General features: G+C 71.8%; 89 protein-coding genes and 3 pseudogenes (1 of these 92 cut by a window edge). 40 read left to right on the top strand and 52 right to left on the bottom strand.

Annotated features, from left to right (window positions below):
* Positions 1-268 precede the first annotated feature (268 nt).
* The 4 genes from ACFWUQ_RS02890 to ACFWUQ_RS02875 form a co-directional block, all read right to left on the bottom strand.
* Complete coding sequence (locus ACFWUQ_RS02890; protein ID WP_384531876.1) at positions 269-811, bottom strand: hypothetical protein; 543 nt, start codon at positions 809-811, stop codon at positions 269-271.
* 74 nt (positions 812-885) lie between these two features.
* Positions 886-1,410, bottom strand: a complete 525-nt coding sequence (locus tag ACFWUQ_RS02885; RefSeq protein ID WP_384531874.1) for a stress protein — start codon at positions 1,408-1,410, stop codon at positions 886-888.
* Between the two features lie 254 nt (positions 1,411-1,664).
* Positions 1,665-1,865, bottom strand: coding sequence for a hypothetical protein (locus tag ACFWUQ_RS02880; RefSeq protein ID WP_384531872.1), 201 nt, complete (start codon positions 1,863-1,865; stop codon positions 1,665-1,667).
* A gap of 55 nt (positions 1,866-1,920) precedes the next feature.
* Positions 1,921-2,115, bottom strand: a complete 195-nt coding sequence (locus ACFWUQ_RS02875; protein ID WP_384531871.1) for a hypothetical protein — start codon at positions 2,113-2,115, stop codon at positions 1,921-1,923.
* 148 nt (positions 2,116-2,263) lie between these two features.
* Between ACFWUQ_RS02875 and ACFWUQ_RS02870 the strand changes: the two genes are divergently transcribed.
* Entirely contained in the window at positions 2,264-3,361 is a 1,098-nt protein-coding gene (locus tag ACFWUQ_RS02870; protein WP_384531869.1) for a LuxR family transcriptional regulator, read from the top strand.
* Positions 3,362-3,406: 45 nt separating this feature from the next.
* Here the strand turns inward: ACFWUQ_RS02870 and ACFWUQ_RS02865 are convergent, their stop codons facing one another.
* Both ACFWUQ_RS02865 and ACFWUQ_RS02860 read right to left on the bottom strand, forming a co-directional pair.
* Positions 3,407-4,531, bottom strand: coding sequence for a polyprenyl synthetase family protein (locus ACFWUQ_RS02865; protein ID WP_384531867.1), 1,125 nt, complete (start codon positions 4,529-4,531; stop codon positions 3,407-3,409).
* Positions 4,532-4,818: 287 nt separating this feature from the next.
* Complete coding sequence (locus tag ACFWUQ_RS02860; RefSeq protein ID WP_384531865.1) at positions 4,819-5,031, bottom strand: hypothetical protein; 213 nt, start codon at positions 5,029-5,031, stop codon at positions 4,819-4,821.
* A 71-nt stretch (positions 5,032-5,102) separates the two neighbouring features.
* Here ACFWUQ_RS02860 and ACFWUQ_RS02855 point away from each other — a divergent pair, with 71 nt between their 5' ends.
* Positions 5,103-6,260, top strand: coding sequence for an MFS transporter (locus ACFWUQ_RS02855; RefSeq protein ID WP_384531864.1), 1,158 nt, complete (start codon positions 5,103-5,105; stop codon positions 6,258-6,260).
* Positions 6,250-6,567, top strand: a complete 318-nt coding sequence (locus ACFWUQ_RS02850; protein ID WP_384531862.1) for a hypothetical protein — start codon at positions 6,250-6,252, stop codon at positions 6,565-6,567. The genes ACFWUQ_RS02855 and ACFWUQ_RS02850 overlap by 11 nt, the downstream gene beginning before the upstream one ends.
* A gap of 51 nt (positions 6,568-6,618) precedes the next feature.
* Here ACFWUQ_RS02850 and ACFWUQ_RS02845 read toward each other — a convergent pair whose 3' ends face one another.
* The 3 genes from ACFWUQ_RS02845 to ACFWUQ_RS02835 all read right to left on the bottom strand — a co-directional run bounded on the left by ACFWUQ_RS02845 (position 6,619) and on the right by ACFWUQ_RS02835 (position 7,489).
* Positions 6,619-6,741 carry a hypothetical protein gene (locus ACFWUQ_RS02845; RefSeq protein WP_384531860.1) on the bottom strand — a complete coding sequence of 41 codons (123 nt, stop codon included), beginning with the start codon at positions 6,739-6,741 and terminating at the stop codon, positions 6,619-6,621.
* Between the two features lie 120 nt (positions 6,742-6,861).
* The gene (locus ACFWUQ_RS02840; RefSeq protein WP_384531883.1) at positions 6,862-7,203 is read right to left on the bottom strand and encodes a hypothetical protein; all 342 of its coding nucleotides are present in this window, start codon (positions 7,201-7,203) and stop codon (positions 6,862-6,864) included.
* On the bottom strand, positions 7,121-7,489 hold the full coding sequence (locus ACFWUQ_RS02835) for an RNA-binding domain-containing protein (RefSeq protein WP_384531859.1): 369 nt from the start codon (positions 7,487-7,489) through the stop codon (positions 7,121-7,123). Before ACFWUQ_RS02835 ends, ACFWUQ_RS02840 begins: the two co-directional genes overlap by 83 nt.
* Positions 7,490-8,125: 636 nt before the next feature.
* Here ACFWUQ_RS02835 and ACFWUQ_RS02830 point away from each other — a divergent pair.
* The 3 genes and pseudogenes from ACFWUQ_RS02830 to ACFWUQ_RS02820 all read left to right on the top strand — a co-directional run bounded on the left by ACFWUQ_RS02830 (position 8,126) and on the right by ACFWUQ_RS02820 (position 10,003).
* Complete coding sequence (locus tag ACFWUQ_RS02830; RefSeq protein ID WP_384531857.1) at positions 8,126-9,019, top strand: DUF1206 domain-containing protein; 894 nt, start codon at positions 8,126-8,128, stop codon at positions 9,017-9,019.
* A gap of 366 nt (positions 9,020-9,385) precedes the next feature.
* A pseudogene (locus tag ACFWUQ_RS02825) lies at positions 9,386-9,632 on the top strand (RNA polymerase sigma factor); the annotation flags it as partial.
* 197 nt (positions 9,633-9,829) lie between these two features.
* The gene (locus tag ACFWUQ_RS02820; RefSeq protein ID WP_362628303.1) at positions 9,830-10,003 is read left to right on the top strand and encodes a CsbD family protein; all 174 of its coding nucleotides are present in this window, start codon (positions 9,830-9,832) and stop codon (positions 10,001-10,003) included.
* Positions 10,004-10,102: 99 nt separating this feature from the next.
* Here ACFWUQ_RS02820 and ACFWUQ_RS02815 read toward each other — a convergent pair whose 3' ends face one another.
* Both ACFWUQ_RS02815 and ACFWUQ_RS02810 read right to left on the bottom strand, forming a co-directional pair.
* Entirely contained in the window at positions 10,103-11,161 is a 1,059-nt protein-coding gene (locus ACFWUQ_RS02815; protein ID WP_384531856.1) for an SRPBCC family protein, read from the bottom strand.
* Between the two features lie 3 nt (positions 11,162-11,164).
* Positions 11,165-12,040, bottom strand: coding sequence for a histone protein (locus ACFWUQ_RS02810; RefSeq protein ID WP_384531854.1), 876 nt, complete (start codon positions 12,038-12,040; stop codon positions 11,165-11,167).
* 219 nt (positions 12,041-12,259) lie between these two features.
* Between ACFWUQ_RS02810 and ACFWUQ_RS02805 the strand changes: the two genes are divergently transcribed.
* Entirely contained in the window at positions 12,260-12,631 is a 372-nt protein-coding gene (locus ACFWUQ_RS02805) for a gas vesicle protein (protein ID WP_384531852.1), read from the top strand.
* Positions 12,632-13,692: 1,061 nt separating this feature from the next.
* Positions 13,693-13,923, top strand: a complete 231-nt coding sequence (locus ACFWUQ_RS02800; protein WP_384531850.1) for a DUF6480 family protein — start codon at positions 13,693-13,695, stop codon at positions 13,921-13,923.
* 13 nt (positions 13,924-13,936) lie between these two features.
* Here ACFWUQ_RS02800 and ACFWUQ_RS02795 read toward each other — a convergent pair whose 3' ends face one another.
* The 4 genes from ACFWUQ_RS02795 to ACFWUQ_RS02780 all read right to left on the bottom strand — a co-directional run bounded on the left by ACFWUQ_RS02795 (position 13,937) and on the right by ACFWUQ_RS02780 (position 19,895).
* On the bottom strand, positions 13,937-14,596 hold the full coding sequence (locus ACFWUQ_RS02795) for a DUF5825 family protein (RefSeq protein ID WP_384531848.1): 660 nt from the start codon (positions 14,594-14,596) through the stop codon (positions 13,937-13,939).
* 28 nt (positions 14,597-14,624) lie between these two features.
* Positions 14,625-16,526, bottom strand: coding sequence for a RiPP maturation radical SAM C-methyltransferase (locus ACFWUQ_RS02790; protein ID WP_384531847.1), 1,902 nt, complete (start codon positions 16,524-16,526; stop codon positions 14,625-14,627).
* A 262-nt stretch (positions 16,527-16,788) separates the two neighbouring features.
* A complete protein-coding gene (locus ACFWUQ_RS02785; RefSeq protein ID WP_384531845.1) occupies positions 16,789-18,636 on the bottom strand; it encodes a prolyl oligopeptidase family serine peptidase in 1,848 nt (615 codons plus the stop codon).
* Entirely contained in the window at positions 18,633-19,895 is a 1,263-nt protein-coding gene (locus ACFWUQ_RS02780) for an MFS transporter (RefSeq protein WP_384531843.1), read from the bottom strand. The genes ACFWUQ_RS02785 and ACFWUQ_RS02780 overlap by 4 nt, the downstream gene beginning before the upstream one ends.
* Before the next feature lie 371 nt (positions 19,896-20,266).
* On the opposite strand from ACFWUQ_RS02780, the gene ACFWUQ_RS02775 reads away from it, so the two are divergent.
* Positions 20,267-20,698, top strand: coding sequence for a GNAT family N-acetyltransferase (locus ACFWUQ_RS02775; RefSeq protein WP_384531842.1), 432 nt, complete (start codon positions 20,267-20,269; stop codon positions 20,696-20,698).
* A gap of 42 nt (positions 20,699-20,740) precedes the next feature.
* Here ACFWUQ_RS02775 and ACFWUQ_RS02770 read toward each other — a convergent pair whose 3' ends face one another.
* Together ACFWUQ_RS02770 and ACFWUQ_RS02765 are read right to left on the bottom strand one after the other, a co-directional pair.
* On the bottom strand, positions 20,741-23,524 hold the full coding sequence (locus ACFWUQ_RS02770; protein ID WP_384531840.1) for a LuxR C-terminal-related transcriptional regulator: 2,784 nt from the start codon (positions 23,522-23,524) through the stop codon (positions 20,741-20,743).
* A 200-nt stretch (positions 23,525-23,724) separates the two neighbouring features.
* On the bottom strand, positions 23,725-24,645 hold the full coding sequence (locus ACFWUQ_RS02765; RefSeq protein WP_384531839.1) for an alpha/beta hydrolase family protein: 921 nt from the start codon (positions 24,643-24,645) through the stop codon (positions 23,725-23,727).
* A 684-nt stretch (positions 24,646-25,329) separates the two neighbouring features.
* On the opposite strand from ACFWUQ_RS02765, the gene ACFWUQ_RS02760 reads away from it, so the two are divergent.
* The 4 genes from ACFWUQ_RS02760 to ACFWUQ_RS02745 all read left to right on the top strand — a co-directional run bounded on the left by ACFWUQ_RS02760 (position 25,330) and on the right by ACFWUQ_RS02745 (position 30,006).
* On the top strand, positions 25,330-27,351 hold the full coding sequence (locus ACFWUQ_RS02760; protein WP_384531837.1) for an RICIN domain-containing protein: 2,022 nt from the start codon (positions 25,330-25,332) through the stop codon (positions 27,349-27,351).
* A gap of 155 nt (positions 27,352-27,506) precedes the next feature.
* A complete protein-coding gene (locus ACFWUQ_RS02755; RefSeq protein WP_384531836.1) occupies positions 27,507-28,169 on the top strand; it encodes a hypothetical protein in 663 nt (220 codons plus the stop codon).
* Positions 28,170-28,440: 271 nt separating this feature from the next.
* The gene (locus ACFWUQ_RS02750) at positions 28,441-29,397 is read left to right on the top strand and encodes an endonuclease/exonuclease/phosphatase family protein (RefSeq protein WP_384531834.1); all 957 of its coding nucleotides are present in this window, start codon (positions 28,441-28,443) and stop codon (positions 29,395-29,397) included.
* A gap of 99 nt (positions 29,398-29,496) precedes the next feature.
* On the top strand, positions 29,497-30,006 hold the full coding sequence (locus ACFWUQ_RS02745; protein WP_384531832.1) for a GNAT family N-acetyltransferase: 510 nt from the start codon (positions 29,497-29,499) through the stop codon (positions 30,004-30,006).
* A 40-nt stretch (positions 30,007-30,046) separates the two neighbouring features.
* On the opposite strand, the gene ACFWUQ_RS02740 is transcribed toward ACFWUQ_RS02745, so the two are convergent.
* Complete coding sequence (locus tag ACFWUQ_RS02740; protein WP_384531830.1) at positions 30,047-30,460, bottom strand: DUF6223 family protein; 414 nt, start codon at positions 30,458-30,460, stop codon at positions 30,047-30,049.
* 198 nt (positions 30,461-30,658) lie between these two features.
* Between ACFWUQ_RS02740 and ACFWUQ_RS02735 the strand changes: the two genes are divergently transcribed.
* Entirely contained in the window at positions 30,659-31,786 is a 1,128-nt protein-coding gene (locus ACFWUQ_RS02735) for a sensor histidine kinase (protein WP_384531829.1), read from the top strand.
* A complete protein-coding gene (locus ACFWUQ_RS02730; RefSeq protein ID WP_384531827.1) occupies positions 31,783-32,445 on the top strand; it encodes a response regulator in 663 nt (220 codons plus the stop codon). The genes ACFWUQ_RS02735 and ACFWUQ_RS02730 overlap by 4 nt, the downstream gene beginning before the upstream one ends.
* A 94-nt stretch (positions 32,446-32,539) precedes the next feature.
* Here ACFWUQ_RS02730 and ACFWUQ_RS02725 read toward each other — a convergent pair whose 3' ends face one another.
* From ACFWUQ_RS02725 to ACFWUQ_RS02695, 7 genes are all read right to left on the bottom strand, one after another.
* A complete protein-coding gene (locus tag ACFWUQ_RS02725; RefSeq protein ID WP_384531825.1) occupies positions 32,540-32,983 on the bottom strand; it encodes a MerR family transcriptional regulator in 444 nt (147 codons plus the stop codon).
* Positions 32,980-33,312 (bottom strand): hypothetical protein, encoded by a 333-nt coding sequence (locus ACFWUQ_RS02720; protein ID WP_384531823.1) that lies wholly within the window; start codon positions 33,310-33,312, stop codon positions 32,980-32,982. Before ACFWUQ_RS02720 ends, ACFWUQ_RS02725 begins: the two co-directional genes overlap by 4 nt.
* A gap of 107 nt (positions 33,313-33,419) precedes the next feature.
* Positions 33,420-34,028: a methyltransferase family protein gene (locus ACFWUQ_RS02715; RefSeq protein ID WP_384531821.1), complete on the bottom strand. Its 609-nt coding sequence runs from the start codon at positions 34,026-34,028 to the stop codon at positions 33,420-33,422.
* Positions 34,025-34,750 (bottom strand): cation transporter, encoded by a 726-nt coding sequence (locus ACFWUQ_RS02710; RefSeq protein ID WP_384531820.1) that lies wholly within the window; start codon positions 34,748-34,750, stop codon positions 34,025-34,027. Before ACFWUQ_RS02710 ends, ACFWUQ_RS02715 begins: the two co-directional genes overlap by 4 nt.
* Positions 34,750-35,085 (bottom strand): ArsR/SmtB family transcription factor, encoded by a 336-nt coding sequence (locus ACFWUQ_RS02705; protein ID WP_384531818.1) that lies wholly within the window; start codon positions 35,083-35,085, stop codon positions 34,750-34,752. The genes ACFWUQ_RS02710 and ACFWUQ_RS02705 overlap by 1 nt, the downstream gene beginning before the upstream one ends.
* Before the next feature lie 68 nt (positions 35,086-35,153).
* Positions 35,154-35,486, bottom strand: coding sequence for a hypothetical protein (locus tag ACFWUQ_RS02700; RefSeq protein ID WP_384531817.1), 333 nt, complete (start codon positions 35,484-35,486; stop codon positions 35,154-35,156).
* A 102-nt stretch (positions 35,487-35,588) separates the two neighbouring features.
* Positions 35,589-36,176: a cysteine hydrolase family protein gene (locus tag ACFWUQ_RS02695; RefSeq protein ID WP_384531815.1), complete on the bottom strand. Its 588-nt coding sequence runs from the start codon at positions 36,174-36,176 to the stop codon at positions 35,589-35,591.
* 74 nt (positions 36,177-36,250) lie between these two features.
* Between ACFWUQ_RS02695 and ACFWUQ_RS02690 the strand changes: the two genes are divergently transcribed.
* From ACFWUQ_RS02690 to ACFWUQ_RS02670, 5 genes and pseudogenes are all read left to right on the top strand, one after another.
* Positions 36,251-37,243 carry a GlxA family transcriptional regulator gene (locus ACFWUQ_RS02690; protein WP_384531813.1) on the top strand — a complete coding sequence of 331 codons (993 nt, stop codon included), beginning with the start codon at positions 36,251-36,253 and terminating at the stop codon, positions 37,241-37,243.
* Positions 37,244-37,396: 153 nt separating this feature from the next.
* Positions 37,397-37,660 (top strand): hypothetical protein, encoded by a 264-nt coding sequence (locus ACFWUQ_RS02685; protein ID WP_384531812.1) that lies wholly within the window; start codon positions 37,397-37,399, stop codon positions 37,658-37,660.
* A 301-nt stretch (positions 37,661-37,961) separates the two neighbouring features.
* Complete coding sequence (locus tag ACFWUQ_RS02680; protein WP_384531810.1) at positions 37,962-38,414, top strand: hypothetical protein; 453 nt, start codon at positions 37,962-37,964, stop codon at positions 38,412-38,414.
* A gap of 311 nt (positions 38,415-38,725) precedes the next feature.
* A pseudogene (locus tag ACFWUQ_RS02675) lies at positions 38,726-38,983 on the top strand (helix-turn-helix domain-containing protein); the annotation flags it as partial.
* A 28-nt stretch (positions 38,984-39,011) separates the two neighbouring features.
* Positions 39,012-39,548, top strand: a complete 537-nt coding sequence (locus ACFWUQ_RS02670; RefSeq protein WP_384531809.1) for a hypothetical protein — start codon at positions 39,012-39,014, stop codon at positions 39,546-39,548.
* Positions 39,549-39,586: 38 nt separating this feature from the next.
* Here ACFWUQ_RS02670 and ACFWUQ_RS02665 read toward each other — a convergent pair.
* The 3 genes and pseudogenes from ACFWUQ_RS02665 to ctaD form a co-directional block, all read right to left on the bottom strand.
* Positions 39,587-39,726: pseudogene (locus ACFWUQ_RS02665) on the bottom strand (IS630 family transposase); the annotation flags it as partial.
* A 30-nt stretch (positions 39,727-39,756) separates the two neighbouring features.
* A complete protein-coding gene (locus tag ACFWUQ_RS02660) occupies positions 39,757-40,095 on the bottom strand; it encodes a hypothetical protein (protein ID WP_384531808.1) in 339 nt (112 codons plus the stop codon).
* A 17-nt stretch (positions 40,096-40,112) separates the two neighbouring features.
* Entirely contained in the window at positions 40,113-41,846 is a 1,734-nt protein-coding gene (ctaD, locus tag ACFWUQ_RS02655) for a cytochrome c oxidase subunit I (RefSeq protein ID WP_384531806.1), read from the bottom strand.
* A 421-nt stretch (positions 41,847-42,267) separates the two neighbouring features.
* Here ctaD and ACFWUQ_RS02650 point away from each other — a divergent pair, with 421 nt between their 5' ends.
* The gene (locus tag ACFWUQ_RS02650) at positions 42,268-42,699 is read left to right on the top strand and encodes a hypothetical protein (protein ID WP_384531804.1); all 432 of its coding nucleotides are present in this window, start codon (positions 42,268-42,270) and stop codon (positions 42,697-42,699) included.
* Positions 42,700-42,808: 109 nt separating this feature from the next.
* Here ACFWUQ_RS02650 and ACFWUQ_RS02645 read toward each other — a convergent pair whose 3' ends face one another.
* The 7 genes from ACFWUQ_RS02645 to ACFWUQ_RS02615 all read right to left on the bottom strand — a co-directional run bounded on the left by ACFWUQ_RS02645 (position 42,809) and on the right by ACFWUQ_RS02615 (position 49,389).
* A complete protein-coding gene (locus tag ACFWUQ_RS02645; protein ID WP_384531803.1) occupies positions 42,809-43,030 on the bottom strand; it encodes a hypothetical protein in 222 nt (73 codons plus the stop codon).
* A gap of 153 nt (positions 43,031-43,183) precedes the next feature.
* A complete protein-coding gene (locus ACFWUQ_RS02640; protein WP_384531801.1) occupies positions 43,184-44,710 on the bottom strand; it encodes a hypothetical protein in 1,527 nt (508 codons plus the stop codon).
* Positions 44,711-45,021: 311 nt separating this feature from the next.
* Positions 45,022-45,243 carry a helix-turn-helix transcriptional regulator gene (locus ACFWUQ_RS02635; RefSeq protein ID WP_045558687.1) on the bottom strand — a complete coding sequence of 74 codons (222 nt, stop codon included), beginning with the start codon at positions 45,241-45,243 and terminating at the stop codon, positions 45,022-45,024.
* Positions 45,243-45,734: a DUF2975 domain-containing protein gene (locus tag ACFWUQ_RS02630; RefSeq protein WP_384531799.1), complete on the bottom strand. Its 492-nt coding sequence runs from the start codon at positions 45,732-45,734 to the stop codon at positions 45,243-45,245. The genes ACFWUQ_RS02635 and ACFWUQ_RS02630 overlap by 1 nt, the downstream gene beginning before the upstream one ends.
* 289 nt (positions 45,735-46,023) lie before the next feature.
* Entirely contained in the window at positions 46,024-46,632 is a 609-nt protein-coding gene (locus ACFWUQ_RS02625) for a pyridoxamine 5'-phosphate oxidase family protein (protein WP_384531797.1), read from the bottom strand.
* A 24-nt stretch (positions 46,633-46,656) separates the two neighbouring features.
* Positions 46,657-47,838, bottom strand: a complete 1,182-nt coding sequence (locus ACFWUQ_RS02620) for a globin domain-containing protein (RefSeq protein WP_384531795.1) — start codon at positions 47,836-47,838, stop codon at positions 46,657-46,659.
* 411 nt (positions 47,839-48,249) lie between these two features.
* On the bottom strand, positions 48,250-49,389 hold the full coding sequence (locus ACFWUQ_RS02615; protein ID WP_384531793.1) for a PucR family transcriptional regulator: 1,140 nt from the start codon (positions 49,387-49,389) through the stop codon (positions 48,250-48,252).
* 86 nt (positions 49,390-49,475) lie between these two features.
* Here ACFWUQ_RS02615 and ACFWUQ_RS02610 point away from each other — a divergent pair, with 86 nt between their 5' ends.
* From ACFWUQ_RS02610 to ACFWUQ_RS02590, 5 genes are all read left to right on the top strand, one after another.
* On the top strand, positions 49,476-50,531 hold the full coding sequence (locus tag ACFWUQ_RS02610; protein ID WP_384531791.1) for a ferredoxin reductase: 1,056 nt from the start codon (positions 49,476-49,478) through the stop codon (positions 50,529-50,531).
* A 7-nt stretch (positions 50,532-50,538) separates the two neighbouring features.
* Positions 50,539-51,657 (top strand): fatty acid desaturase family protein, encoded by a 1,119-nt coding sequence (locus tag ACFWUQ_RS02605; protein ID WP_384531790.1) that lies wholly within the window; start codon positions 50,539-50,541, stop codon positions 51,655-51,657.
* A gap of 464 nt (positions 51,658-52,121) precedes the next feature.
* The gene (locus ACFWUQ_RS02600) at positions 52,122-52,664 is read left to right on the top strand and encodes a hypothetical protein (protein ID WP_384531788.1); all 543 of its coding nucleotides are present in this window, start codon (positions 52,122-52,124) and stop codon (positions 52,662-52,664) included.
* Positions 52,665-53,260: 596 nt separating this feature from the next.
* Positions 53,261-54,904 (top strand): PKD domain-containing protein, encoded by a 1,644-nt coding sequence (locus ACFWUQ_RS02595; protein WP_384531786.1) that lies wholly within the window; start codon positions 53,261-53,263, stop codon positions 54,902-54,904.
* A 477-nt stretch (positions 54,905-55,381) separates the two neighbouring features.
* On the top strand, positions 55,382-56,989 hold the full coding sequence (locus tag ACFWUQ_RS02590) for an FG-GAP-like repeat-containing protein (RefSeq protein ID WP_384531785.1): 1,608 nt from the start codon (positions 55,382-55,384) through the stop codon (positions 56,987-56,989).
* A gap of 611 nt (positions 56,990-57,600) precedes the next feature.
* Here the strand turns inward: ACFWUQ_RS02590 and ACFWUQ_RS02585 are convergent.
* Positions 57,601-58,269, bottom strand: coding sequence for a class I SAM-dependent methyltransferase (locus ACFWUQ_RS02585; RefSeq protein WP_384531783.1), 669 nt, complete (start codon positions 58,267-58,269; stop codon positions 57,601-57,603).
* A gap of 61 nt (positions 58,270-58,330) precedes the next feature.
* On the opposite strand from ACFWUQ_RS02585, the gene ACFWUQ_RS02580 reads away from it, so the two are divergent.
* From ACFWUQ_RS02580 to ACFWUQ_RS02555, 6 genes are all read left to right on the top strand, one after another.
* A complete protein-coding gene (locus ACFWUQ_RS02580; RefSeq protein WP_384531782.1) occupies positions 58,331-58,969 on the top strand; it encodes a TetR/AcrR family transcriptional regulator in 639 nt (212 codons plus the stop codon).
* Positions 58,970-59,244: 275 nt separating this feature from the next.
* Positions 59,245-59,793 (top strand): putative immunity protein, encoded by a 549-nt coding sequence (locus ACFWUQ_RS02575; protein WP_384531781.1) that lies wholly within the window; start codon positions 59,245-59,247, stop codon positions 59,791-59,793.
* 838 nt (positions 59,794-60,631) lie between these two features.
* The gene (locus ACFWUQ_RS02570; protein ID WP_384531779.1) at positions 60,632-62,236 is read left to right on the top strand and encodes a right-handed parallel beta-helix repeat-containing protein; all 1,605 of its coding nucleotides are present in this window, start codon (positions 60,632-60,634) and stop codon (positions 62,234-62,236) included.
* Between the two features lie 265 nt (positions 62,237-62,501).
* Positions 62,502-63,053 carry a TetR family transcriptional regulator gene (locus ACFWUQ_RS02565; RefSeq protein ID WP_384531778.1) on the top strand — a complete coding sequence of 184 codons (552 nt, stop codon included), beginning with the start codon at positions 62,502-62,504 and terminating at the stop codon, positions 63,051-63,053.
* 381 nt (positions 63,054-63,434) lie between these two features.
* Complete coding sequence (locus ACFWUQ_RS02560) at positions 63,435-64,232, top strand: SGNH/GDSL hydrolase family protein (protein ID WP_384531776.1); 798 nt, start codon at positions 63,435-63,437, stop codon at positions 64,230-64,232.
* 128 nt (positions 64,233-64,360) lie between these two features.
* Positions 64,361-64,900, top strand: coding sequence for a hypothetical protein (locus tag ACFWUQ_RS02555; protein ID WP_384531775.1), 540 nt, complete (start codon positions 64,361-64,363; stop codon positions 64,898-64,900).
* Between the two features lie 63 nt (positions 64,901-64,963).
* On the opposite strand, the gene ACFWUQ_RS02550 is transcribed toward ACFWUQ_RS02555, so the two are convergent.
* The 3 genes from ACFWUQ_RS02550 to ACFWUQ_RS02540 all read right to left on the bottom strand — a co-directional run bounded on the left by ACFWUQ_RS02550 (position 64,964) and on the right by ACFWUQ_RS02540 (position 67,618).
* Positions 64,964-65,653 (bottom strand): hypothetical protein, encoded by a 690-nt coding sequence (locus ACFWUQ_RS02550; protein ID WP_384531774.1) that lies wholly within the window; start codon positions 65,651-65,653, stop codon positions 64,964-64,966.
* Between the two features lie 138 nt (positions 65,654-65,791).
* Complete coding sequence (locus tag ACFWUQ_RS02545; protein ID WP_384531772.1) at positions 65,792-66,361, bottom strand: hypothetical protein; 570 nt, start codon at positions 66,359-66,361, stop codon at positions 65,792-65,794.
* Between the two features lie 126 nt (positions 66,362-66,487).
* Positions 66,488-67,618: a DUF6292 family protein gene (locus ACFWUQ_RS02540; RefSeq protein ID WP_384531771.1), complete on the bottom strand. Its 1,131-nt coding sequence runs from the start codon at positions 67,616-67,618 to the stop codon at positions 66,488-66,490.
* A 334-nt stretch (positions 67,619-67,952) separates the two neighbouring features.
* Between ACFWUQ_RS02540 and ACFWUQ_RS02535 the strand changes: the two genes are divergently transcribed.
* Positions 67,953-68,495, top strand: a complete 543-nt coding sequence (locus ACFWUQ_RS02535; protein WP_384531769.1) for an MOSC domain-containing protein — start codon at positions 67,953-67,955, stop codon at positions 68,493-68,495.
* A 213-nt stretch (positions 68,496-68,708) separates the two neighbouring features.
* Here ACFWUQ_RS02535 and ACFWUQ_RS02530 read toward each other — a convergent pair whose 3' ends face one another.
* The 7 genes from ACFWUQ_RS02530 to ACFWUQ_RS02500 all read right to left on the bottom strand — a co-directional run bounded on the left by ACFWUQ_RS02530 (position 68,709) and on the right by ACFWUQ_RS02500 (position 77,742).
* Positions 68,709-70,742, bottom strand: a complete 2,034-nt coding sequence (locus ACFWUQ_RS02530; RefSeq protein WP_384531768.1) for a prolyl oligopeptidase family protein — start codon at positions 70,740-70,742, stop codon at positions 68,709-68,711.
* A gap of 61 nt (positions 70,743-70,803) precedes the next feature.
* Entirely contained in the window at positions 70,804-72,381 is a 1,578-nt protein-coding gene (locus tag ACFWUQ_RS02525) for a type VI secretion protein (protein ID WP_384531766.1), read from the bottom strand.
* 1 nt (position 72,382) lies between these two features.
* Positions 72,383-73,906, bottom strand: a complete 1,524-nt coding sequence (locus tag ACFWUQ_RS02520) for an SCO6880 family protein (protein WP_384531765.1) — start codon at positions 73,904-73,906, stop codon at positions 72,383-72,385.
* Positions 73,903-75,399: a hypothetical protein gene (locus ACFWUQ_RS02515; RefSeq protein WP_384531763.1), complete on the bottom strand. Its 1,497-nt coding sequence runs from the start codon at positions 75,397-75,399 to the stop codon at positions 73,903-73,905. Before ACFWUQ_RS02515 ends, ACFWUQ_RS02520 begins: the two co-directional genes overlap by 4 nt.
* 364 nt (positions 75,400-75,763) lie before the next feature.
* The gene (locus ACFWUQ_RS02510; RefSeq protein WP_384531881.1) at positions 75,764-76,546 is read right to left on the bottom strand and encodes a hypothetical protein; all 783 of its coding nucleotides are present in this window, start codon (positions 76,544-76,546) and stop codon (positions 75,764-75,766) included.
* Positions 76,546-76,854: a hypothetical protein gene (locus ACFWUQ_RS02505; RefSeq protein WP_384531762.1), complete on the bottom strand. Its 309-nt coding sequence runs from the start codon at positions 76,852-76,854 to the stop codon at positions 76,546-76,548. Before ACFWUQ_RS02505 ends, ACFWUQ_RS02510 begins: the two co-directional genes overlap by 1 nt.
* A 12-nt stretch (positions 76,855-76,866) precedes the next feature.
* On the bottom strand, positions 76,867-77,742 hold the full coding sequence (locus ACFWUQ_RS02500) for a hypothetical protein (protein ID WP_384531760.1): 876 nt from the start codon (positions 77,740-77,742) through the stop codon (positions 76,867-76,869).
* A gap of 294 nt (positions 77,743-78,036) precedes the next feature.
* Here ACFWUQ_RS02500 and ACFWUQ_RS02495 point away from each other — a divergent pair, with 294 nt between their 5' ends.
* The 4 genes from ACFWUQ_RS02495 to ACFWUQ_RS02480 all read left to right on the top strand — a co-directional run bounded on the left by ACFWUQ_RS02495 (position 78,037) and on the right by ACFWUQ_RS02480 (position 81,846).
* Entirely contained in the window at positions 78,037-79,110 is a 1,074-nt protein-coding gene (locus ACFWUQ_RS02495) for an NlpC/P60 family protein (RefSeq protein ID WP_384531758.1), read from the top strand.
* Positions 79,104-79,781 (top strand): hypothetical protein, encoded by a 678-nt coding sequence (locus ACFWUQ_RS02490; protein WP_384531756.1) that lies wholly within the window; start codon positions 79,104-79,106, stop codon positions 79,779-79,781. Before ACFWUQ_RS02495 ends, ACFWUQ_RS02490 begins: the two co-directional genes overlap by 7 nt.
* A gap of 56 nt (positions 79,782-79,837) precedes the next feature.
* Positions 79,838-80,746: an NUDIX domain-containing protein gene (locus ACFWUQ_RS02485; RefSeq protein ID WP_384531755.1), complete on the top strand. Its 909-nt coding sequence runs from the start codon at positions 79,838-79,840 to the stop codon at positions 80,744-80,746.
* A 116-nt stretch (positions 80,747-80,862) separates the two neighbouring features.
* Positions 80,863-81,846: a TerC family protein gene (locus tag ACFWUQ_RS02480; protein ID WP_384531753.1), complete on the top strand. Its 984-nt coding sequence runs from the start codon at positions 80,863-80,865 to the stop codon at positions 81,844-81,846.
* Between the two features lie 323 nt (positions 81,847-82,169).
* Here ACFWUQ_RS02480 and ACFWUQ_RS02475 read toward each other — a convergent pair whose 3' ends face one another.
* The 3 genes from ACFWUQ_RS02475 to ACFWUQ_RS02465 all read right to left on the bottom strand — a co-directional run bounded on the left by ACFWUQ_RS02475 (position 82,170) and on the right by ACFWUQ_RS02465 (position 86,047).
* The gene (locus tag ACFWUQ_RS02475; RefSeq protein ID WP_384531752.1) at positions 82,170-83,015 is read right to left on the bottom strand and encodes a phosphatase PAP2 family protein; all 846 of its coding nucleotides are present in this window, start codon (positions 83,013-83,015) and stop codon (positions 82,170-82,172) included.
* Between the two features lie 154 nt (positions 83,016-83,169).
* Positions 83,170-84,123 carry a YihY/virulence factor BrkB family protein gene (locus ACFWUQ_RS02470; RefSeq protein ID WP_384531751.1) on the bottom strand — a complete coding sequence of 318 codons (954 nt, stop codon included), beginning with the start codon at positions 84,121-84,123 and terminating at the stop codon, positions 83,170-83,172.
* A 7-nt stretch (positions 84,124-84,130) separates the two neighbouring features.
* Positions 84,131-86,047: a diacylglycerol kinase family protein gene (locus ACFWUQ_RS02465; RefSeq protein WP_384531749.1), complete on the bottom strand. Its 1,917-nt coding sequence runs from the start codon at positions 86,045-86,047 to the stop codon at positions 84,131-84,133.
* 256 nt (positions 86,048-86,303) lie between these two features.
* Between ACFWUQ_RS02465 and ACFWUQ_RS02460 the strand changes: the two genes are divergently transcribed.
* Complete coding sequence (locus ACFWUQ_RS02460; RefSeq protein ID WP_384531747.1) at positions 86,304-87,068, top strand: restriction endonuclease; 765 nt, start codon at positions 86,304-86,306, stop codon at positions 87,066-87,068.
* 76 nt (positions 87,069-87,144) lie between these two features.
* On the opposite strand, the gene ACFWUQ_RS02455 is transcribed toward ACFWUQ_RS02460, so the two are convergent.
* On the bottom strand, positions 87,145-89,106 hold the full coding sequence (locus tag ACFWUQ_RS02455; RefSeq protein WP_384531746.1) for a protein kinase: 1,962 nt from the start codon (positions 89,104-89,106) through the stop codon (positions 87,145-87,147).
* A gap of 194 nt (positions 89,107-89,300) precedes the next feature.
* Positions 89,301-90,479: an AI-2E family transporter gene (locus ACFWUQ_RS02450; protein ID WP_384531744.1), complete on the bottom strand. Its 1,179-nt coding sequence runs from the start codon at positions 90,477-90,479 to the stop codon at positions 89,301-89,303.
* 210 nt (positions 90,480-90,689) lie between these two features.
* On the opposite strand from ACFWUQ_RS02450, the gene ACFWUQ_RS02445 reads away from it, so the two are divergent.
* Positions 90,690-92,009 carry an MFS transporter gene (locus tag ACFWUQ_RS02445; RefSeq protein ID WP_384531742.1) on the top strand — a complete coding sequence of 440 codons (1,320 nt, stop codon included), beginning with the start codon at positions 90,690-90,692 and terminating at the stop codon, positions 92,007-92,009.
* A gap of 42 nt (positions 92,010-92,051) precedes the next feature.
* Here the strand turns inward: ACFWUQ_RS02445 and ACFWUQ_RS02440 are convergent, their stop codons facing one another.
* Entirely contained in the window at positions 92,052-92,711 is a 660-nt protein-coding gene (locus ACFWUQ_RS02440) for a DUF2278 family protein (protein ID WP_384531740.1), read from the bottom strand.
* A gap of 186 nt (positions 92,712-92,897) precedes the next feature.
* Between ACFWUQ_RS02440 and ACFWUQ_RS02435 the strand changes: the two genes are divergently transcribed.
* A protein-coding gene (locus ACFWUQ_RS02435) for an MFS transporter (RefSeq protein ID WP_384531739.1) crosses the window boundary here: on the top strand, positions 92,898-93,068 show its 5' end (the start). 1,365 nt of this gene lie beyond the right edge of the window; 171 of the gene's 1,536 nt are visible here — the first part of the coding sequence; the start codon lies at positions 92,898-92,900; the stop codon falls past the right edge of the window.

The raw sequence follows: 93,068 nt of genomic DNA, 5'->3' as shown, positions 1-93,068 counted from the left end.
GGCCGGCGACCCCCGCCGAACCCGCGGCGCGCACGTGTGCGCGCCGGCTGCTACCCCCGCCGGGGGTGCCGTTGCCGGTCATGCCGTACCTCTCGCGCGTTCCCGGGCCGCCGTGCCGGGCGGCCGCCGACCGGGCTCACGGTGCCGGACGGCGGGGCGTGCGACCGGTACCGACACGCGCACGGGCCCGGCGGCCCCCTCCGAGGTCCGGTGTACGGATCGGAGGGGGCCGCCGGTGGGCGGGCGACGCCGGGGTGCGCGTCGGGTGCTACCAGGAGCGGTTGAACTGCACGTGGCCGCCGTTGCGCTCGTACCAGCCGACGAAGCCCCAGTTGATCCAGCCGCCGTCACCGTTGTTGGTGAACTGACCCGACTCGAAGATCCACAGACCGTAGTGGTTGTTGCCCCACTTGACGTTGGCGTAGACCCGGGTGCCCTGGAACTGGTCGTTGTAGTTCTGGCTCAGGTTGAACAGCATGACGTTGTGGCGGCCGCCGGCGGCGTTGAAGGCCTTGTCGACGGCATCCCGTACGAAGGCTCCCCGGTCGTCGGTCTTGATACCGCGCAGTGCTTCCGCGATGGCGGCTCCGCGGCCGATCTGGTCCATGGAGACGGTGACGGTGACGCTCTTCTCCGCCGCGGCGGCCGGCTGGGCCTGCTCCGCGGGGGCCGAAGCGGGAGCCGGGGCCTGGATGCCCGAGGTGGCGACCGCGGCGGACGGGCGGTCGGCGGCCTGGGCCGGGAGGGAGGCGGCCCCGGTCATCGCGAGTGCGGTGAGGGCGATGGTGGCGAGTGCGGTGTTGCGGCGCATGGGAAGCGGTCCTGTTCTTGGAGGTCGGGGGCGGGACGCGTACGGGTGCGGGGATCCGGGAGCCGGGGCGCGGGTCACCAGGAGCGGCGGAAGTTCACGTAACCGCCGTCGCGGTCGAACCAGCCGCGGAACGCCCAGTTGATCCAGCCGCCGTCACCGTGGTTGGTGAACTGGCCCGACTCGAAGACGAGCACCCGGTACTTGCCGTGGATGCCGCTGACCTTGGCGTCGTAGACCACACCGTGCAGGTTGGGGGTGTAGCTGTTGGCGTCGTTGATGACCATGACGTTGTAGCGCTGTCCGGACTCGTAGAAGGCGCCCTCCATGAGGGACTTCACGTAGCCCGAGCGGTTCTGACCGCGCTCGATCGCGTCGTTGACGATGTTGTAGATCTTCTGCGTGATGTCGAGGACCGCGGAGGCCACGTCGACGCGTCCGGCGAGGGCGCCCATCTCACCGGGGGCGACGCCCTGGACGGCGGCCGGCCGGGACTGTGCGGGGGCCTCGGCCGCATAGGAGGCGGCGGAGGGCAGGAGAACTCCCGCGGCGGCGATCGAGCTGACGATCATGATGGCCATACGCTTGCGGTGGATACGCATATCTTTGCTCCTTCTAGGGATTTTTCGGGCACTCGACGGCGGCGAAAGCCGGCGGGTGCATGAGGTTGAACGGCGAATACCGCGACGGAGGCGGTGCCGGAAGGGGAACTCCGAGCCCGAAGTCCGGAGTCCCGCCAGGGAAAAGATCGGGCCTAATTGAGGCCGAAACCCATGAGGCCCTGTCCGCTTTCACACCGGACTGCTGTTTTACTGAAAGGGCCTTTCGGGACGCTGGGGCCGTAAGGCGATTTCCGTCACCACGAAGTGGTGAGGTGGGCGGCCGCGTCGTCCCTGACGGGGTCGCCGCCGCCGCTGCCGCGACGGAGGGCACGCGAGGGGGGAGCGTCGGTGAGGCGCCGGCACAGCTGGACGGCGCAGTAGCCGGCGCAGATCAGCGAGAGGGTCGGCCACCAGGGAAGACGAGCTTCCCTGCGGCTCGGAGGGGGGTTCGTCATCGGATGTTCCGGGGCACTTTCGCGTGATCGGGAACCTGCCGGAGCCGGAGGGGCTCTAGAGGACCGGAGGGCAGTGGGTCGCGGGGTTGTTCCACTCGGTGTCCCCCGGCCGGAGGGTGTCGCAGGCGGCCGGGTTCTGCGCGGAAGTCGACAGGGAGGCGGAGTCACCATCGGACGCCGCTCCTGCCACGAGGCTGCCCGCAATACCCGCGGCCAGCGCCGCCGCACAAAGGAACCGAGTGAGCTTCATGCTGTACTCCTGAGAAAGTGAATTCTGGCCGAGAACCCTGGTGGGCCTTTTTCTTTCCGACGACTCAAGAATCTCCCGATCGGAACTCCTGGTCCAGAGGAGACGGTCCTCAGCAAGGTGCGTGGCACGAAAGGGAGGGGTGGAGGTTTTGGACAAAACCATAGAAAAGGGATTATCGGCGGGGCTGGGGAGCCCGTGGGCGCCGCCGGACGCCGATCCGCTGGAGGCTCCGGACCTCGACGCGACGGCCGTCCGGCTGTACACCCGGCTGCTGGAGCACGGGCCCGCGCCGGCCTCCGTACTGGCCTCGGCACTCGGCCTGACCGAGGAGGGCGCCGAAGGGGCCGCGTCCGAGCTGGCACGCCACCGCCTGGTCGCCCACGACCCCGGCGGGAGCTGTCCGCGCTGGCGGGCGGTCAGCCCCTACACGGCCGCGGCCGAGCTCGTCGGACCGGAGGAGAACCTCTTGCGCCGCCGCCTGGAGACCCTCGAACGCACCCGAGCCAGGCTCAGTTCGCTGATCCCGCTGTACGAGGAGACGTACCGCCGGGGTTCCGACTCCGGCGCCGTCGAGGTCGTCGAGGCCCGGGACCGCGTCATGCTGCTCATCTCCGACGCCGCGGCCCGCTGTACCGAGGAGGTACTCACGGTGCAGCCCGGCGGCGGGCGCCCGCCCGGCTACCTGGAACGCGCCCTCCCGCGCGACCTGGAGATGCTGCGCCGGGGGGTGCGGCTGCAGACCCTCTACCAGCACACGGCCCGCTACAGCCCGGGCACCCAGGAGTACGTGCAGGCCGTGAGCAGGGCCGGCGGCGAGGTCCGTACGCTGGGCGAGCTCTTCGGCAAGATGCTGGTCTTCGACCGGGCGACGGCGTTCCTCCCCGTCTGGGACAACCCCGACGCGGCCGTCGTCCTGCGGGAGCCGTCGGCCGTCGCCTTCCTCTGCTCGGTGTTCACCAACGCCTGGAGCCTCGCGGAGCCGTTCTCGGCCTCGTACACCGCGGCCACCTCGATCCAGTTGCAGGACACGATCGCCGGCCGGCTGGCGAGCGGTGCCAAGGACGAGCTGATCGCCCGCAGGCTGGGCATGTCCCTGCGGACCTGCCGACGGCACATCGCCGAGCTGATGGACGAGCTCGGCGCCGAGAGCCGCTTCCAGGCCGGGTACCTGCTCGCGCTCCGGGCCCAGGGAGCGGCGCCACCGGCCGCGACCGGGGACCCCCACCGCGCCTCCACCAGCCCCTGACCCGGACGCCGGCGCCGGACGCGGGCGGCCGGCTCCCCGCCGGGGTCAGCCGGTCCCCTCCAGGCTCCACAGCGGCAGCAGTTCGAAGAAGGCGACCGCTTCCGCCCGCCAGCGGGGGCGCCAGCGGGCGGCCTCGGCGGAGGCCAGTTCGGCGTGCCGCCGCATCCGGGACCGCAGTGCGGCGTCCACGCCGTGGCGGCGGCCGATCTCCCGCACCGCCTCCGACGCGTCGGCGCCGAGGCCGCCGGCCGTGGCCCCGGTACGGTCCCGGTCGTCGCGGCCGGCGCCGAGCGCGGCCTCCACCACGGCCCGCTCCACCCCGGTGGCCGACGCGAGGATCGCGGCGACCGCGTAACTGCGCCTGCCCTCGCGCAGATCCGTCCCGGTGGGCTTGCCCATCACCTGCGCGTCGCCGAAGAGGTCGAGGTAGTCGTCGCGCATCTGCCCGCAGATCCCGACCAGACGGGCGTAGCGGCGCAGTTCGGCGTCGAAGCGTTCGGGCCGCTCCCCGGCCGCGACCAGTCCCAGCCGGAGGGGGGCGAGGACGGAGTAGCGGGCGGACTTGTAGTCGGCGACCCCGTCCAGGGTCTCCTCGTCCGGGACGGCGGTGAAGTCCCGCTCCAGGTCGATGATCTGGCCGACGAAGGTGCTGGTCGCCGCCTCGGTCTGGATCTCCAGCAGGGCCTGGCGCAGTGCGAGCGGGGCCGACGAGTCGAGGAGTACCCGCAGGGAGAGGAAGGCCGCGAGGTCTCCGGCCAGCAGGGCGAGCCCGAGGGCCGCCCTCGGGTGGTCCGGGAGGCGGTCGCGGTAGGCGTAGTAGGTCGACGGTCCCGAGCGCCGGACGGGGCTGTCGTCGATGATGTCGTCGTGGATCAGCCCGTGGGTCTGCAGGAGTTCGATGCTCAGCGCGGCCTCGTCCAGACCCGCCGGGTGCCCGTCGGTGACCAGGCCGGCCGCCTCGTGGAGCAGGGCCACGCGCAGGCGTTTGCCGCCGCGCAGGGACAGGTCCCGCACGAGGTCGACGCACTCGGGTGCGAAGCGGCTGTTCTCGGGGGCTTCGAGCGTGCGGCGGAGTGTGTCGAAGTACGCCTCGAAGAGGAGGGCGAAGCGGCGTTCGTGTCCTGCGAGGCGGGTCCGGATCCGTTCGGTGCGGTCGGCGGTGGCGGGCACGGGCGGGTCTCCTCGGCTGTCCGGCCGGAGCGTTGCGCCCCTGTCGCGGTGTGAACGGGCACGACGGTCACCTCTGGGCGGGCACGACGGTCACCCCGGGTGATCGTACGTGCGGGTCGGCGGCCCTTCGCGGGCGGGATGCGGCCCCCGTCGCGGCCATGAGGGCCAGGACCGCACCCCGCGCCCGGCACCTACCCGGGCTCCCGCCGTCGATGCCCCGCCGAGCCGGCCGGGCCGGCGGGGCCGCGCCGGGCGTGGTTCCTGGTGCGGACGCCCGTCCCCGCCGGTCACGCGGGGTGGGACGCGCGGCGTATCGCGTCCAGCGCACGCGCCACGTCCTCGTCCGTGGTCGACCAGTTGCTGACCGAGATGCGCATCACGCGCCGCCCGTGCCAGGTGGAGCCGCTGATCCACGCCGTACCGTCGTCCATCAGGCGGGCGAGGACCCGGTCCGTGCGCTCGTCGGACCCGAATCCGGCACAGACCTGGGTGAACACCACGTCGTTGAGGACGGTCGCCCCGTCGATCCCGGCGATGCCCTCGGCGAACGCGCGGGCATGCCGCGCTGCCGGTGATCGCGGTGCTGGAACTGGACGCCTCCCCCGGCCAGGTGTCGCTGCTGGCCGCCGCGGCGACAGTGCCCGCGTTCGTTTTCGCGCTGCCCGCCGGGGTGGCCGGCGACCGGTACCCGAAGAAGAAGATCATGATCGGCACGGATCTCGCCGCGGCCGCGGTGGTGTCCGTGGTGCCGGTCTGCTGGGCCGCGGGAGTCCTGTCCGTGCCTGTGCTCTACACGGTCGCCCTGCTGCTGGGGGCACTGACCGTGCTGCACCAGGCCGCGTCGATCGCCATCGTGCGCGAGATCGTCGACCGCGCCCACATGCATCCGGCGAACGCGCGGATCACCGGCGCCTTCTCCCTGGCGGACACGGCCGGCACCTACGGTGGCACCCTCGTCGTGGGCCTCCTCGGTGCGGGCCGCGCCCTGTGGCTGGACTCCCTCTCGTACCTGTTCAGCGCCTGGTGCGCCTCCCGGATCCGGCCCAGCGCGGTACGACGAGCGGCGGCTGCCCGGCCCGCGCGGATGGGCGCCGCGATCCGCGAGGGGGTCCGCTACGTGATGCGCGATCCGCTACAGCGTCCCCTGGTGCTCTCGCTCGCTGGTCTCGCGTACGCCGACGGGATCGTGACGACGTACTTCGCGTACACGCTGCTGACCCGGCTGGACTCCGGCAGCACCGGTCTCGGCCTGGTCATGGGCGTCACCGCTGTCGGCGGCCTCGCGGGGGCGGTCGTCACCACCCGTCTCGTGGACCGGTTCGGGCCGGCACGCGTGTTGCTGACCGGATTCCTCGCCTACGCCGTGTGCGGCGTGCCCCTTCTCGTCGCCCGGCCGGAACCGGTGTGGCTGGGCGTGATTACGACCGCCGGCGCGCTGAGGACGGCGGCCGCGGTCGCGGCGGGCACGACCCAGCGGTCTCTACGCCAGCAGTTATGCCCTTCCGAGCTGCAGTCCCGCGCGCAGCAGACCTCCGTCTGGCTGGTCACCGGCCTGCGCCCGGCCGCCGCCCTGACGGCCGGCGCCATCGCCGCCGCCTCCTCCGTACATGCCGCGCTGATCGTCGGGACCCTGCTCTACCTCGTGCCTGCAGCACTGCTGTGGGCCTCGCCGGTTCGCCGCCTCACCACCATGCCGACTTCCGCGAAGGACTCCGCTCATGCCTCTTGACCTCCGCGAAGCGACGAGCCGTCGGCGCGCCGGCATGGTCGACCGGCTCACTACCGACGGCGTCCTGATCGACAAGCTGCTGCGCGACGCGCTGCTTCGCCTGCCGCGCGAGGCCCTGCTCCCGCACGCGTACGTCCGGGTCAGCGGCCCGGGTGCGGACCCGATCGACTGGCGCCTCCTCGACGGCTCCCACCCCGACGACCAGGAGGAGTGGCTCGACCTGATCCACAGCGAAGAGTCGATCCTGCTCCAGCGCGCGTCCCAGCGCCGTGGGTGGAACAGCTCGCACCCGGCGGACGGCTGCTGACCACGCTCGCGACCCGCACCCCGAGCTGGCCCGCTTGCCCAGGGGGCTCGGTTACGCCATGGCGGCGGCCACGGTCTCGAGGACGGCGCGCTGCTGAAGGTCGACGGGGACGTCGGCCTGGCGCAGCGAGCGGAGCGTGCTGCCGTCGGCGCACAGCCTGCACAGCCCGATCACCGGCATCGGTCCGGCGCCGATGGGGGTGTGCGAGGACGAGCTGTCGTAGACGGGCCGGTAGCAGCCGGGGCACAGCAGGCAGTCGTCGACTCCGTCCGCCGGCGGCGCGTCTGGACCGAGCTACGGCACGATCCGCAGGAGGTTCTCCCCGGCCTCGGCCCACAGCCCCATCGGCCGCTCCGCGGACCGCTCAAAGACCACGTCACCGTCCGGGCCTTCGCTGGTGCGGACCCGGGCCAGTGTGTCGACGCCTTCGTCGGGGTGGCTCGGGAGGAACGCCAGGACGCTCTTGGCGCCGGGCTCGTCGCTCACGCTGTAGACGTGCCCGCGCCCGGCCTTCAGGGCGGCGCCCATCTCGTTCAGGCCCTGGCCGCTGTCGTCATTGCGCAGGCGCAGCTGCCACGACGCCGGGGCCCCGTTCACTGCGGCCGGGTCGACCTCGACGTTCTTCGTCGTGCTCAAGGCGGGTGGCGATGCCGATGACGATGAGCCCGCCGCCGCCGTTGGCGAAGGCCGCGACGTCCTTCGCGAGCTCCTCGACCGACCTGGGGTTCGCAAGCTGGTACGGGCCCCCCTTCACGTCGAGCCACTGCGTCTCGCACAGTCCGAGCAGGGAGCTCTCACCGGCCCCCCAGTCCACGCCGTGGTGCTCCAGGTGCTGGATGAGCAGGCGGGCAATGCGGCATCGGGTGCACCGGCCGGTCTTCGATGTGGACGGGGACGTCTTCCTCGTATGGCGCGACGGCATGGCCGAGTGGGAGGCCGACTTGGGTACCTGGACCGATCACCCCCAGCTCGCCGCGCACACCTGGCCCAGCGAACCGGTGGTCGGCAGCGACGGCACCGGCCGCATGCTGCTGGCCTACGCCTCGGCCGGAGTGCACTACCTGCTCGAATCGGTCCGCCGCCCGGCCGGGGACACCTGGTCTTTCCCGAAGCGGCTCGTCGCCTCAGCCCACGCCTACGTCGCCGCCGGGGCGAAGGACGAGGCTGTTGCCCTCTGGACCGGTCCCGGCGGCCCCGCAAGCTCCTCTCCGCGTGGACCCTTTCGCTGCTGCCCGCGCCCAAGGTGCTCTCCGCGATCACCCCGGCCGTCGCCAAAGCCTGCCGGTCCCGTCCCGGTTCAGGAGTCGAGCCCATTGCCCCGGGGAGAGCCGAAGCGGGAGAAGCGAAAGGGGCTGCACTGGTCGGGTGCGCTGCTTGGTGCCATGGTGGAAGGAGCCGCTGTGACCGGTCGCCGCCGCGTCCCGCCCGCGGGAGCCGCCCTGGTGCGGTGTGGGCCGAGCCAGGGGGCGCATCTCGCAGGCCGTGGCGAGAACGCCTTCCAGCGCGCACTGACTATCGCGCCGTGTCGACCTCGGTAGCGCACAGGGAGGTGCCAGGTATGGCGATCGACAACGGTGGCGCCCAGGCCAAGACCCGGGGGCAGCGTGTGGCTGACAGCCGCGCCATGGAGGTTGCCTCCAGGGTCGGGCTCTGTGCCCGGGGAGTGATCTACGTTCTGGTCGGGCTTCTCGCCGTGCGGATCGGTTTCGGTGGCGGCAGTGACAAGGAGGCCGACCGGTCCGGGGCGGTGCGGACCATCGGTGAGCAGTCGTACGGCCAGGTGCTGCTGTGGGCGCTGGTGGTGGGGCTGGCGGCGATGGCGCTGTGGCGCCTTTCCGAGGCCGCCTTCGGGCAGGCGACGGAAGGCGGTGACAAGTGGACCCGGCGCCTGGGCTCCCTGGGGCTGGCCGTCTTCTACCTGGTGATCTGTATCGGCGTGGTGCAGACCGCGCTGGTCGGCGGGTCCGGCGGGGCCCGCGGCGGTGACGAGTCGTCGAAGGACTACACCGCGCGCGTGCTGGAATGGCCCTATGGCCGGGTACTCGTCGGCGTGTTCGGGGCCGTGCTGGCCATCGTGGGCGTGGTGATCGTGGTGCGCAGCCTGATGCGCAAGTTCGAGAAGAACCTCCGCACGGAGCGGATGAGCCAGACGACGCGGCGTATCGTCGCGGCTCTGGGCATCATCGGCGGCGTGGCGTGCGGGGTGGTCGCGGTGGCGACCGGCCTGTTCGTTCTCCTGGCCGCGGTGCGCTTCGACGCCAGCGAGGCAAAGGGCCTGGACGAGACGCTGCGCTCGTTCGCTGACACGCCTGCCGGGCCCGTGCTGCTGATCGCCGCGGCGGTGGGCCTTCTGCTGTTCGGCCTCTACTCCTTCTGCGAAGCCCGCTGGCGCATAGCCCCGGAACACGACGCCCCGGCGGAGCAGCAGGTCAGGAGCCGCGGTGCAGGCTGACAGGCCGGTGCGTGGCCATGGCGAGTGTCGTATGGCCATTTGGCCGGTACGGATAAGCCGCCTCACCTGCGTTGTTCTCACACCGCGCTGAGCATGATGCGTGACTCCCCCGCCAAGCTGGAAGGCGTCGCCCGAGCGGCCTCACCCCCACCGAAGAGCACGCTGTGCTCGTTTGCCGCACGTCCGGCCGTGACCGACGCTCTGATGTCGTTTACCCATACCGTCGCGTCAGTGCACCGGTCCCCCCTTGCGGTGGCAGCGGCTTTTGGCGCGCGGGATAGTCTGTCGTGCACCGCTTGTTCGCTGCTGACCCATGTGGGCGATTTCTTCGTAGTGCAGGTCGTGGAGTTCCCGCAGGACCCAGCACGCCGACACAGCGGCCGTCTGCTCGCCCTCGCCCAGCATCTGCTCGGCAGACGCCGAGGACGCGGTCCAGGACGCTTTCCTCAGCGCCTGGAGGCAGCTGCCGAAATTCCGCCACGGCGCCTCGTTCAGCACATGGATGTACCGCATCGTGACGAACCGCTGCCTCAACATGTTGCGCCGCCGGCCCCACCCACTGCCCCTGGAAAGCGTCCCGGAACCCGCTGCCGCGGACGCGGACAGCTCACCGCAAACGTGGCCGAGACAGAAGCAGCCACTGGGGTCGGAGGGCCCGCGCTGTGAGTTTCCAATGCGCCGCCCCCGGATGGCTAGAACGCAGAGTAGTGGCTTCATCCCAGCGGAGAAGGCCGGGTCTGTTTTGGGGGATAATTCGCTTAGTAGCCATTTTGGGGTGGGTTTTGGGTGGCCTAGTGGAAGGTGGCAGAGATGGCGGCTGGCAAGAAGGTCAAGAACGTAGCCAAGAAGACCAAGGGCAAGCTGAAGGAAACCACCGGTCGGGCTGTCGGTAACGAGAGTCTGGAGGCGAAGGGGGCCCGCGAACAGATGGCGGGTGATGCGAAGCAGACCATGCAGAAGGTCAAGGACACACTCAAGCATTGACCCCACACCTTGGAGCCCACCCCCTCCCGGGGGATCTCCTGGGAAGCCATAGCAAAGGGCCGACGTCTCACGTCGGCCCTTCTCGGCGACCATGTGCGGCTATCGGCGCGGACGGCTTGCTTCGTCCTCGTCGTCCTCTTCGGGGGCTCCCTCGTCTTCGTGCTCGTCCTCGGGGACCTCTTCGTCCTCGTACTCCTCCTCGTCCGCGCCGTCGGCGTACTCCCCGGTGTCCTCTTCGTCCTCTTCGCCCTCCTCAGGCTCCTCGTACTCCGCCCCTTCTTCTTCGTATTCGCCTTCCTCCTCATCCGTGTCTTCGTCGTCCGCTTCGCCCTCTTCTTCCAGTGCTTCTTCGTGTGTGCGGACCACTTCGCCGTCACGGATCTCGCCGCGCCAGCCCTCCGCCTCGTCGGTCGTGAGTGAGACGTGCCGAAGGAAGTGCTTGAGGTCCAAGCGCAGGCGTCGGCCTTGGGCGCGCCACAGGTTGCCGGTCTTTTCGAAGAGTCCGGAGGGGTAGTACTCGACGACCGCGACGATGCGGGTCAGCGTCGGACTGAGCTCGTGGAAGCTGACGCAGCCGCGTGTGGTGCCCTTGGGGCCTTCGGAGGTCCACACGATCCGCTCGTCCGGTACCTGCTCCTGCACGGTGGCCTTCCAGCCGCGTGTCGACGGTCCGACCTTGACTTTCCAGTCGCTGGTGGTGTCATCGTTGCGGGAGACGTCGCGTACACCTTTGGCGAAGCCGCTGAAGTCCTCGTACTGCGTCCAGTGGTCGTACACGGTGCGCAGCGGCAAGCCGACATCGAGGAACTCGACGATGTTGATGACTTTGCCGCCGCTCTTGCGGCCCTTCTTGCCTTTGCCGAACAGCTGCGAGGCGGCATCGGTCACCTTGTCTTTGAGACCGCTGAAACCTTGGCCCATCATCGCTTTGAAGGGCGAGTCGCCCTGCAGCATCCGCCCCCCGATGCCGACGACGTCGGACAGCTTTCCGCTGCCTTGCGCGACGTCCTGGAGCTGGTCGGTGACCTCCCCCAGCTTGTCCGTGGCCTTGTCCGCGAGCTGCCCGGCCTGTGCTCCCAGGAACGAGGTCAACTCTTCGAGCAGCTGGTCGAGCCCGGACTTGGGCTCTTGTGCGCTGGCGCGGTCTGACTTCGTCATGACCTACCTCCGCGTGGACGGCTTGCGGCCCGGCGTCTTCTTCGCCGCAGTCTTCTTGGCTGCCGTTTTGCGTGCCGGAGTGCGCGCTGCGGTCTTCTTGGCGGCTGTCTTGCTCGCCGGACCGCGCGCCGCGGTCTTTTTCGCCGGGGCCTTCGTCGCTGTCTTCTTCGCGGCTGCGGGCTTGGACGGGGTCTTCGTCGTCTTCGCAGCGGTCTTCTTCCCCGCGGATTTCCGAGCCGGGTGCGGCGGCTCTGCGGGAGCCGCGCGGCGCGCCCTGCGCGCGGGTGCGTCCTGGGTAGCCCTGGTCCGGGTCGGGGGCCGGCCGCGCCTGCGAGGCGGGGGCTCCTCCTCAGGTTCCTCTTCTTCCTCGGGCTCCTCTTCCTCGGGCTCGTAGCCGTCCTCAGCTTCCTCCTCTTCCTCCTCCTCGTCTGCCGCGGGCTCGTAGCCCTCTTCTTCCGTTTCCTCGTAGCCCTCCTCGTCCTCGTCCTCGCCTTCCGCTTCGGCTTCTTCTTCGTCCTCGTATTCCTCAGGCTCCTCCTGGTCCTCTTCATCTTCGGCTGCGCCGGCGCTGCCCAATTCGGAGGTCCGCTGGTGCAGCGAGCCGGCGAGGTCGGCGAGCTTGCGGTTGGCCGCAGCTGTCAGAGCCTTCTTGCCCGCATCCAGGGCTTCACCGCGAAGTTGGTCGCTTATCTCGGCGAACTGAGGCGTCTCCTTCAGCTTGGTGAGGCCCTGCGTCATGAGCTGGCCGGGCTCAAGCCCGAAACGACGGCCGGCAAGGTAGGTCGCCGCGGTGAACGCGAGGCGGCCCTTCTTTGTCCGTCCGAGTACATAGCCCCCGGCCACGGCGGCCGCGAGCGCGATTTTGGTCGAGTCCTGCATGAGCTGCTGTCCCTTCACCAGGGTGCTTGCGGGCTGTATGACGCTGCCCAGGACACCGTCTGGGTGGGTCTGCGGATGTGCCGACTGCTGTCTTGATGGCGCCGGCCGAAGTACGCCCCGCTCAGGCGGCCTGTATGCCGCCTACCCCCGATACGGAACATATTTCCCTATGGTGGAATTGTAGATTCCGCAAGCGGCAATCCCCCAGCGGAGCGACCGATGGCCGCAAAACCGGCACCACCGCGCAGAGCCCGTCCCCGCCCGACCGAGGAAGACGTCGAGACGCAGGACAGGACCCTGCGGCGCGCCTCCCCCAAGCGGAAGGGCGGAGTTCCCGGCGCGGCTTCGGCGATGCGCTCCGCCGCCGGGCAGCTGGCTCAACTCCTGGGCCGGACCCCCGACTCCGTCTCGTCCCTCAAACCGACGGAGGACGGCTGGCAGGCGCAGGTGGAAGTGGTGGAACTGGAACGCATCCCCGACACGACCAGCGTCATGGCCAGCTACAAAGTCGCTCTGGATCCGGACGGAGCGCTGGTCTCCTACGAACGGACCTGCCGATACAGCCGAGGCACGATCGACCGGCCGACATGACGGCAGGCAGCGCGCCTCAGGCTCCCCGACCCCACCGACCTTGACCCCAGCTGCGACACGGTACGGCGGTAGGACCGACGCCCCCGCTCTCCTCCGCCCCGCGCGCCCCGCCGCTCGTACCTCCCGTTGCTCATGCGTTCGGAGCAGCTCCGCTGGCCGCCGGCGGCATCCGCGATGGACGGTGGCAGCAGCGCCGCTTCATGGACGACGGCGTCCCCGCCGGGTGCCGCAAGGAGCCACATGACGTCCGAACGCAACACAGTCCTGCGCAGCCTCCACGATGTCGGGCTCGCCGCTTGGTTCGGCGGTTCACTGATGGGCGCGGTCGGCCTCAACCGCAGTGAAACACAATCCCAGGTCATGGAGAGAGAACGCGGCACTCGCCAGCTCCGGCTGGGCGAGGTGGACACCGGTCAGCGCTGCCGCGATCGGCATGCACCTGGTCGGCGCGGGCGCAATGCTCGGCGCCAACGCTGCCCGTGTCTCCACCCAGCAAGGTGTCGCCGCCTCCCCCTTGGCTAAGACCGTCCTCACCGGGGCCGCTCTCGCCGTCACCGCATACGCCCGGACGCTGGGAAGGAAGATCGAGCTGGTCTCCGTCGGCCTCCCCCAAGACGCAGAAGACGCCGAAGGCCGCCCCTACGACACGGTCAAAGCTGAACGTCAGCTTTCTTACACGCAGTGGGCGGTTCCCGCTCTCACGGGCGGCCTGCTGATCCTCAATGCCCTCCACCGGGCGGTCGGACAGGCTCGCCAGCCAGCGGACGGCGTGGCCGTACGCCTGTCGGAGCGCTTCCTCGCGCGCGTCCATACCTCGGACTATGGGACGGCCGCCGCCGCCCCGCAAGCGGCGGCCGGGGCGCGGCGCGGGCCCCGGATGCCGCGGGACACCGTGGCGCGGCGTCCCGGCGGTCCCGCCGTCCTCCGCCGCCCCTCCGCCGTCCTTCCGCCGCGTTCGGCCGAGGTATGGGCGGCCGGGGGCTGGGTAGGGGCCGGACGATCCCGGTGGCCGAGCCGAGAGGCCCGCGCGGCGGACCCGGCTCCGGGCGAGGAGGCCAGAGATGTCCGTACCGAGCCCCGACCGAGAATCGAGCAGCGCGTTCCAGCGGCCCGAGGAGCGCGGCGTGCCGCCGGGCGAGACGCCGGCCGGCGAGTCCAGCACCGGCTCCGGAACCGGCCCGTACCGCCCCCTGACCCGCGGCTGGTCCAAGGGGCCCCTGGTGGTGATCTGGGTGCTCGCGGTGGCCTGCGCCCTGTTCTTCCTCGCCTACGCGATCGTCCTGGACATCTGAGGGCGGCCGCCGATCAGATCACCAGCGGTGCCTCCGACCAGCGACGGACCTTGTACGGGGCCCACCACAGGCGGTCGCCGAGGCGGAGGACGAGGGTCTCGCCCATGAGGTCGTCCAGGATCGGCCGCGGGATCGCGTCCACGCGGGCGCCGTCGGTGAGGGCCTCGATCGCCTCGCGGTACTCCGGTTCGTCGATGGTGAAGCGGCGCAGCTCGCCGTAGCGCCGGTCGCGCACCTGGATGAACCCCGGGCCGTACCGGTAGACGCATTTGCAGATGTAGTACGTGGTGCGCCAGGCCAGCGCCGTCGCGGCCGGGTCGGCGGTGCCGAGGACGGCGGTCGGGGGGTGGAGGTGGCCGTAGTGGCGCCAGGCGTCGGCGTCCGGCCCGGTGTGGAGCTGCCAGTCGACCGAGACGGCGAGGCTGGACAGGTCGCCCACGAAGCTGAGCGCCCGGACCGCCCAGGCGGCGTCGGCGGGGTCGGTGACGTCGACCGGTCGGGGAAGGGTGACGTGCCGGGCGCCGGCGGCGAAGAGGCGCCGGGCGGCCTCGCCGCCGGGCAGGTCGATCTCGTAGCGGCCCAGGGACATGCTGGGCAGTGCGCCCACCTCGGGGTCGTAGTCCCGTGAGGCGGTCACCGTGAAGGCCGCGGGGCCGGTGCGTACTGGAGTCATCGTCGTCTCTCTGTCTGGCGGTCGGTCGTCAGGCGTTCGTCGCGGCGAGTTCGGTGTCGCGCGCGGACGTGTGCCGCATGAAGTCGATCCGCAGGAACTCCTCGTTGAGCGCGGGCGGTGCGATCTGCACGAACTGCCCGCTGTCCTCGAAGACCACCCCGAGGGCCCGCCACCGCGTCAGGACCGTCCGCAGCGCGTCCTCGCCCACCTGGTGGTCCCCGTGCAGCTTGCGGGCGGCCGCCTTCACCGTGTGCGGCTGGTCGAGCAGGCGGAACAGGGCCAGTTCGAACGGGTCGGTCAGTTCCAGGTGCGTCCAGTCGAAGGCCCGGCGCTTGCTGACCAGGACGATCCTGTCCTCCATGTCGCAGTGGGTGAGACGGCTGCCGGCGTAGTTCCGCCTCCAGTGGGAGATGCCTTCGTCGAGGCGGCGGACGACGTCCTCGCTGATCCCGCGCGGCGGCACGTCGAAGACGTACGCCAGGTCGAACATCTCGGCGTCGGGGAGGTCGTAGATGAGCCGGTACGGTTCGGCGGCGCGCAGTTCGGAGAATCCGAGCTCGGGCTTGTTGAAGTACGGGCTGAACCGCTCGATGGCGATCCGGGAGGACGGGCCGACGGGCGGGTTGAGGTGCTCCAGGGCGGCCAGTTGCGCGACCACATCGTCGTAGTCCTCGGCGTCCTCGCCGGGAAATCCGTGCAGGTAGTTCCAGGCCACCGAGAGGCCTACGGTCGCTGCGTCGCGCAGCATCCGGACGTTCTGGCCCCCGGTCACGCCCTTGTCCATCAGGGTCAGCACCCGGCTGTTGAGGCTCTCGATGCCGGGCTGGACGAAGATCAGGCCCGCGTCGGCGAGGGTCTGGAGCTGCCCGCGGCGCATGTTGGACTTGATCTCGATGTGCATGCGCAGGTCGTACCCGCTGTCGATGATGCGCGGCAGCACCGTGTTCACGTACCCCATGTCCAGGATGTTGTCGACGACGTACATGTCCAGGACCCGGTGCTTGCGCGCCAGTTCGATGATCTCGTCGTAGAACACGTCCGGGCTCTTGCTGCGGAACTGCATGAAGGAGCCGTTGAGCCCGCAGAAGGTGCAGTGGTGCTTCTCGCCCCACCAGCAGCCCCGCGCGCCCTCGACCACCAGCTTGGGCTCGACCCAGTGCCGTGCGTGGGAGGAGGCGAGCCGCTCGAAGTACCCGGTGTAGTCCGGCGGCAGGATCGAGGCGGGCGGCAGCGGCTTGGTGCTCATGGCGTTGACCACGGAGGCGCCGTCCGCGTCGCGCCAGCACAGCCCGGGTACCCCGGACAGCTCCTCGCCCTCGTCCAGTGCCCTGAGCAGGGCGGGGAAGGACACCTCGCCCTCGCCGCGCAGGACGTAGTCGACGAAGGGGAAGTTGCGGTGGACGCTCTCGCCCTGCTTGCCGTCGCAGTTGGCGCCGCCCATGGCCGTCGCGATGTGCGGGGCGAGGCGCTTGACGTACTTGGCGGCTGCCAGGGCGGCTGTGTTCTGCTGGAACGTCGAGGTGAAGCCCACCACGTCCGGGGCGAGTTCCACGATGCGCTCGGCGATGTGCTGGACGAAATCGGGCGCGGTCACGTGCAGCGCCTTCGTCATCTCCATGCGGGGCCCGCGCACCCGGCTGCTCATCGCTTCGGTGAACTCGGCGACCCGCCACTGGGGGTCGTCGTAGAGAGCGGAGGAGAAGACCCAGTCGCCGCATCCCATGAAATAGGAGCCGAGCGCGTAATAGGAGTAGTCCTCCAAAGTGAATTCCGTGTTCTTGGTGATCCAGTCCACGTAGTCGATATTGGCGTGCAGGACGTCCGCTGTTCCGTTCGGAACGCGCTCGTCGACACTGCGCTTGAGAATTCCGAGAGCCAGCGACGGGAGATCGATCGGGGCCCACGGCATGTTCACCAGGAGTACGCGCACGGCTGGCCTCTTCTCATCTGATCATGTGATCGGTGCAAGTCGGTCGTCGGTCGGGTATCCGGCCGGGGGCGCCGTCGCGGCACGCCCGGACCGGTCGGGGCCGGCCGCGCACGGAGTGCGGGACCGGCCCCTCGGTGCTACTTGTCCTCGTCCTCCATCTCCTCCGCGGAGCGGAGGTAGACGACGACACCGACGCCCGGCTTGCGGCTCTCCTCGTCGCCCGCGAGCGGGTCGCCGTGGATGATGTCCTTCTGCATGCTGTTCACCTCCTCTCCGGGTCCGGGGACGGCTCGGCCGTCGCGGGCGCCTGAGGCAGCCCGCGGCCGAGAAATCTGAGGGAGCGCCGGATCACGGCCAGGTGGTCGGCGCCGTCGTAGCCGTCGTGGCCCGAGTCCAGCCACATCAGCTCGTGGGCCACACCGCCCGCGCGCAGCACGGCCAGGTACGCCTCGATCTGCTCCGGCGGGCACTTGGCGTCCCGCCGCGCGGCGACGATGAGGAGCGGGGCCCGGATGGCGGCGGCGTACGAGGACGGGGAGGCGTGGGCGTAGGCCTCGGGCACCTGGTCCGGGGTACCGCCGAACAGCGCGGTGTCCAGCGCCTGGAGGGCGGGCGTGGAGTGCCGGAACGCCGTGGCGCAGTCGGCGAGCGGTTTGACGGCGACCCCCACGTCCCACAGGTCGGGGCGGGTTCCCATGGCCAGAAGCGTCAGATAGCCGCCCCACGACGTCCCGCACAGGCCCACGGCGCCCTCGCGGCCGATCCCCCGGTCCAGCAGGTCGGCCCGGACCCGCACCAGGTCGGCGACCTGGGTGTGGCCGACGCCCTCGGAGTGGGCGGAGCGCCACCGCGGCCCGTAGCCGGTCGAGCCCCGGTAGTTGACGCGGGCCACGGCACAGCCCGAGCCGACGAGGGCCTGCACCATGGGGTCGTAGGCGTCGCGGTCGTGGTCGGCCGGGCCGCCGTGGACGAGGAAGACCAGCGGGTGCGGCGCGGGGCGGTCGGCGGGTGCGGTGACGAAGGTGTGCACGGGGCCGTCGGGCCCGGCCGTCCACAGGTCCTGGCGGTGGCCGAACCGGGGCAGGCGCCACTGGCTCTGCCCGGGCAGGGGCGCACCCGACAGGGACAGCGCGCGCGGCACGTTCACCGCGTCGGTCCAGATGAAGTGCACGTCGCCGTCGGCGGCCGCGGAGGCGTCGAGGACGCTGCCCTCCGGGGTGGGCACCGGTGTCAGCCGGCGGCGGTCCAGGTCGGCGGTGAACAACCGGCTGCGGCCGTGCCGGTCCTGCCGGAGGAGGACCCGCGCCGCGCCCGGGCCGGGGTACCAGCGGGCGGTGGTCTCGGTGTCGAACGAGCACCAGGGCAGCAGCTCAAGCCCGCGCTCGGGGGTCCAGGTGCCGAGGTGGTAGCGGCCGGCCCGCTCGCGCATGACCAGCAGCAGGCGGCGGCCGGGCACGGGTCCCGGTCCGGACGGCGCCCCCGTACGGGGTAGCGGTTCGCCGGGGGGCGCGAAGCCGAGCGCCCAGGTGCGCTCCCTGGTGCCGGAGAGCACCGCGACGACGGTGCCGTCCGGGGTCAGGAGTGTCACGGCGCGGTCGGAGTGCGCCGGTCCGGAGAGGGCCAGCAGCCCGCCGTCGGGCGCCAGGTCGCACAGGGCGCCGGGTTCGTTGGTGCGCAGGACGGGTGTGCCGGTGCCGCCGCGCCGCCCCGTGTGCACGGTGAGTCCCTCGGGGCTCCGGATGCCGACGGCCACCGCGCCACCGGCCGCCAGCGCCAGCCCGGCGGGCCGCCCGTACGGCACCCCGGCCAGCGCAGGCCGGTCCGGGCCGCCGTCGAAGTCCTGGGTGCGCCAGCAGCCGCTGCCGCCGCGGTCCTCGTCGAACCACCACACGGCCTCGTCGTCGTCGACGGCGCACAGCAGGGTGCCGTGCGGACGGTTCGTCAACTGCCGTTCGACGCCGGTGGAGCGGTCCCAGGCGAAGATCTCGCACCGGCCGTCGGCGTCCCCGGTGTACACCATCCGGTCCGGGTCGCGGGGACTGATCACGGGCAGCACGGGCCGGTACACGCCGTAGGCGCGCGCGGCCGCCTTCGCCTGCGCCGGCGTCACGGCGCCTCCCGGACCACGAGCCCGGCTCTGGCGGTCGCGTACAGCGCCAGCCCGGCGAACGCGCCCGCGCAGCCCAGCGCCACCGTACGGCCCCCGTACGCCGCCACCAGGACCCCCGCCGCCACGGGCGCCAGGACGGCGACGGCCTGTCCGGCGGTGCCCAGCACCGTCCCCATCCGGGCCAGCAGCCGGTCGGGGGTGATGAGCACCGCCCGGGTCTGGAGTACGACCGCGACGGACGGCACGATCAGCGACACGCCGCCCAGCAGCAGCCCGTAGGCCCAGGTCCCGGACGCGGACGCGAGCCCGGCCGCCGTCGGCACCATGGCCCAGGACGCGCCCGTCACGATCCGCGCCGCCGGGACCCGCCGCACCAGCCAGGGCGCGGCGAGTGCGCCCAGCAGCCCGCCGACGCCGGCCAGGGTGAGGATGAGCCCGATCGAGGAGGGGCTGGCGCCCTGGGCGTGGGAGGCGAACACGGCGTGGTAGTACAGCGCGCCGAGCAGGGCGTTGATCCCCGCGGTCCAGACCACCACGAAGCGCAGGAAGGGCTCCGCGCACACGAAGCGCAGCCCCTCGGCGAGGTCACGGGCGAAGGACGCGGGCGGGCCCTCCCGTTCGGGCGTCAGGTCCGTACGGATCGCTCTGCTGAGCAGCGCCACCAGGAGGAACGAGAGCGCGTCCGCGAGCAGCGGCACCCAGCGGGCCAGCTGGTAGAGCACACCGCCCAGCGTCGGCCCGACGATCTGCACCGCCTGGTCCCGAGCCTGCAGGTACGCGATGCCCCGGGCGTACTCACCGGGTGGCAGCAGCCGCCGGATCGCCCCGGAGGCCGCCGCGGCGTAGGTGGCGCCGGCCGCCTGCTCGACCACGGCCGCGAGGAGTACGTGGACGAGGACGACACGGCCGAGGGCCACGGCCGCGAACAGCGACCCCATGGCGCCCGCGGCGACCAGGGCGGCCGTGTACATCATCGGCTTGCGCGGCCACCGGTCGGCCAGCACGCCCGCGACGGGCGAGACCACCAGTCCGCTGACGAGTGCCACTGATGCGACGAGTCCGGCGAGCCCGGCCGAATAGCCGGCGCCCAGCAGGATCAGCGGAAGGAAGAGGGAGGAGGCGCAGGTGCCGAGACCGTCGACGGCGCCCGCTGTCCAGAAGAGGCAGAAATCTCGTCTGCGTAACGGGGAGGAAGAAGGGGATGGGCTTAAGGGTAATTCAGGGCCGGAAGGTCTTAATTTCTCCTCGGCCTCACCCATCAAGAATCCCGCTCTAACGGTAATTCTGACGCGGACGCACCCACAATGCCCCCTGAAATATATGGACTTACGGCCGCTGAGGGGGCGATCGTATCGAACGGAGACACGCGTCACAACACCTTCGTTCGAATGGGATTCTTGATCAAGGAACGGCGCTTTTCGGGGCGCCGGAAAACACCTCTCCACCAGGAGGGCACCGGCGCGGCGACCGCGCTCCCCGCGGCGACCGGGGGGCCGGGGACCGCGGCGCGGACGCGGCCCCGCCGTCCGCGATCCCGCCGGGACGCGTCGCGTGAGTGCCCCCGGCAGCCCGCACCGCCCCCGCTGAAAACCGCTGGCCGCGAGGGCGTCCGGATTGCTTGGATCACGGCATGGACCACGACCTCCCCGCCGGGTACGAGATCTCCACCGACCCGGCCCGGCTCGACGCCGCCCTGATCCACCGCTGGCTCTCCGAGGACTCGTACTGGGCCCTCGGCCGCAGCCGCGCGAAGCAGGATTCGGCCATCGCGCACTCGCTGAACTTCGGTGTGTACGAGAGCGCTTCGGGCGCCCAGCACGGCTACGCCCGCGTGGTCACGGACATGACCACCTTCGGCTGGCTCTGCGACGTGTTCATCGCCCCCGACGCCCGCGGCAAGGGCCTCGGTACGGCACTGGCCCGGGCGGTGCGCGAGCACCTCGAACCGTACGGGCTGCGGCGGATCCTGCTGGCGACGGCCGACGCCCACGAGGTGTACGCCCAGGTCGGCTTCACCCCGCTCGCGCACCCGGGGAAGTGGATGGCCCTCGGCGAGCAGTGACGCTCCGCGGTACGGGGCCGCGCGCGGCGCCGCGGGCGGCGCTCAGCGCCGGGCCGCGCCCGCCCCGGACCCGGGTACGGGCTCCGTCCCGGCCGGGTCCGCGGACGCGCGATCCAGCAAGCGGGCCAGGTCGAACCGCGAGCGCACGCCCAGGAGGGCGAAGACGTTCCGCAGGTGGTGGTCGACGGTACGGGGGCTGAGCGAGAGCCGGCTCGCCACCTCCCGGTTCGTCGCGCCCTGCGCCACGCACCGGGCGATGCGCTGCTGCTGCGGAGTCAGCTGGTCCAGCGGCCCGGGACCGCCCTCCACCGGCACCGCCTCACCCGCGGCCCGCAGCTCCCCCGCGGCCCGCTCGGCCCAGACGCGGGCGCCGCAGCGTTCGAAGGCGACCAGCGCGTCCCGCAGGGGGCCGCGCGCCTCCCTCGTCCTGCGCTGCCTGCGCAGCCACTGCCCGTAGAGCAACCGGGTGCGGGCGCCCTCGAAGTCACCGCCCGCGGCGGCGTGGTGGCCGAGTGCCTCCTGGTAGCGGGCGGCCGCCTCATGGGCGGGAGCCAGCAGTGCCCGGCACCGCGCGAGCTGGGCGGGGGCCTGGGGGTCCGCGGTAGCGGCCGCCCACCGCGCGAACTCCTCGACCGCCGCTGCCGCCGCCGCGGTCCCGGCCCCGCGGCCCGCGAGCGCCGCGGCCTCCACGAAGCAGGGCACCAGCAGCATCCGGGCCGCGAAGTGCCCGCGCAGGGGCCCGGGAGCGACCAGTGGCCGGAGCCGGGCGGCGGCCTCGGCGGACCGCCCCTCGGCCAGGTCGGCGCGGGCCAGCGCCCAGGTGGCCAGGGTGGCGGCCTGGGCGAGGCCGTGCGGACCGGAGACCGACGCCGCGGCCCCGGCATGCTCGGCGCACGCGGCCGCACCGCCCTCGACGGACGCGGCGAGGGCCAGCACGGCGTGCAGGTGCGCCGCCTTGTTGCGCTGGCCCAGCCGGTGGGCGGCCGGCAGTCCCTCCTCGGCGTGGGCGCGGGCGCGCGCGTGCCGGCCTGCCCGCAGTTCGGCGTACGCGAGGTGCTCCAGCGCCTGCGGCAGCAGGGACTCCGGTCCGTGGACGCGGACGGCGGCCAGCGCCCTGGCCCCCGTCCGGCACGCCGTGTCGATCTCGCCGAGGACGAGCGCTGCTCCCGCCGTACGCAGCAGGGCGGCCGGATCGGCGGCGGTCTCGGAGCCGGGCCGGACGCGCAGCAGGTCCCGGCCCTCCCCGCGCGGCCCGCCACCGAGGACCGCGCACAGCCCGGTCCGGTACCGCTCCAGCGCCGGGTCGGGCTGCGGGGCCGGTATCCGGCGGAGCGCGTCCAGGCAGGCGGGCACGTCCCCCATCGCCCACGCGGCCTCCAGCGCGCCCAGCAGGGCCTGCACGGCGCGCTCGGCGTCGTACGGGGCCAGCAGCGCCGACGCGGTGAGCAGCGCTTCCAGGGCGTCGGCGGCCGGCCCGTCGCGCAGGGCGAGGAGCCCGCGCACGTAGTGGGCGTGCCCGGGCGCCGGTACGGCGCGCACCTGGGCCAGGAGGTCACGGGCCCGTCCCGGGTCCCCGCCGTGCCAGGCCTGCTCCGCCGCGGCGGCCAGCCGGGCGCCGCGCAGGGTCTCATCAGCGGAGAGCAGCGCGGAGCGGGCCAGCGCGACGGACCGCTCCGCGTGCGGCCGGGGAGCGACGGCGGCCCGTACCAGCGCCCGTGCCAGCGCCGGGTCGTGGCCGTCCGCGGCACAGGCCTGCTGGACGAGGCGCGGAAGTGCGCGGTGGGGGCCGTCGAGCAGCGCGGCCAGCAGGAGGTGCGCGGCGCGGCGGCGGGCGACCGGGACGCCGCGCAGCAGCGCGGCGCGCAGCAGCGGGTGGGCGAAGTGGACCCGTGCGCCGTCGTCGTGCACGGCGCCCGCCCGCTCGGCGGGTTCCAGGCGGCCGGGGTCGAGCCCCGCCGCCTGCCCGGCGCGGGTCAGCAGCGCCGCGTCCGCGCCGGTGCCGTGGGGTTCGTGCTCCTGCGCGGCGGCGGCGAACAGCAGGAGCAGGCGGGTGTCCCCGGGCAGGCTGTCGAGGAGGGCGGTGTAGGCCTCCCGTATACGCCCGGTCCCCGGCAGGGGGCGCGGAAGAGGGGCGCGGCCCGCCAGTTGGTCCGGGGTGAGCCGTGCGGCCGCCGCGCTGAGGATCGTCGGATTCCCGGCCGCCTCGCGCCGCAGCTCCTCCCGTACGGCGGGGGCGGTTCGCCCGTCGGTCAGCCGGTCGACGAGGGCGGTGGCGGCCTGTTCGTCGAGCGGGCCCAGCCGGAGGCGCTCCAGGCCGCCCAAGTGGTCGTCCGCTTCCGGGTACTGGCCTTCGGTGATCAGGAGGCAGACTCCGCGGCCCGGGTCGAGGCGACGGGCGGCGAAGCCGAGCGCGGCCCGCGAGGCGCGGTCCCAGAGGTGGGCGTCGTCGACGCAGACCAGTAGCGGACGGCGCTGCCCGAGGGTGTGGAGCAGGCCGAGGAGTGCGGTGGGCGCGAGGTCCGGGCGCAGGACGTCGGCGGCCCGCGGGGGGAGCGGGTCGGGAGCCGAGCAGAGCAGGGCGTGCAGACCGCTGTACGGCAGCGGCTGTTCGGCGGGCGCGGCGCGGGCGTGCAGGACGGGCCCGTCGCGGTAGCCGTCCACGGCGTGCCGCACGAGGGCCGTCCGGCCCAGGCCGGGCGCAGCCCCGAGGACGAGCGTGCTGCCGCAGCCGTGTCTCAGGCGGCTCAACATGGAGTCCAAAGCTGCCAGTTCGCCACTGCGGCCGTAGAGCGTGAGCGGTTTGCGCACGGTCGTCGATGAGGTCACGGCCGTGTACGTTACGGGCGCGTAACCGGGCCCGGAAGTCTCGCGTCCGCACGTACCTCGGCGGCCGCGGACACGCTGGACCGGCTCCCAACGGGAGCGGCCCTCCGCTGTGCGGCGGTACAGGGCGTACCCGCGTACGGCGGTCGCCGGCGGCATCGCGGGCGTCCCCGCCGCTGCCACCGGCGACCGGCCGGCGGGTGTCAGGAGGTGTGCGGGCAGGTGCCGCGGTACTCCTCGATGGTCAGGCTCGGTCGCGGCAGCGGGCAGAGGAACTGCTCGTAACGGGTGTCGTTGTCGATGAACCGCTTGAGCCAGGAGAGGCTGTACTTGGCGATGGTCGTGTTCGAGGTGTTGGGCGTGGTGTGCGTGGCGCCGTTGAGTTCCAGGTACGCCTTGTCGAGGGTGCTGGGCAGCGAGGTGTAGAAGGGCTCCGAGTGCGAGGAGACGGGGGCGATGGTGTCCCCGTCGGCGCCCACCACCAGCGTGGGTGTCCGCACCTCGGACCACGTCTTGTCGGTGTTCCATCCGGTCAGCGGGATCGCCGCCTGCAGCGACGGGCGCGTCTTGGCGGCCTCCAGGGCGCCGCCGCCGCCCATCGAGTGGCCCATGACGCCGAGCCGCGTGCTGTCGACGCGGGTGCGGACGGCGCTGCTCCCGGTCAGGTAGTCGAGCGCCGCGAGGAGCTGCTCGCCGCGGCTGGAAGGCTGGTCGTAGCGGGAGTTGGTGTCGATGGTGAAGACGACGAAGCCCTGTGAGGCGAGGCGGGGGCCGAGCCAGGCGATGGTGGACTGGCTGGCGGTGAAGCCGGGCGAGATGGCGATGGCCCCGAAGGTGCCGTCCGCGGTGGCGGTCGGGTAGTAGATGGTGCCGCCGCCGAAGCCCGAGACGCTCAGCGAGGAGACGGTGGCCTGGCCGACGGCGTAGGTGCCGCGGGAGGCCTCGATGCTCGCGACGGTGGGGGCGGGTCCGCGTTCGTACGGGTTGTCGGCGGCGTGGGCGCTCGGTATCAGCGCGGTGCACAGGGCGCCGGCCAGCAGGGTGGAGGCCAGGCCCGTACGGACCGTGCGCGAGCGGAACTTCGCGGTGGCCCGGCGGCGCGGGAGGAGGGGGAGGTGTCGCACGAGGGGGTCCTCTCGGTGGTGGGGGGAGCCACGCCGGCGGGGGGATCGGGTACCGCGGTCCCCGGCTGTCGGGCGCACCGGGTGGCTACCGCCGCGTGAGTCGGCGGTAGGGACACGGTGGCGGCGGACCCGGGGCGCGCACATCGGCGACTTCACCGGTTCCGCGGCGCGGGCGGCGCGGGGCGCCGAGGCGCGGACCGCTGCACGGCGGGCGGGCGGCGGGCGGCGGGCGGCGGCCGGGCAGGCGATGGAGCACCGGGCGCGCCAACACCGTGCCCGGGAGGCGGAGTCCGGTCCCGTGGAGCCCTGCGGCACGCACCGGAGGGCTCGGTTCCTCACAGCTCGTGACGAAGAGAATTCGACAGGTGATAAATAGGTGAATCCCTGACTGAATTCCCGTCAATAAGCCTCAAAGCTTATCTCGATTTGATAACAACCGGTTCGAAAAGGCCTGGACCATTGATGCGCGACGCGCGTAACTACCTTGATTTTGCTGCATATTGATGGTTCGTCAAATTATGCACACAGGTAACGGAACGATATCTCGGACCACACCCCTCTTTGTCCGAATTCTCCGGCGCATTCGTCTGGCAGGCTTCCGCGCACCCACCTATCCGACTTCGATTTGAGGTGCCCATGACAGGACGTCGCAGACGGCGTGAACACCGCCGCAAGCCCCGGCGGTTGATACTCGTCACCGCCGCCATGGCGACGGCGGCGGTGATCGCCACCGGTATCGCCTACTCCGGACTCGGCGACGACGCCCAGGCAGTGGCTCCCGTCCAGGCGGCGGAGGCCGCCGCCCCGGCCGCCGCGCCCGCACGGGACCAGGAGCCCGAACCCGTCGCGGCCGCGCCCGCCAACGAGGACGCGCGGGGCATGGTCTACAACGGCCTCCAGGCCGCCCCGAAGGGCGACCCCTGCGTCGGGGTGTTCCGTACCGACGCCGGGCACTGCACGCACGGCCCCGACGCCCCGCCCAAGGGCGTCGACATCAAGAAGGACATCCCGCCGGCGGTCAAGACCACGGCGCCCGCCGCCGACCCGGCCCGGCCCGCGACCGACGACCCGGCCACCACGGAAGGCGGCGGGCGTCCTCAGGACGCGCCCGCGGCCGACGCCGGCAGCGCCGCGGCCACCGCCCCCGAGCCGGCCCCGGCCGCCGCGGCCCAGGGCCAGGCGGTCGCCGCCGGCCCCGCCGGGCAGACCGTCCAGTGCGAAGGCGACGGCAGCACCGGCAACCGCGTCCAGGTCGTCTACATCCACGGCCCGGGCCGCGACCGGTACTCCGAGTACGTCGCGTCCTTCCGCAAGTGGGCGGCCGATGCCGACCTCATCTACTCGGCCAGCGCCCAGGAGACCGGCGGCGTGCGGCACATCCGCTACGTGACGGCCGCCGACTGCACCCCGACCGTGCTCAACATCGAGCTTCCCGACGCGGCAATGGGCGAGTTCAGCGCGACCAACCGCGCACTCGCCGCCAAGGGCCTGGACCGCCGCGACCGCAAGTACATGATCTTCGCTGACTCGCAGGTCTACTGCGGCATCGGCACGTTCAACGGCGACGAGCGCCCCGGTCAGGCCAACCTGAGCAACTTCGGGCCCTCGTACGGGCGCACCGACTCCGGCTGCTGGGGCGGCCACACCGCCGCGCACGAACTGGGACACAACCTCGGCGCCGTCAACAACAGCGCCCCGAACACCAGCCGCGGCGCGCACTGCACCGACGAGTACGACGTCATGTGCTACTCGGACTCCCCGTACTACCCCAAGATGCGCAGCATCTGCACCAACCAGGCCGCCGAGAACATCCTCGACTGCAACCACGACGACTACTTCCACACCAGTCCGAAGTCCGGCAGCTACCTGGCCACGCACTGGAACATCGCGGACAACCAGTTCCTGATGCGCGCGAAGGGCGGCGGTGGCGGCACGGACCCCGGTCCCAACCCCTCCCCGACTCCGACCACCAAGCCGACCGCCAAGCCCACTCCCGGTCCGACCAAGCAGCCCACCGGCGGCCCGGCCGTGACGGCCAACCAGATCCGCTCGGACTCGGCCGTACTGAGCTGGCCCAAGGTCGAGGGCGCCGCCTGGTACCAGGTCGTCCTGGACGGCAAGCACCTGACCTGGGTCCAGTCGACGGCGCTGCGCGTCTACAACCTCCGGCCCGACACCTCGTACAAGGTCACCGTCTCCGTCCGCTACGGAACCGGCAAGGACAGCGGGCCCGGCAAGGCCACGTCGTTCCGCACGGCCGGCACCGGAGGCGGCGCGACGACCCCCGGCACCCGTTACCTGCTCGGCAACGGCAGCACGGGCATGGCCGCCGAGGTCTGGGGCGGCCGCACCGGCGACGGCGCGGTGCTCGTCGGCGGCCGCGCCAACGGGTACGCGCAGCAGCAGTGGTTCTTCGACGACGCGGGCAGCGGGCAGGTCCGGATCCGGTCCGCCGTCTCCGGCAAGTGCCTCCAGCCGGGCGGTACTCCGGCCGCGGGCATGTGGGTCGCGCAGCAGCCCTGCGGCTCCAACGGCGCCCAGGCCTGGCGACTGACCTCCCGCGGCGGCGCCATGACCGTCACGGATCCCGGGGGCAGTTTCGCCCTCACCGTCAGCAGCCGCCCGTACTACGGGACCTGGCTGCTGGACCTCCAGCGCGCGGACGGCCGCCCGGCGCAGCTGTGGAACGTCCAGAAGGCCGGCTGACCGGCCGCCCGTCCGGCCGCTCGACGGCGTGGCGCCGTGACGGCGCCACGCCGTGACGGCCTGACGACATGTGCGTGCACCACCCCGGCGGACGGTCGCGCCACGCGGCCGTGCGCCGGACCCCTCCCACCTCGACCGACCGGAGAACCGCGACGATGCGCATACGAATCGCCTTCTCGACCGTCCTGGCCGCAGTCGGCCTGCTGCTCCTGGCCCCGACCCCCGTCCACGCCCACGGCGACACCGTGAAAGTGGTGGTGACCGGGCAACGGGAGGGCCGTGTCACCGTCGACGTCACCTGGGAGAACGACGGGGACGCCGTGGAGGAGTCCGTCGCGGCCACCGTGAACGCCGTGAGCGTCGACGGGTCCCGCACACTCGGGCCCTGGCGCCTGGTGCGCGACCGCGCCGCGTCCCCGGCGAGCTGGACGACCACGGAAGTGCTGCCGCCCGGGATATGGAAGGTCGGCGTCGACGTGGGGTTCCCGGCTCTCGGACACGGTGAACTCGAAGTCGCCGTGCCCGTGGTGGACCCGGCACCGCCGGGCGCCACCCCACCCGGCACCGGTGCGGCCACGGCTCCCCCGGTGGCCGGGCCCTCGTCGCCGGTCGCGTCCGCGTCGCCGTCGTCGCCCTCGTCGCCGTCGTCGCCCTCGTCTCCGTCCGCCACCGCGTCGCAGGACGCGGAGTCCGCCTCCGCATCCTCCGGCCAGGCCGTCTGGTGGACCACCGCCGGCGTGGCGGCCACCGCCCTGGCCGGCGCCGCCGCCGGTGTCCTGATCCGGCGCAGACGGATTCGCCGCGGCGGGTGCCGCTGAACGGCCGGCCGGTGAGAGGCCGCGCCGGGCGGTCCGCGCGACCGCCCCGGAAGCGGCCGACCGGCCCGGGAGCGAGCCGACCGGCCCCCGGAGCAGCGGATCGGTCCCGCCACGCTGCCGCACCGCCGCCCCGCGCACACCGGCCCCGCCCACCACACCGGCCCCGCCCAGCGGGAACCCCCGCGCCGCCCTGCGCGTCGTACCGGGCACGTCGTGCTCATCGCTGCGGGACGGCTGACCCCAGGGTCCGAGGCGAACGAACGGGTGGGACGTGGTGGAGCGGGTGGGCGGTGGGGCCGGGTGGGGCGCGCGCGGGCGGGTGCCGGCGGCGCTCGCCGTACTGACGGCGGGACTGCTGGCGTTCCACGGCGCCGTGCCGAATTCCCCGGGCCGCCCGGGCAGTCTGCTGGAAGCCTTCCTGCCGTGGCTCGGGCTGGCCGTGGTGCCCCTGCTGGCCGCGGCGCTGGTGCGCCGGTCGGCTCTCGCGCTGGTGGCCGTACTGCTGCCCGCGACGGCCTGGAGTTTCCTCTTCGGCGCGATGCTGCTGCCCGCGGATCCCGGTGCGCCGGACCTCGTGGTGGTCCAGCACAACGTCAGCGACGAGAACGCCGATCCAGCCGGCACCGCCCGCACCCTGACCGCCCCGGCACCGGACCTCGTCGCCCTGGAGGAGCTGACGCCATCCGCGCTGCCGGTGTACGAGGCGGCCCTGGCGGGCCGCTACCCGTACCACGTGGTGGAGGGCACGGTCGGGCTCTGGTCGAAGCACCCGCTGGCGGACACCCGGCGCACGGACATCCGCCCCCGGGGATTCGACGAGGGCTGGAACCGCGGCCTCCGGGCCACCGTGCGCACACCGCGGGGCGAGGTCGCCGTGTACGTGGCCCACCTGCCCTCCGTACGCCTCGGCCCCGCCGGCTTCGGCTCCGGCCCCCGGGACGAGAGCGCACGGATGCTGGGCGCGGCCCTCGCCGCCGAGCCGCTGGAGCGGGTGATCCTGCTCGGCGACCTGAACAGCACGCTCGACGACCGCGGGCTGGCGCCCGTCACCTCGCGGACGGGCGCGCCCCGAGGAGGGTTCGCCTTCAGCTGGCCCGCGTCGTTCCCGCTGTCGCGGATCGACCATGTCCTGGCCCGTTCGGCCGCCGTCCGGGACGTCCGGACCCTGTCCGCCACCGGAAGCGACCACCTCCCGGTGCTGGCCCGCGTCACCCTGGACCCGCCCTGACGCGGGCCGAGGCCCGCGTCAGGGCGTACGGGCCCGGTCCGGTGCGCGTCGACCGGAAATAGCCCGGCGCGGCGGGTCCGGATCTCGCACAATGCGGGCATGCGGATACGAGCGGCGCGGGCCGATGAGCTGCACCTACTCCAGGACATCGAGCGGGCGGCAGGGCTGTGCTTCCGCGACGTCGGCATGGCGGAGGTCGCCGACGACGACCCGCTCCCCCTCGACGAACTCGCGCGCTATGTGCGGTCCGGTCTGGCCTGGGTCGCGGTCGACGCCGCCGACAGCCCGGTCGGGTACCTGATCGCCGACCGTGTGGACGGCGCTCTGCACGTCGAGCAGGTGTCGGTGGATCCGGGCAGCGCCCGCCGGGGCGTCGGCCGGGCTCTGATCGACCGGCTGGCCGACCACGCGGTACGCGAGGGCGTACGCGCCCTGACCCTGACCACGTTCACCGACGTGCCGTGGAACGCGCCGTACTACGCGGCGCGCTGCGGCTTCCGGACTCTGGGCGGGGAGGAGCTGACCCCGGGGCTGCTGGAGATCCGCGCGGCCGAGACCGCGCACGGCCTGGACCGCTGGCCGCGGGTCTGCATGCGCCGCACCCTCTGACCCCCGATCCCCACCGCCGCCCCCGTGCCGCACCGACCGTTCACGCCGACGCGGCGCGGGTGCGGGCCAGTGCCCGCCCTCCGACGGCCGCGGCGATCAACCCCACCAGTAGGGCCACGTAGGCGCCGCCGCGTCCGTTGCCGGTGCCGATCCCGTGGTCGGCGGTGGCCGCGACGAGTCCGCCGAGCGCCATGGCGACCAGCCCGGCCGCTATGGCCACGAGTGATCGGTTGGCAGCACCGGGACGGCCTGCGGGGCGGGCCAGGGTCAGTCCGCCGATGACCACGCCGGCCAGCCCTGCCAGGGCGCCCGTGGTGGCTCCGAGTCGTCCGAGGCTGAAGTCGTAGAAGCCGGCGGCGGCAGGCTGTACCGCGGCGTGCGCGGCCGGTGCGGCGAGGCCGATGCTCACGATCAGGGCGGCCGCGGTGGCGGCAAGCAGACGACGGACGGACATCGTGGTGCTCCTTCTCTTGCTGTGACGGGGTGACGCCTGAGCATGTCTGCCGCAACCTGTCCCGGTCGTCCGGCGGACGCAGACACTTCGCCCTGCCGCCGACGGCGCAGGTGGCGCGAAGGTACAGCGCGTGCGGTAGTCAGCCGCTCGTCCCGGAGGAGGACTCGGCGCGGGGTGGCAGCCAGCTAGGGTGCGCGCATGAGTGCAGGTGAGCCCGCTGTACGGGCCCGTTTCGCAGACGGGGTCATCGCTGTCGGGGTGGCGGCGGCGCTGCTGGTCACGGGGCTGTCCGGGCAGCGATCCACCACGAACATCGACATGCTCGGGTACGCGCTGCTGACCGCCGGCGGCCTTGCACTGGCGGTGCGCCGCCGGGCTCCTGTCACGGTCCTGGCCGTGACGGGGCTGTGTGCGGTGGGGTACCAGTCGGTGGGTTTCGATGTGGCTGCTGTCGCGTACCTGTTCGCGGTGTACGCCGCGGTGCGGTCGGGCCATCGCACCGCCACGGTGGCCACGAGCGTGGCGGTGCTGGCGATGCTTCCCCTCGCGGCCCTGGCGTCGGGCCTGCACGACACAGGGGCGGCGTTCGCTCAGGCCCGGGGCGCTTTGGAGATTGCCTGGCTGATCGCGGCCGCCGCCGCGGGCGAGGCGCTGCGACAGGCCGAGCGGCGGGCGGACGAGGCGGAGCGAACCCGGGAGGAGACCGCGCGGCGCCGCGCAGACGAGGAGCGGCTCCGTATCGCGCGGGAGTTGCACGACTCCCTCACCCATCAGATCTCGGTCATCAAGGTCCAGGCCGAAGCCGCCGTGCACGTGGCCCGCAAGCGGGGCGAGGAGGTGCCACCGGCCCTGCTGGCGATCCAGGAGGCCGGACGTGAGGCGAGCCGGGAGCTACGAGCGACTCTGGAGGCGCTTCGCGACGATGACACGACCCCACCGCGCGGGCTCGACGACGTCCCGGAGATGGTGGAACGGGCCCGCGCCATCGGCCTGGACGCGACGCTGACGATCGGGGGCCGGCGGCATGGCATGCCGGCCGCGGTGGATCGGACCGTCTACCGGATCGTTCAGGAGTCGCTCACCAATATCGCCCGTCACGCCGATGCCGCGACGGCGTCGGTGCGGATCGACTGCCGTCCGGACACCCTCGCCGTACGCATCGACGATGACGGCAGGGCGACGCCGCACACCACCCTCACACCCGGCCTCGGGCTGATCGGCATGCGCGAGCGAGTCACCGCACTCGGCGGCCGGCTGCGCGCGCAACCACGCGACGAGGGCGGCTTCACCGTCCAGGCCGAACTCCCGGTGGACCAGGCGTCATGATCCGTGTCCTGCTGGTCGACGACCAGCCACTCATCCGCAGCGGGTTCCGCGCGTTCCTCGACCTCGAAGACGACATCCAGGTGGTGGCCGAGGCCGCCAACGGACAGGAAGGAGTGGACCTGGCCAGGAAGCACCTGCCCGACGTCGCTGTCATCGACATCCAGATGCCGCTCGTCGACGGCATCGAGGCAACCCGGCGCATCGCCGCCGACCCTGCCTTGTCCGGGGTGCACGTCGTCATCCTGACCAACTACGGCTTGGACGAGTACGTCTTCAACGCGCTTCGTGCCGGCGCCGCCGGCTTCCTCGTCAAGGACATCGTGCCGGAGGATTTCCTGCACGCCGTGCGCGTCGCGGCGCGCGGCGACGCCTTGCTGGCACCGTCGATCACCCGGAAACTGATCAACAGGTACGTCAGCCAGCCACTCGCCATCGGCACCGGAACCGGGCTTGCGGAGTTGACCAGCCGCGAGCGCGAGGCCGTCGCTCTGGTGGCGCAGGGCCTGTCCAACGACGAGATCGCGGGCCGCATGGTGATCAGCCCGATGACGGCCAAGACCCACATCAACCGGGCCATGGCGAAACTTCATGCCCGCGACCGAGCCCAGCTCGTGGTCCTCGCCTACGAGTCCGGCCTGGTAGCCCCGCGCAGCTCCTGACCTCCACGAGCCAAGTGCGTGCCCTTGTACTCGCGGATCCCCTGCCGGACCAGCCAGGCGCGGCAGGGCTTTCGGGGCGCGGCGGGGGCGGGGCTCAGCAGCAGGGTCCGGCATGACGCTCCTTGGCCAGGCCGGTGAAGGGGATGGGGCAGCAGGCGCTTCGGGCGCAGACGGTCAGGTCGTCGCAGCCCGCGTCGACAGCCGTGGCCAGGGCGGTACGGATGGTGGTGAGGTCGGCGATCTTCGCGTCGACCTCGGCGAGCTTGGCCGCCGCCCGCACCTGGAGACCGGCGACGGGGCGGCCGTGGCGGTGGCGGCCGGCCTCCAGCAGCTCGGCGACCTCGTCCAGGGTGAAGCCGAGGCGCTGGGCGGCCTTGATCACCCGCAGGGCCGTCACCGCGTCCTCGCCGTGGAGGCGGTGCCCGCCGTTGCTCCGGTCCGGCTCGGCCAGCAGGCCGCGCCGCTCGTAGTAGCGCAGGGTCTGGATGTTCACCCCGGCCGCGTCGGCGACCTGCCCGCTGCGCAGCCCCGCGCTCACTGCTGCCCCGCGGCGGCGGTCCGTGCGGCGAGGGCGTCCAGGACCGGCTCGTGCGCCGGGTCCACCGCGATGTCCAAGCCGGTCAGGTCCTCGCCCGGGGTGACGGTGAAGGTGAAGAACGAGCAGCAGCCGCTCTCCCGCGCCACCAGATCCCGCACCCGCTCCTCGACGTCCGGGCCGGCGGCCAGCTCGAAGTGCAGCCGCAGCGGCTCCGGCCTGGACAACGCGGTCAGCCGCTCCGCGAACAACGCGTCCCACTCCCCCACCCGCAGGGGCCGCTCCTCGGCGGGCAGCGCGCAGGACCGCGGCACCCACTCCGGATCGCTCATGGCACTCACTCCCGTCGTCACGTCCCCGAGGCTGGGGACACCTCCGACGGTAAACCTGTACCCGGGTACCGGTTGCAAGCCCTGAGCGCGCCCCCGGGGGCCACGGATCAGGCTGTACGCCGTCCCAGACCGGGCAGGAAGCGCCCGGTGCCGGCGCTGTAGGCGGCGTAGTCGTCCGCGTGGACGGATGCGAGGTAGGGCTCCTCGACCACCCGGACCTGCAACTGCACCGCCGCGATGAGAGCCACCAGCGCGGCGCCCGCGATCACGTTGGGCACCATCAGCCCGAGCCCCAGCGCGGTGACGGCCATCGCGGTGAAGACCGGGTTGCGGACGTGTGCGAACACCCCGGAGGTGACCAGCGCGGTGCGTTCCCCTCCGTCCACGCCCACCCGCCACGAGGCACCCATGGCCATCTGGGCTGCGGTGGTGAGTGCCGTCCCGGCCACGGTGAGGGCCAGGCCGGTCGCGTGCAGCGGCTTGCCGCCCTCGAAGGTGGGAAGCCCGGCGAGCGCCGCGACCGGAGCGGCCGCTCCGCCCAGTAGCGCGGCGGCGAACAGCGCCCCGGCCCACCAGGAGGCCTCGCCGGGACGGCCGGAGATCCCGCGGAAGCCCGCGTCCCCGGTACGACGTCGCTGGATCACGGCGCGGATACCGAAGGCGAACCCCGCCCACCCCAGATGGAGGACCAGCGCCGACCACGCCCAGGCGTTCACCGGCCTGCCTCCGCCGTCGGGGCGCAGCAGGTGCAGCCCGGTCGGCAGCCGCAGGCTGCGGGACCGGCCGTCGATGCCGTCGGGGTGGTGGGGGCGCAGCAGCCCTTGCCCTGCCAGGCATCGCGGCCTTCCTTGACGGCGATGGCGGCGATGGCGAGGGCGGCGATCGGGTCCGCCCAGGACCAGCCGAGGGTGGCGTTGAGGATCAGGCCCGCCAGGAGGACGGCGGAGAGGTAGGTGCACAGCAGGGTCTGCTTGGAGTCCGCGACCGCGGAGGCCGAGCCGAGTTCACGTCCGGCGCTGCGCTGGGCCGCGGACAGGAACGGCATGACCGCCAGCGAGAGGGCGGCGATGACGATGCCGGGGACGGACGGCTGTGCTTCACCGGTGCCGCTCAGCGCGCGGACGGCGTCGAAAGCCACATAGGCGGCCAGACCGAAGAAGGAGACCGCGATGATCCGCAGCGTGGTCTTCTCCCGCGCCTCGCGCACGGCGTGCTCGCGAGCGGAGAACTGCCAGGCCACCGCGGCGGCGGAGGACACCTCGATGACCGAGTCCAGGCCGAAGCCGATCAGCGCGGTGGACGAGGCGATCGTCCCGGCCGTGATGGCGACGATCGCCTCGATGACGTTGTAGGTGATGGTGGCCGCGACCAGCAGCCGTATCCGGCGGGCGAGCGCCTCGCGGCGGGCCGGGGACGGCTCCAGGGATATGGAGGCCATCAGCAGCAGCCCTTCGTGTCCGCGTCAGGGCAGGTCTTGTCGTGCTCGACCGCCACGACGGCCTGGCGCAGGTCGTCCAGGGCGTGGCCGAGGCGGGCGTCGGCGAGTTCGTAGCGGGTGCGTCGGCCGTCGGGGGCCGCGACGACCAGGCCGCAGTCCCGTAGGCAGGTCAGGTGGTTGGAGAGCCGGGTCCGGGAGACACCGATGGCCTCGGCGAGGTCGGAGGGATAGGCCGGCGCCTCGCGCAAGGCGAGCAGGATCCGGCAGCGGATCGGGTCGGCGAGGGCGCGGCCGAAGCGGGCCAGGGCCTCGACGTCAGGGGCGACTGTCAGCACCCTCCAACAGTACACGGAAAGCTGAATTCAGGAGATCGTGGATCGGGTTGGTGTTGGGGCACGTGCCGTCACCGGTCCTGCGCGCTCAGGGGCAGGACCAGGGCTTGGGAGCCGGTGGTGCCGAGCGCGGGGGCCACCGTCTCGGCGGGCATCGGGTCGTCGCGGACCGCGCCGGCTGCCGCCCGGCCGACGCGGGCGGCGACCCGCTCCAACTCCCCGACCGCGCGCGGCGCGTCCGCGGCCGTGGCGTTCAGTTGCTTGGTCATCTCGACCAGGAGCGCGGCCAAGGACTCCGTCGGCGGCACGGCCGTGTCGCGTACGACGGACAGGTACGCGGTCCAGTCCGCGCGCGGGCCGACGAGGTCGATATCCGTCTCGTGCAGAGGCCCGTCGCCGATCACTGCCCAGTCCAGCGCGTACTGCGCGGCGCCCCGCCGGCCGCCCGCGCACACCGCGCGGAAGGCCTCGGCGCGGCGGGCGGCGCGAATGGCTGATCCGGGGCGTCAGGAGCGGACGGCGGCCACCAGCTCGCTGGTCGTCACCACCCGGGCGAAGCCCCCTCCGTGCAGAGAGACGGCACTCGCCCGGGCCAGCTCGTCGGCCGTCAGGCGCCAGCCGTTCGGGCCGGTCAGGTCGAAGGTGTGGGTGGCGTCGAGGGCGACCAGCACGTCGTAGCCGAGGTTGCCGCCCATGCGGGCGGTGGTCTCCACGCACATGTTGGTCTGGATACCGGCCAGTACGGCCTGGGTGATACCCGCCGCCTTGAACCAGTCGTCAAGGTCGGGAGCGCCGTAGAACGCCGAGTTCACGGACTTGGTGACGAGCAGCTCCGGCCCTCCGCCCTTACCGCGCCGCTCCTCGACGTATGCCTTGAAGTCGTTGCCCTCGCCCCCGGTCCGCAGTGGCGAGCCGGGCTCCTGGGAGTCGTGCCGCACGAAGACGACCGGCCGGTCCGTGTCCTGCCAGGCCGCGATCAGGGAAGCGATGTTCTCGTCGGCGGCCGGGTTGTTGCGCGGGCCCCAGAACTCCGACTCGTCGAAGCCCTTCTGCACGTCCACCACTACCAGCGCCGCGTTCTGTGTGATCTCCATGCCCATGATCCTGCCGCCGGGCCGTACCTGTTCACAGGAGGCGGAAAGACAGCGATCGATGGTTTACTGCCACGGTGACGCAACCCGCCCCCGCCCACCGCATCGCCCTGCTCGCCTTCCCCGGCATCCGCGCCTTCGACGTCTCGGTGATCACCGAGGTGTGGGGCGCGGACCGCACCGACCGCGGGGTGCCCGCCTTCGAGCTGCGCCGGGTGGCCGTCGGCCCCGAGCCGGTACCGATGCGCGGCGGGCTCGCGCTCACACCGGACCGCACCCTCGCCTGGCTACCCCGCGCCGAGCTGATCCTCGTACCGGGCCTCGACGACCATGTCACCCCGGCACCCGAGCCGGTCCTCGCGGCACTGCGCCGCGCTCACGTCCGGGGCACCACCATCGCCGCGCTGTGCGGCGGAGCGTTCACGCTCGCCCAGGCGGGCCTGCTGGACGGCCGCCGGGCGCTGACCCACTGGGCACTGGCCGATCTGCTGCGGGCCCGGCACCCACGAGTGCGGGTCGAGCCGGACGCCCTGTTCGTCGAGGACAGCAATCTGTGGACGTCCGCCGGCACCGCCGCCGGCATCGACCTGTGTCTGCACCTGGTACGCGCCATGCACGGCGCGGAGGCGGCCGCGACGGTCGCCCGGTCCATGGTCACCGCACCGTTCCGGACCGGCACCCAGGCCCAGTTCATCGAACATCCGACCCCGCACGCCGACCGCGACGCGGACGCACTCGCCGAGGTACGCGCCTTCGCCCTGGCGCATCTCGACGAGCCGCTCACCGTGTCCGCACTCGCCGCCCGTGCCGGGATGTCGCCGCGCTCCTTCGCCCGGCACTTCGCGGCGGCCACCGGAGCCACCCCGCTGCGCTGGCTTCTGGACCACCGCGTCGCGACGGCCCAGAAACTCCTCGAACGCACCGACCTGCCCATGCCCGAGGTCGCCCGCCGCTCCGGTTTCGGCAGCGAGGTCACCATGCGCCAGCACTTCACATCCCGCCTGGCGACCAGCCCACGCGCCTACCGCACCTCCTTCGCCGCACAACCGCCCTCTGGACGGGGGCGTTGACTGCGGGGCAACCACTACGCCCCTTCGGGCCAACCCCAGCGCTCACGGGTCAACTCGGGCCCTGTTTCTCGTACAGGTACGGCCACGTCAGTTGATTGAGCGGATCACCCATCTCGGCCCGAAGCGCGCGGAGCGGCCATAAGCTCCTTGTCCATGAACATAAACGGAGATCCCGGTGCCCCCGAAGTCAAAGACGTGTACGAGATCGAACCGCTGACGTACCCCCAGGGGTACGTGATCGTGTCGAAGGAGCTGAACGGACAGAGGGACGACGCGCTGATGCACGACCGTGCGGTTGTCGCCGTGTACGTCGGCACTCCGGAGCGGCGGGCCGAAAGCGACCAACTGTTCCGCGCGTGGGTGGACGCCAACGAGCTTCCCTCGGTCCTGGCCCACTGGGCCAACGTCCTGCGCTGAGGACTCGATGTCTGGGCTCGGCCGTGGCCGCCCCTGGCCGCCGCGGACGCGCCCGACGCCGCGGCCACCACCGGCCGCGCCTGGACCGGATCTCGGCCTGGGAGCCGGCCTGGGTGTGGCGGGCGCGGGCAAGATCGTGTGGGCGGCTGACGGTCCGTCGGCGCCGGGGCGCCTATCGGCCGGCCCCGGCCCGGCCGATAGGCGGCGAAGGCTAAGGATTTCGGCATCCCGACCACATGCACCTTGGTGATGGCGTAGCTTTTTGACGCACGCACGACTTCCTTCGGCACAAGGAGATCTCATGCGTTTCAAACAGATCGGTACGACTCTGGTAAGCGCCGCCGCGATCACGGCGCTCAGCACGAGTCCCGCTCTCGCCTACCCCAGCACCCCCTTTGCCATTTCCTCCGGATTAGGCGCACACTCGGCCTCGGGCAACCTGACCTGGTTCAACCGTTCCGTTCAAGTCCAAGGGAAAGTGACCGACGTCGGCGGCGCGGGAACGAGGGTCCATTTCAGTGCGTACACTCCCACCTCCTGGGTCGGCAGCCAAGCCCGCCCCACCGAAGGCCTGCCCGCCGTCAATGAGAGCGTGAGCTACAACTTCACCTTCGACGGCTCTGCATACTCGGGCGGTATCACCGAGATCGCTGTCTGGATCTACAACGCGCACAGCCAGACCTGGTCGGGACCCACCAGCTATTACAGGCCGCAATCTCACATCGCCAACGCGGACCCTCTCGGGACCCGGTGAGGCAACCGGCCCCGGCTGTTGCTCAATTCAGGGTGGCGTTACTCGGCCCCGCTGAGCATCGGCGCAGCGGGGCCGATTGCTGCGAACGTACGCGACGAGGACATCGCCCGCCGGTCCCCGCTGAAGTTCGCCCACATCCACCTCCACGGCGGCTACAACTTCGCCCTGCCCGCCGAGGTCCAGGGCGGACAGCTCCACCCCTCCGCAAGCCCGAGGGCGCCGCCGTCGTCCAGTGCTGTGGCCGGGAAGCTTCGCCGGGGTTGCTCGTTGTGCTGGTTGGAATGAGCTCTCCAGCCAGCGCGGGGAGGCGGATGGCGCAACAAGTCCGGGTTCGCGGGCTGACGGAGCAGGAGGGCCAGAAACTCCAGCACATTGTCCGGCGGGGCAGTACCAGCTCGGTCCGGCGCGCGATGATGCTGCTCGCCTCGGCCGACGGCAGCACCGTCCCGGACATCGCACGGCTCGTCCAGGCGGACAAGGACACCGCTCGTGACGTGATCCATCGCTTCAACGCGATCGGGCTCGTATGCCTAAACCCTCGGTGGGCGCTGCCTGCGGCGAGGATATTGGGAGCTGGGCGGTGGGCATAATTCCGCCATGAACATGATTGGGTTGCGGCTGCTGCTCGCTACCGTGCTCGCCGGAGCCACGCTGAGCGGATGCTCCTTCCTCTCCCCTTTCGCGACCTGTGAGGGCACCGGTCCGGAGGTGGCCGCCCTCGATGAGTTGCCGGCCCTGGACCTGCACCCGCCAGGGGCCAGGCCCCTCGACGGCGGCGCAGCGGATGGGGCCACCTGCACCGATGACAGCGGGGACGCGTGGCTGAGCGCGGATCGGCTGTACGTGTACGACGGGAACGCCGCGGACGTGCTGGCGTACTACGCACGGGAACTCCCGGCGGCGGGCTGGCATCCGGTCCAACGGATCGGGGCGGCGCCGGAGGGCCGGACCCCCGTCACCTGCTTCGAATCCCCGGACCGGCCGAGCGTCATCGTCACTTTCGAGTCACCCGCCGACCTCCGCGAGTTCTACCTGGTGGACCCCGGCCCCGAGCCGACCGACTCCGTGCCCCGGACCTGGTTCCACGTGTTCGCCGAGGCGTCGACCGACGGATCGCGCATGGACTGCTACTAGCTAGTGCTGCGACCGGGAAGATTCGCCGGGTTGGGTGGTCAGGCCGCGGAGGGTAGTGGTCTGCCGCCCCAGCGGATGCCTCTTTCGCTGCGGACTCGGGGGCGGTCGCGTCGTTGGGCGGCGAGGAGGTCGGGGGGCGGGCCTCCTGGTTGCGCCGGCGAAGGTAGCCGTGCAGGGCGAGTCGCGGCTCGGTTTGCAGGGCCCTCACTCAGCGTCGTGGCGTCAGACCCAGCGTGAACAGGGCGAGGACGGTGGTGCTGCCGAGGAGGGTCAGGGCGAGGACGCGGCAGCGCAGGGCCTGGTAGCGGCGGGAGTACTCCTCCTTCAGTTCTTGGCTGCGGTTGGTGATCTCGTGCAGAGTCTGGCGGGTGCGGGCGAGGTGGCGAGCCGTGTAGAGGCGAATGACGTCCTCGCGCTCCGCCTGCCCGAGCCAGGGGAGGTCGTCGGCGAAGGCGTCGGCCTCTCGGGCGGCGCAGTGCTGGGCGGCGCGGCTCATCAGGTAGCCCTCCAGCTCGGCCAGGCCGGCCGCCGCGTCATCGTCGCGCATGGCGCTAACCGGGGTTTTCAGTTGGCGGATGGGCGCTGGTCTGGTCCGGGACTCTTGCGGTTGTCGGGATCGTCCAGGACGTCGCGCTTACCGTGGTCGCCGGCGTAGTCCAAGGCGGCGATCTCCGGCCGGTGGAGGTCGAAGGCGGGCGACTCGGAACGGACGCGGGGCAGGGTGACGAAATTGTGCCGCGGCGGCGGGCAGGAGGTCGCCCATTCCAGGGATCGTCCGAAGCCCCAGGGGTCGTCGACGGTCACCCGCGGGGCGTACAGGGCGGTCTTCCACACGTTGTAGAAGAACGGCAAGGTCGAGATGCCGAGGAGGAACGCGCCGATCGAGGAGAAGGTGTTCAGGCCCGTGAAGCCGTCGGCTGCCAGATAGTCGGCGTAGCGGCGGGGCATGCCTTCTGCGCCGAGCCAGTGCTGGACGAGGAAGGTCATGTGGAAGCCGATGAACAGGGTCCAGAAGTGGATCTTCCCGAGGCGCTCGTCGAGCATGGTGCCGGTCATCTTCGGCCACCAGAAGTAGAAGCCGGCGAACATCGCGAAGACGACCGTCCCGAAGACGACGTAGTGGAAGTGGGCCACGACGAAGTAGGAGTCGGTGACGTGGAAGTCCATCGGCGGGGAGGCCAGGATGATGCCGGTCAGGCCGCCGAAGAGGAAGGTGACGAGGAAGCCGATGGCCCACAGCATCGGGGTCTCGAAGGAGATGGACCCCTTCCACATGGTGCCGATCCAGTTGAAGAACTTCACCCCCGTGGGCACCGCGATCAAGAAGGTCATGAAGGAGAAGAACGGCAGCAGCACGGCGCCGGTGGCGAACATGTGGTGCGCCCACACGGTCAGCGACAGGCCCGCGATGGCGATGGTCGCGCCGACCAGACCGAGGTATCCGAATACGGGTTTGCGGGAGAAGACGGGGAAGATCTCGGTGACAATTCCGAAGAACGGCAGCGCGATGATGTAGACCTCGGGGTGCCCGAAGAACCAGAAGAGGTGCTGCCACAGGAGGGCGCCGCCGTTTTGTGGGTCGAAGACCTGTGCGCCGAACTTGCGGTCCGCCTCCAGCACCAGCAGGGCCGCCGCAAGGACGGGGAACGCGAAGAGCACCAGGACCGAGGTCAGCAGGATGTTCCAGGTGAAGATCGGCATCCGGAACATCGTCATGCCCGGCATCCGCATGCAGATGATCGTCGTCACGAAGTTGACCGAGCCCAGGATCGTGCCGAAACCGGACAGCGCCAACCCCATGATCCACATGTCGCCGCCGATGGAAGGCGTGCGTGTGGAACTGCTCAGGGGCGTGTAAGCGGTCCAGCCGAAGTCCGCGGTGCCGTCGGGGGTGAGCAAACTGGCCACGACGATCAGGCCGCCGAAGAGGAACAGCCAGAACGACAGCATGTTCAGCCGCGGAAAGGCGACGTCCGGCGCGCCGATCTGCAACGGCATGATCGCGTTGGCGAAACCGGCGAAGGTCGGGGTCGCGAAGAACAGCAGCATGATCGTACCGTGCAGGGTGAAAATCTGGTTGTACTGCTCGTTGGATACGATCTGCATTCCCGGCCGCGCAAGTTCCGCCCGCAGCAGCAGCGCCAGCACACCGCCCACGACGAAGAAGCCGAACGAGGCGATCAGGTACAGATGACCGATCTTCTTGTGATCCGTCGTCGTCAACCACGACACGATCACCTGCCCCGGTGTACGCCCCGGGGTCGGAACGGGGGCGATCGGCTCAGTCATCGTCACCATGGCAGGCCTTTACAACATAGGGGTACTGGCAGCAGCGCGCCGGCGCCGGCGTCCGACACTTCGAAAGCGCCACACCTGTGTACCGCGAACAGCAGACCTCCGAGCCGCTGGCGCGCAGACGCGTACAGGTGAAGGAACGCGCCCGTCCTTGCCGACACGTCAAATCCCGGTGACACCCCGCCCGGCCGAGGGTGCCTGTACATACAGCTGCCACCCCTTCGATCTGAGCCGCGCGGACTGAACGGCACGCGACCGGGTAGCCGCCGACAGGGAGGAGGAAAGCCTCCCATCGCCTCTTGGAAGCGACGGCCCGACGACAGGGGCCTGCCCTGGTCGGCGAAGCGGCAGGGGTGGGGTCGCGCCGTCGGCTGATCGTCGCGCCGCGCCTCCAGGCCGGACGGGCCGACCAAAGGTAGAGATCATGACCATATCGACCACATCCACCCGGTCTGGGCCGGGCCGGGCGGCGAGCTTGCACAAGGCGCAGCACGATCAGCTCATCGGGTTCCTCATGCTTCTCGTCGGCCTCGTGCTCTGCGTGGTACCGATGGCGCAGCAGGACGGCGCCAAGGACGCTCAGGTCAACGAAGCCATCATCGGCACGATCGTCCTCTTCGCGGCGGGTCACCGGGTCTACCGCGGAGCAGGTCTCCGCTCCGACCTGATCGTCGGTGCGGCCGGCGCATGGCTTGTGGCCTCGCCGTGGCTGCTGGCACTGGGAAAAACCTCGGTCTACGGCGGCAACAAGGCTTACGACATAGCGCTCGGCAGTGCATTGATCGTCCTGTCGCTGATCGGCGCATTTCTCGCCAGAAAGCAGCCTGGTGCCCGGCCACGACGAACCACGGCATGAACCGTCCCTACGACGATTGGGTCCAGCTGTGGTCTGGAACGAGTCGAGCATGCCGGGGGCGAGGGCGCCGGCCCAGGCACCGGTATGCCGGCCTTCGGGGGTTGAACGGCTACCACTCGGGGTGGACGTCGTAGCTGTCGTAGCGGCGGCCGGTGGGAGTGACCCAAGGCCGGAAACGGCCTGGCCCGGTCGACGAGGGGGCGTAAGTGAGTGCTTCGAGGGTGTCGTCGGTAACAATGACGGCGCCGGCGCTCTGGGCGCGGCGCAGGGCGTGGGTCCAGTGCGGCCCGTGTCGGCCGGTGACGTAGTCAGGGGTCTTGCATCGCGCCATCGGTTCGCCCTTTCTCCTTCGGGTGCGGGTGGCGCAGGCGTGCTGCCTGGTCTGGCGTGATACCCAGGTTCGGCCCCTGATAGGCCCGGCCCTCGCCCGATTTTCGCCGGCTGCCACGCGTCGGTCGGTGGCGTTGTCCGGTTCGCATAGCGGTCATCCCCCTTGGGCTGCGTGCTGAGGGTCGGACGGTGCCAGGTAGGCGCGGTAGCGGGGCAGATTCGGTAGTCCGGGAAGCGGGTGGGGGCGCCAGTGGCGTGCCCAGGGCGGGGGCGGTTGGTCCGCGGACAGGAGCAGCGCGGTGGGCCGGGTGCGTGCGAGGGAGGTCAGTGCGGGGGCGGTGATGCTGCCGTCATGGCCTCCGTAGACCTGTCGGACCGTGCAACCGGTGGCGAATGCGGCCCGGACGGCCTCCGTGCCGCTCAGGACGCATGGCGGGCGCAGGCCCAGGCGGCGCAGCTCGCTTGCAACCGCGGTGAATGCCCCTCGGTCGGTACGGCTGCGGTCGGCCACGGCGTGGGCGATGCTCAGTTGCACAGCCAGGTGCAGCGCCAACGCGGCACAGAGCGCGCTGATGACCCACGGGCGGGCGCGGCGGACGCTGCAGAGCCGTGTGAGGCAGAGCGCGACCGGGATGGCGAGCAAGGCGTAGGCGGGCAGCAGGAAACGTGGAGCCGCGTATCCGATCATGAGGAGGTACGGGGCGGACAGGCAGAGCGCGGTCACTGTGGGCACGGCCACCGCTGTGAGTCGGGAGCCGCGGCGGGCGAGGGCGAGGCCGGCGGCGGTGAGCGGTGGCAGCGCGAACCACCACAGCGTTGTCAGGGGATGCGGCGGCGGTACGTCGCAGGGGCGGCACAGGGTCCGCCCGCCCAGCGAGCGCAACTGGTCCGCGAAGGCCGGGTTCCAGCCCAGACCGCCTTGGATGTCACTCGCCCTGTGAAGCCGCGGCAGGAGCCCGCCGTAGCGGACCTGCGCCTCGATGATCCACTCCGCGCTGCCCACGGCGAGCCCAGCCGCCAGAGCCGTGACGACGGCTAGCCGACGCCAGGAGGGGACAACCATCGCCGCGCCGAACAGGGGCACGACCAGCCAGAACGCGTCTGTGGGCCGCATGAGCGCGGCGAACGCCACACCTGCGGCCACACCGGCCAGAGCGCGGCGGTCCCCCGGGTCGCGGACCGCTCGCAGGAAGCAGCCGACGGTGAAGAGCGCCCCGAAGGCCACCCACAGATTCGGCATGGCCTGCGAACCGTAGGAGAGGGTCACCCACAGCCCGGCGAACAGTCCGCCCGCGAGAGCGAGAACGGGGGTGGGCAGCGTACGCCTCCACACCCACAGCGACAGCAGGAGCGCTGCCGCCGCCAGTAGGGCCAGGTAGACGCGCAGCGCCGCGACGGACGAGGTGAACGCGGCCACCGGAGCCACGAGGTAGGTGATCCCGCGGGCCCGCGGGGCGCTGAAGAACGCCGCCTGGGCGTCGTGGGCCACCTGGCTGACGTATACGGTCTCGTCCCACCCCAGGCCCGTACCCGGAATGATCAGCAGGAGCTGCACCACCGCATAGCCGGCGGCAACCGGTCCCAGCCACAGCAGGTCGGCCCGACGGCCCGTGACCACGGCGGAGCCGGCGCCGGCATGGCCGGGCGGTGCAATGACGGCGTCGACACTGTCCTGCGGCATGGGCGCCTCTCCCGAACAAACGGTATGAAACCACCACGCTGCCCCTCCTGCCGCATGCACGCCATCGCGAGCGGCAAAGAGCCGATCACCCTCACTCCGCCGCCCGCCCGATGGGGCGTGACCGCCGCGCTCGGGTGCGGGCTCTCCCGCCTTGCTGAAGCGGCGGCCGACCAGGTCCGCGCGCCGGATCCCTCCACCGGGTTGCCCCTCCATTCCCGGCTCGCAGACCCGCCGTGTTCCTGGCGCCGGCAGACCGGGACGACTCCGCCACGGGCGAGCAGGCTCGGCGATGACACGTAGGCAGGTACGGCTCATTCGCCCGCGGTGTCCTCGGCCTCCCAGCGAAGCAGGTCGCCCGGCTGGCACTGGAGCACCTCGCAGAGCGCGGCGAGCGTCGCAAAGCGCACCGCCTTGGCGCGGCCGTTCTTGAGTACCGCCAGGTTGGCGGGCGTGATCCCCACGCGGTCCGCGAGCTCGCCCACGGACATCTTCCGCCTGGCCAGCATCACGTCGATGTCGACGGCGATCGGCATCAGATCACCTCGTCCAGCTCGGCCTGCATCTGCGCCGCTTCGACATCGCGGGCGACGGCCTGGGCGAGCAGCATCCGCAGCAGGAGCACGATGAGCGCGACCCCCAGGATGGCCACGCCAATCCCGCCCATGATGAGGGTGACGCCCGGGTCGTCCCGCTGGCCCGGCGCATTCAGGGCCGTGACCGCGAACCACACGAGAGCAGCCGCGACGATCGCGCCGATGATGCCGTCCACGTAGCGGAAGGCGGCGTGGGAGAACACGGTTCCGCGCCGCACCATCGTCACCAGTCGCCAAACACAGACCAGGGCGACCTGGGCCGTCCCGATGCCCAGGACCGTGATCACCCGCAGCGGGGTCAGCGGGAGCGACCCGTCCTCCGGATCGCTCCCGCTGACCAACATCCACACCATCAATGCCTGTACGAACACGGTGCCGGTGAGCACCACCACGAGCACGGCACGCAGCGCGCCCACTGTCAGCTTTCCCATGACCCACCCTCCATCGATCCACGATGGGAATCTATCGACTATCGATAGATCAAGCAAGCAAGCGCGCAATCGGCGGCAGAAGATCAACCGGTGCGGCCGTCCATCGTCGTGGGGAGGTGAGCCGAAGCACGACAGGTGTCGCCAAGCAGGGTTGTTGTTACCGGCGGGTCCGACGCAGCCCGTCCCGAGGCGATGTCCTGTCGCATGGATGCCGTCGGATTCCCACCCGCGGCGGGTGACGCCGCGCGTCCACCACGGTGACACGGTGCACCACTGATGGCGTTGGCCGTCACGGCAGGCTTGGGGAGTGTGTCGGATGCGGTTCGGTGAAGTAGGCCGAGTCCTTGGGGCGGGTTGTAGCGGGGCGGGGGGCTGGTTCCAGGTGGGGTATGTACTTGGAGCAGTGGATGTAGGCCTCGGCTACGGTGAGATGGACCCACATCTGCGGGCTGCGTCCGGGCGCGGCGTCAGTGGGCAGGTCGGGATGGATGAGGCGCAGGTCCGCGTCGTCGTAGAGACGGGCGACGCCGTTGACGTGCAGTCCTATGTGGTGGTGGGTGAAGTCCACGAAGAGCATCCCGAGGTGCGGGTTCTCCAGCATGTTGCCGGCGCTGGCGAGTACACCGTTGCCACGGAACTCCGGGTAGGCGAGGGTGCGTTCGTCGATCACGTGGACGAATCCGGGTGGCCCGGACCGAAAGCTGGAGTCGCACTCGCCGCGGGAGTCCGCGGTGGCCAGGAAGACCATGGCCTGGCGGCCGATGAAGTCCCGCATCTCGGAGGTGAGGTGGGGGCGTACCTGTCGATCGTAGAACTGGGCGGCGCGGTCGGCGGTTCCCAGGTGCTGCTGCAGATGGCGTTCACCGGCTGATCCGAAGGACGGTGGAGGCAAGGTCACAGGGGTCTCTCCGGGCAGGGTGGTTCAGCGAGTGGACAGGACGGGTGTTTCGAACGGATCGTGATGGATCCGTTCGGGCAGGGTGCCGTTGAGGGTCAGGGTCTCCGCGGACGAGATGACCATCTGGGCCGGGCCGCTGAGGTAGACGTCGTGCTGGTACCACGGTCCGTACTCGGCCAGTACGTCGGGCAGGGATCCCCGGATTCCGGGGATGTACTCGTGGGAGACCGCGCCCCTGATGCTGAGCCAGTGGTGCCGTTGGGCCATTCGGAGCATGTCGTCGACCCCGTACAGCTCGGAGCCGGTGCGGGCGCCGAGGAACAGGTCCACCTGGTGGCGCCCCCCGCGACGGGCGACTTCCTCGACGAGTGCGCGGATCGGGGCGAGACCGGTGCCGCCTGCGACACAGAGCAGGTCCTTGTGGACGGCCGCGTCCAGGACCATGTCGCCCATCGGAAGTCCCAGCCGGATGACGTCGCCCACCACCGCTCGGTGCACCAGCGCGTCACTGACCGAGCCGCCCGGCACGGCGCGCACGTGGAAGGTGAGGGTGCCGTCCTCACGTGGCGCGTTGGCCGGGGAGTAGTAGCGCCACCGCTTCGGCCACCACGGGGTCTCGACGCTCACGTACTGGCCGGCGGCGTACTCGTACGGAGTGTGGGGACGCACGGTGATCTCGGCGATGCCGTGTCCGCGCGAGACGCGGTGCACGATCGTGGCGGGCCACACGGCGGGCCGCACCTTCTCGTCCTCCTCGGCCGCACTGATCATGACCTGGGCGACCACGCCGTACGCCTTCGTCCAGGCTGCGGCGATCTCCGCGGTCCACGCGGGGCCGGCGTAGCGGGCCAGAGCGGCGAGGAGGCACTCGCCCACGGCCGGAAAGTGCGCGGCGAGGGTGCCGAACTTCCTGTGGTCGCGGCCGAGGTGTCCGCAGAAGCGGACCAGGCTTTCGGGGTCGTCGACCAGATCCACGATGCGCAACAGCGCCCGCAGGAGCCGACCGCGCTGGGCGTCCATCCCCGGCGGGAACATGGGACGGACCTCGGGGTAGCGGGCGAAGAGAATCGCATAGAAGTAGACCGTCATGTCCTCCGTGACGTGCTCCACCACCGACACAGAGGCCCTGATGAGGTGGATTTCGTGATCCGACAGAGGAGCTTCGACGGTCTCCGGCTCCGCGATCTCCTCGGCCGGATGGGGCATCCACTCCTCTGGGGACGGACGAAGGGACTGGTCGCCTGGACGGCTTATCCGAAACCTCAAGACGTCAACCGTCCCCCATCCGCCAACCCGCATGGCCCCCACGCGATGCGGGCCGGAACTTCACCACATCTCCACACTGAGGGAGCGACATGGCGTCCGAACAGGGCAAGCATGAAACCTCATTGGGGTGTGGGGACGACAAAACGGACGGGCAGATTCCACAAACCACACGATCCTCAACGAGGTCGTGCACGTGGGAAAGGGATGAATCCACTAGAACTCGCCCCGAGCGCTTGTGGTATTGACCCGCAGAGCGCCGCACGACGCCGCACGAGCGCGCGATCCAGCCCCGCCCTGCCGCCGGTTACCCGCGATTCCCCATCTGAAACGGGACGCCACCCACGATCCACATCAGCCGACCCGGAGGCCCACGGCCAGCGTTAGTTCGAGGACCCGGTGCGGCGACTCCAGATCGGGAAACAGCTCCCGCAGCTGCGACATCCGGTACCGGACGGTCTGGGGATGGACGAACAACGCCGCCGCCACCTCGTTCCGCCTGCCATGGTGCAGCAGCCAGGCCCGCAACGTCTCCTCCAGCCGGCGCGCGGTCGCGACGGGCAGGGTCTGCAACGGTGCGAGGGCTCGGGCACGCAGGTCTGCGAACGCGTCCGCGTCGGCGCTCAGCACCAGCTCGGGCAGGTGGTCCTCGGTGTCGCGGACATCGGAGGAGAGGGAGCGCGCGCGGACGGCTCGTGCGTACGAGGCGGACGCGCGGGTCCATGGCCGGGCCGGGCCGACCACGGCGGTGCGGTCGGTCAGCTGCCTCAGGAGATGTGGTCGGTCGGCATCGGGGACGAGCAGCACGCCGGAAGCGTCCGGCAGATCGTCGAGGACGAGGGTGCTCGGGTCGAGTACGCGGTAGACAGGCCGGGCCTGGGCTGCGGGCAGCAGGACCGCGGTCAAGGAAACCGGAGGCTGCCACCCGGCCCGTTGGGCGGAGGCCCGCAGCACGGTCGGGTTCGCGCCGGCGAGGAGGTCGCGGACCAGTTGTTCCAGGTGGCGCTCATGAGCCCGGCCCTGGGCGGCCAGTTCGTCGGCGTGGCCCGCGGCACTCGCGGCGGAGAGCTCGTCGATGTAGGCGAAGGTCAGCTCGGCGAACTTGGCGACCTCGGCGGCGGGCAGACCTGCGGGTACGGCACCCGCGGCCAGGCACCGCCAGGCCACGCGGGCGCCGACGCGGTAGGCGCCGAGCAGGGCGTCCATCGAACGGCCGTCGCGCACCTCGCCGCGGCCCAGCTCGTAGGCCGCGTCACCGGCGTCGCCGCCCGTGGCCTTGCCGCTGGCGAGGTTCAGGTAGTGCCCGAGGGCGGTGCGGACGGCTCGGCGGATGGTGGCGCCCATGCGACCCGAAAGAGCGTTGGCGTAGGGAGGGACCTCGTCGATGATCGCCTGGACGACCTCGTCGGCGGTGGTCTTCAACGCGGCCCGAAGTGCGGTGGCCGTCGCCTCATCCAGAGCCAGTTCGGTGGCTTTCCGGATTGCATGGTTCATGTTTTGTTCCCTGCGAACAATTTATCCGACCAGTTTCACATCCTGCGGACAGGACTTTACGCCCTGAGGCGCATCAGGCTGGAGTCATGACGAGTGCAGCCCTCCGCAGTAGGGCGTGGAAACTGCTGGAGATGGTCACGACGCCGGTGCTGCCGTCGGACTACCTCGACCTGGTCAGCCCGCTGCGTGCGGGCGCTGACCTGCGTGGGCGTATCGAGGCCGTGCACCCCGAGACCGCTGACGCCACGACCGTCGTGATCAGACCGGGACGGGGCTGGCGCGGCCACAGGGCCGGTCAGTACGTGCGGATCGGGGTCGACGTCGACGGCGTGCGCCTGTGGCGTGCCTACTCGGTCACCTCGCCGACGAACCGCCGGGACGGCCGCTTCACGATCACCGTGAAGGCGATCCCGGACGGCAAGGTCAGCAATTACCTGGTCCGCAGGGCGAAGCCGGGCACGCTGATCCAGCTCGACCAGGCGACCGGTGACTTCGTGCTGCCCGAGGCCAAGCCCGCCAAGGTGCTCTTCCTGACGGCCGGCAGCGGCATCACGCCGGTGATGGGGATGCTGCGCGACATCGAGTTCGACGACGCCGTCATGATCCACTCCGCGCCGCAGCCGCAGGACGTGATCTTCCGCGACGATCTGCACGCCCTGGTCACGGACGAGAAGCTGCGACTCACCGAGCTGCACACCGACACGGACGGCATGCTGGACATCGCCCGCCTCGACGAACTCGTACCCGACTGGGCCGAGCGCGAGACCTGGGCCTGCGGACCTGCGGGCCTGCTCGACGCGGCAGAAGAGCACTGGGCCGAGCACGGCGTCCTAGAGCGCCTGCACACCGAACGCTTCCGCCCCGGCATCGTCGTCGCCGGCGACGGTGGCGAGGTTACGTTCAGCACCACCGGCAAGACCGTCGACGCGGACGGCGCCACGCCGTTGCTGGACGTCGGCGAGGAAGCTGGCGTGCTCATGCCGTCCGGGTGCCGCATGGGCATCTGCTTCGGCTGCGTCACGCCGCTCAAGGCGGGCGCCGTCCGCGATCTGCGCACCGGTGAGATCACCGAAGCGGAACCGGGCGTCCTCATCCAGACCTGCGTGTCCGCCGCGGCGGGCCCCTGCGACATCGAACGGTAGGAGCACCTTGACCGCCATCGACCCCACCGCCCATCTGACCGCGGAGCAGATCGAGGAGCTCGGCCGCGAGCTGGACGCGATCCGCGATGAGGTGATCGCCGCCCGCGGCGAGAAGGACGCCGCCTACATCCGCAAGGTCATCGCCGCGCAGCGCAAGCTTGAGCTGGTCAGCAGGGGCGTACTGCTGTTCTCGATCTTCCCACCCGCGTGGCTGATCGGTACCGCCGGTCTGTCCGTGGCGAAGATCATGGACAACATGGAGATCGGCCACAACATCCTGCACGGCCAGTGGGACTGGATGCGGGACCCGAAGATCCACTCCACCACCTGGGACTGGGACCACGTGTCGCCGGCCGATCAGTGGAAGCACTCGCACAACGAGCTGCACCACACGTACACCAACGTGATCGGCAAGGACAACGACCTCGGCTACGGCATCATGCGCGTCGACGAGGACCAGAAGTGGCACCCGTTCCACCTCGGCCAGCCGCTGTGGAACTTCCTGAACGCCTGCTTCTTCGAGTACGGCATCGCAGCGTACGACCTGGAGCTCGGCAAGAACCTGCACAAGCGCCGCCGCAAGAACCCGGAGTTCCGCGCGCGGGCCAGGGCCGTGGGCCGCAAGATCCGCAAGCAGGTGCTCAAGGACTACGTGATCCACCCGCTGCTGTCGGGCCCGTCGTTCCTCCCCACGCTCGCCGCCACGTTCACCGCGAACCTGGTCCGCAACATCTGGACGCACTCGGTGATCATGTGCGGGCACTTTCCCGAGGGCGTGCAGGTCTTCGAGCGCCGGTCGATCAGAGGCGAAACGCGCGGCCAGTGGTACCTGCGCCAGATGATGGGCTCGGCGAACATCAGCGGCAGCAAGGCCATGCACTTCATGACCGGCAACCTGTCGCACCAGATCGAGCACCACCTGTTCCCTGACCTGCCGAGCAACCGGTACGCCGAGGTCGCGGTGAAGGTGCGCGCACTGTTCGAGAAGTACGAGCTGGAGTACGTCACCGGGCCGCTGCCCAAGCAGGTGTTCTCCGCGTGGCACAAGGTCTTCCGGCTCTCGCTGCCGAACAAGAAGCCCAGGGTCAAGACGCCGGACCGCGAGCAGGAGTTCGCCGCGGCCTGATTCCCGCTCTCCTCACGGCCTGCCCCACGACGGCCACAGCCGGCGGGCAGTTGACAGCCGACAGCTGTACGAACTTGCCCGTCCGGTCTGGGCGCCGTGCACAGTGTGCTCATGGATCGATTCATGGGTCAGGCCCGCCTCGAATGCTGGGCCAATCACGCGACGTGGGCCCGCCAGCAGAGCTGAATCACGGCACGCCACACCGACCTGGCCACCATCCCGCACGAGGGTCCGGCCCCGGGGTGCGCTCTCAAGACCGAGGACCGCGTGGTCCTGGCCGCCACCCACCGGGGCCTGGCCGAGCTCCTGGGCCGCACAGGACCTTCCGCCCCCCGCCCTGCCGGGCCGCGGCCGCGCCGCCGTCCGCGCGGAGAGCAAACGCAGTTCGCGCCGGCGTACGCCGGTGGCAGACTCTGCCTTGATCGCGGGCACAAGTCCGCGTACAGGAAGGGAAATACGCCGTCATGCGCAAGATGAAATGGGCGGCCGCGGCCACCGGTGCGGTGCTGCTGATCGCGGGGTGCGGCAGTAAGGGCGATTCGCCTCAGGGCCGAAACGGTGACACCCCATCGGCCGGCGGCTCCGCCCCGGCGACAGCGGGTTCCGGCAGCCTGGACGTCGAGGCGGTGAGGAAGGAGATAGACGCCGCCGCCACTACGGCCGGGTTCACCGCGAGGCAGCCCGCGGACAAGATCCCGCCGGGCCTCAAGTCCTGCACGGTCAGGTGGCAGGCGGACAGCGCGAAATCCACCGACTCCAGGAAGTCCTACGACGCCACGGTCGCCACGCTGGTCAAGGGGGGCTGGACGGAGAGAGGGCGAGCAGACGAAAGGCAGTCGGTCACCACGCGGATGGACAAGGGCGGCTGGAACATCCTGACGTGGCACCACCCCCAGGGCCGGGAGGACGGGACGGACTGGATCAGCTTCATCGCCAACGACACCGGGCCCGCGTGCGCGAAGCCCTTCCAGGAAGACCTGGCCGACAAAACAACGAATAAGCAGTAGTTCCGGTCGCGAACCCGCAGCGGGCCAAGGGTCGCGGGCGTGGGCCCGTGGCTCCTCGCGACTGCTGGCGATCAACACTTTCCACTTCACGTGCATGACCTTGAGCTGCGGCGGGTGCCCTGCCCGTCCCCCACGCCTTCCGTAGTAACCGAGGGACCGAGTGCGGCCATGCCTGCGGCCATCATGCGGTGTTCGTCTCCCAGGTACGTGACGCGGGCCAGCTCGCCGTTGCCGGCGACGGAGCCGTGGACGGCGACGCGGTCAAGGGCGCGGCCCGCAAAAGGGACCTCCAGGCGTCGGCGGCGCGCACGGCGTTGGGCAATCCCAGTAGCTCGAACCCTGGAGGGCTTCGAAGGACAGCCGGCCGGCTGCCGTGTCCTCGACGACGAGCTCGCCGTCGAGGACCAGGCCGTCGGGTAGCTGGGCAGGGGCCGCCACCGGTTCGGAGACGCCCGCGAGGCGGGGCGAGGCGGGGCCCGGCAGCTCGGAACGATGACGGCGGCCTTCGTCACTCCGGGTACTCTGATCGAGATTTGATCAGGTTCGTTTTGCACAACAACTAAAATGGGGGGCCGGTGCACAATCGCCGACTCATAATGACCGCTGCCCTCGTGGCGACGGGTCTCGTGTCCATTCCGAGCATGGCCTCGGCCGCCGGGGGGCCGGCCACACCGGCCGCGGCAGGCGAGAGCAAGACCGAGCGGGCTGCCGTCCAGACCTGGCACAGCCCGGCCGAGCGAACCGTCCGCACCGTGCAGAGCGAGTCCACGAGTGGGGCTGTCGCTGCGGAGGCGGCGAGGGTGGGCGAAGGCAACCCCAATCTCGCCATCAGCCTGGGAGGCGTCAGCTACTCCGCGCTCGGGCTCGAACTCAACACCAAGATCACCAGCGTGGATGTCGCGCTGGAGGTTGCCGTGGACTGGGGCGACGGCAAGACGGAGAAGCTGAGCGTCAAGGGTTCCGCCGAGCCGGTCTTCGCGCACAACTACGCCGAGGTCGGTGAGTATCAGGTGTCGGTGACGGTGACCGACGCCGTCAACGGCGTCGTTGCCGAGAACGGTTTCATGTACCTGACCCCGGGCTCCGACTTCACCCCGCACGCCCCGACCCGGCTGCTGGACACGCGAGACGGCACGGGGGTGAAGGCGGGCAAGGTCGCCGCCCGCGGCACGACCCGGGTGAAGATCGCCGAGAACGCCCAGATCCCCGCCGACGTCCGCGCGGTCGTCCTCAACGTCACCGTCACCAGCACCACCACAGACGGCCACGTCACCGTGTTCCCGGGCAAGGGCTCCACTCAGCCCATCACCTCGAACCTCAACTACACGGCCGGCCAGTCCGTCCCGAACCTGGTCATCGTGCCGGTCGGCACCGACGGTTACGTCGAGCTGTTCAACGGCGGCTGGGGCGCGGTAGACCTCATCGCCGACGTCACGGGCTACTTCACCCGGTCCTCGTCCAGCGGCTACACGCCCATGACCCCGGCCCGCTTCGTCGACACCCGGGCGGGCCTCGGCACAGCCAAGGGGCAGCTTGCCTCACGGAGCACGTTCTCCACACAGATCAGCGGCCTCAAGGGAGTTCCCGCGGGCGCCACGGCGGTCGCTCTGAACGTGACGGTCACCAACCCGAAGCAGGCCGGTCACCTGTCGGTCTACCCGGGCGGCAACCAGACCCCGACGGCATCCAACCTGAACTTCACCGCCGGGGAAACGGTGGCCAACGCAGTCATCGTGCCCGTGGGCCCCGACGGCAAGATCAGCGTCTTCAACGGAGCCTGGGCGGGCACGGACGTGGTGGTCGACGTCGTCGGACACTACGCCAAGGACGGCAAAGCTGCCTACCTGCCGTACGGGCCCCACCGAATGCTGGACACCCGCGACCCGGGCAGCTGGTGGCCCGGCGGGCGCCTGCCGGCCCGCGGGTACATCTCCCGGTGGGTCAACCCCGAAGCCAGGGGCGGCGAGGCTTACGTGCTCAACACCACCGTCACCAACACGACGGAGGCCGGCTTCCTCTCCGTCGCACCCAGCCCGTTCCCGTGGTTGGTCAACGACCAGCCCGGCGCGCCCGTGCCGCCTCGCCCGGATGCCTCAACGCTGAACTGGACGGCCGGCAAGACCGTCCCCAACCTCGTACAGGCGAACGGCGGTGAGCACGGCATCATCAACTTCTGGAACCAGGGCTGGAAAGACGCCGACCTGATCATCGACGTCTTCGGAGCCTACGAAACGTACTGATCCGCCGTCCCGCACTGGACGGATACCGCGCGGTACTGCACCATCGCCGCACCCGTGCGGCCCGTTCCCTGCGGCAGGGGCCTGCCCGGACATCTGCCGCAGGGAACCACGACCAACTACCGCGTGACGGCCCGGCGCCTGCTTGGCGCAACCGCTATCCGAGCAGGTAACCGCCACCCGGCCTTTGTCGGTGTCACCACACTCCGGATTCGGCACGCCGGACGGCACACATTTCAGCAGGTTTGGCTCGTGGTGCAGGAGGCCGTAGGGAGGCCTCGGCATCGGGCAGATCCACCTCGCAACTGTGCCTCATACTTCATCTTTTATCTGTTCGATCTTCGGAAAGTGGAAAACGTGAGAAGGAGAAGGACCCTCGGCGCGTGGATGGCCACGGGGCTGGCCGCGGCGGCCGGCCTGTTGGTCACCGTGTCCGTGGCGCCGGCTATATCGGCCGGGGCGCCGGAAGGAACCCCGCCGGTGCGTACGATCTCGTACAACGTGTGCGGGGCGTATGCGGCGAAGTGCCAGAGCGAGATGACGCCGGCGGCCTGGGCGGACGGTCTGCACGACCAGGTGGTCGACTGGGACGCCGATGTTGTCATGCTCCAGGAGATGTGCAAGGGCCAGTACGACAAGCTGCGTCAGACCCTGCCCGGGTACGCGGGCGTGTGGACCAGCACGCAGACCGCCGACGGCTGCGCAAAGTGGGGCGATGACGAGAGCTTCGGGCAGGCTCTTCTGATCAAGGCCCCGCAGAGCGAGGTCACCGGCATGTCGGCCGAGCTCACGCCGGTAGGTTTCACCGACGAGAAGCGCTCGGTGGTCTGCGCCAAGGCTTCGGTCGACGGGCGTGCCGTCCTCGCGTGCGGTACGCATCTGCGGCGTGACGACGCGACGCAGAACGACACCCCCCTGTTGCTGGAGCGGATCGAAGGCTGGGCGAACGGGCTGCCGGTGGTCCTGGCCGGGGACTTCAACGCCCGCCCCGACTACACGCACATGGACACCGTCTACGCGGGGCGGCCGGGAACGCTGTCTTTCGCCGAAGCCGACGGCACCGACCAGCAGTACTTCACCACCGCCTGCAAGACAGCCGCGGCGACGGAGTGCCGGACGGGCGCGCCGACTCTCGTCGACAACGAGACGGGTACGAAGTACGTCTCGAAATTCGACTTCACCTTCTTCACCCGCCAGGACTTCCGCGAGCTGCGCAGCGAGACGGTGGAGACCGGATTCACCAAGGTCAAGGACCACCTGCTGGTACGGTCTGCGGCGGCTTTCCAGGAACGCGCCCGGGTGGACGGGGACCTGACCGGAGACGGTATCCCCGACCTCTTGGCGGTCCAGGACGACGGATCGCTTCGGCTCTACCCCGGGCTCGGCAACGGTCGCTTCGGCGTACACCAGGTCATCGGCGCGAGCGGGTTCGCCGGAGCCGATGTCAGCCATCGCGGTGACTGGACCGGCGACGGCCGCGAAGACGTGATCGCCCGCATCGGTGCCGAGCTGTGGGTCTACCCCAACACCGGCTACGGTCGCCTCGGCGAGCGCATTCCCATGCGCGATCGCCACACGGGCTGGGCTCACGCCAACATCCTCGCTGTCGGTGACGTCGACGGGGACGGCCAGCCGGACCTCGTGGGACGCAGTGCCAACGGCCTGTACCTGCACCGCGGCACTGTCGGCACCAACCCGGCCCTGCCCCGCGACGCAGTCGTCCTGGGCGGCCCCGAATGGAAGCCCGCAGACCTGCCCGACATCCTCGCCCCGGGCGACGTGAACGCCGACGGCCGTGCGGACCTCTGGGCCCGCGCCACCGACGGGAAGATCCGCCAGTACCTGTCCAACGGCACCCAGACACTGCCCGCACCCACCGTCCTCGGTGTCGTGGACAAGGCTGTCCACCCGCTGGCCGGCACCGTCGGCGACGCCGACCGTGACGGCCGCGCCGACCTGCTCCTTACCACCGCACCGCAGGCCGGCAACACCGGCAACCTGACATTCCTCCCGGGCAATGGCACCGGTTTCGGTCCGGCGGTCACCATCGGCGAAGGTGGCTGGCGCTGGATCCAGTCCCTGCGCTAACCACCCATCGGAATCAGGCGTCCCGGCGTTCATCACGCTGGGGCGCCCTCCTCCTACTGCGCCGAGGGCCACGACCGGGCTGCGGCTACAGCCACGAACCGGCAGGCCCTGCCCGTGGCGGCTGCCTGCGGTCTCGCGGTACGGGGCGACCGGCTCCTGTTGTTCGGGGGCTTCGAGCCCGGTACGGACCACACGCGCAGGCGGCCGGTCCACCACTGCCGGCTGCGCGACGACGGTGCCGTGATCACCGGGCGGGCCGAGCTGTGCTGGCCGAACGGCGATCCGGTGCGCCGCTACACGCGCCCCGTCGGCCGCGGCCCCCATCTCTACCTGCGCGCAATCCCCGGTCGATGCGGATGTGGTATTCGCTGAGCGTGCCCGACTGAGGCCGTAGGCCCTGGTGGGGAACGTTTTCGCGGTTGTCGTCACTGCACTCGCCGGTCTCGGTGTGACCGTTGAGCTGGACGAGCGGGAGTTCCTCGCCGCGATGGAACGTAGAGCCCTTGATGGCGGCCGTGCCGGCCGCCATCAAGGCCGCCGTTCCGCGGAGCGGTCCGCCCAAATCCGCAGCCCGGCCCGGCGCGGCACCCGGGCGGCTGTATGCCGGGTTGCTAGGCGCCGCGGCGCAGCGTGAACCAGGAGGTCGGCATCGGGTTGGTGCCCGGGGTGACGTCGAGTAGTTCCCAGGCGGGGAACCTGGCGCGGAGCTCGTCGGCTGTGACACCCGCGGCCCACGACGTGAGCTCGGTGTTCGGGCTGCCGAGCGGCTCGGGACCGTACCCGAACATCAGCAACCGGGCTCCGGGAGCGGCGCGGTGGGTGAGGCCGGCGGCGTAGGCGTCGCGGCGGTGCAGCGGGATGCCGCAGTAGCAGCTCAGGTCGAAGAACAGGTCGAAGGGGCCCGGTACGTCCAGCTCGTCGAGTCGGGTGGCGTCTCCGTGCAGCAGGCGTACCGCCGCTCCTGTCTCCGCGGCCTTCGCCTTGGCCTGGTCGACGGCGCGGTCGATCAGGTCGACGGCCGCCACCTGCCAGCCGTGCTGTGCGAGGTAGATGGCGTTGGTCCCTGTGCCGCAGCCGAGTTCGAGAGCGCGGCCGGGCGGCAGCGCGCCGTGCCCTTCTACGAGGGCGACCAGTTCGGGCGGCGTCACGCCGGTGTCCCACGGTGCCTTGCCGGCGCGGTAGTAGCCCTCCAGTGCTCGGTGGACGGACTCCTCCTCCGGGTCTCGCCGGCTTGAGGCCGGGTCCCGTTCCTGGTTCTGGGTGGCGCTGGAGTGGTCCATCGTCTCCTCCAAAAAATTAGAGTTCAACTCTAGTGGCACACTCTAGAGATAGACTCGTGACATGGACACTGTCAAGCGGCCGGACAAGCGAGCCGAGCGCTCACGCCGCACGCGTGAGAAGGTCATCGAGGCGGCTCGCGAGCTGTTCGTCGCGCAGGGGTACGGGGCGACGAGCCTGCAGGAGGTCGCTGACCGGGCGGGCGTGGCCGTCCAGACGGTCTACTTCGTCTTCCGCAACAAGCGCACGTTGTTCAAGGACGTCGTCGACACGTCCATCGCCGGGGACACCGAGCCGGTCGCGACCATGGATCGCGAGTGGTTTCGCGCCGCGTGCGCCGAGCCCACCGCGGCCGGCCAGCTGCGCGCGCACGTCCACGGCACCCGCGAAATCCTCGGCCGGGTCGCCCCGATCATGCCGCTGATCGCGGCCGCCGCGGCCACCGACCCCGAGATCGCCGCGCAGTGGCCGGACGGACCCGACCCGCGTTACACCGTGCAGTACACCGCGGCCGAAGCCCTGGTCCGCAAGCCCGACATCCGTCCTGGCCTCTCCGTCGAGAGGGCGGCGGACCTGTTGTTCGGCCTGCTCAGCCCGCAGCTCTATCTGGTCTTCGTCCGCGACCGCGACTGGTCACCGGACACGTGGGAGGAATGGGCCCGCACCGCCCTGACCTCCCAACTCTGCGCGGACCCGGGATAGGAAAACGTCTCGTCCCGGGGTAGGTGCCCCCACCGATGGAAGGAGCGGTGCGCGATGCACCGCACTCCCCCACCCGCTTGTGCGCACGGCAAGTACGTACGGTGACGGTGCAGGTTGCGGCGGGACAGGGCCCGTCTGCATACGCGCACCGCCAGCAGGTGCTCGGGGTCGCTGTGCGGTGGCGAGCGTGGTCAAGCCGTCTCGCGCGCCAGGGAGTCAAGCTGCTCGCTTGGTCTGCTGTGAAGGCGATCGGCGTCGTCGTTGAAACTGGGTTCATGACAGGTGAAGCGAGCGAGATCGTTCTGAGCAAGCAGGACCTTCGTGCGGTAACCGCGTTCGCCGCGGCGTGCGCGGAGGCCGCGCTCAAGATATTCGAGGCCGATCAGCCGGATGACTCCCGGCCCCGAGACGCGGTCGGGGCCGCGTGGGCATTCGCTCGGGGCGGTGAGCGCGGGAAGGCTCTGCGCGACACGGCGTCGGCAGCCCTCAAGGCGGCCAAGAGCGCGGACACTGCGGCTGCGCGCGATGCGGCGTGGGCAGCGATGTCCGCGGCAGGAGCTGCCTATCTGCATCCGCTGGCCAAGGCCACCCAGGTCAAGCACATCCTCGGAGCCGGCGCTTACGCGGCCAGAGCGGCGGAACTCGTCGCCGGTGACGATCGAAGCGTTGGGGCCGAACACATTGAGCGAGCGGTGCATCGCGCGACTCCGGTCGTCGTTGACGTGCTCAAACGTTTCCCGGCAGCACCGGATGGGGGCGGACGGGTCGGTGAGTTGATCCGCGTTCTGGATGCCGAGCTTCGTTCGCTCGCCCTCATGGAGTGAGCGGGGAGGGCGACAGTCACGGACAGAGCCTCCTGTGGCCAATACGGGAGCACGCAGAAGTGTGAAGCCGTGGTGCGAGGGCTTGTTGTTCGTCCCTTGTTGTTCGCCAAAAGGCCGCCGGGTCTGAGGGCCGTGGTGGAGTTGTCCGTGGAAGCGGTTGAGCAGGTGACGCCGTCGGCGAAGCGGGTCCGGTCGTCCCCGGTCTCGGTGAGGACGCGGGCTGCGAGCTGGGGTCCGAGGTCGTGTCGCTGTCGGCGTGCTGGTGGTGGAAGGTGGCTTCGGTGGCCGCGACGAGGCGCACTGTGGCAGCACGGCAGGGACGCTCGGCGGCCACAGCCGCAGGCGCAGCGGCAGCAGTACCGCGCATCGTGGAGGGACCGGGCCGGCCCAGGCCGCGTACCGCGAGGGGAGCCTCACGCTTCGCAGGCGTATCGCCGTGGCATCCCCTCGACGACCGGGGCCGCGCCCCTTCCCCCTGACATGCCTGCCAGCAGGGGGGAATGAGCACGCAAGGGATACCTGCCGCGGTGGGCTCGGGGATGCGGTGCTTCCCGCTCCCACAGCGGTGCGGCGCGGTGTCCTGATGTGCCATCAGAACGTTTACATGCAGTACGGGGTTGTGTTCGATTTTCGGGTCTGCAACTGTCACTCGGGCAACTCGTCTACCCCGCAACGGACTTCAACGGGCGACTGCGGAACGCGGGCATCTCGTCGAGCCCTGCGCCCTGACCCGGCGCGGTGGCCGCTGCCTCGTTCGCTCTCGGAACCCAGTCCGTGTCCCCTCGTGCACCGCCTTCTGGCCGCCCCCGCGCCGGACGATCTCGGAGACCACGCAACAATGAAACGCAAGCGCATCCCCACCGCGGCCGCAGCCCTGCTCGCGGCGTCCGTCCCCCTCGGCCTCGTCACCCTGGCAGCCGGTACCGCCGGCGCCGCGGGCCGCACCTACTTCGTGAGCCCCAGCGGCAACGACAGCAACGCGGGAACCTCGACTGCCGCCCCCTTCCGTACGATCCAGAAGGCGGCGGACAGCACAGAACCCGGCGACACCGTCTCGATCATGAACGGCACGTACTCGGAGCGCTCCGCCGGGTCGAACGTGCTGACCGTCAACCGCTCCGGCCGCCCCGGCGCGCCCATCACGTTCACCGCACACCCGGGCCACCACCCGGTGATCCACCCGATCAAGGCGTGGAACGGCATCAGCGTCCACGGCTCGTCCCACATCGTCATCAAGAATCTGGAGATCAAGGGCAACAACGCCGCCCTGACCCTGGCCGGCGCCGAAGCCGGGTCGAAGGAGGGCGATCCCACCTTCAACACCAACTGCCTGGCCGTGGAGCGGAACAGGTCCACGGGCGTCGCGTCGCATCACATCGAGGTGACCGGAAACGAGGTGCACCATTGCGCCGGCGGCGGCATATCGGCGATCGGCTCCGACCACGTGACCATCTCCGGCAATCACGTGTACTCGAACTCCTGGTACACGGTCTACGGGACCAGCGGCATCTCCATCCTCACCCCCCGCGACGTCGATGGCGCGGACCCGCGCACGTACAAGATCCGTATCACCGGCAACCGGGTCCACGACAACGAGACCAAGATCAAGTGGGAGAAGTGCCGCTGCTACTCCGACGGCAACGGCATCATCATCGACACCCTCAAGGGGGACGGCGACCATCCCGCATACGGCGGCCGCGTGCTGGTCGCCGACAACCTCTCCTACGACAACGGCGGTTCGGGCATCCATTCCTACCGGAGCCAGCACGTCGACATCGTCAACAACACGGCCTACCTGAACGGCCGCAGCACGCGCATGAAGAGCTACGCCAACATCTTCGCCCACGACAGCACCGATGTCCGGCTCCTCAACAACATCGCGTACGGACGCCCCGGGCAGGCGACGAACAGCAAGTCCCGTAACACCGACGTCACCTATGACTTCAACCTCTACTTCGGCAGCGATGCCCCCGAGGCCAAGGGGCCCAACGACATCGTCGCCGACCCGAAGCTGGCCCGCCCCGGCACGGCCGCCGACGCGGACTTCCACCTGACCAAGGGCTCCCCCGCCATCGACTCGGGCACCGCCTTCGCAGCCGTCGACCAGGGCAAGGGCGTCGGCACCGGCGCCCCCGACCGCGGCGCGTACAGCTTCGGGGCCGACGCCGCCCCCGGTGGCGGGAAGGCGTCCGCCTCCCCCGGGGGCGGGCAGAGCAGCACCGCCCCCGCCTCGGGTGAGCAGCAGCCCAGTACGGCCCCCGCGGGCACGGCGGCCCCGGACAGTTCCGGTGGCTCCAGTGACGCCGGTCCGCAGGCGAACGGGGAGAGCGGTCCCCTCGCGCAGACGGGCGGCTCCCGTCCGGGGCTCCAGTTCGGTATCGCGGCGGCAGTGCTCGTCCTCGGCGGCGGCCTCCTCCTCGTCGCCCGGCGCAAGCGCTCCTGAGCGGCCGTTCCCCCGATACGGCGCCGGCCCCTCCCCCTCCCGTACGGGGGGCCGGCGTCGCCGCGCGTTCACTCGGCACCCCTTGCACACCTGTCCCTCTGTCCCGGGCCTGTCCCGGGCCTGTCGCTGGCGAGGTTTTGGCGAGGTTTTGAACCGCCCTGAGAGACTCGCCGTCATGGCGGAGCAGCGGAGGTACACGATGAATCCTCTTCCCCATGCACCGGTACCGGACCCCCCGCGCGTCGCCTGGCGCAAGCGGACGAGGGTGCGTGTACTGGATGCCGCGCGCGACCTGGCGTGCGAGTCCGGTTGGGACCGGGTCAGCCTCTCCGCCGTCGCGGCCCGCGCCGAGGTTTCGCGCCCGTCGGTGTACAAGGAGTTCGGAAGCCGCGCAGGTCTGGGGCGCGCTCTGGTGATCCGCGAGACACAGGAGTTCCTCACCGGAGTGGCGAGCACCCTGTACCCCGGCCTGAGCGACACGCGGGCCTCCCTGGAAGCCGCCGTGTTCCACGTCCTCACCGAAGCTGAGAGGCAACCCCTCATCCGCGCGGTCATCGCCGCCGCCCGCGAGGGCTCGGACAGCCTGCTCCCCTACCTCACGGCACGCGCGGACCCCATCTTCGACGCCGGTCAGACTCTGCTGCACGGGTGGCTGCGCGCGCGGTGCCCGGACCCTGACGAGCAGGACATCGAAGTCGCCGCCGACGTCGCGGTACGGATGACCATCAGCCATCTCATCCTGTCGACCCACCCCCCGCGGCACACCGCGCGGCGACTGGCGACAGCCGTGCTGAAACTGCTGGACACGGCCCCATGAGGCGGCGCGGACTCGTTGCAGGTGGAGAGCGGGGCCCGTACGGCCGAGCTGATCGCCGGGCTCCGCGCCGGGGCCGGTGCCGGGCGACCCGGAGACCCAGGTGTACGTCGTCGGCGCGGCAACCAGGCGGCCCCGGTCATCGCGCTTCCCGGGCTGCGCCGGAGGAAGCAGTGAGCGCAAACCCGCAGCGATCTCGCCGCGCGTGTCGTAGCGGCGGGCACCCCTGCACGGCGGCGGACCGCGCTCGCCGCCGCGCGGGCGAGCGCGTACAGAAACAATTCGTCCCGCACGCCTATCGCGAGGACCTCGCTCGCTGCTAGAAAGTGACGCTCCGACAACTCCTGATCCCCACAACTCTCCAGGGAGTTTCTTGTCATGCGCATGCCTAGATTGAGGCGGGTCCTGCCCGCTCTGCTCGCCCTGTCCGCGCTCCCCCTGGCGCTGGCCCAACCCGCCCACGCCGCCCCGGCAGCCGGAGAGCGCTTCGTCGCTCTCGGCGACTCCTACTCCTCGGGGGTGGGCGCCGGCAGCTACCTGCCCGACAGCGGCAACTGCCAGCGGAGCAGCAAGGCCTACCCGTCCCTGTGGGCGGCGGCCAACGCGCCGGCGTCGTTCTCCTTCACGGCCTGTTCGGGAGCGACGACCGGTACGGTCAAAAGCAGCCAGCTGGCCCCGCTCAACAGTTCCACCACCCTCGTCAGCATCACCGCCGGCGGCAACGACGTCGGCTTCGCGAGCGTCATGCAGACCTGCGTCCTGCAGAGCGAGGCGAACTGCGTCACCGCGGTGAACAACGCCATCACGCAGATCAACAACACGCTGCCGGGCAGCCTTTCGTCCCTCTACGGCAGCATCCGCGGCAAGGCGCCCCAGGCACGTGTCGTGGTTCTCGGCTACCCGCGCTTCTACCAGCTGAGCGGCAACTGCATCGCCGGCCTCAGCGAGACCGAGCGTGCGGCCATCAACCGGGGCAGCGACGCCCTCAACAGCACGCTCGCGAAGCAGGCCGCCAACGCGGGCTTCTGGTACTCCAGCGTCGTGGACGAGTTCACCGGCCACGAGATCTGCTCGGGCAACGCCTGGCTGCACAGCGTCTCGGTGCCCGTCTCCAACAGCTACCACCCCACGGCCACGGGCCACTCCGCCGGATACCTGCCGGCCTTCCGCTCCGCCGTGTAACCACTCCCCCGCCGCAGCAGCCCGGGGTCTTCCGCACCCGAAAGTCGACGCGGGTAGACCCCGGGTCCACCGCCCGGCACGCCCGCAGGCCTTCCCACCCGACCGCCGAACCCGCCCAGGAGGAAGTCATGAGCCAACCCGTACGCCCCGCGCGAAGGAACGCACTCCGCTCCACCCTCACCGTCTTCGCCCTCGTCCTCGGCGCGCTCTTCGCCCCCGGCGTCGGTGTCCTCGCCGGCGCCGACAGCGCGCACGCGGCCACCAAGATCAGCCACGCGACCGCGACCTCGATGTTCCGCGGTTCCGGGATCACCTGGTCCTCGTCCGGCGGATGCTCGGACCGCAACAACCCCTCCTGCACCTCCTTCGAGCAGCTCAACCTCGCCACCGCAAAGGGAGCCCAGACACTCAAGAGCGCCAGCGGCTGCGCCCTGAACATCACCGGCGGCACCGAGACGGGGCACGCCGGCGGCACCTACTCGCACTGGAACGGGTACAAACTCGACTTCAGCAAGTACACGTGCCTGGGGAACTACGTAAGGAACACGTTCACCTACATCGGGGTACGCGGTGACGGCGCCCCGCAGTGGAAGTCCGGCGCCGGAAACATCTACGCCGACGAGGGCAACCACTGGGACGTGACGTTCTACAACTGCGGCGGCTGCTGAGCCGAAGCCGTAAAGCACAGCAATCCGCGTCGGGCCCTCCCCGCGCCCGCGCGGTGGTGTCGGTCAGTCGCGGCCGGCTCGCCGGAAACGGTCGGCGAGGTCTTCGACCACCGCTCGGGGGAGGGTGTCCGGGTACTGGGTGATCACGCCGCCCGTACGGACCAAGGTGATCGTCCGGCCGGGTTCCTGGAGTGGTCCCGGCGGCATCGGCAGCGGGGAGCCTCCCGCGTCCTTGTCGCCGGGCGGCGGGTCGAGCCGGCGGTAGGAGATCGTGTCGTCTCCCACCCGGTACGGCGACGGGGTGGGCCGCAGGCCGTGGCGCGTGTAGAGGTCCGCGTACCAGGCGTTGTAGTGCGCGCAGTCCGGGAGCGCCGCCCGGATCCGCCCCATGACCTTCTTCGCGTCGCCTTCGGAGAAGCTGTGGGACACGACGCTGTGGCCCTGCCCGCTCCACCCGTCGGGCACGAGGACGATCCGGGTCGAGGTCGCGGGTGCGCGCCGCTGTGCGGTGAGGGCCGCCGACACCTTGCCACAGTGCTGGTCGGGGGAAGGGTGGTCGGTGCGCTCCGGTTCGACGGACACCACCCGGTATCCGGAGACGTCCGTACCCCGGGGCAGCGCCCCCATGATCCGGGCCGTGCCCAGCGCCTCGGCCTCCCACCACCCGGAGAACGCACCCTCCTCCACCAGGCCGACCCCAAGGACGAGGGCGACGACCGTTGGCGGCGCGAGCAGCAGAAGACGGCCCCGCATGTGTGTCCTTCCCCCGTAGTGGCCGAAGCAGCGCAGCACCGCGCCGCACCTACGGCGACCAGCGTAGGGGGGCCGACCAGTCCACGACGTCTCCTCCCTCCTATAGGGGGCGGAGCATTTCGAACAGCCTCGCTGTCGTCATTTCCAGGGGTCCTTCAGCGGCAGGACTCCGAAACCGCGGAGCCGGGTGTCCAGGTCTTTCAGCTCCCCGAGGCCCTTGGCGATGTTCTCCCATCCGAGGGCCTCCACTTCCCGCGCCTCGTCCTCGGGCAGCGGCGAGCCCGCCAGGGAGGAGGCTGCGAGCACGTTCCCCATGCCGGTGCGGGTGTGCTGGAGCGCGCTCGCCCACACCTCCTGGCTGGGGGCGTCGGGGATCTTCTGGTACGCCTCGGCGTCGCGGAGCGCCGCGTCCAGAGCGGTGAAGTGGATGACCGACCGGCCCTCTTCGTGCTGGGCCCGGGATGAGCGCGCCTCGTTCACCACGTTGTTGTACCGCTCGGAGCCGCCTTGGCCGTACCAGAGGACGACGAGCGCGCCGACCGGGGTCGGGGAGGGCGTCGGCGCCGCCGTCCGGGACGCGGCAGGGCTCGCGCTCGGGCTCGGGCTGGCGCTCTGAGTCGGCGCGGCGGTTCCGGAACCGCCTGAGCAGCCGGTGAGCAGGACGGCACTGACTATGGTCAGTACGAGTGCTGATGCGCGGGCCCGCATGGTCTCCCCCTGGCTGGGCCGGTCGCCTTTCGACCGGCCTGCCCAACGGTGCCTTACGCGGGCTCTGCGGACCAGGCCCGTTTCCCGCGGTTTTCCGCGGGGCATCTCGCTGACCGGACCCCGTCATCAGGGGCCGCGTAGTCCGTCCAGGTCTGCTTGTCGTCCGGCTCCGGCTCGCTCTGCGCTTCCCGCGCTACGGTGCTCATCCGCCGTACGGGGGCGCTCGGTTCCCTTGCGTGGGTCGCGCAGCGCCGCGAGGAGCTCTTCGGGTTCGGGGCGGAGGCCGTGGCCCAGGTAGCGGATCCCCTCCCCCTCGGGCGCCCACTCGGTGCTCTTGCCGATGGGGTGGCGGCGGCTGGTCGCGGTCCGCCATCCGAAGCGTTCGTCCCAGACCAGGGCCGGCGCCGCTTGGCCGGTGGCGAGCGGTACGGCGGCGGCGAGGTGCGTGCCGTCGGGCCGGCCCGGCTCCACCTGGGCCGGCGGGGCGACGCCGGCGGCGGCCAGGACGTCGGCCGTGTGCTGCAGGTAGGGCTGGACGGTGCGGGCGTCCAGTTCTCGCTCGGCGAGCACGATGGCGCCGCGGTGGGTGACCGTGGGGTAGCCCAGTTGGACGGCGGCGGCCTTGGGGTCCAGGCCGGGGTCGGCCTGGAGGAGGTCTGCGATGCGGCGGCCGCGCAGGGCGGCGAGTGCGGACTGCGCGGTGGGGAACTTGGCGACGCCCAGGGTGTCGGCGACGGTCTCCAGGGTGATGGTGGGGTCGGCGTCGAGGAGCTCGGCGATCCGCGGCAGGATCTGGTCGCGGGGGACCATGTCGCCGCTGCCCTTGCGGCGGCCGCCGCCGGCGCCTCGGCCCGGCCGCTTGTTCCTGTACGCGAGGATCACGTGGCGGGGCCAGTGCTCGGTGCCGTCGGGGCCTTCGGGTACGAGGACCATGCCGTCGACAAGGTCCTGGGCTTCGCGCTTGTACCCGTTCCAGGTCTGGGCCGTGACGCCGAGCAGTTGCGCGGCCTCGTGGCGGTCCAGGAGGTCCTCGTCGTCGTCGGCCCGGGGCAGCTCGGGGATGGGTTCGCCGGCGTAGAAGGCCTTGGTCTGCTGCGCGTCCCAGAGTTGGGCGCGGGCGGTCGGCGAGCTGATGGGCGCCGGGTGGCCGGGGGCCGCGTAGGGCTTCTGATTGCGGATGGTGACGAGCTTCTTGCCCAGGAAGTCGGCCAGGGCGGACATGGTCTGGACGTACTGCAAGCGTCCGGCGCGGATCATCTTCACTTCCTCCGTCACGGGTTGGCGGGCGCTCTCGGTGCCCCGCCAGAGGGGGCGTGTCCGTCGTTCAGGGGGTCGGACTGGCGGGCGGACTCGGATCCAAGAGGGTGGCGGGCCGGGCGGGGTTCGCCAGGCTCGGCCTGAGTCGGGGCGGTATGTTCGGTGCCCACGAGTCGTCGCCACCCGTCGACAAGAAAACAGTACCTGTTTCACATCACTTTCGGCGGGTGAATCAGGGGCGGGGTGCCCGGCGTGATTGAGCTCGGGGGGCTGGGTGTTGAGGGGCGCGGGCTAGGCTCGGGGGCGGTCATCACTAGCGAACGGGGGCCGTCGGATGGGCGGGACGGTAACAGCAGTCAGCAGGTGCAGCGAGTACTCGTTCACCAAGCCCAGCCGGGAAAGCATCGTGCTGCTCGCCGGGCTCGGGGTGGAGGGGGACGTGCACGCCGGCGTCACGGTCAGGCACCGCTCGCGTGTCGCACAGGATCCCACCCAGCCGAACCTGCGCCAGGTGCACCTCATCCACGAGGAGCTCTTCGCCGAAGTCGGCGAAGAGGGATTCGACGTGGCGCCCGGCGAACTCGGCGAGAACATCACCACGAGCGGCATCGACCTGCTCGGCCTGCCCGTCGGGACCCTGCTGCGCATCGGCGACGAGGCGATAGTGGAGGTCACGGGTCTGCGCAATCCCTGCCTGCAGATCGACAACTTCCAGGACGGACTGCTGAAGAAGGTCGTCGGCCGGGACGAGGCCGGGAACATCGTTCGCAAGGCGGGAATCATGAGCGTCGTCCAGAGGGGCGGCGAGGTACGTCCGGGCGACGCGATCACGGTGGAGCTCCCTGCCGGGCCGCATCGGCCCCTCGATCGGGTCTGACCGCCTTTCACGAGCAGGCCGTGAAGGGGTCGCCTGCCCTGGCTCGCCCCACCGTCGAACGCGGCCTCGCCGACTGCGGTGAGCAGTTCGGCCTGGCAGTCCACGACGGCCGGGCGGCCCCGTGCGGGCCGCCGTCGTCCCAGGCCACCCGGCCCGGCGCGGTGAGCGGGGCACCGCGCCGGTCGGCGCCCTCCGTCCGGCCGATCCCGCCGCTCACGCCCGGGGAGTCAGCCGTTCCCACAGGAAGGTGTGGACGAGCGCCTCGTTGAAGGCGGTCTGCTGGTGGTCGGTGGCGCCGGCGTGGCCGCCCCCGATGTGCTCGTGGAAGAGCACGGGGTGCCCGAGCTCACGCAGCCGGGCGGCCATCTTGCGGGCGTGGCCGGGGTGGACCCGGTCGTCCCGGGTCGAGGTCAGCAGGAGCATCGGCGGGTACGGGGGCCCGTCCGTCCGCACCTGGTGGTAGGGCGAGAGCCGCCGCAGGTGGGGCCGGTCCGCCGGGTTCTCGGGATCGCCGTACTCGGCGATCCAGCTGGCTCCGGCGAGCAGCGTGTGGAAGCGCAGCATGTCCATCAGCGGCACGTGCGCGACGACCGCGCCGAACAGCTCCGGTTCCCGGGTGATCATCGCGCCCATCAGCAGGCCGCCGTTGCTGCCGCCCTCGATGCCGAGCTGCGCGTGGGTGGTGATCCCGCGCGCGACGAGGTCCCGGGCGACGGCCGCGAAGTCCTCGTACGCGCGGTCGCGGTCGGCGCCCAGGGCGGCCCGGTGCCAGCGCGGCCCGTACTCGCCGCCGCCCCGGATGCCAGCGACCGCGTACGTGCCGCCGCGCGCGAGCCAGGCCCGCCCGGTGACCGCGCTGTAGTACGGGACCTGCGACACCTCGAAGCCGCCGTAGCCGTAGAGGAGGGCGGGGCCCGGGCCCGCCGGCTCCTCGGGGCCCACGACGAAGTACGGGACGCGCGTGCCGTCGGCGGAGGTCGCGAAGTACTGGCGTACCGCGAGTCCGGCGGTGTCGAACAGCTCCGGGCTCCGCTTCACGACCTCGGTGTCCCCGCCCGCGGTGCCGACGCAGAGGGTGGCGGGCTGGAGGAAGCCGGAGACGTCGGTCCAGTACTCGTCGCTCTCGTCCGGGTCCGTGTCGACGACCGAGGCGGTCGACAGGGGCGGCAGTCCGGCGAGGGGTTCCCGCCGCCAGCCGTCCGGGCCCGGGGTGAGGAGCTCCATCCGGGAGGAGACGTCCGCGCGGACGGTCAGGATGAGGTGGTGCCGGGTCCAGCTGTAGCCGGCGAGCGCGGTGTGCTCGTCGGGGGTGAACAGCACGGCCGGCTCCCGCTCCCCCGCCAGGTAGGCCTCGAAGTCGAAGGCCAGCAGGGTGCCGGCGCCGTGCCCCAGCCAGGGCGACTTCGTGGTCACCAGCATCCACTCGCGCCGGACGGAGACCGCCGCGTCGTCCGGCACGTCGATCTTCAGCGGCTGCGCGGGGTCCTCCCGCAGCAGGAACAGCTCGCCGTTCCAGAAGTCCGTGTGGCGGCTCACGAAGTCCCGCTCGAAACCGGGGGTGCGGTCGCGCCAGCATGAGACGGAGAGGTCCGAGGCCTCGCCCCGGTAGACCGGCTCCGCCTCCTCCAGCGGGGTGCCCCGGCGCCAGCGGCGGGCCTCCAGCGGATAGCCCGACCCGGACATCGAGCCGGGGCCGAAGTCCGTGCCGATCCACACCCGGTCGCGGTCGATCCACCCGATGTCGGTCTTCGCCTCGGGGACGGTGAAGCCGCCCTCGACGAACGCCGCCCCGTCCAGGTCGAACTCGCGCACCACGCAGGCGTCCGCCCCGTCCCGCGAGAGCAGGACCAGCGCGTGCCGGTGCTCGGGCTCCAGGACCCGGCTGCCGGCCCAGGCCCATTTCTCCCCCTCGGCCTCAGCCAGCGCGTCCAGGTCCAGGAGCACCTCCCACTCCGGGCGGTCCTTGCGGTACTCCTCCAGCGTGGTGCGCCGCCACACGCCGCGCACGTGCGCGGCGTCCTGCCAGAAGTCGTACAGGTGCCGGCCGCGCCGCACGACGTACGGGATCCGCCCGTCGTGGTCGAGCACCTCGCGCACCTCGCGCTGCACCGCCTTGAAACCGGGGCCGCCGGTCAGGGCGGCCACGGTCTCCTCGTTCCGCTCCCGGACCCAGCGCAGGGCGTCCTCGCCGGTCACGTCTTCCAGCCACCGGTAGGGGTCGAGGTCGGGGTCGTCGTCATAGCTCATGCGCCGATTGTGCGGGCAACGGTGCCCGCCCGCGTACCACCCGTCCGGACCGGGCCGCCCGTCAGACGGCCATCCTCTCGTCCGTCTCGAACAGCCGCTGCTCGGTGCGGGAGAGGATGAGCTGGACCGGGTGCGAGCCGCCGCCGCGCCCCACCTTCCACAGGGCCCGGCCCCGCTGGCCCGCGCCCCAGGAGCCGATCAGATCGCATTCGGCGTCGGTCAGACCGATCACCTCGCGGGTGATCTGCAACGGCCGGGTGTCCTGCGCGAGCTGGATGCGCGTCTCGCAGGAGGAGATGAGGTCCCGGGCGATGTTCACGGCCTCCGAACCGGACGCGCCCACGCTCTCGAAGTCGGACAGCCGGTGGGTGGACAGCAGTTGGATGGTGCCGGTGGCCCGGGACAGCCGCAGGTCGGCGTCGATCTTCTTGACCATCGCGGAGCCGCCGGAGCGCATCTGCCGCCACAGTTCGTCCCGTACGACGATCCACGGCCGGTGGCCCGGCCGGTCGATGGCCGACTGCGCCCAGGTCGACACGCAGGACAGCACCATCGCCACCGTCTCGTCCCCGTACTGCTGGAGCGCGGAGATGTCCACCGACTGGATGGGCGCCTCCCAGTCCAGGCCGATGGACGTCGGGCCGTCGAAGAGCCCGCCCAGGTGGCCGGTCACCATCGCGCCGAGCGCGGAGCGCAGGGAGGCCATCTGCTCGCGGGCGCGCTGGACCTCGCCGTCGCGCACGCGCAGTTCCCCGGCCATGCGGGCGCTCGGGTCGCGCAGCGCTTCGTAGACGAGCGGCAGCGTCGGGACGGCCAGGCGGGTCGTTCCGTACAGCTCCCCGGTCACCTCGCGCACGGCGACGTCGAGGGCCTCCTCCTCTCGGGGGTCGAGGGGGCGGCGCAGCTGGAGTTCGAGCAGTGCCTTGAGCAGGGTCAGACGGCGGCGGTGGATCTCGGTGAGCCGGGAGGTGAGCTCGGCCCCGTCGCGTACGGAGTCCAGGCCGGCGCCCAGCGGTCCGGCGTCGAGCGGGTTCAGGCGGCCCGGCAGGCCCGGGCCCAGGCGCACCGGTTCGACGCCGAGGTGGCGACACAGGGCCTGGTACTCGCCCTTGACGTCCCCGGCGATCAGGGTGCGGTGCCCGAATGCCATCAGCCGGAAGCACAGCGCTTTGACGTGCGCGGACTTGCCCGATCCCGGGATGCCGGTGACCATCACGTTGGGGTTGGTGCACAGCCCTTCGCGGACCCACACCGCGGGGTGGGCGCTGAACGCCTGCGTGGTCAGGGTGTTGCGCCCGATGTACGCGCCCACCGGCGGAAGCGACGCGGCGTGCAGGAAGGGGTAGGCGCCGGCGGCGTTCGCCGTGTCGGCGCGGACCACTTCGCTGCGGGGCAGGGAGGCGGCGCGGCCCGCGTACGGCTGGCCCCAGCCGCGCCGCGGTGCCACCCGCGTCACCGTGGCCGGGTCCTCCAGCAGCCGCGCGCGGCGCAGGTCGCGGGCCGAGGGCCGGCGGGCCGCCGGGAGGGCGGCGCCGGTGAGCCCGGCGGCCTCGCCCACGGAGAGCGCGGTCAGTTCGGTGTCGGTGGCGCTCCGGCGCGCGGAGAACGGGCGGGGGAAGGGGCGGGAGAAGGGGCGCACGTCAGAACCCCGTCCGTCGGTCGGGGAGTCCCTGGCCGAGCGGGAGGGCGCCCGCCGCGAAGCCGGTGTCCTGCGCGCCCCACATCCGGCGCACCTCCAGGCCGCAGGCCCCCGCGTCCGCCTGGAGTTCGGCGCAGGCGGTCTCCAGTTCCTCCGGGTCGGTGACCGTCACCGTCAGCACGGCGGTCATCCGCACCACTCCCTGGCCCGAGGCCCGGGCCGTGTCGTGGGCCCGGGCCACCGCCTCCTCGCGGCGCTCGTCCTCGCTCTCGTCCCGTCCGGTGCGGGAGCGCAGATGGCGGGCGGAACTCCGCTTGGCCTTGTCGCGGGCCAGTTCCTGGCGGGCCCGGCGCGGCCCCACCGGCTCGTAGAGCAGGCTCATGCTGCGCCGGGCGTTCTCGCGGGGCCGCAGCAGCGGCTGCAGCACGGTGGCGTACACGTACGACTGGGGCCAGGTCCGCACCTGGTACGTCACGCTCCACGCGCCGTCGTGCCGGTACGCGCCCCAGGCGCTCTCGGCGGCGGCGGGCCCGGCCAGGTCGGGGTCCAGGCCTGGCCGGGTGCCCGCCCAGCCGGGGGCGAGGGCGGTGGCGGCGCGGGCGGCGAGCATGTGCTGGGCGTCGGGATCGTAGGCGGTGCGCACCGTGTGGGCGAGGGAGCGCGGCGGCAGCCATTCGACCACGTGCAGGCCGGCGGTCGACAAGGTGTGCTGCATGGCGTGCAGTTCGCGTACCAGGACGGCGGCGGCGCCGATCTGCCCGCCGCCGGCGCCCTTGACGGCGAGTCGGGCCCGGGAGGCGGAGAGGACCACGGTGAGGTAGGTCTCCCGGGCGGCGGTGGTGGGGCCGGCGCCGTCCATGAGTTCGCCGAGCGCGGTGACGGCGGCGCCGGGCGCGTCGGCGGTGATGTGGCGGGCGGTCCAGGAGGCGAGGGCGGCCCCGTCGTCGGGCAGGCACCGCTGGTGCACGGAGATCCGCGTCAGGGCGGAGTCCTCGGTGCAGTAGGACCGCAGGAACGCCGCCCAGGCGGAGACCCGCGCCGCCTGTTGGGCCGTGTCGACGAGGGCGAGGCCGGGGAAGGTGACGCGCGCGACGGCGGCGTACGTACCGGCGACGGGGTCGTGGACGACGCCGAGGGCGCCTCCCAGGCCGTCGGGGGCGTCGAGGATCCGCAGCCGGGCGAGCACGCCCGGCAGGTCCATCGGCTGACGGCCGGTGTCGGCGGCGCGGGGCGCGAAGGCACCGGAGAGGAAGAGATTGCGTCGGGTGGCCACGGAGATCTGGTGCCTTACTGCGAGAGCGATCCATTCGTCGGCGCTGAGCCCCATGACCCGGCCGAGGGCGAGGCAGAGCAGGGCGACGGCCAGCGGTACGCAGACCAGCGCCGAGCGCCAACTGGAGAGGCTGACGGGGACGAGCGCGGCGAAGCTGGCGGCCGCGACCATCGCGAACCCGGGGCCGGACAGGCGCCCCATGAACCCGGTCCGCTCGGACTGCCAGCCGCCGTAGGTGGCGGGCTGCGTCATGTCACTCCTCCTCGGGGTACGCCGTCCGCCGGCGCGGGGCGCGGGTGCGGCAGGGGTTGCTGGGGGCGCTGCGCCGGGTACGGCCGCTCGCCGGGGGCGGGGCGGTATCCGTGCGGCGGGGTGGGGGCGGGCTCCGGTACGGGGGCGGGTGCGGGTGCCGGCTCCGGTACGGGTACGGGTGCGAGGGCGGGGTCGTGGGGCTGGGCCGGCGTCCGCGCCGCTCCGGGGGCGGTCCCGGCGGGCACCGCGAACGACCGTGCGGAGGCCGAGCGCCCGGCGAACCGGCTTCTCCCCCCGCCGTCTCCCTTCCCGGCCGGGTCCGGGCCCGTCGGGGCGGGCTGGGCTTCCTGCTCCAGTGCCCGGGTGTAGGCGCTGCCACCGCCGACCGAGCCGGCGCCGGCGAGCTCGGCCCGGTACCCGCCGCCGGCCGCGGGATACAGCCCGGCCGCGCGGAGCGAACCGAACGTGGAGCCGATGCCGTTGGCCGACCCCGCCGTGGTGAACGTCAGGAACCGGACGAGCACCGGCCAGCAGAAGCAGGACAGGAGGAAGGTGACCAGCCCGACGAGGACGTTCTGCATGCCCACCCCGTCCTCGGACATCGCGGCGATCCCGAGGAAGAAGCAGGTCACGATGGCGGGTTTCATGAGGATCAGCGCGATGAGCGCGTTGCGGGCCCGGGGCCACCAGTCGGCGGTCGCGTCGGAGAGCTGCCCGGCGAGCACGATCGGCATGGCGGCGACGAGCAGCATGATCCCGGCCTGCCGGAGCAGGATCTCCACCCACAGCGCGCCGATGGCGACGATGCACACGATCCCTACCACGATGACCACGCCGACCGCCGGGGCCGAGAACCCCTCCCCGCTGACCAGCACCCCGCCGTCGCCGCCGTCTCCCGCCGCCGCCGCACCGCCCTCGGCGACCAGTCCCCCGAACAACGACCCGAGCCGGGCCTCCATCGCCTCGGCGGCGGACTTGCCCCCGCCGGTGCGCGCGGGGGCCCCGATCGCTTCGTTGACGATCCAGTCGGAGACCGCGTCGGACCACTTCAGCGCGGTTTGGGTGGCGATCGTGTACACGGAGGAGATCACGGCCCACTTGGCGAGCCCGACGAACGCCGTCGCGAGTGGCTCGCCCCGATGGCTGACCGAGGCCTTTCCGAACTGCAACAGCATGAGGAACACGGCGACGGTGACGGACAGCGTCACCATGACGGCGGTGACCTCCTCGACGCCGCCCTTCTCCAGGTCGATGGTGGACACCCGGTTGAACAACCGCGCGAACTCCCCGAGCAGCCACACCACCCCCCGCCCGACGTACCGGGCGGCCTCCTCCAACGCGTCGGACGCAAGCTGGGACAGCTTCCCGCCGATCCAGTCAACCGGCGTGTCCCCGGGCGGCGGATACTTCAGCACACCAATAGCCCGACAGCCCTCGAAGGCCCGGCCGCCCTCTACGCAGTCACTGATGGACGTGTTCAACAGCTTGAACATCGGCCCCTTTTTGTCGGCGACGGAGGCCCGCCACTTTTCGAGATGGCGAAGCTCGACTTGCTTCTGCTTGGCCTTGGCGCATTGGGTGGCAGTCACCTCGTGGCATCGATAAATCTTGCCAGCTTCACTGGCGTCCGGGGTGCGACAGACTGCGGCATCTCGGATCTGATCAATGAGGCAATACTTCTTCTTCTTGTCGATGCCAACGCTTTGCCCCTGCCAGCTCTTCGGTACATCACTGGGAGGACCGACCGAAGCGTGGTGCTTCGGATCGTCGGCGGCAGTCGCAATGTGAGAGGAGACGCCAAGAAGACACAAAGAGCATGCGAGAGCCGCGAGCATGTGCAGTACTCGTCTACTGAGATCAGTCGCCATGGCGAACCTGTACCCAGCCATCGCTCCAGGCGAAGGGACTGTCCGGTTCGTACGAAACGGGGAATGTACGCATGGCGTCAAACTCGTTGGTGAACCGCCACGCTCCGTCTTGCCACTTTAGAACGAAATCGATCGTCTCACCGCGCAGCGGGTCCTTATCGGGCAGGCCGTCCAAACCTGTGGCGAATCGATCGTAGGACAACCACACCTGTAGAACATCGCCCGCCGGGAGACCCGGCACCAAAATGCTAGTGGGGCGTACTGCACGCACCGAGGCCGTGAAGGTAATGCCCGCCGGGAGCCCACCCGAAGGAGGTAAACCTAGGTATTCACGCGCCTTGCGAATTTCGGAGACCTCATCATCGATGTATCCGACAGCCTCCGGTGAGGTAACCGCTGTCAACTGCTGTCGCGCCTCCTCATCGTCGAGGAACGCGTACTCCTCCCAAAAATAGACGGCTGCTGCGATGGCGCCGCTGTGCGAATGCCCGAACCCGGTGGACACGCCGTCCTTTTGGCCCGTTGGGGGTGGCAGGGTGATCTTTTTCGCCTTTTCCGGTGTCATCGGCTCGCCGTCCGGCACCGGCGTGGGCGCCGACCCCGGGGCCCCGGCGGCCGTCGGCACGACTACCGGCGGGCGGTTGTCGCTGTCGGCGTCGTCGAAGAGGGTCGCGCCCGCGAAGCCGAGGCCGACGCAGAGCACGGCCGCCGCCAGCGCGGCGGCCACCAGTACGAGCCGGGCCCGGCGGGCGTCCGGCGCTCCCGCGCTCATCACTTGGAGAGGTCGTAGACGCTCAGCACCAGCGAGGACGTCACACCGATTCCCCCCGCGCCGATGAGGCTCCACAGCACACCCTGCTTGCCCCGCGCGGCCAGCACCGCCCGCTCCGTGTTGTGGCCCACGGCCACCAGCGCCCAGCCGCTGAGCCCGCCCAGCACCGCGAGCGTGAGTCCGGCGCCCGCCGTCCAGCCCAGGATGGCCGTGACCGGTTCCTGCACCTCGATGGGCAGGGTCGGCTTGTACTTGGGCACCGCCGGGCCGTCGGCGAAGACGTGCAGTGCGTGCATCAACTGGCTCATGGCGGTACCTCGTCATTTGGCTGTCGGAATCGGAGCGGTCTGAGGAGTCGGTTCGAAGGCCGGAGCCGGAGCCGGCACCGGCGCGTCCGGGAGCGGCTCGCCCCACGCGGAGTGCGCCGCCTCCAGGACGGCCTCCGCGATGCGGGCGGCGGCCTGCCGGGTCCGGGGCCGGGGGCGGCCCGGGCCGCGCAGGCCGTGGGCGCGGACATCGGCGTCGTGCGGCAGTTCCAGCACGTCGTACGCCCGGTCGGCGAGCATCGCCGCCGCGGCCCGTACGACGGCGGGCGCGCGCCCGCCGTCCAGCCCCACGAGCACCACCACGGTCCGCCGCAGCGGCATTCCCTCGGCGGTCATCGCCATCACGGCCTGCTGGAGCACCTGCACACCATGAGCGGTCGCGGCCGCGCACAACACCGGAACCGAGTACGGGAGTTCGCACCATCCTCGGGTGGCGCCCGGAAGACCCGCGCAGCGGGCGGCAAGTACGTCGTACCCCACCGGGTGCGCGGTGTCGGCGACCACGATCCGCCAGCCCCCCGCGGCCGCCAGCTGGTACCAGGCGGCGGGTTCCGACGGGAGGGCGAGGGGCGGGGCGTTCCACTCCCTGCCGTCCGTCAGCACGTCGAACGCGCCTCGCCGGACGGCGGCCGAGCGGATCGCGTCCCGCGTGTGCGGCCTGTCGCTGGGAAGCGCCGCCAGACCGCCGGCCCCCGGCCCGGCCCGCCCCGCCTGCCCGGCTTCCCCCGCCGGTGTCGTCTGCGTCCATGCCGGCCACGGTGAGGCCAGCCGTACGCCGAGGTCGAGTACGACGGTGTCCGCCGCGGCGGCCAGTTCCCCGGCGAGCAGGCAGGCGAGGCCGGAACGCCCGCTGCCGCCCGTGGCGGCCATGACCGGTACGACGATCCGCGCCCCCGCCGGTAAAGCGACGGGAGCGTCTTCCGTACTGCCGCGCACCCACCCCGCCCTTCACCGGCCGTGCTCCCGCACGGCGGGCCCGCACCCGGACGGCGGAACCGCATGATGAACGGCGTCCGAGCGGGGTGAGTTACGCCATTCACGCGATAGGGGACACGGCCTCCGTTACCGGGCCCGATGCCGTGACGCCGCCCCCCGCCTCGGCGTTGGCATCGCTGAACGGGACTGCGACGGCGGCGGGGGCAACGGGTGGGAATGCGGCGGTGGATGGCGCTGACGGTGGTCGGCGCCCTGGCCACGCCCGTGGCGCTGGGGCTCGGCGCCGTTCTGCTCGTGGCGGCACTCGGCGACGGCGGGCGCGACGTCGTGCTTCCGGCTGCCGGAGCCATGCGCGTGGGCGGCCGGGACGGGGTGCCCGCCGCGTACGCGGAGCTGGTCATCGCCGCGGCCGGTACGTGCGACCGGGTCCTGCCCCCCTCGGTCCTCGCGGCCCAACTGCATCAGGAGAGCGGTTTCGTCCCCACTCTGACCTCACCTGCGGGGGCGCGGGGGATCGCCCAGTTCATGCCGGACACCTGGCGCACCTGGGGCCGGGACGGCGACGGCGACGGGGTCGAGGACGTCTGGAACCCGCGGGACGCGATCCCCGCCCAGGCCGCCCTGATGTGCCACCTCCTCGGACTCGCGCACGGGCGGCCGGAGTTCAGCGGTTCCCCGGTGGAGATGGCCCTGGCGGGGTACAACGCCGGCTGGGGGCGCGTCGTGCAGTTCCGCGGGGTGCCGCCGGTGTCCTTCGCGCGCGGGGAGACGTACCACTACGTACGCCGGATCACGGAGCGCTCCGCCCTGTACGCGGCGGGCCCGCCGGCGGAGGGGGACGCGCTCCTCCCGGCCGGTTTCGCGCCGGGCCGGGCAGCTCCGGCGCAGGTACGCACGGCCGTGACCTGGGCGCTCGCGCAACGCGGGGGCAACTACCGGCTGGGCGGCGACTGTACGGACGCGCTCGGGACCGCGCCGGCCCGCTGGTGCGACTGCTCCTCCCTGGTCCAGCGGGCCTACGCGGCCGCCGGCGTCCCCCTGCCCCGCACCACGTACGACCAGGTGAAGCTTCCGCGCCGGGTCTCCCTCGACGATCCGAAACCCGGCGACCTCGTCTTCACCGCCGGTTCCGACGGCTCCGAGGCCCGGCCCGGGCACGTGGGCATGTACCTCGGCGACGGTCTCCTCATCGAGGCCCCGCGTACCGGTGTGCGGACGCGCGTGGTCCCCTACGCGGCCTGGCGGCACTCCACGCGGCCCGCCACCCGGGTCACCGCTGTCCGCCGGGTCGTCGCATGGTGACGGGAGACGCCGGCGCCGCGACCGCGGCCGAACCCGTGCGCTACCTCCCCTGGGGGACGGTGACCGACCGGTTCTGGACCACCGGGGACGGCGGGACGGGCGGGGCAGGAGGGCGCAGTGAGACGGGCGGGGACGGCCGTGCGGGCGGGGACGGCGGCCGGGTGACGGGATCGCCGGCGGAAGCCGGTGCCGCCTCGCACGCCGAGGCCGACTCCCCCGCCGGCCGCGCGGCCGGCGCCGAGGTGCTCGCGGCGGTCATGGCCCTGGCGGCGGCCGGGGACCTCGGCCAGGCCTCGTCCCGGGCCCGGCGGCGGGAGGAGGAGGTGCGCAGGGCCTTCGGGGACCGCCACCCCGAGCTGGTCGACATCGGCGAGGTCCGCGGCTACCTGGCGCATCTGGCGGCCGATCACGCCACGGCCGTACGGCGCTACCTGGACGTCCTGCGGCTGCGCGCGGAGCTGCACGGCCCGGACCACCCGGACACTGAGCTCGCGGTCCGGCGTACGTACAGCCTCTGGCGGGCCGTCCCCGCCGCCGACGCCCTGGCCGTCGGGCCCGAGCTGCTGAGTACGGTCGTCTCCCTGCTGGGCCCGGCCTCCGTCGCGGGCCTCCACATCGCGAACCGCCTGCCGGGCCTGCTCCGGGCGTCCGCGCCACTCCCGCCGACCTGATCCCCGTACCGGCTCCGCCGCCCGCCCCCTGCACGCCTCGCCGAGGAGTACCGCTGATGATCCCCGCCTCCCCCGAACCGCAAGGGGCGTCCGCGCTCCTGGTCAACGCGCGCGGCCAGTACCTGCTGCACCTGCGCGACGCGAACAAGCCGCACATCTGGGACCCGGGTACGTGGTCCGTGCCCGGCGGAGGCCTGGAGGACGGGGAGAGCGCGCTCCAGGCCGCGGAACGCGAACTCTTCGAAGAGACCGGCCTGCGTGTCCCGCTGGAACCGCTCACCGTCGTGGACGCGCACGGCCCGGGCGGGACCAAGAGCCGGATCCGGGTGTTCACCGGCTTCTGGGAGGGGGACGCCGACGCGCTCCCGTGCCCCGAGGGCATCATGTTCCGCTGGTTCGACGCCGCCACCACCGCGTACCTGACCATGTGCCCGTGGGTGGAGCAGGTCATCGAGGTGCACCGCAGCACCGCAGCCGCCATCCCCGCGGTCCCCGCCGCACCGCGCCGTCGCGGGGACGAGAAGGGACACCCGAACATCATCGGCGTGCACCTCTACCTCCAGCGCGAGGACGGCCGGATCCTGCTCGGGCTGCGCCACCCCGACGTCGCGTTCGCGGGCCGGACCTACCACTTCCTCGCCGGCCACTGCGAGCGCGAGGGGGCGCGGGCCTCGCTGATCCGGGAGGCGGAGGAAGAGGCCGGCCTGGTCATCCGGGCCGAGGACGTCGAGCTCGTCCACACCGTCCACGTCCTCCATGAGCGCGGCCGCGGCCGGCCCCGGCTCCAGCTCGTGTTCCGCGCCCGTGCCTGGTCGGGCGTCCCGGAGGTTCGGGAACCGGACAAGTGCCTGGAGTGGGGGTGGTTCGCCCCGGACCGCCTCCCCGAACCGAGCGTCCCGTACGCCCGCACGGCGATCGAGGCGATCGTCCGCGGGCAGGCCTACTCTGAACTGGGCTGGACCTGACCCCGCGCACCGTTCCGGCTTCGCGCGGCCCGCCGTGCGCCGGGGGGCCGGGTGTCGCAGACTCCTGTATGAGGGCCCGGCGCACCTCGCGCGGGCCGTGGGTGAGGGTGTGTGTCGTGCTTGAGGTCCCGCTCTGGCTGTGGGGGGCGTTCGCCGCGACCGTAGTGGTGTCGCTGGCGGTGGATCTGCTGTCCCACCGCACGGCCCACGTCATCGGTTTCAAGGAGGCGGCGGCCTGGAGCTGCCTGTGGGTGGGTCTGGCGCTGGCCTTCGGCGGGACCGTCTTCCTCGTGCTCGGCACGACGGCGGGAACGGAGTACACGACGGCGTGGCTGCTGGAGAAGAGCCTGTCGGTCGACAATCTGTTCGTCTTCGCCGTGATCTTCGGGTACTTCAAGGTGCCGCGCGCCTACCAGCACAGGGTGCTGTTCTTCGGGGTCATCGGAGCCCTCGTCTTCCGCGGGATCTTCCTGTCCCTCGGTGTGGCGGTGGTCAGCCGCTTCACCGCCGTCCTCTTCGCCTTCGCCGCCGTCCTCTTCTACAGCACCTACAAACTCGTCAGGGACGAGGAGGACACCTTCGACCCCGGCAAGAGCTTCGCCGTCCGGATGCTGCGCAAGGTGGTCCCGGTCCGTGACGAGTACGCGGGCGCGAAATTCTTCGTACGGGAGGCCGGCAGGCGGGTGGCGACCCCTCTCCTCGCCGTGGTGGCCGCGATCGAGGCGGCGGACTTGATCTTCGCTGTGGACAGCGTTCCCGCCGTCCTCGCGGTGAGCGACGACGCCTTCATCGTCTACACGAGCAACGCCTTCGCCATCCTCGGCCTGCGGGCCCTGTACTTCCTGCTCTCGGGGCTGCTGGACCGCTTCCACTACCTGAACAGAGGCCTGGCGATCATCCTCGCCTTCATCGGCCTCAAGCTCGTCCTCCAGGCCTCGCACAAAATGATCAGCACCGACATCCCCGAAATCCCCTCCCCCGTGAGCCTCGCCGTCATCGTGGTGGTGCTGAGCGGCTCCGTCGTCCTCAGCATCCGGCACCCCGCCCCCGCCACCGACGCCCGCGGGGAGGACGACGACCCGCCGCGGTCACCGGGTTGAGCCGTCGCCGGGCCACCTCAAGGAAGAACCGACAATTCGGCCATAGGGAACTCTTCCCCTCCTCCGCCGGTCGGCCTATGGTTAAAAAATGAGCAAAGTCGAGCATGAGACCAGTCCCCGCCGGGCGCTTACGTGCCCGGCCTGCCAGCGTCCCGTGTCCATGACCACCGCCAAGAGCCGGCACAAGACCCTCGGGGTCTTCGTGCCCGTCTGGGTCCCGGGCCCCTGCCACAACCCGGAGTGCACCGCCTACCTCCAGGCCCCGCGAACGGCGTAGCCCACGACCGCTGCCGCCCCGCGAGGCCGTGGGGGTCGGGGCGGTTCTAGGTGCGCGGGCCGGCGGCGTCGCCGGACGGCGGCGCCTGCGGGGCCCGTACGTCCACGGGCGGTTCGGGGTCGGCGGCCGCCAGCTCCGGTTCCAGGCCCTGGGCCACGGTGGTCCGGCGGCGTCCGATGTCCGCGCGCCATGCCTCGAAGACGAGTGTCGTCGCGGTGACCACGGCGAGGCCGAGCATCCAGCCGCCCACGACGTCACTCACCCAGTGCACGCCCAGCGCGACGCGGGTGTATCCGACGCCCACCACGGACACCAGGGCGAGCGCCCAGGCGACGGGCCGCCAGCCGCGGGGTACGAGGGGCAGCAGGACCAGTAGCAGGACGGCGCAGGAGGTGGTGGCCGTCATCGCGTGGCCGGACGGGAACGAGAAGCCGGGTGCGTCGGCGACCGGGTCGGGCAGATGGGGCCGGGCCCGTTCCACCATGATCTTGACGAGTACCCCGGTCAGGGCGCCGGCCACCGCCGTGACGGACGCCCAGGCCGCCAGCCGCCAGGCGCGGCGGATCAGGAGCCAGATCACGAGCAGGGCCACCAGCAGGCGCATCGTCACGGGGTCCCACACGACGCCGGTGAGGATGTCGAGGACGCGCACCCAGGCGGGGTGGTCGAGTGCGGTCTCGTGCAGCCGCTCGGCCGTGGCCCGGTCGAGCCGGTACAGCGGGGGCCACTGGGACTCCACCAGGACCAGCGCGAGGGCGAACGGCACCGACACGGCGGCCGTCACGAGGGCGGTGAGGACCAGGCGCGTGCCGAAAGCGGCGTCGGGCCCCAGGTGCCGTGCCAGCAGACTCCGGGCGGTACGGCGTCGGGGAGGGTCGGTACGTGCCGTCACGGTGGTACGGCTCCCTTCGTTGCGGTATGCGGTCTGCGCTATGCGGTGTGCGGTGTTCTGCATGGCTGGGCCGGCCGGGCCGGCGGTGCTGTGTGCTGCCCGTCTGCCCAGGGGCCCCGCCCCGTACCGCAGGGGGGCGGCGGCCCCGGCGCGGTCAGACTCCGGGGTCGGCGGTGACCGGGTCCCTCACCCCCGCCCGGACGGCTTCCAGTTGCGCGGCGAACGCGAGGCCGAGGAAGAGGGCCATCGAGGTGAGGTAGGACCAGAGCAGGAGCGACACGATCGCGCTCAGCGGCCCGTAGACGCTGGTGAAGGAGCTGCTGGCCCCGACGTACAGGCTCAGTGCCCACGTCGCCAGGTTCCACAGGACCAGGTGGACGACGGCTCCGAAGGCCAGCCAGGTGTAGCCGGGCTGGTGCCGGCGCGGGGAGAGGCGGAAGATGGCGCTCGTGGCGAGTACGGCGAGCAGGAACCCGAGGGGCCAGCGCAGGATCTCCCAGGCCCGGACGGTGGCGGGAGCCAGCTGGTAGACCTCCGCCAGCGCGTGGCTCAAATGGGATCCCAGCACGGTCACGGTGAAGCTGAGGCCGAGCGGGAAGCCGGCCAGGACCACCATGAGCATGCCGCGCGTGTACTTGCGCAGGAACGGCCGGTCGCGTTCGTTGCCGTAGATGCGGTTGGCCCCCCGCTCGACCTGGCACAGCGCCGTCGTCACATTGACGAGGGAGAACAGCAGGCCGAGCCACAGCGCGGCCTGGCCTCCGTTGCCCGCGTGCCGGCGGCTCTCGCGCAGCGCCTCGTCCACGACGGCCTGGCCGGGGCCGCTGGTGAGGCGGCGGAGGGTGAGCTCGGCGATGCGCCCGACGTCCTCGGCGTGCAGGACCCCCGACAGGCCGACGGCCGCGATCGCCAGCGGGACGATGGACAGCACCGTCTGCAGGGCCAGCGCGCGGGCGTGGCTGAACCCGTCGGCGTACCGGAAGCGTATGAAGGAGTCGCGGGCCAGGCTCCAGCTTCCGTAGCGGCGCAGCGCGCTCCACGCCTCGTCGCCGGACAGCTCGTCGCCCAGCACGTCATGTCTCTGCGGTACCCGTCGTGCGGTGCCCACCGTTGTCTCACTCTCCTCGTTCGGATTCCGCGGTGCGCGGCGCGGCCGGTTGCGGCGGTACGTGGGGCCGGTCGGCCGGGCGTGGCGCCCGTCGCGCGTCCGTGCCGGTAGCGGCGGGAGCGCCGGGGACCCGCGGCAGGTACATGCGCAGGGCCCTGGGCTCCACCTCGGCCGTCAACCGCACGCCGTCGGCCAGGACGTCGCCGTCGACCTCGCGGGGCTGGGGGGAGGCGCAGCGGATGTCGACCCGGGTGGCGCTGAAGTACTCCAGCGCGCCGCCCGCCGCGCGCCGTCCGTCCGGCGTCCGGGACGCGGTGGCCGGTCCGGGGCGGGCGGCCGGTGCGTCCGGCGGCGGCGGGGTGGCGCCGCGCGGGATCCGGGAGATCAGGTGGCCGGCCGTCGTGAGCCAGCCGAAGGGGCCGCGGGGGTCGAACAGCACTACTTCCAGGCGGCCGCTGTCCGGCCGGGCCCGCGGCAGGAGGGGCAGGCCGCCCTGGAGGGCGCCGACATTGCCGATGACGACCATGCGTGCGCGGCGCCGGTACCGGCGCCCTCCGTCGACCCGGATGGACAGCCGCATGCCCGGGTCGTTGAGGTGCCGGAGGGCCGACAGGACGTACGCGGGCCAGCCGAGGCGGGACTTGAGCCGGGGTGAGGCATCCCGGACCATCGCGGCGTCGAATCCGATGCCCGCCATGACGGTGAACCGCGTGGGCGTGATGCCGTCGCCCGCCACCCGGCCCGTGTCGAGCGCGAAGCAGTCCCCCGCCAGCGCCGCGGCCAGCGCGTCGGCCGGATCGAGCGGGAGGCCCAGGTTGCGTGCGAGAAGGTTGCCGGTGCCGCACGGTGCGACCGCCACGGGGATACCGGTACCGGCGAGGACGTCCGCCACGGCCCGCAGGGTGCCGTCGCCTCCGCAGACCACCACGAGGGCCGGGCGGCGTGCCTCGATCTCCTCGGCCAGCGGGCCGCAGGGCTGCTCGGCCGTGGTGAGCAGCCACCGCTGGTCCGCGTCTGCGTGCCCGTGGGCCGCCAGTACGGCGCGGATCCGGTCGGCGAGTCCATCGGGGCAGGCGAGCGGGTGGCGGACCACGGCGACCGTCCGGCCGAGTCCGTCGGCGGTCGCGGGCGCGAGGGGGTACGGGGAGGTGGTCGGGTCGGGGTGCGGGGAGGTTTTCGCAACGGGGTGCGGGGAGGTGGGCGCGGGGGCGGCCCCTTCGCGCGGGGCCCGCCCGGTCCCGGCCTCGCGGGCAGGGTGGGCCTCCCGCCCGGACAGCACGACGAAGCCCATGATCAGCAGGGTGGCGGCGCCGTTGAGCAGGCCGCCCGCCACGTCGGTGGGGTGGTGCATGCCGCGGTACATCCGCGACATGCCCACGGCCAGCGGGACGAGCAGGGGCACCGCCGCCAGGGCGTACCGCCATGGTCCCCGCCCGCGTGTCCTCAGCAGCACGATGACGGCCAGGCCGCCGTACAGCGCGACGGACGCTCCGACGTGCCCGGAGGGGAAACTGGACGTCGGCGGCGCGCCGTCCAGGCGCGGTACGTCGGGGCGGGGCCGCTGCACGAGCACCGTCACCAGCAGGAACACGGCCGACTGAGCGGCCACCGAGGCGCTCAGGAAGAGCGCTTCGGCCCGCCCGGCTACCCGCGGCGCCACGAGCAGCGCGACGACGCAGAGCAGGGTCACGCTGATGATCCCCTCCGTGCTGGCCAGCACGGAGAACCATTCCGTCACGGTCGTGAGGGGGGCGACGCGCTCCTGCGCGAGGTGCTGGTTGGCCCGGTCCTCCTCCGTCAACGGCCAGTGGCCGGCGGCCGGTCCGGTGATGAGCAGCCCCAGGCCCGCCACGAGGGCCACTTGGACCGGCAGGAGCAGCAGGGGCCGGGTCCTGCGCGCGGCCGGACCGCTTCTTCGCTTCATTGCGGTCTTGTTGCCCGGGCGGGCCGGATGATGCGCCGCCCGCCACCGCGGCCGCTGACCTGGGCAGTTGGGCGGCCGGTTGCGGCGGTCTTCCGTTTGGATCCGGGATTTGCGACCAGACGAGGAGAGGACCGGGTCCGTCCCTCCAGTGGGTGATGGACCCCGTCGGGTGAGGGGAAGGGGCGGCTCAGCGCCGGCCCTTCCCCGGCCGCGGCCGGGGCCGCGGCCCGTGGACGAGTGAGGGGAGGGGTCCCGTATGGCGACACCGGGTGGGCGCCGGATGGGTGCGGGCGACGGCGCGGCGTCCGTGGGGCGCGACGTCGTACTCGCGGTCGGACTTGTGGGGATATGCGTGGGCGGTCTGGCCGTCTTCGTCCGAACGGCCGCGGGGGCGCAGGGCGGTGTTCCGGTGGCACCGATCGTCACGCTGGTCGTCCTGGTGGCCGGGGTGCTGCTGGCCCGGTGGAGTGTGGCGCCCCGCCGGCGCCACTCCCCCGCGTACGCGCCGGGCCCCGTGCCGGGTCCCGCGCCGCACCTCCCGCCCGCCGTTGCGCCGGACCCCGCAGACCTGCCCGATGTGGGGCCCCAGGCCCTGGACCACGCGGCGGTGGACGCCGACGGCTTCGAGCACGCGGTCGCCGCGCTGTGCGCCCGGGACGGCTGCCCCCAGGTGGAAGTCGTGGGCGGGGCCGGGGATCTGGGGGCCGACGTGATCGCCACGACCGCCGACGGTCTGCGGGTCGTCGTCCAGTGCAAGCACTACGGCGAGGGCAACCGGGTGGGCTCGCAGGACCTGCAGCGCTTCGGCGGCACCTGTTTCGCCGTCCACGACGCCGACGTCGCGGTCGTGGTGACCACCAGCTCCTTCACCGCCCCGGCCGAGGAGTACGCGGCCGCCTGCGGCATCGTCTGCGTCGACGGGGAAGCCCTGGCCGCCTGGACCGAGTCGAGGACGCCGCCGCCCTGGGAGAGTGCCGCCGTACGGGCGCGGGCGCAGGTGCCGGCGGAGGCCGAGGTATAGGCCGTCCCCCTTCGGCTCGTGCCGGGCCCTCGGCTTCCGCCACCGGGCCCGGCCGCGCCGTCCGCCCGCGGACGGTTCAGGACTGGCGCGTCCAGCGCTGCGACGCGTCCCCCGAGCAGGTGCTGGTCACCAGGCCGCTGGCCATGCCCAGGTCGAGGCAGCCGCCGCCCAGGTCGGCACGCAGGGTGCCGCCGGAGCCGGTACGCCACAGCCGGCCGATGTCCTGGGCGCAGTCGCCCACGAAGACGGCCTGGTTGAGGCCGTTGGAGTACAGGCATCCGCCGGACTGCTCGTTGACGAGCCGGAAGCCGCCGTTCGACGCGCTCCGGACGGTCCACCGCGCGGAGGCGTCCGAACAGCTGCCGAAGTCCGAGGACCCGTAGACCTGGGTGACGCACTTGCTGTTGTTGCCGTTGCGGTAGCGGTACGTGCCGGACGCCGGGGGCGCGGGCGCCGAGGGTGCTGTGGACGTCCCTGTGCCGGGCGGGCGGGTGGTGCCGGTACCGCCGGCGTTCCCCGCGCCGCCGGGGCTGCCGGAGCCCCCCGGGTTGGTCTGCGTGCCCCCGACGGGATTCGGGGCGGGCCCGGGGCCTGCTCCGGTTCCGGTGCCTCCGGCGGCGGGGTTCTGGGTCCCGCCCGCGGCGGCCTGTCCGGCGTCCTGGGCGCCGGCCGCGTCGCCCGGGCTCGGAGAGGCTCCCGGTGACGGCGTACCGGAGGGACTGCCGCCCGTTGTCGGGGCGGACGGGTCGGCCGGCGCCGAGGCCGAGGCGCGGGGGGTGGCGCCGGACCCGGCTTCCAGTGCGGTGGTGTGCGGCAGGTACTGCAGGGCGAGCGTCGTACCCCCGGCGACCACGACGACGGGGACGACCGCGAAGAACACGCGGGTACGGCGGCGGCGTTCGGGCCGCTCGGGCCGGGCCGGCGGCAGGGCGGTGGCGCCGGACCCGGGCTCCGGGCCGGTGTCCGGGCCCGGGTCCGCCCCGCGGTCCGCCCCCGGTCCGGGCTCCGGCTCGGCCCCCGGCCCGGGCTCCGTCTGCGACGCCGGCTTCGGTGCGGGGTCCGACCCGGTCACCGGGTCCGGCCGCGCTCCGGCGAGCGGGAGCGTCGGTATGTCGACCTGCCGCACGTCCGCGGCGAACGCGGCCCGTTCCGCCAGGCGCGCGGCGACGGCCTCCGGCCACGCGGAGGCGGTGGCCGGGGCGTGCTCGGCGGCGCGTTCGAGCAGTTCGGCGGCGGTGGGGCGGCCCTCGGGATCCTTGTCGAGACAGGCCGCCACGACCTCCGCGAGGTCCGGGGCCAGGGCACGCAACGGCTCCAGGTCGGGCTCTTCGTGGACGATGCGGTACAGCACCCCGTGCCCCGACTCGTCACCGAAGGGCGGCCGGCCGGACGCCGCGTACGCCAGGACGGAGCCGAGCGCGAACACGTCGGTCGCCCCGCTCAACGCCCGGGTCCCCGAAGCCTGTTCGGGCGCCATGTACGCGGGAGTGCCGACGACCATGCCGGTCCGCGTCAGTTGGCTCTGCTCGGCGGCCCTCGCCACGCCGAAGTCGATGAGGGTGAGCCCGCCGAGGGTGAGCATGACGTTGGACGGCTTGAGGTCCCGGTGCACCATCCCCAGCGCGTGGACCGGTGCCAGGCCGGCCGCCGCCTCCCTCAGCAGCAGCCACAGGGCGTCGGCGGGCAGCGGACTGCCGTTCAGATCCACGGCCTCCCGCAGGGTGAGGCCGGGAATGTACGCGGTGGCGAACCACGGCGGTCTGGCCGTGCGGTCGCTGGCCAGAAGGGGCGCCGTGGCCGTCTCGGGCAGGCGGGCGAGGTTGTCCAGCTCGTGCCCGAAGCGGCGTACGAAGTCCTTGTCCTCACCGACGACGGAGGCCAGCAGCTGCTTCACGGCGACGTACCGGCCCTCGTAAACCCCGAGGTACACCCGCCCCATGCCGCCTGCCCCCAGCCGGCCGGCCAGCGGTATGTCCCCGATCCGCCGCGGGTCCTCCGCCTCCAGCGGCTCGGCCCCGCTCCCCCTGAGCTCTAACACGTCAGCCTCGTCCGATCGGAATCAGTTCGTGGAAATCTACCGGATGGACCGGCACCATCAACGTGCCGGGGAGCAGGCCGACTTCACCCCTCGATCCCCCAAGCACCCCCCGTGCCGCACCGCGTGGAACCCCCGCCCGGCGCAGCCCGCGCCCACCCTACGGTCGGGGCCCGGCGACGGCGGCGCGAGGGTCGTCACACCGGGGGTCGGCCCCGCGTACCGGAGGATCCCGCGCCGCCGTCCCCGCCCTCCCGCGGTCCGAAAGCCCTCGCGCCGTCCGCGCCCTTCGAGCCGTCCGCGCCGTCCGCGCCGTCCGGGCCGTCCCGCGGCCCGGCGCCGGTCCGGGCGTCGCGGAGCGCCGTGTGCACGGACCAGACCACCGAGACGAGGGGGACGGCCACCACCGCGCCGACCACTCCCGCGGCGATGGCTCCCGCGACCACCGAGATCGCCACCACCAGGGGGTGCAGCCGTACCGCCCGGCTCATCACCAGCGGATGCAGCAGGTGGCCCTCGATCTGCCCGATGACCACGATCAGCCCGACCACCACAGCCGCCACGAGCGGCCCCTTCGCTGCCAGCGCGACGACCGCCGCGACCGCCAGCGCGACCGGGGATCCGACGAGGGGGACGAACGCCGCGAAGAACTCCAGCAGCGCGAGCGGCAGGGCGAGCGGGACGCCGAGGAAGTACAGCGCGAGGCCGACCAGGACCGCGTTCACCGCCGCGACCACGACGATGCCGTGGGTGTAGCCGGTGAACGTGCGCCAGGCCGCGCGGCCGGCGACGGCCACCCGGTCGCGCCGCGCGTCGGGCAGCTGCGCGCAGAACCAGGACCACTGCCGGCCGCCCCCGTGCAGGAACAGCACGGAGGAGAACACCGCCAGGGCGAGCACGGTGAGCACCTGCACCACATGACCGGCTCCGCTGAGCGCCTCGCTGAGCACGGTGGACCGGTGGCTCGACAGGAAGGCGCCGATCCGGGACTGGACGTCGGTGAGGGCGTGCGGGTTCAGCCGCAGGGGCGGGCCCTCCAGCCAGGTCTCGATGCTGGCGAGGCCGGTGCGGAACTCCCGCACCAGGGTGGTGCTCTCCCCGGCCACCGCCGCGCCCACCAGTGTCAGCACGCCGAGCAGCAGCAGCGCGCTGCCGACGAGGGAGGCGGCGACGGCGAGGGACCGCGGCACGAAGCGGGCCAGGCGTCTGGTCGGCGGCGACAGCAGCGCCGTGACGACCAGGCCGAGGAAGAGCGCCACGGCGATCTCGTGGAACCTGCCCAGCAGGGCGAAGACGGCGTAGACGGCCGCGCCGACGACCAGCAGGCGCCAGGCGTAGGACGCGGCCGTACGCAGGAACGGCGACACCGGTGGCATGCCCCATGGATGCCACGGCCGGGCCCCGCTGCCACGCACGGCGCCCCGGATTCGGCCGTCCGGGCCCGTACGCCGCCGTGCGGTGCCACGTCCGGCCCCGTCCCACCCCGGCCCCCACCCCCGTCCCCGTGTCCCCCTCCCCGTCCCCGTCCCCGTCCCCCGCGATATCGCGTTGCCCGCAGCGCGCGCGTTCCCGCACGATGGTCCGTTGTGAAGACGTCCCGCCGGGCCCGTGTACTGCCCGATCTCGCCCCGTTCCGCTCCAGCCGGGACTTCCGCCTGCTGTTCGTCCAGGGGACGGTCACGTTCTTCGGCTCGTTCATGGCCATGATCGCGCTGCCGCTCCAGATCAAGCACCTCACGGATTCCCCGTTGGCGGTCGGCGCGATGGGCGCGGTCGAGTTGGTCCCGCTGGTGGTCTGCGGCCTGTACGGGGGCGCCCTCGCCGATGCCGTCGACCGGCGGCGGCTGATCCTGCTGACGGAGGCAGGGCTCGGGGTGCTCGCCCTGGTGCTGCTGGTGAACGCGCTGCTGCCCGAGCCGCTGCTGTGGCCGCTGTACGTGGTGGCGGCGGGCGTCTCGGGGCTGACCGGGCTGCAGCGGCCCGCGCTCGACTCGCTGATGGCGCGGATCGTGCCGCACGAGCAGCTCACGGCCGCCGCCGCACTCAACGGTCTGCGCTACCAGATCGGCGCGATCGGCGGTCCGGCCCTGGCCGGCCTGGTCGTCGCGTACGCGGGTCACGCCCCCGCGTACGGGATCACCGTGGCGGGCTTCCTGCTGTCCGTGCTGCTGTGTACGCGCCTCGCCCCGGCTCCGGCCGTACGGGGTGCCGAACGGCCGTCGCTGCGCGGGATAGCGGAAGGCGCCCGGTACGCGTGGAGCCGGCCGGTGCTGATGGGAACGTACGCCGTCGACATGGCGGCCATGTTCTTCGCGTTCCCCAACGCGATCTTCCCGTTTCTCGCGGACGAGCTCGACGCGGTGTGGGCGCTCGGCCTGATGTACGCGGCGGGCTCGGTGGGCTCGCTGGTGCTGGGGATGACCAGCGGCTGGGTCTCCCGGGTCCGCAGGCACGGGCTGCTGGTGGTGGCCGGGGCCGCGGTGTGGGGCCTGGCCATCGCGGCGGCGGGCTGGTCCGGCAGCCTCTGGCTGGTCCTGGTGTGCCTCGCGGTGGCCGGCGCCGCCGACATGCTCAGCGGCTTGGGCCGGGCCACGATCTGGAACCAGACCATCCCCGAGGGGCTGCGCGGACGGCTCGCGGGCATCGAGGTGCTCTCGTACAGCGTCGGCCCGCAGCTCGGGCAGGTCAGGGCGGGCACGATGGCCGGCTGGACCGGCACCCGGGCCGCGTTCTGGAGCGGCGGCCTGGCCTGTGTGGCCTCGGTGGCGATCCTGGCGGCCGTGCTGCCGAAGCTGATCTCCTACGACGCGACCACCGACGAGGACGCGCTGCGCCGCAAGGCCGAGCAGGAGGAGTCCCGTCGCGACGCCGGGCGGGAGTCGGGCGCCGCCGCCGAGGCACTCTGAGGGCTCCCGATCGCGAGGCTCCCGGTCAGGCGGGGCTCCCCGTCACGCGGGGTGGCCGGCGTCGTCCGTCCGGTCGGCCTGACTGGAGAACTTGGCCAGGAAGACGTCGTACCAGCCGTCGGGGCGCCGGGTGAGGGTGGCGCCGTCCTGCCAGGTCCCGTTCTCGTCCCACCAGCGGCTGCCGTACGGGTCGCCCTGGTTCTGGTGGACGTTGTGCATGCCGAGTCCCCGGTCGAACGGCTCGCCGAAGATCAGGACGGGCCGCCCCGGGACCAGGACGGCTTCCAGGGCCCGCGCCGCGTCGAGGTGGGATCCCGCGACCCAGGGCCGGGGCGGGCGCAGCCGGTCCCGCAGGGCCCGCATCCAGGCGGGAGGCCGGCGGACGAAGAGGCAGCCCGGCCGGTCCGCGAGCGCCGGGTGCCGCAGGTAGTCGATGGCGCCGGAGCCCGCGGCCATGGACAGGTCGTGGTAGCCGGGGCCCAGGGCGGGCACCGGTTCCAGCACCGAGGGGGCCAGGGTGAACACCTTCCACTGGACCCCGGTGGCGGACTGCTTGCTGTCCACGTCGACGGCGCACCGGTAGCGCCCGGCGGGCGCGTCGACTTCGAGGTTCACGTGGAACCACTGGCCCTGGTCGTCGGGCTGGTCGCGGAAGTGGCGGTGCAGGGTTCCGGAGAGCACCCCGTAGGCATCGAGCGGCATGACCCTCAGTCAACCACCCCCGCCGGCCCCGCGGGCAACGCCGCCCGCGCATCGGATCCCCGCGTGCCGCCGTTCGGCTTGCGCGCCGCCCCGCCGACTCCTATACCTGGACAAACTCGCACCAAGTCGGCGTGCGTCTACCTCGCGGCCCCCTTCTCGGGCCCCACCGAAGGGTTGGGACATCCCGTGGCCCGAGCCGTGAACCCCGCCGGCCCCGCCGCGGAACGCCGCCCGCCGTCGGGATCCGGACGGTGGGCGATGCTCGCCGTGCTGTGCGCCAGCCTCCTCGTGGTGGCCATGGACGCCACCATCCTGAACGTGGCCCTGCCGTCCCTCATCGACGACATGCGCCCCACC

Source organism: Streptomyces sp. NPDC058662, from assembly GCF_042716255.1.
In the GTDB taxonomy this organism is placed as follows: Bacteria; Actinomycetota; Actinomycetes; order Streptomycetales; family Streptomycetaceae; genus Streptomyces.
Note: the sequence above shows the minus strand (reverse complement) of the source record. Positions and strands in the feature narration are given on the sequence as shown.

Bases quoted from the DNA above. Each gene is read 5' to 3' on its own strand.
- ACFWUQ_RS02630 (WP_384531799.1), bottom strand. From the start codon at position 45,734: ATGGGAAAGCTGACAGTGGGCGCGCTGCGTGCCGTGCTCGTGGTGGTG.
- ACFWUQ_RS02800 (WP_384531850.1), top strand. From the start codon at position 13,693: ATGTCCGTACCGAGCCCCGACCGAGAATCGAGCAGCGCGTTCCAGCGG.
- ACFWUQ_RS02535 (WP_384531769.1), top strand. From the start codon at position 67,953: ATGGGCGGGACGGTAACAGCAGTCAGCAGGTGCAGCGAGTACTCGTTC.
- ACFWUQ_RS02810 (WP_384531854.1), bottom strand. From the start codon at position 12,040: ATGCAGGACTCGACCAAAATCGCGCTCGCGGCCGCCGTGGCCGGGGGC.
- ACFWUQ_RS02885 (WP_384531874.1), bottom strand. From the start codon at position 1,410: ATGCGTATCCACCGCAAGCGTATGGCCATCATGATCGTCAGCTCGATC.
- ACFWUQ_RS02615 (WP_384531793.1), bottom strand. From the start codon at position 49,389: ATGAACCATGCAATCCGGAAAGCCACCGAACTGGCTCTGGATGAGGCG.
- ACFWUQ_RS02575 (WP_384531781.1), top strand. From the start codon at position 59,245: ATGACAGGTGAAGCGAGCGAGATCGTTCTGAGCAAGCAGGACCTTCGT.
- ACFWUQ_RS02510 (WP_384531881.1), bottom strand. From the start codon at position 76,546: ATGAGCGCGGGAGCGCCGGACGCCCGCCGGGCCCGGCTCGTACTGGTG.
- ACFWUQ_RS02600 (WP_384531788.1), top strand. From the start codon at position 52,122: ATGCGCAAGATGAAATGGGCGGCCGCGGCCACCGGTGCGGTGCTGCTG.
- ACFWUQ_RS02610 (WP_384531791.1), top strand. From the start codon at position 49,476: ATGACGAGTGCAGCCCTCCGCAGTAGGGCGTGGAAACTGCTGGAGATG.
- ACFWUQ_RS02640 (WP_384531801.1), bottom strand. From the start codon at position 44,710: ATGCCGCAGGACAGTGTCGACGCCGTCATTGCACCGCCCGGCCATGCC.
- ACFWUQ_RS02555 (WP_384531775.1), top strand. From the start codon at position 64,361: ATGAGCCAACCCGTACGCCCCGCGCGAAGGAACGCACTCCGCTCCACC.
- ACFWUQ_RS02735 (WP_384531829.1), top strand. From the start codon at position 30,659: ATGAGTGCAGGTGAGCCCGCTGTACGGGCCCGTTTCGCAGACGGGGTC.
- ACFWUQ_RS02805 (WP_384531852.1), top strand. From the start codon at position 12,260: ATGGCCGCAAAACCGGCACCACCGCGCAGAGCCCGTCCCCGCCCGACC.
- ACFWUQ_RS02890 (WP_384531876.1), bottom strand. From the start codon at position 811: ATGCGCCGCAACACCGCACTCGCCACCATCGCCCTCACCGCACTCGCG.
- ACFWUQ_RS02620 (WP_384531795.1), bottom strand. From the start codon at position 47,838: ATGCCCCATCCGGCCGAGGAGATCGCGGAGCCGGAGACCGTCGAAGCT.
- ctaD (WP_384531806.1), bottom strand. From the start codon at position 41,846: ATGGTGACGATGACTGAGCCGATCGCCCCCGTTCCGACCCCGGGGCGT.
- ACFWUQ_RS02830 (WP_384531857.1), top strand. From the start codon at position 8,126: ATGGCGATCGACAACGGTGGCGCCCAGGCCAAGACCCGGGGGCAGCGT.
- ACFWUQ_RS02595 (WP_384531786.1), top strand. From the start codon at position 53,261: ATGACCGCTGCCCTCGTGGCGACGGGTCTCGTGTCCATTCCGAGCATG.
- ACFWUQ_RS02515 (WP_384531763.1), bottom strand. From the start codon at position 75,399: ATGTTCAAGCTGTTGAACACGTCCATCAGTGACTGCGTAGAGGGCGGC.
- ACFWUQ_RS02505 (WP_384531762.1), bottom strand. From the start codon at position 76,854: ATGAGCCAGTTGATGCACGCACTGCACGTCTTCGCCGACGGCCCGGCG.
- ACFWUQ_RS02490 (WP_384531756.1), top strand. From the start codon at position 79,104: ATGGTGACGGGAGACGCCGGCGCCGCGACCGCGGCCGAACCCGTGCGC.
- ACFWUQ_RS02585 (WP_384531783.1), bottom strand. From the start codon at position 58,269: ATGGACCACTCCAGCGCCACCCAGAACCAGGAACGGGACCCGGCCTCA.
- ACFWUQ_RS02695 (WP_384531815.1), bottom strand. From the start codon at position 36,176: ATGGAGATCACACAGAACGCGGCGCTGGTAGTGGTGGACGTGCAGAAG.
- ACFWUQ_RS02730 (WP_384531827.1), top strand. From the start codon at position 31,783: ATGATCCGTGTCCTGCTGGTCGACGACCAGCCACTCATCCGCAGCGGG.
- ACFWUQ_RS02530 (WP_384531768.1), bottom strand. From the start codon at position 70,742: ATGAGCTATGACGACGACCCCGACCTCGACCCCTACCGGTGGCTGGAA.
- ACFWUQ_RS02450 (WP_384531744.1), bottom strand. From the start codon at position 90,479: ATGCCACCGGTGTCGCCGTTCCTGCGTACGGCCGCGTCCTACGCCTGG.
- ACFWUQ_RS02745 (WP_384531832.1), top strand. From the start codon at position 29,497: ATGCGGATACGAGCGGCGCGGGCCGATGAGCTGCACCTACTCCAGGAC.
- ACFWUQ_RS02835 (WP_384531859.1), bottom strand. From the start codon at position 7,489: ATGCCGTCGCGCCATACGAGGAAGACGTCCCCGTCCACATCGAAGACC.
- ACFWUQ_RS02680 (WP_384531810.1), top strand. From the start codon at position 37,962: ATGCGTTTCAAACAGATCGGTACGACTCTGGTAAGCGCCGCCGCGATC.
- ACFWUQ_RS02545 (WP_384531772.1), bottom strand. From the start codon at position 66,361: ATGCGGGCCCGCGCATCAGCACTCGTACTGACCATAGTCAGTGCCGTC.
- ACFWUQ_RS02560 (WP_384531776.1), top strand. From the start codon at position 63,435: ATGCCTAGATTGAGGCGGGTCCTGCCCGCTCTGCTCGCCCTGTCCGCG.
- ACFWUQ_RS02485 (WP_384531755.1), top strand. From the start codon at position 79,838: ATGATCCCCGCCTCCCCCGAACCGCAAGGGGCGTCCGCGCTCCTGGTC.
- ACFWUQ_RS02815 (WP_384531856.1), bottom strand. From the start codon at position 11,161: ATGACGAAGTCAGACCGCGCCAGCGCACAAGAGCCCAAGTCCGGGCTC.
- ACFWUQ_RS02570 (WP_384531779.1), top strand. From the start codon at position 60,632: ATGAAACGCAAGCGCATCCCCACCGCGGCCGCAGCCCTGCTCGCGGCG.
- ACFWUQ_RS02820 (WP_362628303.1), top strand. From the start codon at position 9,830: ATGGCGGCTGGCAAGAAGGTCAAGAACGTAGCCAAGAAGACCAAGGGC.
- ACFWUQ_RS02740 (WP_384531830.1), bottom strand. From the start codon at position 30,460: ATGTCCGTCCGTCGTCTGCTTGCCGCCACCGCGGCCGCCCTGATCGTG.
- ACFWUQ_RS02775 (WP_384531842.1), top strand. From the start codon at position 20,267: ATGGACCACGACCTCCCCGCCGGGTACGAGATCTCCACCGACCCGGCC.
- ACFWUQ_RS02635 (WP_045558687.1), bottom strand. From the start codon at position 45,243: ATGCCGATCGCCGTCGACATCGACGTGATGCTGGCCAGGCGGAAGATG.
- ACFWUQ_RS02780 (WP_384531843.1), bottom strand. From the start codon at position 19,895: ATGGGTGAGGCCGAGGAGAAATTAAGACCTTCCGGCCCTGAATTACCC.
- ACFWUQ_RS02880 (WP_384531872.1), bottom strand. From the start codon at position 1,865: ATGACGAACCCCCCTCCGAGCCGCAGGGAAGCTCGTCTTCCCTGGTGG.
- ACFWUQ_RS02465 (WP_384531749.1), bottom strand. From the start codon at position 86,047: ATGAAGCGAAGAAGCGGTCCGGCCGCGCGCAGGACCCGGCCCCTGCTG.
- ACFWUQ_RS02850 (WP_384531862.1), top strand. From the start codon at position 6,250: ATGCCTCTTGACCTCCGCGAAGCGACGAGCCGTCGGCGCGCCGGCATG.
- ACFWUQ_RS02520 (WP_384531765.1), bottom strand. From the start codon at position 73,906: ATGACGCAGCCCGCCACCTACGGCGGCTGGCAGTCCGAGCGGACCGGG.
- ACFWUQ_RS02720 (WP_384531823.1), bottom strand. From the start codon at position 33,312: ATGAGCGATCCGGAGTGGGTGCCGCGGTCCTGCGCGCTGCCCGCCGAG.
- ACFWUQ_RS02495 (WP_384531758.1), top strand. From the start codon at position 78,037: ATGGCGCTGACGGTGGTCGGCGCCCTGGCCACGCCCGTGGCGCTGGGG.
- ACFWUQ_RS02540 (WP_384531771.1), bottom strand. From the start codon at position 67,618: ATGATCCGCGCCGGACGCTTGCAGTACGTCCAGACCATGTCCGCCCTG.
- ACFWUQ_RS02670 (WP_384531809.1), top strand. From the start codon at position 39,012: ATGAACATGATTGGGTTGCGGCTGCTGCTCGCTACCGTGCTCGCCGGA.
- ACFWUQ_RS02660 (WP_384531808.1), bottom strand. From the start codon at position 40,095: ATGCGCGACGATGACGCGGCGGCCGGCCTGGCCGAGCTGGAGGGCTAC.
- ACFWUQ_RS02550 (WP_384531774.1), bottom strand. From the start codon at position 65,653: ATGCGGGGCCGTCTTCTGCTGCTCGCGCCGCCAACGGTCGTCGCCCTC.
- ACFWUQ_RS02580 (WP_384531782.1), top strand. From the start codon at position 58,331: ATGGACACTGTCAAGCGGCCGGACAAGCGAGCCGAGCGCTCACGCCGC.
- ACFWUQ_RS02755 (WP_384531836.1), top strand. From the start codon at position 27,507: ATGCGCATACGAATCGCCTTCTCGACCGTCCTGGCCGCAGTCGGCCTG.
- ACFWUQ_RS02500 (WP_384531760.1), bottom strand. From the start codon at position 77,742: ATGGCCGCCACGGGCGGCAGCGGGCGTTCCGGCCTCGCCTGCCTGCTC.
- ACFWUQ_RS02460 (WP_384531747.1), top strand. From the start codon at position 86,304: ATGGCGACACCGGGTGGGCGCCGGATGGGTGCGGGCGACGGCGCGGCG.
- ACFWUQ_RS02650 (WP_384531804.1), top strand. From the start codon at position 42,268: ATGACCATATCGACCACATCCACCCGGTCTGGGCCGGGCCGGGCGGCG.
- ACFWUQ_RS02685 (WP_384531812.1), top strand. From the start codon at position 37,397: ATGAACATAAACGGAGATCCCGGTGCCCCCGAAGTCAAAGACGTGTAC.
- ACFWUQ_RS02875 (WP_384531871.1), bottom strand. From the start codon at position 2,115: ATGAAGCTCACTCGGTTCCTTTGTGCGGCGGCGCTGGCCGCGGGTATT.
- ACFWUQ_RS02440 (WP_384531740.1), bottom strand. From the start codon at position 92,711: ATGCCGCTCGATGCCTACGGGGTGCTCTCCGGAACCCTGCACCGCCAC.
- ACFWUQ_RS02710 (WP_384531820.1), bottom strand. From the start codon at position 34,750: ATGGCCTCCATATCCCTGGAGCCGTCCCCGGCCCGCCGCGAGGCGCTC.
- ACFWUQ_RS02645 (WP_384531803.1), bottom strand. From the start codon at position 43,030: ATGGCGCGATGCAAGACCCCTGACTACGTCACCGGCCGACACGGGCCG.
- ACFWUQ_RS02795 (WP_384531848.1), bottom strand. From the start codon at position 14,596: ATGACTCCAGTACGCACCGGCCCCGCGGCCTTCACGGTGACCGCCTCA.